The organism is Bacillus sp. TE9106W (assembly GCF_054062215.1).
Map to the genome: position 1 here is coordinate 458007 of NZ_JBSSFA010000002.1, position 95979 is coordinate 553985.

Sequence of the window (95979 nt, forward strand, 5' to 3'; positions counted from 1 at the left end):
TTTCGTATTCAGCGGAAGCGGGAACGATTCGCGGATTACACTTTCAAAAAAATCCGAAAGCACAAACGAAACTTATTCAAGTTATGCAAGGGGCAATCTATGACATTATCGTAGATTTGAGAAAAGATTCACCAACGTTTAAACAGTGGAGAGGATATATTTTAAGTGCGGATAATCATCGGCAATTATTAGTGCCAAAAGGATTTGCACATGGTTTTTGTACACTTGTCCCGCATACGATTGTTATGTATAAAGTAGATGAGTATTATAGTGCCGATCATGACTCAGGGGTACTTTGGAACGATAAAGAATTAGCAATTCCATGGCCGGTAACAAGTCCTATTTTGTCTGATAAAGATCGAATATTACCATTACTTCAGGAATGTGAAGATAGTTTTTGAGTAGGAGAGTTGTTATATGAATATATTAGTAACGGGTGGGGCCGGATTTATTGGAAGCAATTTTGTACATTATATGTTACAAAGCTATGAAACATATAAAATTATTAATTTTGATGCATTAACATATAGTGGAAACTTAAATAATGTAAAGTCTATTCAAGATCATCCGAATTACTATTTTGTAAAAGGGGAAATTCAAAATGGAGAGCTGCTGGAGCATGTTATTAAGGAACGTGATGTGCAAGTAATCGTCAATTTCGCAGCTGAATCACATGTGGATCGTAGTATTGAAAATCCAATTCCTTTTTATGATACAAATGTAATTGGGACGGTCACCTTACTAGAATTAGTAAAAAAATATCCGCATATTAAACTCGTGCAAGTATCAACGGATGAGGTGTATGGCTCGTTAGGAAAAACAGGGCGATTTACCGAGGAAACACCGTTAGCTCCAAATAGTCCATATTCTTCAAGCAAAGCGAGCGCCGATATGATAGCTTTAGCTTATTATAAAACATATCAATTACCAGTTATAGTAACGCGTTGTTCCAATAACTATGGGCCGTATCAATATCCTGAAAAATTAATCCCGTTAATGGTTACGAATGCGCTCGAAGGAAAAAAATTACCGTTATATGGCGATGGATTAAATGTAAGAGATTGGTTACATGTAACAGATCATTGTAGTGCGATTGACGTTGTTCTGCATAAGGGCCGTATAGGAGAGGTATATAATATAGGCGGAAATAATGAAAAAACAAATGTAGAAGTTGTGGAGCAAATTATTACTCTCTTAGGAAAAACGAAAAAAGATATTGAATATGTGACAGACCGTTTAGGACACGACCGCCGTTATGCGATTGACGCAGAGAAAATGAAGAATGAATTTGATTGGGAACCGAAGTATACGTTTGAGCAAGGATTGCAAGAAACGGTGCAATGGTATGAGAAGAATGAGGAGTGGTGGAAACCATTAAAAAAGTAAGGGGCATATAAATGAAAGAGCGGGTTATCATAACAGGAGCAAATGGTCAATTAGGAAAGCAACTACAAGAAGAGTTAAATCCTGCAGAATATGACATATATCCATTTGATAAAAAGTTACTAGATATAACAAATATATCCCAAGTGCAGCAAGTGGTACAAGAAATAAGGCCACATATCATTATTCATTGTGCAGCCTATACGAAGGTTGATCAAGCTGAGAAAGAGCGAGATCTTGCTTATGTAATAAATGCAATAGGGGCTCGAAATGTAGCGGTTGCTTCACAATTAGTTGGGGCGAAGTTAGTTTATATTAGTACGGATTATGTATTTCAAGGCGACAGACCGGAGGGGTACGATGAATTTCATAATCCGGCGCCGATCAATATATACGGGGCTTCTAAATATGCGGGAGAGCAGTTCGTCAAAGAGTTACATAATAAATACTTTATCGTTCGTACATCGTGGTTATATGGTAAGTATGGAAATAATTTTGTGAAAACGATGATACGATTAGGGAAAGAAAGAGAAGAAATATCTGTTGTAGCGGATCAAATCGGTTCTCCTACGTATGTGGCGGATTTAAATGTGATGATTAATAAGCTCATTCATACTTCTTTATACGGTACGTATCACGTATCCAATACAGGATCATGTTCTTGGTTTGAATTTGCAAAGAAAATATTTTCGTATGCAAATATGAAGGTGAATGTGTTACCTGTTTCAACCGAAGAATTTGGGGCTGCAGCAGCAAGGCCGAAATATTCTATTTTCCAACATAACATGCTACGATTAAATGGTTTTTTGCAAATACCTTCTTGGGAAGAAGGATTAGAGCGTTTTTTTATAGAAACCAAAAGTCATTAACAATTTTAAGTTAATGACTTTTTTGTTTGCCTTTAAGAGGTTTTATGTTACTATAATTATAGTATCAGGTACTAATAACAAGTATAAGTATTTCTGGGAGGATATATCATGGAACTATTACAAGGGAAAACATTTGTTGTTATGGGCGTTGCGAACCAAAGAAGTATTGCATGGGGAATTGCTCGCTCTTTGCATAATGCAGGTGCAAAATTAATCTTCACATATGCAGGAGAACGTTTAGAGAGAAATGTTCGTGAATTAGCGGATACATTAGAAGGACAAGAATCACTTGTATTACCTTGTGATGTAACAAATGATGAAGAACTTACAGCTTGTTTTGAAACAATCAAGCAAGAAGTTGGTACAATTCACGGTGTTGCACACTGTATTGCTTTTGCAAATCGTGACGACTTAAAAGGTGAATTTGTAGATACTTCTCGCGATGGATTTTTACTTGCACAAAATATTAGTGCATTCTCTTTAACAGCTGTAGCAAGAGAAGCGAAGAAAGTAATGACAGAAGGCGGAAATATTTTAACGTTAACATATCTTGGCGGCGAGCGCGTTGTGAAAAACTATAACGTTATGGGTGTGGCGAAAGCTTCATTAGAAGCGAGCGTGAAATATTTAGCTAACGATTTAGGTCAACATGGCATTCGCGTTAATGCTATTTCTGCAGGTCCAATTCGTACGTTATCTGCAAAAGGTGTAGGCGACTTTAACTCAATCTTAAGAGAAATTGAGGAGCGCGCACCACTTCGTCGTACAACAACACAAGAAGAAGTTGGGGATACAGCAGTATTCTTATTCAGTGATTTAGCACGCGGCGTAACAGGAGAAAACATTCACGTTGATTCAGGGTATCATATCTTAGGATAAATATAATATTAATTTTTAAAGGACAATCTCTACATGTTGAGATTGTCCTTTTTATTTGTTCTTAGAAAGAACGATTTTTAACGAAAGTTCTTACCACGTTATGAATATAAGTATAATAGTACACGATTTATTCAGCTACGTATGGAAGTGGGAGGGACGAGTGTGAAGAATAAAAATAAAAGTTCAACAGTTGGAAAACCGTTGTTATATATTACGCAAGTAAGTTTGGAACTTGCTGCACCGAAAATAAAAAGAATTATTTTAACAAACTTTGAAAATGAGGATCGAAAAGAGGAAAGGAATAGAAACGAAAATGTTGTAAGTAGTGCTGTGGAAGAGGTAATAGAACAACAAGAAGAGCAACAAGAAGAACAAGTAGAAGAAAAAACAGAAGAAGAGGAACAAGTACAAGAACAGCAAGAGTCAGTGAGAACTGTCCCGTATAATAAATCATTTAAGGATATGAATAATGAAGAGAAGATTCATTTTTTATTAAATCGCCCTCATTATATTCCGAAAGTAAGGTGCAGAATAAAAACAGCTACAATCTCATATGTTGGATCGATCATCTCGTATCGTAATGGAATTGTAGCCATTATGCCGCCAAATAGTATGAGAGATATTAGGTTATCTATAGAAGAGATAAAATCGATTGATATGGCCGGCTTTTAAATATGTAAAGGTGGTAGAAACCTTCTACCACCCCAATAGTTTTTTAGTTTACTTCACTTATTAGATAGTAACGTCGCGTAAGCATTGAATCGCACAGAAACAGCTTAAATCTACAGTAATACAAGTAGATGTCGATACTAGTCTTGCATTTGGTACAGCTAAAAACGTACAAATTGGGTCATCAGTAGGTGGTACAGGAGAGCTATCACCTAATACTACACTTAATACACGTAGTACAGCACAGCTATCATCATCTACACTTTCCACACGGAAAATTGGAGATCGGCAGCTAGTAAGGTTTGCAGATGGTGCAAATGCTTCAAATGGTGCTCCAGCTTTTGTGTATAAAATAAAAGGGCGTGTATTTGCTACTGATGCAGTATTGTGTGCGCCTAAAAATGGAATTTCACAACCAGATCCACACGTTGTTGTAGAACAATCTTGTAATTCATTGATGAATTTTACAACGTCAACTACACAATGAGAAGAGCCATGGTGTTTATTTTCGTTACAACTCATTAATGTCACTCCTTATCTTCTTGTTTGTATTTACATTAATAAGATATTGGAGTCGAGGAGATTTGGTCACAATCTCAAGACCTTTTTTTTTAAATAGGCGAAAGAGGATAAGGGAAGGTGGAATTATGCTGTTTACAAGCTGGCTTTTATTTTTTATTTTCGCGTTAGCTGCTTTTAGGCTCACTCGTTTAATTGTTTATGATAAAATTACAGGCTTTTTGCGAAGACCATTTATTGATGAATTAGAGATTACAGAGCCGGATGGAAGTGTATCAACTTTTACAAAAGTAAAAGGTAAAGGATTAAGAAAGTGGATTGGCGAATTATTAAGCTGTTATTGGTGTACAGGTGTATGGGTTAGTGCTTTTTTATTAGTTTTATATAATTGGATTCCGATCGTTGCAGAGCCGTTACTTGCATTATTAGCTATTGCAGGAGCAGCAGCAATCATTGAAACGATTACAGGATATTTTATGGGAGAATAATATACTTTCATAGTACGAGAAAAAGCGGAGTTTAAAAGAATGAGGGAACGGAAATAAAGAGTTGTTCATATAGTAAATAGACAGAATTGACAGTAGAGGAGATGTTTGCTGTGAGCAATAATCCAAGGCGAAATTCGTATGACCTGCAGCAATGGTATCAAATACAGCAACAACACCAAGCACAACAACAGGCATATCAAGAACAATTGCAACAACAAGGGTTTGTGAAGAAAAAGGGATGTAATTGTGGGAAAAAGAAGAACACAATAAAACACTATGAAGAATGAAACACTCATGTTATTGTGAGTGTTTTTTATTATACATATAAAAAAGCGGTATTTCTGAATCAGAAATACCGCTTTTTACTAGCTAATTTGTGCAACTGTTAATGCTGCTGCACGGATGTCTACAGTTCCAATTAATTCAACTGGTACGATTTGAATTAAGTCACCAGGGTTTAAGTTAATAAGAATAACACCGCTGGATACGTCTACTTCACCAGTACCAATAACGTTAGAACGAACCGCTGTACCTGATCCAGGAATAATGTTAGCTGGTGTATTTAATGATAAGAAGAAACGACCAGCTTCTGGTGCAACAGGTGCGTTATCAAGACTAATTGTTAATGTATAACTGATTTGATAAATACCAGCTCGTAGAATTCGAATGCCATCTCCGACACTTACTGTATCATTTATTACAGGAACAGTAATATTTGGGTTTGGACTTACGCTAGGTAATAGTAGTGGTGTAAATAATGAAGCGAACTGAGGTGCAGACGCGTTGAAAGCAAAACCGAAGGCAGGTAGTGTACTAGCTGGTTTTGCCTCGCAATCAATTTTAGTAAATTCGCAATCAGAAGAGAACATGTTTTTCACTCCTTTATCTGTTTCTACTTTCAGTTAATGAAAAGGACAGGTTCTATGTTCTAGACAAGTTCCCAATTTTAAGAAATTTACATAATAATACTCTTTAAGCATGGATTGGGTGGCAGATAATTCTGCCACCCAATCCATGCTTAACTCATTATTTAGATTTAAATCGTAACATCGCGTAAGCATTGAATCGCACAGAAACAACTTAAATCAACAGTAATACAAGCGGAGGTTGATACTAATCTTGCATTTGGCACAGCTAAAAACGTACAGATTGGATCGTCAGTAGGTGGTACAGGGGAACTATCACCTAATACGACACTTAATACACGGAGCACAGCGCAATCATCATCATCTATACTCTCGACACGGAAAATTGGAGATCGGCAGCTAGTAAGGTTTGCAGATGGTGCAAATGCTTCAAATGGTGCGCCAGCTTTTGTGTATAAAATAAAAGGACGTGTATTTGCTACTGATGCAGTGTTATGTGCTCCTAAAAAGGGAACTTCGCAACCAGATCCGCATGTTGTAGTTGCGCATTCTTGTAATTCATGTATAAAACGAACGACATTTGATACACAGTTGAAATCACAATCATGGTGATGATGGTCTTCGTTACAATTGCAGCTCATTATGTTCACTCCTTCTCGTGAGTTCTGACATACACTACTACAATATGAACGGGATATGGTTGATATTACGTTAATTCTTACGATAAAAGCAGGGAATTTATATAGTAGGGATGTACATAATGCAATATAAAAAAAGACATCCTTATTTAGTGGATGTCTTTTTAGGTAAATCTTTTCGCACAGTGTATAAAAAACGAGATATGTCTAATTTTTTTCCTCTAAAAAATTGCGGAGAGGAAATGTACAGTTCTTCCTTTGCACGTGTAATCGCGACATAAAGTAGTCGGCGTTCTTCTTCTAAAGCTTCAGAAGTCTCTGTAACACGGTCGTTAGCATCTTTTAAAGAAGAAGTGTGGGGCAGAATACCATCGCTCGCTCCAAGTAAAAAGACGCATGGAAATTCAAGACCTTTTGCGTTATGAATAGACATAAGCGAAACAGCATCTTTTTGCGGCATTGTTTTTAATGCTTCCATTTCTTTTTGTCCTTGAATGGCTTCATCAACAAATTGTAAATAAGCTGGAATGTCGGTGAAACGATTTGCCGACTCCATTAATTCTTCTAACATTTCTTCTTGTATATCTTTATGCATCGTAAAGGAAGAACGATCGTTACTTTGTAAGTACTCTAAATACTTTCCTTTACCATGAATAATTTCTTTTAATGCTTTTTTCGGTTCTAATTCTTTTATAAATTTAATAAAATCGATACGCTCATTTACCTTTTTCACTTGAAAAGGTTTTAAGCTTGGATTTAATAATAAGAAATGAAGAAGAGAAGGAAAACGACCTTCACCATATTTCCATTGTTCACGTTCAATAAATGAAATACAATCATCACGCCCGATATACATCGTTGGTAATATATTTGAAAGTGATTCTAATCGAAACGGCTCAATTACGAGTCGTAAATGATCTAATACAGGCTTAATTAAAGAATGTTCATAAAATGACTGACTCGCGCCGTGCTTAATGAACGGGATTTTATGAATGGTAAGCTGATCAAGTAACGAACGGCTTACAGAATGTGTGCGATATAGTAAACAAAAATCTTTATAGTTTCGTTCACCGCTATCTACCTTTTCTTGAATGAGCTGCAAAATTTGATTTGCTTCATCAAGAGTCGTAGCCGGTCTTGCGTAAAAAGGTTGTACACCTTCTTCGCGTACAGAATATAGCTCTTTATCAAAACGCTCTTGATTTAGTTTGATAACTTCATTTCCAAGTCCGACAATAAAAGGATTGGATCGATAATTCGTATTAAGGGCAATAATCGTAGTGTTATCAAATTCTTTTGGGAAAGATAAAATAATTTGGTGACTTGCTCCTCGCCAGCCATATATCGCCTGATCGTCATCACCTGCGATAAACAAATTATTTCTTGGCGAAGCTAACAATTTTACAATTTCATATTGTGCATACGATGTATCTTGGAACTCATCTACTTCAATATAGTGAAAACGTTGTTGTAATTGGGTAAGTAAAGGAGCATTATTTTCTAACATATAATATGTTTCTAATAAGATGTCATCGAAATCGATATAGTTATATCGTTGTTTCACTTCTTCAAAACGCTCGTATACTTCTTTAAATTCTTGTTCAACGGGTGTTTTTGCTTTTACATCTTTCGGGCGATTCAACTTGTTTTTCTCAAGTGAAATCATTGCGAGCATCGTTTCAGCATCATAATCGTCTTTTAAACGCAATTCTTTTAAAATTTTCTTTATCATAATTTGTTTATGTTTTTCGTTTGCTAAAATTTGCTGATTATATCCTTGACTACGAAGCAATTTTAAAAAGACAGAGTGGAACGTACCGGCAACAACATAGCTACTTGCCGCATGATTCATACCTGGTAAATTGGCTACGCGATTTCGGATTTCTTCAGCCGCTTTTTGTGTAAATGTAAGTAATAAAATATTTCGCGGATGAACTTGTTTTACATTTACTAAATAACCTACGCGAGTTGTTAAAACAGATGTTTTTCCACTTCCGGCACCAGCCAATGTAAGAACAGGACCTTCTGTCGTTCGTACGGCCTCTAATTGTTTTTCGTTTAAAAATACATTTTGCTGTTCGAGAGCGCGGAAATACGCCGCATCTGCATCTTCTTCCCTAATTAAATGGGTAGATGTTTTCGGAATATGATATGTTGCACGTGGAATATCAGCGTGCGTTAATGATTTTTGTGAAAATTTTTCTTGTGTCATATATTCACCTTCAAAACTATAGCATCAACATTTAACTTTAGCGGAAGAAAAAGAAAATAGCAATGTAAAAAACAGGAGGGGATACCTCCTGTTTTCAAATTACAATTCTTTGATCATAACGATATGAGGAATATTTGCTTCCATAAATACATCAGAATTCGTTACATATCCAAGTTTCTTATAGAAATCTTCAGCATGTGTTTGGGCATGTAGCTTCAATTTTGATAGCGAGTTTTCCTTCGCATATGCTTCAAGTGCATCCATAACAATTTTTCCAATACCTTTTTTACGATGGGAAGCTAGTACGCAAATGCGTTCCATTTTTCCAATTCCATCAATGGTGCGAAAACGCCCAGCACCAACGGGAACATCATTATCATATATAACAACGTGTATGGAAGTTTCTTCAAACTCATCATACTCTTCTTCAGCAGAAACTTGCTGTTCCTTCACAAATACTTGCTTACGTACAGAGAATGCATCTCTTAGTTGTTCGTCCGTTTGTACGATCTGTGCATGCAAATTAGTTGTTCCCCTTTCCAAGGCGGAATGTTTCGTGTACAGTCCATGTTCCATTTTCTAATTGATATAGTAGGTGGAAACGGTCAATTGGTTGTTCGTAATAAAAATCTTTCATACGTAATCGACCTAGTACATCAGCATGCTCTGCATCTGATAAGCCTTGTCCAATTGTTAAATGAGGTACAAAAGCGTATTCGCGTTCTTGTGTAAAGAATCCGCTATGCATTTCCTCATTTAAGAAAGTAAGTTCAGGCGTTTTTTCTACTTTAAAATAAATAACATTATTAACAGGTGCAAATGAACCAACTTTTCCAACATGAAGGGTGAAAGGGTTCGTTTTACTTGCGATTGTATGTAACTCGTTTACAATCGATTCTAATTGTTCATCTTGCGTCTCAAAGGGTGTTTTCAATGTAATATGTGGCGGAACTAATGCGTAGTGCGGATCATAACGTTTACGCAATCCGTTCGCTTTATCTTGAATCATTTTTGATGGAAAAATTACAATGCCTAATTTCATGTTCCAATTCCTCCCTTTGTAAGTCTAGTTAGGTTTTGAGAAAATAACTCTCTTAATCTATTATATCAAATTATTCTGAATACTGCTCTCTATTATTTCATTGATAGCATATGAGAGAAAGCTTTCGGTAAATCAGTTTGCCAATATTTCCACGTATGATTGCCTTCAAACTCTTCGTAATGCGTGATGAAATTTCTATCTGTCAGAAGGGTATTAAGCTCACGGTTCGGCCCTACGAAATCAGATACTTGTCCATCAGTGCGCTTTACAGCTGTTTCTTCTGTCCCAATAACGTGATAAAGCTCCAGCGCCTCCGGATTTTTGAAGTCTTTTGCTAAGTTCATTACTGTTTCATCCACAAATGGTGATTGCATAACGACTTTACCGAATGTATGCGGATACATAAGTGCAGTCATGAAGGAAACTGTTCCGCCGAGAGAATCTCCAATTAGCACACGACCTTTTCCCATTTGGTACGTTGGATAATTTTCATCGATATATGGTGCAAGTTCATGAGCAAGGAAACGAATATACGCAGCGTTTTTTACTTCATTTGGGAAATATTTTTCTTTACGATCGTGTACATTTTTATATGGAATACCGACAATAATTGTACGGTCAATTTCTTCAGTTTCACGAAGGCGCTCAATTACACGGTGTGCTTTACCAAGCTGAAAATAATCTCTGCCATCTTGTGCAATGACAACTGTATGTTTGTGCAGCGGTGTGTAATTTACCGGTAAGTAAACGAGAAGTGTAACATCTTCTTGAAGTGATGCACTATAAAATGAAATTTCTTCAATTCTCCCAATTGTTTGATTCATGTAGATCCCCCTAAATAAAAATTTACTGTAATGATTGTAAGAGCGACGCTTGTAGTGAAAAAGAAAGAAATATTCACTAATAGGTGCTTTCGTTTCTATTTTACCATAATGGTACGAAGAATCTAAAAAATTAGTATTTAAGTTAGGAAAGAAAACGGATATAATGAAGTGGGATTTTTGACAGGTGAGAGGGGAGACGGAATTTGAAACAAGAAAGGTCAATCGCGCTACCATTAGCTATTTCCATTATAGCCATTTCATTCGCAGCAGTTTTTGTAAAGATGTCCTCAGCACCATCTTCCATATTAAGTATGTATCGCTTATGGATTATTGTACTTATAATGCTGCCTATCGTTTGGAAGAAACGGGAAGAGTTTAGTAAGATTCAAATAAAAGATTGGGGATTTTTAATTGGATCTGGTTTCTTTTTAGCACTTCATTTTCTTTTATGGTTTGAATCTTTAAAACATACAACAGTTGCGAGTTCGACAATTATTTTAGCGCTTCAACCAATCGTATCTTTAGTTGGCGGTTTTTTCTTATTTAAAGAAAGAACAACATACTCAGCCATTGCGACAATGGGAATTGCGATATTAGGTGTAGTGTGTATTGGTTGGGGAGATTTAGGACTAAGTGAACAAGCAATTTATGGAGATATATTATCCTTTTTAAGTGTAATAGCGGTTGTTGGTTATTTATTTATCGGCCAAACGACAGTAAAGAAAGTATCACACTGGATTTACAGCTTTACAGTTTTTGCATTCGCAGGTATTTTTATGGGAATGTATAATATAGTACTGCAAGTGCCTTTTACAGGTTATACGAAGTGGGATTGGACCGTTTTTCTTTTACTTGCGGTCGTGCCGACAGTGTCACATGTCATTAATAATTGGTTATTAAACTACGTAAATGCAACAACAATATCGATGAGTATTTTAGGGGAACCAGTTGGAGCATCTATACTAGCGTTCTTCTTACTTGGGGAAAGATTAAATGCCATGCAGATGATTGGTAGCATGCTCGTATTGTTTGGTGTATCTGTTTTCTTATTGCAGCAACAAAAACGAACAGCAAAAGATATGGTGAACGAACCGGCGTATACACAGGAATTATAATGTTAAGAGAGAAAAGAGAAGTTGGTGGTACTTCTCTTTTTGTTTTACCCCGCCCCGCTATTTGAGAGAGCTGATTATAGTATTACTTTATAGAAATTTGGGTGAAGAAAGGAGAGAGTACAATGGAATTTCCATCAAAAAAGGATGCATGGTTATACCCAATCTTGTTTATTGTTGTAGGTGCCTGCTTTGCTCCAATATTTGCAGGAAGAGAATATTTTCTGTTATTTTTCACAATCCCATTAGCTATATTATTTATGTGGAGTTGGTTTTCAACAAAATATATTGTCGGAGAAGAAACCATTACTATTAGATCAGGTTTCGTTAAAAAGCGCATATTTATACGAGATATAAAACAAATTTCAAATACGAAAAATCCAATAGCAGCTTATGCATTGTCATTTGATCGACTTGAAATTGTTTACGGCGCACATCAAACAGAAATCATTTCTCCTAAAGATAAAGAGCAATTTATTAATCATGTAAAAAATAAAAATCCACACATTGAAATAAAGTAAAAGAGTGGCTACGAGGCCACTCTTTTACTTTCGGTTTGTCATATAAGGTTGTACGTGAATGATACATAGATCACGGAACTTTCCTTCAGCAGTTGTAACAATTACGACTGCCCTACCTGCACTTTTTCCAGTAATCGTTACCGTGTCACCTTTTGGATACAGTGTGATAACATCAGCATTCATATTCGTCCAAATAAGTTCTTTATTCGTTGCCTGCATTGGCAAAACGGAAGCTGATAACTCAGTGCTTTGGCCAGTTCTTACTTTTAACTTATTTTTCTCCATATGAACACCGATGACTGAAATAACAGAGGGAGCAATTGAAATTTTAGGTGGATTAGGTTGTATGTTCAAACAAGACGCAGAAGTATTGGTGATAGGTGAAAATTTTCGTGTTTGTTGTTGCTGGAAAGCTGCTAACATGTTGGAGTCCCCTTTCTGTATAAGTGCTGATAGTATTACTATAAAGGAGTAGTGTTACGTTTAATTTAACGAAACATAAAGAAATTGTTAAATTCGAGCAGAAGATTGTCGAACATTGATAAATTGCAAATTTAATTAGTTCTTACCAATCGGGCAGTTATTTCCCACCTAACTCCTTCGTATTCACCGAATTTTGAGGTGTGAGTCTTATTGCCAACAAATAGCGGGATAAAAAGAAAGCTCTGCTATCATAACAGCAGAGCTTTTCCTTTATAGATTATCACTATGTTGTTTTTCGAAATTCTCAAATTGCTCTTCAATTTCTTTTGAAGGCTGTGTTAGTAAACTAACAATTACGATTACTAGTAAACTAATAGTGAAACCAGGAATCATTTCATATAAGAATTCTTTTAAGAATTTGAATTGAGTCCAAATAATGACTGTAGCGGCACCAGAAATCATACCAGCAAGTGCGCCCCACTTCGTCATACGTTTCCAATATAAGCTTAATAAAATAGCAGGTCCGAATGAAGAACCAAATCCAGCCCAAGCGTATCCAACAAGAGCTAAAATCGTATCATTTTGTTTAAAAGCTAATGCACATCCAACTAATGCTATAACAAGTACAGCCATACGGCCGACAAATACAAGCTCTTTATCAGAAGCAGAACGTTTAAAGAAAGTACGATATAAGTCTTCAGTTATGGCACTAGAAGTAACGAGTAACTGAGATGAGATTGTACTCATAATTGCTGCTAAAATAGCGGCTAATAAAAATCCAGTAATAAGCGGGTGGAATAAAATTTTTCCCAGTTCAAGGAAAATTGTCTCTGGATTGGATAGCTTTAATCCTTTGTCTGAGTAGTATGCAATACCGATAAGACCAGTAAACATAGCTCCAACAACAGAGAAAATCATCCAGCTCATACCAATTCGTCTTGCACTTTTAATTTCTTTTACAGAAGAAATTGCCATAAAGCGTACGATAATATGTGGTTGTCCAACATAACCAAGGCCCCATGCGAATAATGAAATAATACCTAATACAGAAGTGCCTTTAAAAATGTCTAATAATGTTGGATCAATTGATTTAATTGTGCTAAATGCTGGACCAAGACCATTTACATTCATAATTGTAACAGTAGGAACAAGAATAAGAGCAATTACCATAATGATTCCTTGCACGAAGTCTGTCCAACTTACTGCTAAGAAACCACCAAATAACGTGTAAGCTACAACAACGCCTGCAACAATGAATAATCCAACATGGTAGTTCATACCAAATGAATTTTCAAATAATACAGCACCTGAAACTAATCCTGAAGCTACATAAAAAGTAAAGAAAATCATAATAACAAGTCCAGATACTAAGCGTAGCATATGGGATTTGTCTTGGAAGCGGTGTTCCAAAAATTCTGGGATAGTAATAGAGTTGTTTGCAATTTCTGAGTAGGTACGTAAGCGAGGAGCAACATATAGCCAGTTTGCGTATGCGCCTAGTGTTAGGCCGATCGCAATCCAACTACTACTTAATCCAACGCTAAACATTGCACCGGGTAAGCCCATTAAAAGCCAACCACTCATATCGGATGCTCCAGCACTTAATGCTGTTACTGCGGGGCCTAGTGTACGCCCGCCAAGCATATAATCTGTTAAGTTGGACGTTCGTTTATAGGCGAAATAGCCAATTACTAACATCCCGAGCATGTAAATAGAGATAGAAGTTAAAGTTAACATCTGCGTACTCATGTAGTTCCCCTTCCTTTTGTCATGTCTTTTGATGCGTTATGCATATTTATAATCTATCATGATTATTCTGAAAAATCCATATAGAAATATGAATTTTCAGAAATGTAAGCGTTTTTCGATGTCATTTTACTTTTTTAATATATAATATTCATACAAAAAACCTTATTTTTAATAGAGTATTTATTATATTTACATAAAAAGAGGTTGTTTTGTCAATATAATATTGAAAGGAGAGAAAAATAAAATTTTTTAAAAAGTATTGACTTGTTAAAAAAGTTAGGTCTATAATGAGTGCAACTTAAAAAAATGCAAGCGTTGATGAAGAAGAGTACACATGATGAACATGTCAGAGAGCTGATGGTTGGTGCGAATCAGTATGGAATTGATGTGGAATGGGCTTCGGAGCTTCCAAACCGAAACGAAAGAAGTAGGCTTTGGCGACATGATCTCATCGATACAAGAGACACGTATTGTTTTTGATACGGTAAAGTGCGTTACGTTCGTAACGAATTAAGGTGGCACCACGGGAGTACCCGTCCTTTCTATAGGATGAGTACTCCCTTTTTGTGTATAAAAAATTAAATAAATGAAATCGTTTAAGTAAGAAGAGTACGTATATTGGAGACGTTACAGAGAGCCGGGGATAGGTGGGAGCCCGGTGCGGTGCTATATACGGAATGGGCTTACGAGAGGTATGCTGAACAATTATTTTCAGTAGGCAACCCGGGTTCCGCCGTTACAAGGATAAGGTATATATTTTGTACCTGAATAAAGCGGGATGCTTTTGCGTCCAACATGAGGTGGTACCACGGTAAATTTATCGTCCTCTACATATTTTCAATATGTAGAGGACTTTTTTATTTTTCAGGATGAGGTGAAAGGCATGATGACAAAAGAGGAATTTATGAAGCAAAAAGAACAGGGAAGAGCATTTTTAGTAATCGCTGAAGAAGAAGGAGATAGTATTACGCCAATTTCTTTATATAGACGTATGAAAGGTAAAAAGAAATTTTTATTAGAAAGCTCACAGCTTCATCAAGATAAAGGGCGTTATTCTTACTTAGGATGTAATCCTTATGGAGAAGTGAAAAGCGTTGGTACGGAAGTGGAACGAACGATTTACGGCAGGGCAGAAAAGTTGCAAAGTAACGTACTACAAGTGTTAGAAGAAATAATCGCGTCCGCTCAAGTAGATAGTCCTTTTCCATTTTGCGGAGGAGCAGTTGGATACATTGGCTATGACGTCATTCGGCAATATGAAAACATTGGAGCAGATTTACATGATCCATTGAATATTCCAGAAGTACACCTTTTACTGTACCGTGAGTTTATCGTGTATGACCACTTACGCCAAAAGTTGTCGTTTGTATATGTATGCAGGGAAGATGATTCAGCAGATTATGAAGAAGTATACGAAAGGCTCCGAGTATACAAAGAGGAAGTGCTACAGGGAGAAGAAGCGGAAGTAGCTGAAATAAGATCAACATTATCATTCACTTCTTCTGTAACGGAAAAAGAATTTTGCGTGATGGTAGAAACGGCGAAAGAACACATCGGGGCCGGGGACATATTTCAAGTTGTATTATCTCAGCGTTTGCAAAGCGAATGTATTGGAGATCCATTCGCGTTATATCGAAAACTTCGAATTGCCAATCCATCACCATATATGTTTTATATCGATTTTCAAGATTATGTTGTACTCGGTTCTTCACCGGAAAGTTTGTTATCGGTAAGAGAGGGTAAAGTGATGACGAATCCAATCGCGGGTACGAGGCCAAGGGGAAAAACGAAGGAGCAAGATGCTGAAATTGAAAAAGAACTGTTAGAAAATGAGAAAGAGCGAGCGGAGCATATGATGCTTGTAGATCTTGGGCGAAATGATATTGGTAGGGTGAGTGAAATCGGCTCAGTTACGATAGATAAATATATGAAAGTAGAAAAATATTCTCACGTTATGCACATTGTATCTGAAGTTTACGGAACATTGCGAAAACGAATGAGCGGATTTGATGCATTAGCGTATTGCTTACCAGCGGGGACGGTATCAGGTGCTCCGAAAATTAGGGCGATGGAAATTATAAATGAGCTAGAGAATGAAAAAAGAAATGTATACGCCGGTGCAGTTGGATACGTTAGTTTTTCAGGGAATCTTGATATGGCGCTCGCCATTCGAACAATGGTTGTAAAGGATGAAAAAGCATACGTTCAGGCAGGAGCGGGTATCGTTTACGATTCAGATCCAGTAGCTGAATATGAAGAAACATTAAATAAAGCGAGAGCGCTATTGGAGGTAATGAAATGATTGTACTTATCGATAATTATGATTCATTCACATATAACTTGTATCAACTATTAGGCGAATACGAAGAAGATATTGTTGTCGTAAGAAATGATCAAATAACGATAGAACAATTAGAAGAAATGAACCCAAAAGGGATTGTGCTTTCACCAGGACCAGGAAAACCAGAGGAGGCTGGTATTTGTATTGAAGTAATTCGTCATTTTTATAAGAACGTTCCCATATTAGGTATTTGCCTTGGTCATCAAGCAATTATATCAGCATTTGGAGGAGAGATTGTAAGAGCAGAGCGCATTAAACACGGAAAAACATCGCGTGTGAAACATAACGGAATGTCAATCTTTTCGTATGTGACGCAGCCGCTAACAGCGATGCGCTACCATTCTCTTGTTGCCGCACAAACGAGCTTGCCACAATGTTTTGACATACTCGCAATAGCGATGGACGATGGGGAAATTATGGCAGTTCGTCACAATTATTACCCGCTCTTCGGATTACAGTTTCATCCGGAATCAATCGCAACAGAAGAAGGCGGAAAGTTAATACGTGCTTTTTTAGGCGAAGTGAAAGAGGAGGAAAGAGTATGAATAACTATCTTCGTAAATTAGTGGAGGGACAACATTTAACAGAAGAGGAAATGTATAAAGCAGGGCTTCTTTTATTAAATGAAAACATATTGGAAAGTGAAATTGCAGCTTTCTTAGTTTTACTGAAAGCAAAAGGTGAAACTGCAGAAGAAATATACGGTCTCGTTCGAGCTCTTCGCGAAAAGGCATTACCGTTTTCGAATCATATACAAGGCGCGATGGACAATTGCGGGACGGGTGGTGACGGTGCCCAAACGTTTAATATTAGTACAACATCGGCATTTGTACTGGCAGGAGCTGACGTAAAGGTTGCAAAACATGGTAATCGTGCTGTTTCTAGTAAAACAGGAAGTGCAGATTTATTAGAAGAACTCGGTGTAAATATTAGCAGTACGCCAAACGAAATTGATTATTTATTAGAGCATGTCGGAATCGCATTTTTATTCGCACCAGCGATGCATCCAGCATTAAAGCGCATTATGAAAATAAGAAAAGAATTAAACGTTCCGACGATCTTTAACTTAATTGGACCGTTAACAAATCCGGTGAATTTAGAAACACAATTTGTCGGCATTTATAAACGAGATATGTTACTACCAGTTGCGCAAGTACTACAGAAACTAGGAAGAAAACAAGCACTTGTCGTAAACGGAAGTGGGTTTTTAGATGAAGCATCATTGCAAGGAGAAAATCATGTTGTCATTTTAAAAGATAATGAAATAGTAGAAACGAGTATTGAACCTGAGAAATATGGATTCTCAATAGTGAAAAATGAAGAGATTAGAGGCGGGAATTCGAAAGAAAATGCAAAGATTACGCTCGGAGTATTAAGCGGAGAAAAGAGTGTTTACCGTGATACTGTTTTATTCAATGCAGGGCTTGCTCTTTTTGCAAATGGAAAAGCAAAGACGATTGAAGAAGGAATAACACTCGCAGCACATAGCATTGACTCTGGAAAAGCATTAGCGAAACTAAACTTATTAATTGCAGCAAGTAACGAAAAATTAGAAAGGGTGAATTAAAGTGGGGACGATTTTAGACAAAATTGTAGATCAAAAGAAAAAGGAAGTTGCGGCATTATATGAAACATATACACCAGTAAAAGAAAAAAGAAAAACGCGCTCACTTGTAAAGGCTCTAGAACAATTTACTGTCATCGCAGAAGTAAAGCGAGCATCACCATCAAAAGGAGATATTAATTTACACGTTGATGTACGAAAACAAGTGAAAACATATGAAGAATGCGGCGCTGGTGCAGTTTCTGTTTTAACAGACGGTCAATTTTTTAAAGGGTCATTTTATGATTTACAAACGGCAAGAGAAGAAAGTAGCATTCCGCTTTTATGTAAAGATTTCATAATCGATAAGATTCAAATTGATAGAGCGTATGAAGCTGGTGCAGATATTATTTTATTAATCGTAGCGGCGTTAACGAAAGAGGAATTAAAAGAGTTGTATAGCTACGTACTAGAAAAAGGATTAGAAGCGATTGTTGAAGTTCATGATGAACAGGAATTAGAAATTGCAATTCAATTAAATCCGCACGTTATCGGTATTAACAACCGTAATTTAAAAACATTCGAAGTCGATTTAAGTCAAACAGAAAAGCTTGGAAAACGATTAAATGAGGAGAAATTACTTTGGATTAGTGAGAGCGGGATTCATTCAAAAGAAGACATGATCCGCGTTAAACGAGCTGGGGCAAAAGGTGTATTAGTTGGAGAAGCGCTTATGACATCGTCTTCTATTCATACCTTTTTTGAAGATTGTAAGGTGAACATATGAAAGTGAAAATTTGCGGGATCACTGATATGGAAACAGCAAAACGTGCTTGCGAATACGGAGCTGATGCACTTGGATTTGTTTTTGCAGAAAGTAAGCGGAAAATTACTCCAGGGCTAGCGAAAGAAATTATTCAGGAACTTCCAGCCAACGTGTTAAAAATCGGTGTTTTCGTAAATGAATCAGTAGAAGTAATCCAGAAAATTACAGAGAATTGCGGATTAACACATGTACAACTACATGGGGGTGAAGACAATCATCGAATCAGAAGATTGAATATTCCGTCTATAAAGTCGCTCGGAGTAACTTCAGAGAGTGATATGAAAAACGCTCAAGGGTATGAAACGGACTATATATTATTTGATAGCCCAAAGGAAAAGTTTCATGGAGGAAATGGAAAGACATTTTCTTGGGAGTTACTTGCGCATATGCCAAAAGAATTACGAGAGAAAACGATATTAGCTGGTGGATTAAACACTCTTAATATAGAAGAAGCAATTCGAACTGTTCGGCCATATATGGTTGATGTAAGCAGCGGAGTAGAGACAGAAGGAAAGAAAGATGTAGAGAAAATAAAACAATTTATTATAAAAGCGAAGGAGTGTTCTAAATGAACTACGCATATCCAGATGAAAAAGGTCACTACGGTATATACGGAGGACGATACGTTCCAGAAACGTTAATGCAATCTGTATTAGAACTAGAAGAAGCATATAAAGAGGCGATGGAAGATGAAGCATTTCAAAAGGAATTAAATCATTATTTAAAAACGTATGTCGGAAGAGAAACACCGCTTTATTTCGCTGAGAATATGACGGAGTATTGCGGAGGTGCAAAGATTTATTTAAAACGTGAAGATTTGAACCATACAGGAGCTCATAAAATTAACAATACAATTGGTCAGGCACTTCTTGCGGTGCGAATGGGTAAGAAAAAAGTTGTCGCTGAAACAGGGGCTGGACAACACGGAGTCGCAACAGCTACTGTATGTGCCCTTCTCGGTTTAGAATGCGTCATTTTTATGGGAGAAGAAGATGTAAGACGTCAAAAATTAAATGTGTTTCGAATGGAATTACTCGGAGCGAAAGTAGAAAGTGTAGCGGCAGGTAGCGGTACATTAAAAGATGCGGTAAACGAGGCACTTCGTTACTGGGTTTCACACGTGCATGATACGCACTACATTATGGGATCTGTTCTCGGACCGCATCCATTCCCGCAAATTGTCCGTGATTTCCAAAGTGTAATTGGGAATGAGACGAAGAAACAATATGAAGAATTAGAAGGGAAGTTACCAGAAGCAGTCGTTGCTTGCATTGGTGGTGGGAGTAACGCGATGGGAATGTTTTATCCATTCGTACACGATAAAGAAGTTGCTCTTTACGGCGTAGAAGCAGCTGGAAAAGGTGTTCATACAGAAAAGCATGCAGCAACTTTAACGAAAGGAAGCGTCGGCGTTTTACACGGATCGATGATGTATCTTCTGCAAAATGAAGAAGGACAAATTCAAGAAGCGCACTCTATTTCAGCAGGACTTGATTACCCAGGTGTTGGTCCAGAACATAGCTTGCTCAAAGATATTGGCCGCGTTTCTTATCATTCCATTACTGATGATGAAGCGTTAGAAGCGTTTCAGTTATTAACAAAAAAAGAAGGGATTATCGCGGCGTTAGAAAGCTCGCATGCTGTCGCATACGCATTAAAATTAGCGCCGCAAATGAAGGAAGACGAAGGACTTGTCATTTGTTTGTCCGGCCGTGGTGATAAAGATGTAGAGAGTATAAAACGTTATATGGAAGAGGTGTAAAAAATGGGAGTTGAAAGAATTAAAGCAGCATTTGAAAATGGTAAGAAAGCATTTATTCCGTACGTAATGGGCGGAGATGGTGGCCTTGAAATATTAAAAGAAAGAATTCGTTTTCTAGACGAAGCGGGAGCAAGCATCGTTGAAATTGGTATCCCGTTTTCAGATCCAGTCGCAGATGGCCCAACGATTCAAAGAGCAGGGAAACGAGCGCTAGATAGCGGTGTAACAGTAAAAGGCATTTTTCAAGCATTAATAGAGGTAAGGAAAGAAGTGCAAATTCCGTTTGTACTCATGACATATTTAAATCCAGTACTTGCATTCGGGAAAGAACGATTTATCGAGAACTGTATGGAAGCAGGGGTAGACGGTATTATCGTTCCGGATTTATCGTATGAAGAACAAGACATTATTGCTCCGTTACTTGGAGAGGCAAACATTGCGCTCATTCCACTTGTTACTGTTACGAGCCCAATTGAGCGGATCAAAAAAATTACGAGTGAATCAGAAGGATTTGTCTACGCCGTTACAGTAGCGGGCGTAACAGGAGTACGTCAAAATTTTAAAGATGAGATTCATAGTTACTTAGAAAAAGTAAAATCGCATACACATTTACCGGTAGTGGCAGGGTTCGGTATTTCAACAAAGGAACATGTAGAAGAAATGGTTACAATATGTGATGGTGTTGTCATTGGAAGTAAAGTGATTGAGCTATTAGAAAATGAAAAACGAGAAGAAATATGTGAATTCATACAGGCAACAAAACAAAAAGAAGAGGCGTAAGTCTCTTCTTTTTGTTTTGTGTAATAAATGTTAAAATATACAGAAAATACATATAATTTAGAGGGTGAGAAAGCATGCTAAGACGGAAACTACTATATCTACTTTTAACTGTACCACTATACGCTTGGCTCATTAGCATGACGAAAATAAAAATAGAATTGATGGCTTTATTTTTAGGATATGTATTCATCTTTTCCAACTTAAATCGCATTCAAGAGCAATCTATTTTAGAAATATGTATATTTTCGATTAGTATAGAATTATTTAGTATCGTTTCGATTATATTGTTAAATGAATTATTCCGATGGATCCATTCATTTGAATTAATGAAATTTGGGAATGTTGTATTGCAAGTAATATGTGCTTATATTGTGTTTGTTGTGTTAGACAAAATAGTCGGCCAGCAGACAGTTTTTCAGGATAATAGAAAATGGGAGTGATCCAAAAAAGAGCCAAACGGCTCTTTTTTGAAACTGTTGTAAAAACAATTGAAAATTATGACATCTGTTATATAATAGTTAAAAATTGTATTTTAAACGAAATGAGATGATAACATGGCCATATTGTTGGCACTTATCCCAATTATGATGATTTTCATTTGTTTATTTTTATTTAAACAAACGTCATTAAGATCCTCGTTAATTTCTTATGCGGTATGTGTTGGAATCGTTTTACTCTCGCCAACGTTTCAATTAGGGATAAGTGAAACTGTGCACGCAACGATTAAAGGATGGTTAATTTGTTTTATTGTTGGGTATGTTTTATTTTTCGGTATTTTTTTATTTCACCTCATGAACAAAATGGGGTACATCGACCAAGTAGCACGTTTTCTAGAAGAAGTTACCCATGATCGTTTATTACAAATGCTGCTTATGTGTTTTGGTATTTGCCCACTAATTGAATCGGTAAGTGGATTCGGAATTGGCTTTATGGTTGCAGCACCTATTTTTCTTTCATTAGGTTATAAACCGTTTCAAGCTGTACTGCTCTCTTTTATCGGCTTACTAGCTAGTTCATGGGGCGCAATGGCAACTGGTACGATTATCGGTTCCCAGCTCATCAATATGCCGCTTACAACACTCGGTACAAATACAGCGCTATTAAGTATCCCGATGTTTGCTTATTTCGTCATTCTTTCTTTACACGTTGTTGGCGGCTGGCAAGCGGTTATTGAAAAGTGGAAGGAAGGATTCGGTTTCTTTCTATTATTTTCTCTCGGAATCTATCTTTCTAACGCATACGTAAGCGTGGAACTAGCAGGTATATTAAGTTCTATCGTTACCATTACATTTGGCTTTCTTATCATTAAACTAAAAGGGAAAAATGAACAAAATCTAATGACAGAACATGCTGCGGCAACGGAAAGAGAAGTATCTATTATAAAAATTATTAGCCCTTATATATTCTTAACCGTTTGTATTTTACTTTCTCGCCTCGTACCAGCATTGCATGATGTATTTAGATCATATGCGGTTCTTGATTTAAAATCATATTCTTACAAATTAGAAATGCTGTATTCACCAGGATTTTGGCTCGGTATGACTTGTTTATTTACTATTATTTTCTTCCGCATTCCATCTCATATTATGAAACAATCACTCTTACAAACGATAAAACAATGGATCCCGTTCGCTATTACAACGACAATGTTTATTGCTATTTCAGAACTAATGGGCGCATCTGGCATGCATTCATTATTAGCAAAAACAGCTGGTGACACATTTGGAACATTTTTCGTTTTCGTTGCTCCATTCATCGGTGGTATCGGTGGCTTTTTAACAGGTAGCAATGCAGGATCAAATGCGATGTTCATAAAACTACAAATGCAAACCGCACAAAACGTAGCGCTCCCGTGGCAATACGTCACAACACTGCAAAACACCGCATCGTCAGTAGCGACAATCGCTTGCCCGTCACGGATTACACTAGGTGCGTATTTATGTAACATCCCGTATCGTGAAAATGAACTATTAAAGAAGACGACATTAATGATTTTTGGTGCGGTATTACTTATGGTAGTGGAAGTTATTTTCTGGTATATGTTGAGAAATTGAAAATTCTCCTATATTTAGGAGGATTTTTTTTGTTACTGGATAATGCTTTAAATTATGAAAAGCTGCTACTAAATGAATAGGAGATGAAATGTATGGCCCTAAAAAACTACGGCGTGTTAAAAGGTACAGTTATACAATCAAAGATGGGAAAAGGGAAAACACCTCATTATCAAGTTCATTTACAAGGCGAAGCAGAAGTAGATTATCGCATTGCAATTAACGTAAAGTCGCAAAGTTATCCGTCAGAAGTGTTATATTTTGCGAGTGACAATATTCGGTCAGAGGCGATTCATATTTTACCGACGTTACCATTTGGTTTTACAGAAATAAAAAATAATGAACCGAAAGTAGCTTTAGACTACGTACGAGGTAATTTATTTGATTCGAAACAAATGATTCCTTTACCTGCTGAAAAAGCAGGAGTAGACAATGATTTAAATGAAAAAATAGAACGTTATATAAAACGAGCAATAGAAGAAAAAGCAATTATTTACGCGTTTGGTGAAAGATGGGGACCCGAAGAAAATACACCCGATTCTTACTTTCATTTCGAACCAGGAAACGGGATACACGATATTCACATGAATCAAGGAAATGTAGAGAAATGGAAAGGTGATAATGGTATATGGCAAGACGGAGGAATACTTATTCAATTTGAAAAGAAAGAAGAATGGGTCGGTATCTTTCTTGCCTTCCAATCGCAGTCATGGTGTACCGATGAAGAGGGACATGCTCGTGTGCCGGTTGAGCATTGTGATTATAAGAGGAATAATTGAGAAGAAGAGGGCGTTCAAAAAGAACGCCCTCCTCTTATTTTATAAAACCCAAAACTAACAAGTGTAGAAATACAAGAGAACAGCAGTGCTACGCTAGAAAACGCAATGAGGTACATATTATACTTCATCACTTTTCCAATAAGCTGGTTGCTATCATACTGAAAAAGTCCCGCTATAATATTGAATAAAAATAACACGATAAACATGACGATGACACCGTCTATTGATCCTTTAATGTCTGGTTTACTTAAAGCGATATGGGCAGAAATACAAATGGCGATAAATAAAAATAGCCAAAAGGAAGGATTCAATACATTACTTATTGTAAATAAGCTCTTTAATAATACGAACGTCGACAAGAGCATGTTTTGCACCATTTCTACATTAATAGAAGTAGTAGCGATTGTTTTTTCGAGAGTTGTATGAAATAAGAAATATGAATCTGGTACGAAATAGCGCATTAAAAGGATTAATGCCGTAATACCGGAAATAATAGGTCCTATTCCAATAAAGAAATTCCCGATTCGTTGATATACACTTTTTTGATTGTACTGATGTTGTACGTAGCCTAAAGCGCCTTGGCTTGTATCTGTTGGGAAAAACTGCGTTGCTACAATTTTATGACGGAATAATACACACATAATGGCGTGTCCAAGTTCGTGAATAGGAACTCCAATCCACGCCGTTAAAAGAAATCCTTTTCTTCCGAAAGCTCTCGACCAATACATTCGTGTGAGAGATTCTAAATAGCCTAATAGAAATCCAATTACAATGATAACGCCAATTAAAGAAAATAATTGGATTACGCTTGTAAGGAGTATTTGAAAAATTGAGTTTACAAATTCCATTGCCTTTCATCCAATCTGTTAATAATGTTAGTTGCTCTGTTTCATAATAACATTATTTTTCTATATTACTAGCAAGCATAGTTGTGTTTAAAAGAAGGATTTCAGAATCTTTTTCTTGTAGTCATGTTTTATGTACAAAGTCATATATTGAATTTGTAACACCCTATATGGTATATGCCTTAAGGAGGGATGAGAGAATGAAATGCCCGGCATGTCATACGGAAAATACAGCAGAGGCAAAGTTTTGCGGGAATTGTGGACATTCGTTAACGGAGGGGGCAGTAGCGAGTAGTTCACAGGAAGAAGGTGAGCAACAAGTACGCGTAGCACAAGCGAAGGAAACGGTAGAGAAAGCGAAGCGATTTGCGAGTGGGTATTTTCAATTTTTTAAACATGCTTTCAAAGCACCGACAGCGATTATGAAAAGCGGCAAGGTTGAAGTACGAAATGGAATTGTAAATCTTGTTCTTATTTGTTTTTTAGGAGCATGTATTTTTTATAGAATGATGAGTGCTGGGGCAGCACTTACGAGAACATTAGCGCCAGATTTATCTACTCCTTCTTTCTTTGGAGACTCTATAACGGTCTTTTTATTTTTACTAATTTTAACTTTATTTGTCGGATTTATTATTTTTGTAAGTGGAAAGATGATGAAATCTTCATTTTCATTTCTTGAAGTATTCGGTGTGTGGGGAACGATAGCGACGCCAGCTATTGCTATATTAGTTCTTTCTTTTCTGTTTAGCTTTTTATTAATCTTTTTCTTACCAATCTTATTAGGGCTGGCTACAACGTATATGTCAATTAGTATAATTGTCGCTATAGTAAAGCTAGATAACGGCGGATTAGACCTTATTTATACACTCCTTATCGCAAATGTTTTAATCGGAATTGCAACATTCATTGTACTGTGGTCTTACATTAGCACGATAATTCAAACCTTTACACAGGGATTCACTGGCTTCTAACGAAAAGGTGGATGAATGTATGTACAAAGTGTGGCACTCATTTTGAAGACGGTGTTCAATTTTGTCAAAACCTCAGTATGTATATAATGGCTTCATCTTTCCTGATAGTGATATCCGAAAATTAACGAGTGGGGACTTAACATATTTATCGAAAGAACAATTGAAAATAGAGAGAAACGAAATATACGCAAGGCATGGACATATTTTTCAAAGCAGTCTTGGTATAGAGAAAACAAGTATTATACAGGAAAGCTAATGGATATTGAATCTTATAATGTTGAACTCATTAAATCAAGAGAATAGAACACGTGAAAAAGGTACAGTGCGTAACTGTACCTTTTTTATGGTTATTTATCTGAACCAGGATCCCTTGAGAAAAAGATGTGAAAGAGAAATGTGACTTTACTGGATCCTCCTGATGTACTAGCTTGTATATGTGATAAAGGACCAGACGTTAATGCTGCCTCGGAATGGGGTGGTACGACTATTTTGAGCGCATGATCTGATTCTGGTGAAGCAGTAACAGTAATTGTATCATCAGAGAAGTTTATAATTTTAACAGAACCGACTGGAAAGATGGACTTGCCAGCATGTGATGCTGAAGCGAATTGGGTAGCTTTCCAAATATCTTGCGCAAATGTATCATCGTTAGATAGCCAAGCACGAGCGCTATATATTGTTGCATTAATGGAAAATTCTTGGTCAAGTGAGACGGCGGGTTTCGGTTCTTTTGGTTCTTGCGGTTCATCTGGAAGCTGGGCGAGAAGGCCGGCGCACATATATTTCACCTACTTTCGATAGTAACTGTTATAGCATATTAAACATGTTGTTTATAAGGCACGACGATTACCTATTCACGTATAGGTTTGTGCACTAAATTTGAAGATGAAATTCTCTTTCTTTACAATAGAAGTAGGTGTTATTTCTATAAAATATGGAAAACGTAAAGAGTATGTAAAAAAGAAGGAGTGGTAAAGTGAACTATGTCATTATTGGCGGAGATGCAGCTGGTATGAGTGCAGCTATGCAAATTGTTAGAAACGATGAAAATGCAAATGTTGTGACGCTAGAAAAAGGTGAAATTTATTCGTATGCGCAGTGTGGGTTACCATATGTCATTAGTGGTGCTATCGCTTCAACGGAAAAGCTAATCGCGCGTAATGTAAAGACGTTTCGTGATAAATACGGAATTGATGCGAAAGTACGACATGAAGTAACGAAAGTAGATACGGAAAAGAAAATAGTATACGCAGAGCATACGAAGACGAAAGATGTTTTTGAATTTTCGTATGACCGTTTATTAATTGCGACCGGAGTACGTCCTGTTATGCCAGAATGGGAAGGGCGAGATTTACAAGGCGTTCATCTTTTAAAAACAATCCCAGATGCTGAGCGCATATTAAAAACGCTAGAAACGAATAAAGTTGAGGATGTAACTATTATTGGCGGTGGTGCAATTGGGCTGGAAATGGCAGAAACATTCGTCGAACTTGGTAAGAAAGTAAGAATGATTGAGCGAAATGATCATATCGGTACGATTTATGATGGGGATATGGCGGAGTATATACATAAAGAGGCAGATAAACATCATATTGAAATTTTAACGAATGAAAATGTAAACGCGTTTAAAGGGAATGAACGAGTAGAAGCAGTTGAAACGGATAAAGGTACGTATAAAGCGGATCTTGTTTTAGTATCTGTCGGAGTGAAGCCGAATACTGATTTTCTTGAAGGAACGAATATACGTACAAATCATAAAGGGGCAATCGAGGTAAATGCATATATGCAAACGAATGTGCAAGACGTATATGCAGCTGGTGATTGTGCGACACATTATCACGTGATAAAAGAAATTCATGATCATATTCCAATTGGAACAACTGCAAATAAACAAGGGCGACTTGCTGGACTGAATATGCTAGATAAACGAAGAGCTTTTAAAGGAACGTTAGGTACAGGCATTATTAAATTTATGAATTTGACGCTCGCAAGAACAGGCTTAAATGAAAAAGAAGCAAAAGGACTACATATCCCGTATAAAACAGTCAAAGTAGATTCGACTAATATGGCGGGCTATTATCCAAATGCGAAACCACTTTACTTGAAATTACTATACCGTTCTGACACGAAACAATTATTAGGTGGACAAGTAATTGGAGAAGAAGGTGTAGATAAACGGATTGATGTAATCGCAATGGCACTCTTCAATAAAATGAGCATTCACGATTTAGAAGATGTGGACTTAAGTTATGCACCACCATATAACAGCGTTTGGGATCCAATTCAGCAAGCGGCAAGGCGAGCGGAATAGCACTTTTTAAGTGCTATTTTTTTCGTTAAAGGGTAATCATCATTTTTGTCGAATGAAGAGGGTTGGGAAATAGTTACATATAGGGAAGGGGATCATTAAAAATGTTTATAACACTTCAAGCAGTTCAAGAATCAGAAAAAGAGATATTACGTAATTTGTACGCACTATATCTTCATGACCTCTCTACATTCACTCCTCATATAACGATTGGGGCAAATGGATTTTTTGAATTCGAAGATTTGCATATGTTTTGGGTAAATGATGGAATTACTCCGTATTTTATTAAAGGTGATAATGATATTGTAGGATTTTTATTGCTACTGGAACGTCCATTCTTAAAGAAGGAAAATGACTTTAGTATTAATGACATTTTCATATTGAATCAATACAAGGGGAAAGGAATCGGTAAACAAGTTATTAAGAATGTACTAAAAGAGAAACGAGGGCAATATTTCGTTATCGAACTTGTGAAAAATGTACCAGCTGTTTCTTTTTGGAAGAAAGTATATAGGGAGCTAAACATCGAATTTGATGAGAAAATACAGTTAATCGACGATGAAGAATGCCTCGTGCAAACGTTTAAAATACAATGAGATTGGTGCTCCTAGTATATTACTTTGAAATTTAACTTTATTTTGAATATACCGTTCACCCTTGAAAACATAGTACGTATCGCTTATATTGTCATATAGTATTTAGTTTTTAAACAAAGCAATGAACGAACCAGGGGGCACAGTATGGCAATTAACATGAAAACAATCGAAGAATGGATTGCTGAATCAAACGCAAGACATGAAGAAGACTTTGGAAACGTTGTTGAAGAGATGAAAGAAGTATGCATTGGACTTGATAATGCGACATTAATTTATACGAAAAACGTATTTTGTTTCGGTAAGAAAGTAGAAGTATTGTTCTTCTTCCAAGACCATGTCGTGATCGGACAAGAAAAAAACGAATATGTTGAGATTGAAAAATTAAAGTATGATGCCATTACACATAGTAACTTAAAAACAAACGATAAAAATACAACGTTAGAATTAAAGTTTGCTAACGGACAATCTATCAATTTAGATAGTTTAAATGATAACTACGGTACGAAAAACTGGTTATTTGCGAGACAAATTAAGAGTATTTTTAAATTAATCTAGTAAAAAAGCACGCCGATAGCCGGCGTGCTTCTAATTACGCAAATCCCCTTTTAACCAATTCCGCGCCCGATACGCCCCGACAGGAACTTGAATAAGTGACGTTTCATTTCCAGCATCTATCCCGTATAACTGATCACATGAATTTGTATCAAAACTAAGTAAAGGATGCCCGCCCATCCCCATTGCGGTTGCTGCAAAAACGAGTTTGTGAACGAGTATACCTGCTTCCATTTGATGAATACGGTACCCTCTATAGCCTAATGCATTTGTATAGTAATCTTTCTTTCCGACTACATGTAAGCAAAGTGGTACTTGAAAAAGGTTTATGTTATCCATCGTCATACTAGATTGAAGGGGATAACGAAGGTCTCCGTACCGAATTGGCTGGATGGAATGAGTTTTACTGTTATAAGCGTAAGCACCGTTTTTTATATCTTTTACGTTATAGAAACATCCATATAATGAGACGCGCGCATTTTCATTTACATACGTACCATCAAGGTCGTTGGAATAAGGGAAGGAGAGACTCGCTTCTTGTAGTAAAGTAGCGAGCTCGGCCGCATCCCATTTCGTTAAAATAAAGTCAGCATCAGGGGAATACCGTTTTCTGCAAAGTTGTAAGAAATCATAAGATAAACGCTCTACTTTCGGCAGTTGTACAGCGTGCGCATGATGTTGATAGTGCTCTTCATGAGCTAGTGTTTGGAACGGTGCTGTCGATTCGATCATAGAAGCTTCATTTATTTTTGTTATCATCGGATACTTATTTATGTGCTTTGAGCGAACGAAATGTTCATGTGCTAAAGGCGGAATTTGTTGTAACAACTCATGAGAAGTAACTGTTTTAATTGCACGGTAATCATTGTGAAACCAATTAAATTGCGGTTCTGTACTGAAAGGAACGACAGCATACACACTTTCTTCGCCTTCTGATAGTCCGAGTAAATGATTGATTGCACGGTCTAGAAACTGAAAATATACACCATTTGTGTAACCAAATTGTTTGGCACATTCAAGTAATTGGCCGATGAGAACACCGCTATCTAACCCTTGAAGCCGATACGAAAAGTTATTGTATTTAAAGTAGTTTTTCCAAAACATAGTGGATACGAATGCAGCACCAAAACAAGATTGTATGTTACAACGATTGCCGAGTGCTTCTGTAATATAAGAATCGAAATTTCCTTCGCGAAGTAAGATAAGCCGGTGATGCGCAGCGTCGTAATGGTAAATGCCGTCTGGATAATCGTCAATTTTTAAATATATATACAATTCATTTGGATATAAAGCTCCGCCGGAAGGGATAGATCTTCGAAATAAAATTTTCTCGCTATTTAGCTGACATAACTGGGTTAAACCAAATGAACACCAAAGATAATGACCAATCTCATCTAAAGTAGGCGTAGTAGAAGAGTTAGGTAAAGATAATGGGATTTCTAAAGAGAGAGGGATAATAGGTAAGTTTCGATATAATTTATAAGGAAGCGGTGCATCTTCCCAGTCCACTTCATGATTTGGCATAATTTCATCGATAGAGAAATGGAGATGATGTAAAAAAGTATCTAGTTGCATGAAATCCCCTCCTTTACTATGGAAACGGGTGCGGATGTGGATTTAATTGTTCAGTCGTTAAAGGTTCGTCTGTATATCCAAGTGTCATCGGTACGGTATACACTCGATCTAGCCCTATAAGTCGAGTGAGATGGTGACCAAATGTCATCGGTAGCATGCCTGGAATAATGACTTTTACACAATGTAATCCGTTTTTTTCTATAAGAGGTACTGTTTGATCGACAACGATTACTTCAAGTCCAGATTGCCCTAGACGGTTTAAAAGTTGATGAAGATCGGATGTTAAATTTAGATCAACTGATTGTAATGCATTCATTTCTTGGAACGTTTGCACCGGGGCATCCCCGCGTAAAAGAAAGTGAAGACGTTCTTCTGCTTCTTTCAATCCATACAGCATACTATGGTCTTCCATTTTATTTACGAGATAAGGGTCTTGTAAGCAATTTTCGTAGTACTCTCTTTTTTCCTCAAGTTCATCGTCTGTTATAAGTAACATGCCTGCTATTTCGTGAATGGCACTTTTTAAAGCGCGGACTGGGTCCAAATGAGAGCCTCCAGCGCAAACGACGTTCATTCCATTTTCACGCGTATTTTTCGCAATTACCCATAAGCTCGGTATGCCGTGTTCCATCGTTGCGTTAAAAGCATGCAATTCATAACCAGTAATCGTGTACAGCCGCTGAATCATTAATTGTAATTCCGTATCATGTACTGAACTAAGGTCAAGGCGGGGAAGAGGTAATTCAGCGTACCAAGTGAGCAAAAAGGCGTCACGCTCTACAATTTCTAAAATGCCGTGAAAAATTGCTTCTTCTAAACTACCACCAATGGCACATCCATTTGATGTTTCATATACGTAAGCATCTCGATGACCGAGGCTATAATAAGCGATTGATTCAGGAACTAAAATTGGCCGGTTTTGTGATAGTGAATATCCCCATACCCAGTTTTGTTCATAGTCAGGATTAAACGGTTTAAATGGAAAACCATCACGATTATAATGTTCATTTGTATGTACACCGAGCGTAAGGGGATTCAGCGCGTGGTCCTCTACATCATGAAAACTACCATACACATTTGTCTTTTTCCCTCGAGGTGACATACCACAATATCGTTCTAAACCTTCTAAAATAGCAGTTGCTTCACTGATTGCAAATGAATGAGTGCGCCCTGCAACCCCTTCATTTCCAAACATTAATGGCATGTTTATAATAACGTCAGCAAATGGTAATAAAGAATGCTGCATTTTTCCATTCAACATACCGACTCGGTAATCTAAATAGTCTTTCGTTAAAAATGTGTTTAGTTCATGAATGGAGCGACAGCGATATGTTGCATCACTTGTTTTTAAGCTCGGTTGTAATAAAATCGCTGCTGCATCTGCCGTGTCATCAGGTAAATTACTACATACAGGGCAGATTGGATCTGGAAGAAAACAATGCCGCGTACATTGCAGTGTTTGTAAGTTTAGTAAAATGAGTTCATTTTCTAAAGAAGGATGATTATGAGTTAATATTTTCTCTGTTTCTGCGCAAATCAGATGGCACATTTGCAGAATGCCATTTTGGGTGGCACGTACATCACGCCTCGTTACGTTTTCTTCTTTTACCGCATATTTTCGTTGTAACTCCCACATTTCTTTTTGATCAAATCCAGCGATAAAGCGTCGTCCATCGGCACAATGAGTACATCCCGCTGCAGGAGGGTGAATATAAGGCCCGATAATCCCTTCACCAAATGAAGTAAAACCACGTAGCCACGGAATATGATTGGAGCGAAAAATTAGCTCAGCATCATGATGAATAGTAGAAGGAGAGCCGTCGTGTAATACGAGAGCGAGGTCGATATTTTCAGGGAGTTCATCTGCAATTGTATGTTGGCGAATGATGGAATATTGTTTGTATAATTGATCATGTACATAGTCTGCAAGAATGCCATCTCCTATAAGTAATATATTTTGAGTCATAGACCGTCCTCCTTTGCAATTAATACCCCGTACACACCATCTAAGTTTTCTTTCAAAAATGATTCAATTGCCAAATCAAACACGAATGGATAAAAATTATGTTCTTCTAAATGTTGCAAGGCAAGCTGTACAGATTGCGTACTTGGAAATTCTTCTTCTGCTTGTATTTCTAACCTAAAAGAATCCGTGTCATATAAAATAATAGAGGATTCCGGCAAGATATTAGCTCTGTATGGAGTCTCTTCATTTTGAATATGAAGAAGGGATAGTTGTAGGGCGCTTCGTAACGCTAACGTTGTATTAATATTAGATGCGCCGTACCATCGATCATTTATACCGACCCAAACGACTGGAAAACTGAGAATCTCTTCACTTACTGCTATTTTAGGTGCTTCATGAATGGTAGCGAGGGCATCGTAATAAAATCTACAATGTTTATCATGAATTTCGGTTAAGTCAACCGTCGTAATTTCTTCTAGCATATGTGCTTGTCGTTCATACAATTTATTATTTAAATGTTGTTGTAGTGCCCGATATACACCCTCTGTCATCGTTTCTCCAGCGCCAATACCGATATCATTATGTTCAGGGATAAGGCGGTGCATAATTTCTGCTACGTATGTTTCGATTCCTACTAAACCAGCTTCTCGGCGCGCTTCGTTATGAGTTAAACCACTGCAAGTTATAAGAGGCAGGAGGGAAGCTGGACCATCTGATAGAGGTGTAGCTACTTGAATATGGCATTGTGATAACGGTAATTGATGTAAATCTTGTTCATCCCATACATGGAATATACCAGTTTCTTTAGAAGTTAATGAATCGAAAAAACGGAATAAATCAGTTGAGGTATGTTGGTTAGACCGATGCTCAAGTTTTTCAGAAAGGTTTTCTATCGTATCAATTGTAAAACTTTCATCAGTGGCGAGAGGATGTTTTATAAAAGGATGCCATGTTCCTTCGAGTGTTTCATAATTTAATAAAAAGAATTGTGGATTCTTTTCTCGATGTGAATCATCAGCAACATGTTTAAATAATTCAAAAACGATTATATTTGCTAGCATTGCGGATGTAATAGGAGAGAAGGTGGCTGATGAATTTTCATTTTGTAAAGTCGTTTCATGTAGCCGATGCCATGCGGACTCCCAGCATTCTTCACGATTAGTTGTTACGACAGGACCAGCTAAACCAACTGTTGATAAACAGACAGCAGGTATGAAGTTCTTTCCTATTTCCTTGCAAATCGCATGAACTGCTCTTAGTCCTTCGATATCTCCATTTTGCGAAACGTATAAAATCCAGTCGAAAGGCTCGAACACTTCATGCAGGGGACGATCAATTGTTGTATCTATTTCTTGAACAAGTACAGCATCATCTACTTCGTGTGCAAGTTCTACTAGCTCGTGAATACGGTCGTAATTCGTTTCTTCATAATCTGTCACAAGGTAATGAAAGGTAGGTAATCCGGATTCTAATAAAGAAGAAACTAAGGAAGTAAGCATATCTCCAGAGCCGATTATAAGTACATTTGCATTGCGGTACGTTTCGAATTTTAAAGCGCCTGAATGAGAATCTGCTTCTAGAAATTCAATTTGCGAAGCATATCTATCAAGTAATGCACTGTTTAATTCATGAGGTGCATCTTGACTTACATCACGGACAAACCCATTTGTATATAAAATCTCTCCAATTTCAAATACACGATTTTGATAGGGGAGAGGGAGACCATCCGTTATTTCTGCTAAAGAATAATTACCGTTAAACATTGGCATTAATTTTTCAATCCAGTTATAAATTCCGTCACCGTCCATACGAAATGAACTGGCGTTATTTCGAAAATAGACACCCCCGTTTGAGTCGGGGAGGAAGAAAGTATCTTTATTTGCTTTTAGTTTTGCATGTGCTGGAAGGTTACTCATTTTAATCCTCCTTACGTTTTAGGCATACATTATTACCTTATGTCATGCGATTTGTCCCGTATGAATGCAATAAAAAAAGCTGTAGAATAATATATTCTACAGCCTGTAATAGATTATGAATCTATCAACCTTCTAATAATAATGATTTTGGATCTTCAAGCATATCTTTAACAGCAACAAGGAAGCTAACTGCTTCTTTACCATCAACAATACGGTGATCGTAAGATAAAGCGATATACATCATTGGGCGGTTTTCCATACGTTCGTTATCGATTGCAACTGGACGTACTTGGATTTTGTGCATTCCTAAAATACCAACTTGTGGGCTGTTTAGGATCGGTGTTGACATTAGAGAACCGAACACACCACCGTTTGTAATTGTAAATGTACCACCTTGTAGTTCTTTTAATGAAAGTTTGTTATCACGTGCTTTTTTACCTAATTCACGAATTTCGCTTTCGATTTCAGCGAAGTTTAATTGGTTCGCATCGCGTACAACTGGAACAACTAATCCATCTGGAGCTGCTACTGCAATACCGATATCATAGAATTTTTTAATGATAAGCTCGTCGCCTTGAATTTCAGCATTTAATAATGGGAATTGTTTTAATGCTGCCACAACTGCTTTTGTGAAGAATGACATGAAACCAAGACGTACATCATGTTTTTTCTCGAAAGCATCTTTACGCTCTTTACGTAATTCCATGATTGCAGTCATATCAACTTCGTTAAATGTTGTTAACATTGCAGATGTTTGTTGAACTTCTACAAGACGTTTTGCAATTGTTTGACGGCGGCGGGACATTTTCACGCGCTCAACTGGTTTTTCGAATTCAGTTTTTGCAACTGGAGCAGGAGCTGGACTTTTTGGAGCAGCTGGTGCTTCTTTTGGTGCTGCAGCATGAGCTTGTACATCGTGTGGTCTCACACGTCCAAGTGGATCTGTGCTACGTACGTCGTTTAAGTCGATTCCTAATTCACGAGCCATTTTTCTAGCAGCTGGTGATGCGATAGGACGGTTTGTATTTGGTAAACCTTGTAGAGTTGCAGTTTGTTCAGCACTTGGTGCCGCAGCTTTTGGTGCTTCAGCTGTTTCTTGTTTCGGTTGCTCAGCCAACGGTGCAGGTGTACTTACTGCAACTGGTGCTCCGTTTGCGTCTAAAATTGCGATAGTTGCGCCAACTTCAACTGTATCCCCAGGTTCGCCTAGTAACTTCGATACAATACCTGAATCTTCTGCAATGATTTCTACATTGACTTTATCAGTTTCAAGCTCAACAACGCTGCCACCTTTCTCAACTTTGTCGCCTACGTTGATAAGCCATTGTGAGATAGTTCCTTCAGTAATAGATTCTGCAAGCTCAGGTACTTTAATTTCGATCATTTTAAATGTCCTCCCCTTATTTGCCTAACGGTGTGTTTTTTCTTCTTTTGTCTTCGGTTATCTCCATTTGTTAGCCTGACCTTGGGCAGAATATCTGCCCAAGGAACAAGCTAGAAATCTTCATTGTTACTTTTTAGTTGCTGAAAACTTCAATTTCTAGTTTATCTTGACGGAAGTTATACTTCACATCTAAAGCGTGTGAAACAATTAGTTCTTGCTCAGCTTTATGAGCGAATGGATCGCCGCCAGATGGGCTAGAGCGATCTGGGCGTCCAATATACCCTGTTTTCACTTTATCTCCAGCTAGTTCGAACAGAATTGGAGCCATGTAATGCCATGCGCCCATATTACGAGGCTCTTCTTGAACCCAAATAATTTCTTCTAAGTTTTTAAAGCGTTTAATAATAGATTGAACTTTCTCAGCCGGGAATGGGTACAGCTGTTCAATACGAACGATATGAATTTCATCTAAGTTGTACTCATGCTTACCAGACTCGATTTCTGCTGCTAAGTCAATCGCCATTTTACCTGTACTTAAAACAAGACGTTTTACTTTGTTTGGTTTTGTACCAAGGTTTTCTTGTTCTAAAGCAGGTTGGAAACGTCCTTCGCTTAACTGACTAGCAGTTGAAAGCGTAAGTGGGTGACGTAATAAACTTTTCGGCGTCATCAATACTAATGGTCGAACAGCTTCTGTTCCTAAGATAGATGCTTGACGACGCAGGATATGGAAGTATTGTGCCGCGCTCGTTAAGTTTGCAACTGTCCAGTTGTTCTCAGCAGCTAACTGTAAGAAACGTTCAGGACGCGCACTAGAGTGCTCTGGTCCTTGACCTTCATAACCGTGTGGTAATAGAAGAACTAAACCAGATTTTTGACCCCATTTCGCTCTTCCAGCGGAAACATATTGATCAAATAATGCTTGCGCAGTATTTGAGAAGTCACCATATTGCGCTTCCCACATAACAAGCGTTTCCGGAGCGAATACGTTATAACCATACTCGTAACCAACAACAGCAGCTTCTGATAACGGACTGTTATGAACAGAGAATGAAGCGTTGATATTTGGTAAGCGATGTAGTGGTGAATATGTTTCATTTGTATCAGTATCGTGTAATACGATGTGACGATGTGCGAATGTACCACGCTGTGAATCTTGACCAGTTAAACGAATTGGTGTACCTTCTTGTAAAATAGAAGCGAATGCTAATGACTCAGCAAGTGCCCATTCAATTTTACCGTTCTCTTCAAGAGCATCTTTACGGCGCTCAAGAATTTTCTTCACTTTCGGATATACGTTAAAGCCTTCTGGCCAAGATAGTAGACCTTCATTAATTGCACGAAGTGAGTCAAGCTCAACACCAGTATCAATTGGCTGAATACCTTTTGCAACAACATCTGGCACTTTAACGTGAATTGTTGCATCGCTCGTATCAGCTGGCGGTACTTGTGCATAGTCAGATTTTAATTGCTCTTGCGTAAACTGTGTAATTGTTTCAATTTCATCTGCATTTAGAACACCAGCAGCTTGTAATTGATCTGCATAAATTGCTCTTACAGTTGGGTGATTTTTAATCTTTTTGTACACTTGTGGTTGTGTAACTGCTGGATCATCCATTTCGTTATGACCGTAGCGGCGGTAACCAATTAAATCGATTAAGAAATCTTTTTTGAACAACATGCGATATTGAATCGCAAGATTAGCAGCAGCAAGACAAGCTTCTGGATCATCAGCGTTCACGTGAACAATCGGAATATCGAAACCTTTTGCAAGGTCACTTGAATATTTCGTAGAACGAGAATCATAGCTATCAGTTGTAAAACCAACTGCATTGTTTGCAATAACATGAATTGTTCCGCCTGTTTGGTACGCATTCAATCTGCTTAAGTTCAGTGTCTCAGATACAATACCTTGACCAGGGAATGCAGCATCACCATGAACTAAAATTACGAATGATTTTGAAGTATCTTGTTCTGGAAGACCAGATTTTTTACGATTTTCTTGAGCCGCACGTGCGAAACCTTCTACAACAGGATTCACGAACTCAAGGTGACTTGGGTTATTTGCTAATGTAACGCGAGTGCTAACTTCTTCGTTACTAACGACTTGTTCTCTACCTAAATGGTATTTTACATCGCCAGTCCAACCAGAGTTTGCTACTGCGCCTTCTATTTTTGCATGTTTGAACTCAGCAAACATGTGACTATATGGTTTTTCTAATACGTGTGCAAGTACGCTTAGACGACCGCGGTGAGCCATACCAATCATGACATCTTCTACGCCGTTTTTAGCACCTTCTAGCACAATCTCATCTAGAACAGGTACAAGCATATCAACGCCCTCGATAGAGAAACGCTTTTGCCCAACGAATGTTTTATGCAAGAATTGCTCGAAACCTTCAACAGCTGTCAAACGTTTTAAAAGAGCAGTTCGTTTTTTATTTGATAGTGGTTGACGCAATGAATTTGATTCCACCATTTGATGCAACCACGCGCGTTCTTCACTATCTTGTATATGAGAAAATTCATAAGCTAAAGATTGTGTATACACTTCTTTTAATCTATGAATTACATCAAGTGCAGTGTGAATACCTTCTGGTGCATCTTGCCATACTGTTTTCGCTGGAATCGCTTTCAAATCAGCATCGCTCAGTTCGTTCATTGCTCTCTCAAGAAGAGATTGTCCATTTGCAGCATCTTCCATCGGATTGATGTGAGCCAACGTATGCCCGAAAGAACGAATCTGTTCAACAAGCTGAACGACTTTAAGAATTTTTTCAATGTTCCCTGTGTTTTGAGGAGAAAAATGTGTTGCTGTGTTGTCCCCTGTTACGACATCATCTTGAAACGAAGGAGCTCCAAAAATTTCAAAAAGCTCTTGTAATTCCGGATCAACAGAACCTGCTCCAGTTACGTAAAGATCATACTGTTCAATAACATAACCAAGGTTCGGACCGTGGAACTTGGCCCAAGGGTTTGTCGTTGTATTCTTCCTCGTCATTTGTTTAAACCTCCCAATGCATATAATCCTTTTTCCATACAAAAAGGTGCATTTTGCTCTTTTCAATAATTGATGAACCAATAATCAATGTAAATATTTTTCTTTACTCTTATGTTATTACAATAATTTACATAATACCAAACACTATTACTTATCTGTTTTGTAAAAAAACATTCACAATAACTTATCATCCAAGTTAATCTTTCATGTTATAAAGTAATTTTACAGAAAAATAGGGTGGATATATTTGGTATACCTATACGAATAACTAAAATTGTTGCATGTAAATATAAGTATAATAGTTAGAATGTTTCGATAAAAATGAGTTCGAATTATGTATATTGAAATAATAAGCGCTTTCATTGATATTATACAACAATATAACGGAATATAGTATAAAAAATAAAAAATTATGAATTTATCGTAAACTTTATTTAGATAGTGTTAAATATTGAAAGGAAAGTGAAGGATTTCTACAAAAAAAGTTGCTAAACATAAAAAATGCTTCATAAACAGTTAGTTTCTATAAATATGACGAAAAACACCGTAAAACCAATAACACATTTCGCCGAATAAAGGGATAAATGAAATATTTTAAAAGGATAAAACAAATATGGAGATATTAAATTTTAAAAAAAGAGAGGAGGAGATATAGTAACTGTTAGTTACGGTGTTCCGTATTTTGTTTCAAAATAGACGTGCTGAAATTAAAAGTTTCTTCTATATAAATAGGACGAAAAATAAACAAAAAGAATGTAAAGGAAGCTTGACGTAAAGTTTGCTTTACATATATACTCGATATAAGGAAGGAGGGAGAAATTTCCTTGGAAAATAAAATGGTCGAATACCGAAAAAAATTTGGACTATCACAAGAAAAATTGGCTGAGAAACTAGGCGTTTCCAGACAAACCATCATTTCAATTGAAAAAGGAAAATACGATCCGTCACTTCCGTTAGCATTTGAAATAGCAAAAACATTTCAGACAACGATAGAACATGTATTTATTTATGAAGGAAAAGAAGGGGAGGAGTAAAGATGAACTATTCACAAAAGTACTTTTTAATCATGGGAATTATTTTTTTTATTATGAGTGGAACTATGGTGTTTGCGGGGATAATGACGCATTCAGCACCACCGACTCCAACTTATACAGTTCTCGCAATGATGATTATGTGTTTTTGCTTAAGCTACTTACACCCACAATTTAAAGAAAAAGACGAGCGGATGAAATTAATTCGTTATAAAGGCATGTTCTTCAGCTTTTTTGCGTTAACAGCATATTATCTTCTTTTCTCTATCGGCTTAAACTTAAACGTTATTACACTATCTGCAGTTGAACTACTGAACATACTTATGGCACTCACAATGAGTACTGTCTTTATCTCGTTTGTTGTTTTGGCAAAAAGATATTAAGATGGAAGAGAGAAAGGAAGATTGACATATGCAAATGATGTATGCTTTTGGCATTGGGCTTGTATTATTTTTAGCCGTATTCTTATTTATTCGTAAAGACGTGCAAGGTGGGACGTTAACGAAACGAGGCTTTTATAAAATGATCGGCTGTTTAGTTGTTATGTTTATAGCGATTATCGTCATGATCGTTTTAATAAATCGGTCACTATAGAATGTAAAAATGTAACCTTACTTGAGTAAGGTTTTTCTTTTTAGTTTAAAATCCGAAAATTCCCACTAAATCCATTTACCACATATAATGGATATTATATAATTTAATAAAATGATGGACAGGGAGAATAGTATATGAATAAAAAAACTATCTTCTTTTTATTAACATGTTTATTACTTGTAGCTAGTACTACTTATATAATATGTAACAAACGAGAACAAGTGCCACCTATGTTAGTATGGGAGGGTCAAGAATATTATGTTACGAATGAACCTGCCAAAGCAGAAGAAGTCGGGCAAAGGCTAGGAGAAGTAACAAAGAAAATTGAAACAAGTGAAAAACCTATTAAAAATAGTGAATCCAACATATTAAACGAAAAAACAGAAGTATTTACAATGATAGAAGAAGAAAAAAATCCTCACTCACCTTTAATCATAAAGGAGCCTCATAGTGACGAATATAGGGTAGTAAGACCGATGTTAAAGGTACTATAAAGTGAAAAGGAGATTCATACGCAGACAGTAACTTCATATCCATGGTCGTTAAGAAAAATGTTTGTTTTTTTCCTTTGCTTCATTCTTCCACCAATCGGCGCCATTTATATTTTGAGGAATAGAGAAGCACTACAAAAGAGAGACTTTATTTTATATGTATTATTTGCTGCTATTAATATATCGCTTTGGTTGTCACTTATGATTTTTGATCGGGGCGTGTGGCTGGTGTCGGGGCATTATGTGCTTGGAGCAATTGTGATTGTTTTTTCGAATATAAATAAGAGATAACCTAGCAATCTTAAAGTTGCTGGGTTTTATTTTGCTATTTATAATGAAGAAACAAATTTTTAATAGAGGGTAGTGAGCGTTATGAGATGGAAAGAGGGAACGTTTGAAAAAATAGCAACGAGTGACTCAGCTATTGAGAAACTCATACATACATTCAAGGAACAAAACGTAAATGGCGGAGCGGTTATAAGCTGTTTTAAAGTACATAACGAAAATTTTTTCAAAGAAATACCACATTCGAAAGAGGGACACGAACACTTCTTTAGAAGAATCGTTAACTCTTTAGATATAATACATAACTTAGAAGAGTTAAAAATACATACGTCAGAAAAATATAAGTTTCGTTTTAAAGAGCAACTGGCAGTCATGCTTGATGGTAGCATTGCCGCTCAAATTTTGTGTGGCGGAGCATATGAAAGATTTAAGGAAAGACCAGTTATCGCAAAGCAATTAGCAGTCAATGTATGTCAATATATGTTCCAAGATCGATACGAAGATATTAAAGTATTTGAAAGCTATCGCCCTTGGACAGATTGGTTTTACGATGTTGCGTGGGATATTACTTGGATGGTGTTAGATAGTAGGGAGCAGAAAATGTGGTTCATTTGTGCTACTGATACGGATTGATAGAAAAGGGCCTTGTAGGAAAGCTGCAAGGCCCTTAATATTTTGGGAATGAATAGAAAATAAATCATATAAATGCTATACTAAAAAATGTTTGTAATGTCAGTTTCATACTATTATATAATGCTGACTTACTAGAAAAGATAAGAGGAGAATGGGCGTGCAAAAGATAAAGAAATTATTACTGTTAATGATGGTAGTAGGATTAACCGTAGGTGTTTTAGCAGGGTGTGCAAACCCGAAAGATACTACTGAAGAATTTTTAACAGCTATACAAAAAGGTGATGTAGAAAAAGCTCGTACCTTTGTTGAAAGTGACAAAGAGTTTAATAAACTAAATGAAAAAACAGATGATGCGGAAGCGAAAGCAATGCTGAGCGCCATTACGAAAAACTTTAAATTTGAAAAGCTAGAAGAAGTATCGAAAAAGGATGACAAAGCAGAAGTGAAAGTGAAAATTACATCTGCCGATCTATCTGTGGCTGTAACAAAAGCAGTAGGAGAAGTTATGCCAATGGCTTTCGCTAGCGCATTTAGTGAAGACAAGGAACAATCTGAAAAAGCAATTGAGAAAACAATGACATCAACTATCATCAAAAACTTAGCGGATAAAGATGCAGCAATGGCAACTCGCGAAGTTACATTGAACTTAAAGAAAGACAAAGATGGTGACTATAAAATCGTTGCAGATGATAACTTGAAAGAAGTATTATTTGCAAATGCGAAGTCTTTAGAGAAGATGTTTGGTGGGAAGTGATTGATTTAGATAAAAAAGAGAAGCCATATCACGTAGAAAGTTGATATGGTTTCTCTTTTTTTATGACCCCGGAGAGGCTCGAACTCAGGATCTCCATCAACAATCTTTCGTGATTATAGCAGACGATAGGGGATGAAAGTTGTTGTAGCACCGTTCCATAGAGATACTATACAGGAAACAGTTGATAGGCATACCTCTTTAGTTTTATTTAGAAAGATAGGATAGGTCTACGTCTACGTATTTAATAGTAGAAATAATTTTGTAGAATGGGACTAGATGATATTAGAGAGTTAGAGCGAATGCATAAGTTATAATTTCAAGTGCCATAAGAGTAACCCTGAGGAGAAAAAGACTTCGGATTTTTAAGATTATATAAAATATTCATAGTTGCGAAAACTCTATTGTGGTAAAATATTCTATATAAATATTTAAAAGGGGAATGGCTATGGGGGATATAAAAGTTACTCCTGAACAGTTGCGAAAAGTGGCAGGGACTATTAGATCAACTATCATGAATGCAACTGCAACACAGGAGCGACTAAAACGAGATATTGATATGATTTCTAGTAATTGGTTGGGCTCAACCTATATGAAATTTAATACGGATTTCCGTGATTCATCTTTTAAGATGGCACAATTTATAATCATATTAGAGCCACTTGAGAAGTTTCTTCTTGATTCTGCTAATAAATTTGAACAAGTAGATAACATGGATGTTGCTATTGCACTAGCCTCCAGTATTTTAACTGGGAAACCTTTTAAAGGGGATTATGAGGTATTAAAGGGGGATTTTAAATTTGCGGAAGGTGACCATACGGGATTCAAAGCAGAAGGGTCACTAATAGAAGGAGAGTATGAAATATCACAGGGGAACAAACTAGCATTTAAAGGTGGGTCAGGTTCTCTTGAAGTTAGTATTCCAAAGGATGAGAAGATATTAATCGGTGATGTTGCAGGCGGGGGGCTGGTTGGAATTAAAGCTGGCGGTTCTTTTTTTGAGAGTTCGATTCAAAAAGAAATGTCTATTGATTATGTAGGACAAGCAACAGTGACCCAAAAATATGGAGATGTATCAGGTGTTGCTGGAATAGATGAGTACACTTTGAAATTGGGGGCGGAAGTTACAGTAAATAAATATGAACTTTTATTGGAAAAAATTGATGTTCCAAATATTATCCCGTTTTTTGAAGATCATGACTTAACAGTTCGCCTAGAGTATGGATTTGGTACAGCTGGGGCAAAAATACACCTTGGTCAAGAGATGGGTGCATACTTTGGGAAGAGTCATGGTGGGGGATTTTTTGCTAAGTTTGAGAAGAAGGATGAGGAGTAGTAAAGTGATGAAGATCCCGAAAATTATAATGGTAATAATAGTTGTAATTTCAATCGCTGTCGGGCTGATGGGGCCATATTCAATAAAGGAAAAGATTGTATATACATTTGGTGTGGTCTTTTGGGGAGCAATGGCGATAGGAGCAATTAATTTAATGGAGTATATTAAAAGGAGAATGAGTAAATGAAACTTTTACCAATCGGAACAGTAGTTAAGCTAGAAGAGATAGAACAATTTGTTATGATTATTGGAAGAATGGTTGTATCAGCAGATAAACGTGATTTTGATTATGTGGGTGTTCCTTATCCAGTAGGCTATCTAGGTGATGAAAAAGTATTATGTTTTAATCATGAAAAGGTTGTAGAAGAAATGCATAGAGGGTATATGACTGAGAGTGAATTGGTTCTACGTGAGAAATTAGTAGAATTGTAAAAAGAAACGTAAATCTTAAAGATATGATAGGAGAAACAAAATGGGGAAGATAATGAGAATTATTGTAATCATTGGTATTCTTATTCCTCCAGCGTTACTGTGGAGTGCACCTGACATTCCTCTAAATGTTAAACTTCTGTTTACAGGTTTACAACTAACTGTAGGATTCATCGCAGTAGTAGTGTTAGAGGTAATATTTAGAAATCGAAAAAAGAAGAGGGCAAAATAGATATAAAATGTATAGACTGGCAGATAAGAATATTGGTGGTTAATCTTCTTAATAAAAGAAGCCAACAGAAGCAGGGAGAACTCCTTGCTTTATTTTTTGTATAGAATTACTAAGTAGAGTATCGTTAAATTAGGATACCTGAGGGGGATAGGGATCTGAGTTAAAGAAACAGTAGTCTTAAGAGTTATCTCACTGATTTCAACGAGTGTAAAAACTATAATTTTAATTACTATACAAACTTAAGTAGCATTTTCTTTTCAGTCCTTTCTCAGCTTTATGGAAACAAAAAGAGGACTCCCCCTGAGCCAGCTAGTTTGCTGACTAGAAGTAGTCCTCTGTTAACTTGTGGTGTCTGATGGAGGCCTCCACAGTTTTAGCTTGTGAGAATACCCTCTCAATCCTTGATACTATTAGGTTTTATGACCCCGGAGAGGTTCGAACTCACGACCTCCACCCTGTCAAGGTGGCGCTCTCCCTGCTGAGCTACGGGATCGGCTATATAAGTAGGCTGACTCGTTGTGAACCACTTAAAATAGTATTTGTTGAGTAAAATTCTATAGTAGTTTGAATTATAAGTCAATAACTAACGAGGAGCGACCTCCACAGTTACCTTTTGAGTTGGTACTCTCAAGGGAGATATTGTAAATGATTATTAACTAATAGATTCACTGAGATAGCAAACTAACAACGTGTACTATTCAGACAAAACCTGTGAGCTAGTATTCGACAAAAGTAGGAGACTAAAATAGGTGCCGTCTCAGGGGGTATTGATAGGGAAAACTTGGGAATAAATAGAATAACTATTTATGAAAACTAAGGGGAGGAATATAAAATGTTTAAGTGGTTTAAGAAGTGGGTTAACGGGCCCGATAATCTAGATCAGGCTGCTATTGAGTTTTATATCGGTGACGATAGAGTCGTTCTCATAGGTGCTGATGCAATGAACTTTGTAGCTAACTTTAATAAGAAATACCAGACTCTATATGTTGAAAATAAACTAACTGGAACGAATATACGATTTAGGGTGTCTCATGCGGGTACCTACAAGAGGACAACTTATAAAGCAGCAATGGGGAGGTAGGCAACTAATGGATATTATGGAGATAGTAATGAACAAGTGGTTTGCTGGCTCGGTCGCCTTGTTAGTTGTAGCTATAGGGAGTTGGTTCTTCCTATGGAGCGGTGTACCTAAAAAGAAGTGAGCGAGGTGCAATCTCTAACCGATTAAAGTAACTGTCAGGTGATACTAAATAGCAAAACCCCCACCTCGATGCGATCCCTTTTAGATATCTTCTACTTAGAATGAATGGTCATTCACCTCAGTAGCTTTCCTTATAGTCTGCTACCTCATTAGGTACTTCTACACAGTGTATACAATCATGCATAAACGAGTAGGGAATCCTTATAGATAAAGCATTCTTGTCTAATAAGTATGCAGCGAGATAGTATGAATCCTATGCAGATAAATATACAGAGGATACCTATAAGGGGTACAGAACTCCTTGTGGCTCTAAGGCTCAACCTCGTTTGGCTACCTCTAGAGTTACTTCTCATAATTGGTGTTATGTTAACTAGACAGTCATTACCCAACGAGCCAGCCTTAATTGAGGTAGACAATCTAGAATGCTCTGTAAGGCTTCTAACGATGCAGGTAACCCCTTTGTCTAACTAGGCAGTCTGTCTCCTTGTACAAGCCGCTGTGGAGCTTGTAAGGATAACCTTAGTGCGTTTCTGCCTCGTGTATGCGTGTGAGTGCGCCTACGTGGGGGAATCCCCTCCAGTATTATTACATAGGGGGTGTGTACCTACGTCGGTTGTAGCCATACAGAGAAATTATAGAGTGGAAATTTTTTCTCAAAAGTTTTCCTATTGAGATTGCTACCTCATTAGATTTACTCCCTTCCCCAAAGGAAGCAAGGTAGGTTTTAGCAGCACTCCTTTTTAGCTGACTCTAAGTGACAAAATGAAACTTAGAGACCGCCACTAATCAGCAGTACCAATTGAGATCGGCTGCCTCGATATTGGAGCTGATAAGCGACATACCATTAGGATATTGCTATCAGAGATTTTTATAAAATATATTTTCTGAAAGTTGTAACCCTTGAGCTGGACTATACGGTACGTAACTCAGGAGACCGCCATCTGTAACCTACGAGGATGGATCTCCTAAGTTTAACTTAGTCAGCTGCCTCTACGATTTTAAAATATTTTTCTCCATATAACGCCACCTCTTAGTGATTTATTCTCACTAAGAGACCGCCACTTTTGGCCGGCACTAATCGGTATCACCTAGCAGTTTATCTCACCTAGTTAACTTGATAGATGAGACAAAGTAGTAACATGACGGGTTTGCCTCCTAAGTTACTTAATAGCCGTCCTCAAGTGTTAATATCTAGTATTGAAATACATGAGATTTAGCTAAAAAGGTCACACAAGTACTACAATATCTAAAAAGAGTTTACTAGATAGGTAAAACTAATTAGTTCACCTAATAGAAATAATCACTAGAGTAAGAAATATAAAAGACTCTAGAGAAGTAACTATCAAGTATATCCTATCTCGGTAACGAGAAAGAATAATCCTGATAGAATAATCTAAGAGTTGCTTCCTCATAGATTCTGAGATATTGAAATAAAAAAGGTCTATAGTGAGCTGGGACAATAGAGCTTAATCTTTAAAGGCTTTTCTTTCTCGTTACCGAGAAGGCAGATCCTTAAAGCTACTCTCTATAGGTTATCCTTCTCAGTCCTTTATTTTTGTTTTGAGAAGTTAATACTATGAGGTAGCCTATTAGTTTCTTCTCTATAGTATATTTAGGTTATTGTAGATTATCTACATCACACTTATTGAATATAATAGAGTTACTCAGGAGATAGCCGATTGTAGGTTGTCTCCTTTTTGTTGTGCCTACATGAGGACGGACAAAGTAGTTTGACTCAGGAGGGGCCTTTACCGAGATAGCCTAGTTTGTTTCTATAAGATAGAAGAAGGGTTTCCGTGCCGAAATAGGCTTAATCCCTTGGGAGAGTAAGGGGTAATTCACTTTTAATCGACGCATTTTTTGACCGTGAAATGGAGAATCGACGCATTTTTTGACACTTTTTTAGACAACGCTATACTAGGATGTACACAGATGACTAACACTACATGTAGATTATAGTTGTAAATAAATCACTATATATTGACTTTTAGGCTATTTTATGGTAAAATATAGGGGTATAAACAAATGAGGAGGAAGCGAATGAGTAAAACTATTGGAGCATTATTAAGTGCAGGAAAGATCAACACAGAGGATATTCAGTACAAGCCATTTAACCAATTGAGCAACACCGAGTTAGATTATATTGCTAAGCTACACATTGAAACCCGAGGTGGAAAAGTAACCACTGGAGCACAACTGGAGCAGCAAAAGAAGTTCAGTGAGAAGAAAGCGAATCAAGACAAGCGTCACTTTAGTATGCAGATTAAGGAAAGATATGAAACTATCAAGGAGAACCTAACATTACAACAACATGGCTTACTCCTATTTTTGGCAACCTGTATGAGGTTCGGCGAGGACGGTAAACTCTTTACTGATAAGGGTAAGCGAGTTAACGTTAAAGAGCTAACAATCCAACTAGGGAAAACTCGGTCTCAGTTGAACAAGATTTTATCTGAGTTAGAAGCCAATGGAGTTATTCAACGAGTAACTGAAGGAAAGACAACCTATATAGATATGACTGATGCGGTTTACATTTGTGGCAAGCTCGAAGGAGATTACAAAACAGTTAAGTTATTCAAAGCACATCTACATGAGAAAGCAAAAGACCTACCATTGAACACTCTCGGATTATTCGCTCTATTGTTAACTCACATGAATTGGAAAACAAATCTAATTGTAGAGAATCCTGATGAGCAGGACACAAGAAAGCTTGTACTATTGAAGCGATCCCACTTGGTTGACTTATTAGGAATCTCAAAGAATACAATTAACAAGCTTATGGGAGAATTAAACCGAGCTAGGCTAATTGTAGAGGTGAAAACTATTACGGATGCTATCTGTTTAGATCCTAAGGCTGTAAGTAGGCAAGCTAAGAAGATTACTTTTGAGGAGCTTCTTGACAACATCGAAGAGGCTTCTCTTTCAGTAATGAGTTTTAAGAAAGCAAACAAAAAGGCTGTAACCTTTGCAGAGGCACAACCTATAAATGCGATAGCTATGTAGTTTTAAACTTGGTAGGCATTGGTAGTGCCTACCTCTATATTATCAGATAACTTGCGAGAATGCAATTACTTTTTGATAACACCGAGGAGGAAAACTAAATGATATACACTAAACAGTTTACTTTAGAGTTACTAGCAGAAATGAAATACCTTGGAAAACCTATCACAGAGGCAGGACTCTCCAGAGACCGTCCTCGTTTGTATAACGCCATTAGATGCTATTTTGAAAGCCTAGAAGATGCAATTTCACAGGTTACACCTATACCAGTACAGACTTACAGATGGACTATTAAGGAGGAATGCTAATGAGCAGAATCAAATGGAGTAAGGAATTAATCATTGAGAAGATACAGGAGTTAGAATCTCAAGGAGTTAACTTAGGAGGTGGATCTATACAGAAAACTAATCGCCCTCTTTATAGTGCTGGCTGCAGACTCTTTGGCAGCTGGTCTAGTACCTGTGAGGAAGCAGGTGTGTTAGTCCCAACTAACCCTAAAGTAACCAAGGCAGAAGTACTCAAAGTGTTTGAACCACCTCAAGTGAGCCAGTCTAATAAGGTATATGAGGACTTTAGAATAATAACTCCAGATTATGAAGAGTACACTAGAAAGCTAGCATGGAGACTGATAGGAACAATCGGATTAGCATCAGATCCATTTAGTTTCATCCCTGAGAAGACAGGAGTTAAGGTGAAAGTCTTCAATGATTGGCTAAGAGGAAGCGAAACAATGGGGTACGATGATATGATCACAATAGGAAAATACCTGAGAGAGCTGGCTCAATAGGAGTTGTTTCTCTTATTGGTATATACTTGTATATACAAGTATCACAACTGCTACTATATTAGTAAGGAAACAAAAGAGTTGCTTCTTTATTGTTTCCTCCATGGTTTTACTTATTGTATCACCCCCCTCTCAGTACCTAGTGAGAACGGAAAACTTACTAGGTACAACCTTAATCTTGTATGTTGCTAGTAAGGTGTATGCCTCCTCAGGGCTAACTCTCTCTTGACTTACTAGCAACATAGAGGGTTAAGCCTCTACCATTTATATGACCTTCTGAGGTGATGTTTTAAGGGGACATCTAATCGGGACTTACTCCTTGTTCTCACGAGCAGGGAGTCCTTTTTAAATGACTACTAAGTATCACTATATAGATTAACTGATTAGGAGCTGATAGTATATGAGACTATCTCACGAAGAAAAGGAAATTAAGACTTGCTTAAATGAAGCTACACGAGACCGCTACAAGAAGTATAAACAACTCACAGGTTGTTCTAATACGGCATTCGCTAACAAGATCGGTTTTAGTAGGTGTACATTCCAAAATTGGTTAGCTAACAAGTTCGACTTTAGTGTAGGAGCTTGTGAGCATATGCAATTCATCATGGGTTGTATCCATGACGAGTTAGCAACAATTAAGTAGCACTAACGAGGCGGATAACTGCTGAAGGTATAAAACTACCGGAGGTTACCGTCTCGTAGCTACTACAAAGGGAACAAACTTATATGATCTCCTGAGGGTTATATTCTGCTTTGTTTCTTTTGTAATAGTTCAGCTACTAAGTAGCACTTACTACGCTATTACCATAAAACTAACTGGCTCATACATAGTAGCCACACAGGAGGAATATACATGTCAGATTTAATCTTAGGTCAACATCCCTTATTGAAAAAAGTAATGCCTATGCGAGTACGAGAGCTAGCTGAGAAACGCTTTGTAGCCGATGCTTTACTAATGAAAGTATCTGCTGACTCATTAGCTGTAAAGTTCTTCAAGGATGCTGAGGGGTATGGTTCTTATGAGGATGTACCTGAAGTAGGAGAAGGCTCAGGATTCAAACGTATTGGACTTAGTGAGGAAGCTCGTTTAGAGATGATTCGTAAGTATGGCTTAGAGTTTACGTTCTCTTATGAGATGCAAAAGTGGGGTACTCATGGCCAGTTCGAACGAGCATTCCGTAAGTTATCTAACTCAGTAGTAGCTATGGTGAATAACCTAGTTTATGAGAAGATTCACGCAGCAGCTACAGCAGGAGAAGGCAACCGAGTTGTTAAATCAGGCAACTACTGGGATGCTCCTATCACAGCACCTACAGAGGGACAGCCTGTACCACCTACAGGAGCGGATAACATGATCGCTGATATCGTATATGCTAAGAAGAAAGCTAAGTCGAAAGGCTACAAGTTAAACACGCTAGTAATTGGTATCGATGTAGAAGCTATCCTTCTCTCTAGTAAATCTGTTCGTGATTCACTTAAGAAAGACAACGAGGACGTAGCTTTCTTAGAGGGTTACATTGGTGACTTCTTAGGCTTATCCGTTATTGTTGATGAGAACTACCCTAGCGACCTAGCGTTACTAATGGAACGTAATATCGCTGGTGAGATTGCTGATGCTGAACCGTTAGCTACTGAGACGTATAACCAACCTGAGGACAAAACGACTATTGGTCGTGTTACTCGTTATACTACTGCTTACATTACTGATCCAGGCGCAGTATTCGTATACGAGAACGTCTTATCAGCTTAATAATCCTATAGGGAGGTAGCCAATTGGTTATCTCCTTTTTTTATTTCTATCAGAGGTGATAAATATGGAACTAGTAAAGTTTAATCATACAGGTGAGCTAGTGGATTCCTTCTCAGAGGAAGGAAACGATCTAGTGAAAGATGCTGAGTTGTTCTATACAGGCAACCACAGAGGACGCAACTATACAGTTAAAGACTTACAGGCTTTGGCTAGCTCGTTCAACAAAGGGGATGAGATTCCTATTCAATTAGATCACTCAGAGTCAGCTAGAGACACAGTAGGATTTCTTGAAAGTGTATCTGTAATAGATGATAAGCTCTACGGAAAGTTACGTATTGTAGAGGATTCCATTAAGGAACGAGTACGAAAGGGACTAGCTAAAAAGGTGTCTATCTCGTTCTATACAGACTCTAGCGGTAACCCTACGAGACTAAGAGAGGTCTCCCTAGTAGCATTCCCTCAATTGAAAGGAGCTACTTTATTTAGCGAGCTGGACACTAACGAGGATGACCTAGAAATGTACCAACAGTATAAGCGATCGCTACGAGTATAAGGAGGAAAACATATGACTAACAAGGTGAAGATAGTTACCCACTCAGGTGGTGTACTTGAAGTAAAACTAGAGGACGGTAAACTAACAGATTTCATTCAGTGGATTGAGCAGGAGTCTAGCTCAGTGTTTCCTATCTCGGTAAATGATAAGAAGACAATCTACCTAACAAGCGTATCTGTAGAATTATTCTCAGTAGACAAGGAGGAGAAGTAATATGACTAGGAAAGGTGAGAAGCATAGATACTCCTCTCCAGAGGCAAAGGCTAGAGCGTTAGCGAATCTTCCCCAGAAGGGACAAAAGAGGACTTATTCCTCAGAGGAAGCAAAGGAACGCTCTCTAGCTAACCTTAAGAAGCCTGACGGGAGTGGACATCATTATATTCATGGGATCTACTCGAAGAACTTCCGCAATAGTTGGACAGAGGAGGAGCAAGCCTACTATGATGACTTCATGAGCCACTACAAAGAGGAATATTCTCTGAGCAAGATGGATGAGGATATGCTAGACCGCTACCTCGTAGCAATGATTAAAACGAGACGGATTGACTCTGTAGGAATGGAGTATGCTATGAATCGTAGCTCTAGTAAGATGAACTTTGACCAGGAAGCTGTTCGTATGGCCCAAGAGCTGGGACTGTCTCGTAGGTATCGACTAAGTAAGGGTAACGTAGAGAACAAGTCAGAGTTTGACGTATCAGTACTCTTTGATGGTATGAACGATAAGCAATAATAACACTAGGGGGAATGCTTATGAAGTGTAACGACAACGTAAGTATGAAGTACCGTTGTTATGTGAGATGGACACACTCAGGTAGAGAGTATCTCTCGGAGTTTACTACTGAGACCGCTAACCCTGAGGAGTGGCTCATACAGGATATTACCAAGTGTTATAACAAGCAATTCAGATACACTATCGATGGAAGACTAACAGGAGTGGAACTAGAAAGGATGTAATTATCTTGTGAGACCGAACTATTACTACTACAAGCTCATAGGAGCTCTCATGCTAATAATCTTTGGGGGCATTGTTATGATGCTCACGCTCATGAGCCTATAACTATATGTAGAAAACACGATACCGAGAGAGCAATTCTGAGGTGATTAACTTTACTTAGGTGAACGTAGGGTAGGGTTAACTACTGAGAATATGCTACCTCGGTTTTTTTTCTTTAGTGACAATTTGTCACCATAGAGAGCTTCTTAAAGGAGTTGTCTAAGTGTAAAAAATACACTCAGAGACGGCTACCTCGTTTTTTTTTGTTTGGCTGAGGAGGTGAAACAACTTCTACTATTACCTGAGTTGGAAATGGCTACCACACAGCAGGTTGCTGACTTTTATGAGGTAAGCGTAGACACAATAAAGATGGTTATCAAGCACTACAGAGAAGAAATAGAAGGTGATGGGTATTTAGTTTTAACAGGAAAAGAAGCGGTTGATTCTTTAAAGGTCAAAAATGACCTCAAGAGAATTGAAACTACTCCACATTTTAGATGGTTGCCAAAAGCAACTACCTAAAATAACACCTAAACGAGGACACTTTGTAGTAATAGTAAACGGAAAAGAGTTAGTAGGACGGTTAAAGAATCCTACTAAAATACAGAATATGAGAGGATTTAAAAGGTCACCTACAAAATGTAGGCAGCCTAGAGGAATACGAAAAGCAAGTTAGAGAGAGTTTAGAACGGGTGCATAATGCACCTTCTCTCAGTATCACACCTAAATTAGGGCATTTCATTATCAAATACAAAGGGCACGAAACAAAAGGAATCTTGGGGTGTAAGATTAGTAACACCCAATATGGAAACCGTGACCTGATGGGCTTAATGTTCCCCCCAGCTCTTTTTCGTCCTCATCTACCTCGAACTATACGAGAACGGGATGAAAGGGTCTAAACAATGCTTACACCCTAGAGGACGACAAAAGAGGCTACACTCACAATAGAGCATAGCCGCCTCCTAGTATCAACTATCTAGCAATACCCTTGAGAACGTCCTCTACATAGCCCTCTACCTCGTTAATTAAATCATCCCAAGCCTGAGCTAGTTCATCATCAGAGACAGTCAGGTCTTTGATAATATTATGAGCCTCCTCCTCGGGTACTTCCCCTAGTAGGTCTAGCTTAGCGGTAGCTTCACTATTAGAGTCATCTGCCTCCAGGAGACGGATAAGAGCTTCTTGTAGGGAATCATCAGGAATGCTTTCTATGAAAGTTGGTAACTTCTTAAGTAGCTCATACTCAGCTGAACCAATGGCTTCATCAATAGGTGTCCACACAGGTGGCTGATTAGGTGAGCGATTAAGTGTGATCTCTGTAGGTAACTCCGCTTCGGCAACCTTTAGAGCCTTAATGATTTGTACATATTGAGCTAGATGGATTTCTTCCTCTGTGAATAATACTTTAGTGTTTGTCATAATTAATTTCCTCCTCGATTATTGTTCTTTTTAGTTTTATTGCTGCCATTGTATTTCTTCGAGAGATAGCCACCAAACAGGGTTATCACAATGAGAGATAATACAATTACTTCGAGTATTTTCATGAGTTGTCCTCCTCCTCGTTTATCCTCCTTGTTACCATTCTGCTACGTTTCAAAATAAGACACAAGATATATGTAATCTCACGAGAAGAAATCTACAAGCTTGTTAGTAATCTGCCTTTGAGCTACTGATAGCTTGTTCACTAGAGTTGAATAGAAGTAGCCCGTAAAGTCTTTCCTAATACGATTCATCTTCTTAGCCAATATACTAGAATGCAAACTAGAGATAGCGAATTCATTAGGATTGGCAACTGAGTAGGCATGTTTCTTAATGACTAATTGGACTTTACTCCATAACTTGTACACTTCAGCAGTATCAAAATAGTTGAGAGCTAGTGTGCCGAACTCTACAGGGATATCGTTAGAAACTAATTGGTCTAACTCATGAGCCGTATCCTCTACGTAATCTTTTTTAATTGATGTTTTAGCTTTAAAAGTAATTGTTTTCCTATGAGTCAAATCCTCCTCAGCCCACTCCTTAGTAGGCTCTGTAGCTTCCTCGCAAGGTGTCTCAACGTGATGACTCTTGAAAGGATTAATCACCGTAATAGACGCACTATAGCCACCCTTAACAGGTTTAAATTGGTCAATACGAGTTAGGATACCTAGCTCAGTTAAAGACTTTAGAGAACGCTGAATAGTCCTCTTAGCGTAACCTGTTAGGTCTGCTAGAGTTTGCACTTTCAAGTATGAAACCCCTACGAATTTAACTGAGTAGCAAGCTACCTTCCACAGGACTGTACGATCTCTCTCATTTAGTGCGTACTCTGTCAGGTAATTCTCGATAGACTTGTCCATCTCAGCTACAGATTCAAACTGTGAATACTTACGTAATTCCTTCATTGTTATTCCTCCTATATAATTAGGAAGGAACACCTCTTGAGCTAGTACCGATAAACATGATACAATAGCAAACAAGAAAGCTCCTTCGAGTTTTCTTCCGAGAGAGAATCCTGTCAGGTCGCCAAACTAGAGCAGGGTTCTCTTTTTATTTGTCTTAAATCTCAAGTGAATTCAGTGGATTAAACTTCTCATTTTGCTCTCGTAGAGCTGTTCCCCACAGAGATAAATACCTTTCGGTCATTCTAAGGTTTGAGTGCCTGAGGAGCTTCTGCAAAGTAAATACGTCCATTCCTTGCATGATACATCTATGAGCAAAGCTGTGTCGGAAAGTATGGCAACTCAAACGTACGTCTTTGAAGTTCATCACCTTAGATAACCTTTGGAAGATTAACTTTACTGCATTAGGTGAAAGTTGCTTTCCTTCCCTCGAGGTGAACAGGTACTGAGGTATACTCCCTAGCTCCTTCTCTACAAAGATTCTCCATTCACATATTTCCTTTGTTAGCTTATCTGTGATAGGTATACTCTGTTGTTTCCTCGCTTTACCAAAGAGGACAACTGATTGATTTACTAAGTCGATATCCTTCCACTGTATGTTCACGAGCTCGCCTAGACGGATTCCCGTACTCAGCAGCAGCACAATGATAGCGTGATCTCTATAACCAAAGAATGATTTATCTCTAGTTTTTAACCTACGGTAATACCTAAGCATTTGCTGAATGTGATAATCTGTGAAGACTTCTATCTTAGTATCTTCCCTAGCAGGCTTGAGCTTTCTCACAGGGTTGTCCTTGTGTTCTATTACCTCCTCGTTTTGCCAGTAGTTAAAGAATATCCTCAAGTGGTGTAACTTTGAGTTGCAAGTGACTACGCCATTCCCTCTCGTTTTCTTGCAGTACCTGAGGTAGGACTTTACAGTTACCTCTCGAATGTCCCTTAAGTCAACTATTTCCAGCTCGGAGCAAAAGTTACGAAATTCATTTAGTGTAGCCATGTAGACCTCAATTGTCCTATGAGATAGGTTGTTGTATTCTTTCTCTTCCTGGAACTCCTTCATAGCAAAACGTAATAGCATAACTCACCAATCCTTTCTATGTAGTTGTACACAAAAAAGAGGACTACCTAGCTAACCTTCATAGGTTAACTTTAAGTAGTCCTCTTTACGAGTTGTGAGTTTATATAGAACTCCCACAGTTTCAGCTTTTGGGAATAGCCTCTCAAGTATTGATACCATTGAGATAGCAGACTAGACAGATTAAGAGCCTACGATGACGAAACTGTCAAGGTGGCGCTCTCCCTGCTGAGCTACGGGATCTTCAAAATGCTTATGTAACAGAATCTTTAATCATTATGTTAAAGCAATTATATATAATTAACTGAAATTTTACAATATTTTTATAGTAATCTTTTGAAAGGAAAGAATTTGGGATCAAGTTAGTAGTGTATTAAGGAATATATAAGTAGAGAATGTAATGAAAAGTGGGTTCAAATAGAGCGGTTATATTATTTTTTTCGATACCAATCCAAAGGGCTTTCATCACTCAAATCAACAAGAAAAGGGAATAAGAAGTGTAAAGGTAAGCTTAAAAGTTCTGGCATAGCGTTTACGGTTTTCTTTGATAAATATTGCCTTCCGAAACAATACGGACAATCTTTTTCAAATGCCATGAGTATCGACCATACATCTTTTACTTTCCATTTTGTTTTACAATACGTACAACGCGCCATGAAATTCCTCCTCGTTATAGTTGCTACCTAATATATTCCATTCCATTGTAATAAAGTCTAGTGTATTTGGTGTGGTAAAATGTGATTTGTTTGTGAAAAGATAATAAAGCTATTACATTTCATCACCTAAAACAAGCATAACCCCGTTATGAATTTAGGACGGGGGTGTGCTTGCTTAATTTTGAATATAGTGTACTGCATTATAAATTTAAGGTTTATGCAATGATCGTGCCCGATCGGTGAGGGCTAATTAAAGTTCTACTTTATGTCTGGTTGTTTACACGTTGCCCATATAGCTTCGCGTTAAGTTTGGGAGAACAATTTTTCCATTCTTACTGTATTTTTCGAATAGCTCTGATAGGAGAAAAATAAAGTTTTTATACTGTTCGTCATTTTCTTTCGGAGCATAAGATGCTGATAAATTCCTTCCTAAAAAGCTTTCATAATCAAAAAGTAAATCATTTTGATATTCTTTAAACTCATACTTTCCATCTTTAAAGAAGCTGTTAAATACTTCTGGAGTTTCATCAATTCCGCCGCTAAAGCCTTTAAAGGTTGGGCAGGTTTTCTGGCAAATTTCTGCGTTCTCTTTAATAAGTGGACTAGTTACATCTCTACTATTCCAAACAAGAGCAACATTTGCTTTCTGTTTTAAAATTCGTTGGCATTCGATTTTGAAAGCCTCTTTATCAAACCAATGAAATGCTTGGGCAACAGTCACTAAATCTACACTATTTTCTTTCAAAGTGGTATTTTCAGCAGTTGCTTTTATAGATTGAAAACGAGGATATTGGTTTAACGATTGTTCTGCCATTTTTCTCATGTCATCATTTGGCTCCACTCCAATAACATGTAAACCACTTTCAAGCAGCTGGCGGCTAAATATCCCTGTACCTGAACCAATATCGGCCACAATTTGATTCTCATTTAGTTCGTTAGCCGAAAGCAAATAATCAATATATTCATTAGGATAACTAGGGCGATATTTCGCATATATATCGGCCTTGTCAGTAAAATTTTCTGTTGTTTTCACCGTACTACCTTCTTTCCAAAGATATTATGTATAGAAATAGGAACCAAATAGTAATTTTCGCATCGGTCTCTAAGTCTACAACGTAAGAGTCCAGCTAAATGGTGCTGCCTTAGTTCCCGTATTTAAATTATACTATTTTGCGTGATATCTTCCAAAAGACCATGATTTCTTATTCATCTAAATGGTTTAATTATTGAATAATATGACCATTTGTATATGGAACGAGAGGTATGTAGGATAAGCGATTTCCATTTTTAATATCTAAATTGGCCAATATATCCTTTTTACAATTTACTTAAAATCATGTATAACAGAGATACAAGATTATTTTACCCCGCATTAACGGGCAGTAAGATCCCCGCTCAAAATTCAGCGAAAGCAAAGAATTTAGGTAGGAGATCAACTGCCCGTAAAAGCCCGATTGGTTCAACTAATAATCAGTGGGGAATGAAGACCCCCACTGATTAAAGTTTCACTTTATAAATATTCAGAAGTAGAGGGAGAATTATTGTAATGGTAAGGAAAACGTTCAAGATGCGCGTATCTAAAAATAGAACGATTTCAATTAATGGCTCAATTCTTGATGTGGATGTTACACATGATGAGTTTTTGCAAGAGTTTGTTGAGTGGGTCGATTCTAAAGGTTGGTCGTTTATGGGGATGACCGATGAGATTACACCTGAGGAAGCTAGTCAAAATTTAATAGATTCATTGATTGATGAGAAGGATAAGAAAGAATAATTCTTTCTTATTTTTTATTGTATATTTATGTTCTTCATCGTAAAAGTATGATATAGTAAAAAACAGTGAATGTTCTTCCAATTTAATACAAATTACATATAGATTGGTAGATGCAGTTTTTAAGCTGTGAGAGTATAGTGAAAAGGGAGAGTCATATGGTAAATTTTAAGAAAATTTTGGCTTTTATTACCGTTATTTGTTTATTTTTTTTGACACCTATGACGTTACGTGCTGAGATGAATATTGGGGTGAACCCAGAACAAGTGGCACCACCACCTAAGGAAGGGCCAAATGTTTTTAGTCAGTTTGCAACTACAATTGATGCGAAAACTGGAGATATTTTGTATGATAAAAACGCACATCACCGTGCATTTCCGGCTAGTATGACGAAAGTGTTAACGGCGATTTTACTTATGGAACATACGAAGCCAGAGGATCAATTTACATTTTCACAATTAGCATTAGATCAAGAGAAGAGTAATTATCAAATTGAGTTTCAACCTGGTGAGACGATTAATAGAAATACTGCACTTATGATTTTAATGGTGCTGAGTGCAAATGATGTGTCGTATGCGATTGCGGAGCGTATTGGCGGAAGTGTTGAGAATTTCGCTAATATGATGAATGAGAGAGCGAAGCAATTAGGCGCTACCGACAGTCATTTTGTAACACCAAACGGATTGCATGATCCGAATCATTATACTACGCCATATGATATGGCTATGATTACGAGAGGTGTGCAAAAGTATCCTGAAATTTTACAAGCGATGAATACGAAAAGAACAACAGTTACGACATCTAGGCAGACGGTGTCTATTTTTAATAAATCTACTTATTTTGAAAATCCATTTAGTATTGGTGGTAAGACAGGTTTTACAAATGAAGCGCGCAATACACTCGTTTTATTAAATGAGAAGGATGGAAATCGTATTATAAACGTAGTAATGGCTTCTCAAAGACCTGAAATTTATGAAGATTTAAAGCAGATGGCGGACTATTCTTTCGGTCAATTTGTGAAGCAAACTGTACTGGATAAACATAGTTGGCATCAAAAGACAACGTATTTAAATAAAGATATTGATAGTGAGCTTGAAAAAAGTGCAGAACTAATGCTTAAGAAAGATGAAGGGAAAAATGTGAAGACGACGTTCCGGGCGGCTACATTAGATAAAGATTCTTTGTATCATAAAGGAATTCATCGTGGTGAAGTAGTTGGTGCAGTTGATATTACGAAAAATAATCAAACAATTGCGACGGTAAATGTTCTTTCTAAAGAAGATGTTACTTTTGCGATGCCTAAAAAAGATACGATCGAGCCTGAAGTAAACGAATCAAACGTGAAAATAATAAGCATTGGAATAGGTGCCGCCATATTATTTGGAGCCATTTTATTTGTAGTACTACGCCGAAATACAAAAGGAATGAAATCAGAAGAAAAATAAATTACTAGTTTAAAAGGACTGTGAAGAGACTTCTTCACAGTCCTTTTTTTATATTGAAAATAACTAATAATTGTAAATTTTCTTATTGCATTTCTAATATGTTCGTTATATTATTTAGTTGTGTTCTTGTTAAAGAACGAAACTGAATATTGCATACTTCAAATAATATAAAACAACGGAGAGGGAGAGAAACGATGAAATTAATTTGGAAGGTGATTAGCAACGTTATCTCATTTGTTTTATTTGCGTTAATGGTTTGTTTAGCTTTTGTAGTTATTTCTTCAAAAGCGAGCGGTGGTGATCCAACGGTGATGGGATATCAATTTAAGAGCGTTCTTTCAGGATCGATGGAACCAACATTTTTAACAGGATCGATTATTGCGATAGAGCCGACGAAAGATGGTTCTAAATATCAAAAAGGTGATGTTATTACCTTTAAAGAGAAAGATGAAAAAATTATCACTCACCGTATTATCGGTGTAAAAGATACAAATGGAAAAGTAATGTATGAAACAAAAGGAGATAACAACAACGGGCCAGATTTAGAACCGGTACTTGCGGAGAATGTTATTGGGAAATATGCAGATATTACAGTTCCCTATGCAGGGTATGCATTAAATTATGCGAATTCAAAAGCGGGAGCTGCTTTGCTTCTTATTATTCCAGGAGTCTTTTTACTAGGTTATTCCGCTATTACTATCTTTAGTGCGATTCGTAGCATTGATGGAGAAAAGAAAGAGAAAAAAGTAGAACAATCCGTCTAATTATTTTGGTTATAGTTTCCTATTAGGAAATTAACAAATATATATTAAGGGGATATGGACATGACTTTAAAGAAAAAATTAGGAATGGGTATCGCATCAGCAGTATTAGGGGCTGCATTAGTTGGCGGAGGAACGTTTGCATACTTTAGCGATAAAGAAGTGTCAAATAATACATTTGCGTCTGGGACACTTGACTTAGCGCTGAATCCTTCAACAATTGTAAAAGTGGATAATTTAAAACCAGGTGATACAATTGAAAAAGAATTTAAATTAGAGAATAAAGGTACATTAGATATTAAAAAAGTATTATTAACTACAGAATATGATGTAGAAGATGTGAAGAAGGATAATAAGAAAGACTTTGGTGAAGACATTGAAGTAGTTTTCTTAAAAAATATTGATAAAAAAGATCAAGTAATTAAGAGAACGACATTAAAAGATTTGACGGATAAAAAAGTGACTGCTGCAGAAAATGATTTAGTAAGTTGGCTATGGCCTGAGAAAGGTATTAAAGCAGGAACTAATGATTCATTTAAAGTTAAATTCCACTTTATTAATAAAAATGAGCCTCAAAATGAATTCCAAGGAGACAAACTTCAATTAAAATGGACATTTGAAGCGCAACAAGGTGATGGAGTGGAGAAAAAATAAGCAGAAAAAGAGACTATCAAAAACGATAGTCTCTTTTTCTGCTAAAAGTGAAATGTAAAAAGAAACATAATTTTTATATCATTTTGTAATTCACTTTATTATAATAAAGATATAGTTCTTGATAAAGAACGAGTTGTTCGATAGGAGAGATTAAAATGCTGAAGCCACCTCGTAAATTCAAAAAGATGCTTATATTGCCATGTTTGTGTTCTATTACTTTTTATTTAGGCTCTCAAATGATGACTTATACAGAAGCAGCTTTCATTCATGAAACGAAAGTAGCGGCTACCATTTCTACAGCAAGTATTTTTCCAAAAACAGTTGATCAATTAATAGAACAAGCTAAGCAGCATAAGGAAGTTATTTTGCATGAGTATAAAGAGATGAAATCAAAATTAAATGTTAGATCCACTCAGGAGATAGAACAGGCGCTTGTTATATGGAAGCAAGGACGCGAGAAGATAGCTGCTGAGAGAGAATCGTTACAAAAAGTATATAAATCAATAGAAGAACCTTATAATCAAGTACAAGAAGAGTTAAAAGGACATACAACTGAATCGAATAAGCAAGTATTCTCGTATGTGAATGCTGGCTTCCATATAGTAAAAGAAAACTGTGAGTATATTGATAAAGAAGTTAATTTACAAGTGATTGATAAACAAATTCAAGATTTTGAGAAGTTACTAGTAGATGAAACAGCAAAACAAGTGAGTGAGGCTGAGAAGCAAAAGGAACTAGAAGAGAAGAAACAAGAAGAAGCAAAAAAACTAGAAGAGAAGAAACAAGAAGAAGCAAAAAAACTAGAAGAGAAGAAACAAGAGGAAACGAAAAAACTAGAAGAGAAGAAACAAGAGGAAGCAAAAAATCAAGAAGAGAGTAAGAAACAAGAATAGCAAGTAAAATACAGCAACATATAGAGAGAATAGCGGTTATAAAGCCGAGTAGGTGAGAGAGTATTGCGACTCACCTATTCGGCGTGTCCTCTTTATTTTAACAATGCATGTTAAAATAAAGATACGAGAAAATTAATTGGCGGTATGATGGTGAAGGATAATAATTAGTATAGATAAGGAAATTAATTAATGCTCTTTATTTCTCGATATTTTTTAGAAATTTCGGAATAATATTGAGAAATAAAAATAACTGAAAATATTAATAAATATTTGTTGTATTTATATAGGTATGTTCGTTATAATGAACATAAGGTTTTTAAAAAAGAACAAATATTAGCTAAGCTAATATAGCTTTAGTTATATCTCTTATTGTAAATAAGAGATAGCAATAAAAAATATAAAAAACAGCTAGGGGGAATTGATTGTGAGTCTGAAAAAGAAATTAGGTATGGGAGTTGCATCAGCAGCATTGGGGTTATCTTTAATTGGTGGAGGAACATTCGCATACTTTAGCGATAAAGAAGTATCGAACAATACATTTGCAGCTGGGACGTTAGATCTTACATTAGACCCTAAAACGCTTGTGAATATTGAAAATTTAAAACCAGGGGATTCTGTTAAGAAAGAGTTCTTATTAAAGAATACTGGTACGATAGCAATTAAAGACGTCCAATTAGCAACAAAGTATACTGTGACAGATGCAAAAGGTGACAATGCTGGTGTAGACTTTGGGGAGCATATTAAGGTGAAATTCATTTGGAATTGGGATAAACAGAGTGAGCCTGTATATGAAACAACATTAGCTAAGTTACAAAATGAAAAGCCAGATGTTTTAGCTAAAGCAATCTTTGCTCCTGAGTGGGGAGAAAATGGTGGCTTAGATGCTGGTACAGAGGACTATTTATGGGTACAATTTGAATTCACAGATAATCAAGAGGATCAAAATAAATTCCAAGGTGATGCATTAAACTTAGAGTGGACATTCAACGCTCATCAAGCAGATGGCGAAGAAAGATAATAAATCAAAAAGCGGGTATCCCCCGCTTTTTTTTATAAAGAAAAAAGAAGTGCGGTTTGTAAGCACTTCTTTCTATTATTATTTTTGATTTTGCTTCCATTTTGTAAATTCAAGAAATTCACGAAATTGTTCTTTGGAGACACCAGAGTTCATTGCATCTTTGACGAGCTGTGTCCATTCGGAGTCTAGGTTAGCTTCCTTTGTTGTTTCATCATGAAGTAAAGTATCAACTGGAATTTGTAGAACTGCTGCGATCTTTTCAAGAAACTGAATGGAAGGGTTCTTTTGTAAATTTCGTTCTATAGAACTAATGTAAGATTTAGCAACGCCAGCTTTTTCGGCAAGTTCAGTTAATGAAATACCTTTTTGTAAACGAAGGCGTTTTATACGTTCTCCAATCATATTTGCGCACCTTTCTATCAATATGTAGTTGTCTTATGATGTCATTATTATAACATAAACTTCGTTAAAAAGAACAAACCTATTGAGCCTGGCTGGATGGCTTCATACGTTTGAAAAAATGTTCGATATCTTGCAAGGCGATCCCAGCGTCTAGAGCTTCAAGTATTAAATCAATCCATTCTTGATCCAATGCGTCAGTCTTATCTTTGTACAAATGTAATTCCTCCCTAATTATCAATCATAACTGCTGCTACAGAATACGTGATAATACAATCGGATTTTGTATTTTTATGTAGTGAATTATCAAATATTTTGTAGATAAAACAAAGATAAAATCCCCATTAAACTCCCTCTATGGCGATTATAAAGTTTCTGACAAATATTTTCAATATTTTCAGAAAACATTGTTGAATTGTGATATACTCGTATGCTAACTATGGAATTTTTACAAATATATTAAAAACATTACATAATATGACTAAATATTGAAAAAATATTGAATTTTTAATAAAATTCAATTTGTAATACATATTATTTATTAGGGGAGGAAATAAGGGATGAACAAGAAACCGTTCAAAGTTTTATCATCAATCGCTTTGACAGCTGTATTAGGCCTTTCATTCGGAGCGGGTGGCCAGTCTGTATATGCTGAAACGCCTGTGAATAAGACAGCTACGAGTCCAGTTGATGATCATTTAATTCCGGAAGAACGTTTAGCAGATGCGCTAAAAAAACGTGGGGTAATTGATTCGAAGGCTTCAGAGAAAGAAACAAAGAAAGCTGTCGAAAAATATGTAGAGAATAAAAAGGGTGAAAATCCTGGGAAAGAAGTAACAAATGGGGACCCACTTACGAAAGAAGCATCTGACTTTTTAAAGAAAGTGAAAGATGCGAAAGCAGATACGAAAGAAAAGTTAGATAAACCTGCAACAGGAACACCTGCAGCGACAGGACCAGTTAGAGGTGGTCTAAATGGTAAAGTACCAACATCTCCAGCGAAGCAAAAAGCGTACAATGGTGATGTACGTAAAGATAAAGTACTTGTTTTACTTGTAGAGTACGCTGACTTTAAACATAACAATATTGATAAAGAGCCTGGTTATATGTATTCGGAAGACTTTAACAAAGAACACTATGAAAAAATGTTATTCGGTGACGAGCCATTCACATTAGATGATGGAAGTAAAATCGAAACGTTTAAACAATATTACGAAGAGCAATCTGGTGGTAGTTATACAGTAGATGGAACAGTTACAAAATGGTTAACAGTTCCTGGTAAAGCTGCTGATTACGGTGCAGATGCTGCTACTGGTCATGATAATAAAGGGCCAAAAGGACCACGTGATTTAGTAAAAGATGCATTAAAAGCTGCTGTAGATAGCGGTCTTGATTTATCGGAATTTGATCAATTTGACCAATATGATGTAAATGGTGATGGAAATAAAAATCAACCAGATGGTTTAATTGACCACTTAATGATTATTCATGCAGGAGTTGGACAAGAAGCTGGTGGTGGTAAATTAGGTGACGATGCAATTTGGTCACACCGCTGGACAGTTGGACCAAAACCATTCCCAATTGAAGGCACGCAAGCGAAAGTTCCATATTGGGGTGGAAAGATGGCAGCGTTTGACTACACAATTGAACCAGAAGATGGCGCAGTTGGTGTATTCGCACATGAATATGGTCATGATTTAGGTTTACCAGATGAGTATGATACACAATATAGCGGTCATGGTGAACCAGTTCAAGCTTGGTCTATTATGAGCGGCGGAAGCTGGGCAGGTAAAATCGCCGGAACGACGCCAACAAGTTTCTCACCACAAAATAAAGAGTTTTTCCAAAAAACAATTGGTGGTAACTGGGCAAATATCGTAGAAGTAGATTACGAGAAATTAAATAAAGGTATCGGTCTAGCAACATATTTAGACCAAAGTGTTACGAAAACGAACCGTCCAGGTATGATTCGTGTTAACTTACCGGATAAAGATATAAAAACAATTGATCCAGCATTCGGAAAACAGTATTACCACAGTACAAAAGGTGACGATCTTCATACGAAGTTGGAAACACCACTGTTCGATTTAACGAATGCAACGACTGCGAAATTTGATTTTAAATCATTATATGAAATTGAAGCAGAGTATGACTTCCTTGAAGTACACGCTGTAACAGAAGATGGTCAACAAACGTTAATCGAAAGACTTGGTGAGAAAGCAAATAATGGAAATGCACATTCGACAAACGGAAAATGGATTGATAAATCATATGATTTAAGCCAATTCAAAGGTAAGAAAGTAAAATTAACATTTGATTACATTACTGATGGTGGCTTAGCATTAAATGGTTTCCTACTTGATAATGCTTCATTAACAGTAGATGGTAAAGTAGTATTCTCTGATGATGCAGAAGGGACACCACAATTCAAATTAGATGGTTTTGCTGTTTCTAACGGAACAGAGAAGAAGAGCCATAACTACTATGTTGAGTGGAGAAACTATGCTGGTTCTGATAACGCATTGAAATTTGCTCGCGGCCCAGAATATAACACTGGTATGGTTGTATGGTATGCAGATTCAGCTTACACAGATAACTGGGTTGGTGTACATCCAGGACACGGTTTCCTTGGTGTAGTTGATTCTCACCCAGAAGCAATTGTAGGAACTTTAAATGGTAAGCCGACAGTTGAAAGTAGTACACGATTCCAAATCGCTGATGCGGCGTTCTCATTCGATAAAACGCCAGCTTGGAAAGTTGTATCTCCAACGCGTGGAACGTATACGTATAATGGCTTAGCGGGTGTACCGAAGTTTGATGATTCGAAAACGTATATTAATCAACAGATTCCAGATGCAGGACGTATTTTACCAAATCTTGGCCTGAAGTTTGAAGTAGTAGGACAAGCTGATGATAATTCTGCAGGTGCTGTTCGCTTATATCGCTAATACAGTAAAACTACCGAAAGATTCTCTTTCGGTAGTTTTTTTGTGAGCAATGAATTTTATATAAAAGAAGAAATTATATATAATGTAACTTTACGAATGAAAATTAGTTACATATAAAGTCTATATAAATAATGAAAGAATTGGATAAAAATAGTGGGGGAAGGTGAATGAATGAGCGTTTCTTCTATTGTAAATAAACAAAAGGCATATTTTTATAATGGCCATACGAGAAGTGTAGAAGTGAGAAAGAATAATTTGAAGAAGCTTTATGAAGGCATTCAGCGTTTTGAAGAAGAAATATTTCAGGCGTTGAAATTAGATTTAAATAAGTCAGTTCATGAGTCATTTACAACGGAAGTAGGATATGTATTAAAAGAGATTTCCTTTCAATTGAAGCATATTTCATCGTGGAGTAAACCGAAGCGTGTTCGAACAGCACTCACTCATTTTGGATCAAAGGGGAAAGTAGTGCCCGAACCGTACGGTGTGACACTTATTATTGCACCGTGGAACTATCCGTTTCAATTAGCAATTGCACCGCTTGTAGGAGCTTTGGCAGCTGGAAATACAATCGTTTTAAAGCCATCAGAGCTAACGCCAAACGTTTCTAAAGTGATTACGAGAATGTTAGCAGAATTATTCCAAGAAGAGCTTGTAGCGGTAGTAGAAGGTGGCGTTGAAGAGAGTACCGCTTTGCTGAAGGAACCATTTGATTATATCTTCTTTACAGGTAGTGTGGGTGTTGGGAAGGTTGTCATGGAAGCAGCTGCGAAACAGCTGACGCCGCTTACGTTAGAACTTGGCGGAAAGAGCCCATGTATTGTACATAAAGATGCAAAAGTAGATGTAACAGCGAGACGAATTGTGTGGGGCAAGTTTTTAAATGCAGGGCAAACGTGTGTAGCACCTGATTATCTGTATGTGCATGCTTCTGTGAAAGAGCAGTTAATCGAGGCATTGCGACACGAAATTGCGGAGCAGTATGGGAACGAGCCTTTGCAAAATGAAAATTACGTACGCATTGTAAGTGAGCGGCATTTTGAACGATTATGCCGGTTTTTACAAGATGGTCAAGTCGCAATCGGCGGTAACTATAAGCGAGATACATTACATATTGAACCGACAGTAGTGAAGGATATTACATGGCAAGATGCTGTCATGGAAGATGAAATTTTTGGTCCGATTTTACCAATTATAGAGTACGAAAACATAGAAGAGGTAATTGACACAATTCAGCAACATCCGAAACCGTTAGCGTTATATGTATTCTCTGAAGATAAAGAAGTGCAAAAGAAAGTAACGAGTAATATTTCGTATGGCGGAGGCTGTGTGAATGATGTTGTTTATCATCTTGCAACCCCATATTTACCTTTTGGAGGCGTCGGAAGTAGTGGATTAGGGAGTTACCATGGGGAAGAAAGTTTTCGGACTTTTTCACATTATAAAAGCATTTTAGCCCAATCTACGGCATTCGATATGAAAATTCGTTACTCTTCTACAAAAAGTGCTTTAAAATTCATACGAAAGTTGTTAAAATGATGATGGTGTTTATCAGTAGGCGTAGCCGTATGATAATAGCCCCTTCGCAATGGAAGGGGTTTTTCTGTTCGACATTATGTATCAGGCGAAAATGAATCAAACATACTACATAAAGAATAGAAGTGAACGTTTGCTAAATAACCATTTTTGTTTGGATCGAAACAAAAAATAGTCTATAGAACATAAATATTTATTCATGAATATAAAAATTAAAATTTAAGGTAGATTGGACGGGAAAATGAAAAAGATTATTAAAGTTGAAGCAGTAGAAAAACATTTTGGAAATCAAGTGATTATCCCACCGCTTTCTTTAGATATTAAAGAAGGGGAATTTTTAACGATTTTAGGGCCGAGTGGTTGCGGGAAAACGACGTTACTTCGTATGATCGCAGGATTTGAAACGCCAACTAAAGGGAATCTTTTATTAGATGATGAAAAGATTAACGATTTGCCACCATATAAGCGTCATATGAACCTAGTGTTCCAACATTATGCGCTATTCCCACATATGAATGTGGAGAAAAATATTTGTTTCGGTATGAAAATGCAGAAAGTACCGGCAGCAGAGCAGAAAGAGCGTGCTGAAGAGGCAATGCGTTTAACGCAGTTACTTGAGTTCCGTAATCGTAAACCTGCGAAGCTTTCTGGTGGACAGCAGCAGCGTGTAGCAATTGCGAGAGCGATTGTAAATAACCCGCGTGTATTATTACTAGATGAGCCACTTGGGGCGTTAGACTTTAAGTTAAGAAAAGACTTGCAACGTGAATTGAAAAACTTACAACGTAATTTAGGAATTACGTTCATATACGTAACGCACGATCAAGAAGAAGCGATGAGCATGAGTGATCGTATCGTTGTTATGAATAAAGGACATATTGAACAAATCGGAACACCGAAAGAAATTTATAATAAGCCGAAAACGTTATTCGTTGCGACATTTATCGGTGAAAATAATATTGTGAAAAACGGGGAAGGCTATGTAGCAATTCGCCCTGAAAATGTAAAAGTGCGTTCGGTTGAAGAGCCGATTTTAAAAGAATATCACCTTGGACATATTGAAGACATTGAGTTTGTTGGAAATATGGAAAAGCTTTATGTACGTGATGAGAAAACATCAGAATTACTAATGGCATATCAAACTGCTGAAGAAGCAGCGCAGTGGAGCATTGGAGATAATGTATACGTAGGCTGGGAGCAAGAGGACGAGGTGACCTTAAATTGAAAAAAGGGAAATTACTCGCACTACCTACAGTCGCATGGCTGTTAATCTTCTTCCTAATTCCCCTTCTGTTTGTATTGGCATTTGCCTTCATGCAGCGCGGGGCGTATGGAACAGTGGAAATGCAATTTACATTAGAAAACATAGCACGAGTATTTGACCCATTATATATGGGGACGTTATGGGAAACAGTGAAAATTGCGGTTATTACCACAGTAATATGTTTACTGATCGGTTATCCATTTGCATATACAATTACAATTGTTGATCGCAAATATCGTTCCATTCTTTTATTATTGGCAACGATCCCGTTTTGGATTAACTTCCTTGTTCGTTCATACGCATGGATTGTTATTTTACGTTCACAAGGTCTTGTGAACACGTTTTTATTAAAGCTCGGTATTATTAGTGAACCTCTAAATTTACTATATAATACACCTTCTGTAATACTCGGAATGGTATATTCTTTATTACCATTTATGATTTTACCAGTGTATGCAGCGATTGAGCAGCTTGATAAGCGTAAGCTAGAAGCAGCTTATGATTTAGGGGCAACACCAGTAAAGGCATTTTGGAATGTTACAGTACCAATGACGATGTCAGGGATTGCTACTGGTTCTATTTTAGTGTTTGTTTCTTCTATCGGAATGTTTGTTGTATCAGACGTTATGGGTGGATCGAAAGTAGCATTAATCGGAAACGTAATTCAAAATCAATTCTTAGGAGCGCGTGATTGGCCGTTTGGATCTGCGTTATCTATGATTGTTGTTCTATTCTCTGTTCTGTTAATTTACTTATATTATCGTGCAACGAAAGTATATAAATATGATGGGAACGGAGGGGAATAGGCAAAGATGAAGAAGTTTTTAGTTTCTTATTCTTGGTTAATTTTATTGTTCTTGTATTTTCCAATGATGGTTTTAATGGTGTATTCCTTCAATGATTCTCGCATTAATGCGGAATGGGAAGGATTCACATTCCATTGGTATACAGATTTATTTCAAAAACAAGATGTTATTGATGCGTTTGTAAATAGTATGACGATTGCGATTGTAACGACGATTGTAACGACAGTTCTTGGTGTGATCTTCGCGATTGCATTACATCGTTATAAATATCGTTATGAAGGGGCGATTAATGGTCTTGTATATTTACCGATTTTAATTCCTGATATTTTAATGGGATTATCTTTACTTATCTTATTTAGTCAATTAGGTATGGAACTTGGTAAAACAACAATTATTATTGCGCACATTACATTTAGTATTTCATTTGTTGTCGTTATTTTAGCAGCACGTCTATCTGGTATGGGACGTGATTTAGAAGAGGCTGCGAATGATTTAGGAGCAACGCCGTGGCAAACGTTTCGTTATGTAACGTTCCCAGCAATTGCACCAGGAGTTATTTCAGCTGCATTATTAACATTCACATTATCAATTGATGATTTTGTAATTAGTTTCTTCGTATCAGGACCAGGATCAACAACATTGCCATTATACATTTACAGTATGGTTAAGCGCGGAGTATCACCAGAAATTAATGCACTTTCTACAATTTTAATTGTGGCTATCGTAGGATTAATGGTTCTATCTGAAATCTTCCGTAACAAAGGTGCAGATGGTGAAGAAAACTCTGGAGGACACCTTCCTTTATAATACGAACGATATAGAAAGTACGAGGGGGTAATAAACTGATGAAATTAATGAAGAGATTAGCTGGCGCAGCAATTAGCTTTAGCCTTGTTGCTGGTGTACTTGCTGGTTGTGGTGAAAAGAAAGAAGAGTTAAACATTTATAGCTGGGCTGACAATTTTGATGAGCAAGTGCTAAGAGATTTTGAAAAGAAATATAACGTGAAAATTAACTATGATAAGTATGCAAGTAATGAAGAAATGCTTGCGAAATTACAAGCTGGTGGCGCGAAGTATGATTTAATTCAGCCGTCTGATTACATGGTTAAAACAATGGCAAAAATGGATTTATTAGCGCCGTTAGATAAAAAGAATATCCCAAATATCGAAAACATGGTTTCTAATTTCAAAACACCTGCGTTTGATCCAGAGAATAAATATTCTTTAGTATACACTTGGGGTGTAACTGGGATTGCATACAATAAAAAGTATGTGAAAGAAGCACCTACAAGTTGGACTGACTTATGGAATGAGAAATATAAAGGGCATGTAACTTTATTAAATGATTCTCGTGAAGTATTAGGTATGGGTCTTAAGAAAAACGGCTTCTCAAACAGTACGAAAGATGATGCACAGCTAAAGACAGCAGCAACTGATTTACAGAAGCTACTTCCAAACTTATTAGCATTTGATACAGATAATATTAAACAAAAGTTCATTACAGAAGATGCTTGGATCGGAACAGTTTGGTCTGGAGATGCAGCATTTATCGCAAAAGATAATAAAGATGTAGAGTACGTTGTACCAAAAGAAGGCGGCACAATTTGGGCTGATACGTTAGCAATTCCAAAAGGTGCGAAAAATAAAGAGCTTGCAGAGAAGTTTATGAACTACTTATTAGATGAAAAAGTAAGTGTGAAAAACTACGAGTCAATTGGATACAGTAATCCAAATGAAAAAGCGCATCCTCTTCATAGTAAAGAATATCGTGAAAACCATATGATTTTCTTAACGAAAGAAGAATTAAATCGTACAGAATGGCTTGTTGATGTAGATGATAAGTTAAAAGATTATGATCGTTACTGGACAGAGTTAAAAACAAAAGGTAAATAAGTAAGGAAATGCGGTTTCTAAAGTAGAAATCGCATTTTTTCATAGTAGGAGGAAATCGTTTGAAGAAGAAGTTGCATCAATATGAGGTAATGTGTATCGGTTTATTACTTGCTGTATTTGGCATTGTTGCTTGGCGCGTACATGCTGGTGGCGTTACAGTGATGGATACATATATCAGAGGATTAGTAAAAGGATTACAAACAGAAGGTTCGCTTGCATTTTTCTCACACTATACAAAATTAGGGTCTGCCATTGGGATTGTAACGGTGCTCGTTATAAGTTTGCTTGTTTTTTGGAAAAAAAGTTATTATGCTGCGATGATCGTGTATCCAATGGGTATTTTAACAACACATCTTGTGAATAAAGGGATAAAAGAAATTGTGAAAAGGGATCGTCCGTCGTTAAATGAAGCATTTGATGCGCTCGGCTATAGTTTTCCTAGTGGGCATGCAATGTTATCTATTATGACATTCGGGTTTCTTGCTTATATCATTGCAGCAAATTTGAAGAGTGTGACCGGAAAATATGTGATAACGCTTTTCATGGGAATAGTAATCGTATCGATTGGATTAAGTAGAGTCATTTTAAATGTACATTATCCAACTGATATTTTAGCTGGCTACTGCGTAGGTGGTATTTTATTAATTATCGTAATTTATTGCCATCGTTTACTTACTGAGAAGCTTGGTCTTCATAAAGAGAGATAGAAAAACGTCTAGAAAAACTATTATTATAGTTTTTCTAGACGTTTTTTGTTTGCAGGAAGATGTGATACAGTATAAGTGATAATTGAATGATGTAAAGTAGGTGAAAATGTGTGAAGACAAATGTACATAAAGTTGATAAGTGGGGGAAGTTAGGAGCTTTTTTGTATCAGTTTCGTTATACAGTAATTGTAGCATTACTATTGGTTGCGATAGCGCTCGGTATTTTCGCTCCAAAGCTACCGGGAGTATTAGGTGGTGATGGCTTTCAAACGGAAGGGGACTATCAAAAAACGAAAGAAATTTTAGATAAAGATTTTAAGAGGTCTCAAGATACACTTCTACTCGTTTTTGAAAAAAATAAAGGTGTTTCACACGAGGAATTTCAGAAGAAAGTGGAGACAATTGTAAAAAATGTACAAGAGAAAGAGACATATGAATCTTTCCATCACCCAGTGCAAAATAAAGAAATGTTACAAGATGATATCGGCTATGCGACAATTTTATTTTCCGGGAAAACAAATAAGGAACGAATGGAAAAGACATTACAATTTGCTGATAAAATCGAAAAGGAAAGTAATGCAACATTAAAAGTAACGCCTACAGGATTTCCGAAAATTAACAAAGAGATTAATGAAAGAACGCAAAATGATTTAAAAGTAGCAGAGATGATTGGGTTACCGATTGCATTCCTCGTATTACTATTTTCATTTGGTAGCCTTTTGGCATCAATTTTACCAATTGTAAATGGAGCACTTAGTGTTATTAGTACGATGGGCATTTTATATTTTATAGGTAGCGATAAGGAGCTATCTATCTTTGTGTTAAATGTTGCACCGATGATTGGACTTGCGCTATCTATTGATTTTGCGCTATTATTTGTAAATCGCTTTCGAGAGGAAGTTGCAAAGCGAACGGTAAAAGAAGCGATAGCAATTACATATCAGACAGCAGGGCGGGCAATCGTATTTTCAGGATTATGTGTATTTGTTGGTTTATCCGGTTTGTTTTTCTTTAAGATCGATTATATTCAGTCTGTCGCAATTAGCGGAATGATTGTTGTGATTATGAGTATTGTATTCTCACTTACACTTCTTCCGGCGCTATTATCGTTAATCGGTAAACGAATATTAAAAAAGAATCAAGTAGCACATACGCCGGCAAAGGCGTGGCGTATATTTGCACAATTTGTAATGAAACATCCAATTGCGATGATTATTGTTGTTACAACATTTATTGTGATTTGCTTATTGCCATTACGTACAGCTAATTTACAGTTCCCTGACGTGGAAGCTCTACCTAAACAAAGTGATACAAGAATTGCATATGAGAAGTACGAAGAGGCATTTAATGAAACTGCAAAAACATATGCTGATGTTACGTTAGTCGTAGAGACGAAAAAAGATATGAAAGAAACAGAAAGTTTACAAAAGGTAGAAGAAGTCGTTCAAAAGTTAAAAGATGATAAGAAAGTATATGAAGTAAGAAGTTTATACGACAGTTTAAATGGAATGAAATCAGAGCAAGTTGCTGGTATGTTACAGTCGCCAGAAGCTGCTAAAATAGCTCCGGTATTTGAAACGTATACGAAAGGAAATAAGACAACAATCGAAGTCTTTTTAGATACAAAACCACGTACTGAAACTGCTAAACAATGGGTTCGTGATTTTAAACAAAATTATAAAGAAACAGATGTTACGTATTATTTAGGCGGAATGACGACGTTCCAACAAGAGTTAGAAGATGAAATTAAAGATAAAGTTGCAATTGGTATGTCTGTTATATTTGGATCGACCTTCGTTATATTATTATTTGCATTCCGATCTATACTCATTCCGATTAAGGCGATTATTATGAATGTGCTTAGTTTAAGCGCAACAATTGGAATTGTTGTTTGGTTATTTGAAGGTGGTCATTTTGGTTTAGAAGCAAGTCCTGTTTTATTTGTCTTACCAATCTTCATTTTCGGCCTCGTATTTGGGCTTAGCATGGATTATGAAGTCTTTCTTATTTCGCGTATTCATGAACTGTATGAAGAAACAGGAGATAATGATCAAGCGACGTTAGAAGGACTTGTGTCAACAAGTAGAATTATTACGTCTGCCGCTTTAATTATGATTGTTGTAACTGGTGCGTTTGCTTTTACTGATATTTTACCAGTACGACAAATGGGGATTGGCGTTGCATTAGCGATATTCCTTGATGCCACAATTATTCGTCTTATGCTCGTACCAAGTTTAATGAAATTGTTTGGAGACTGGAACTGGTGGTTACCATTTCGAAAGAAAAGAGAAAAATCATCATAAAAAATACTCATCTATAAGATGAGTATTTTTTATGAATAGCAAGACCTACATTTTGCAAATAGTATGTGATAAGAACATTACATATAAGTAGGTGAAGGCAATGTTTCGTTATTTTAAATTTAAGCTAAATGATACAGTACAGTTTGCAGAAAACGATGGGCATATGTATCGCATTGTCGGTTATCGGTTAGAAAAAGGATTTTATCCAAAAGATGAATGGACTCATATTATTTATGAATTGCTTAGAGATTTTGATGGGTATACGATGGATGCGGAAGAAGAGGAACTTGTAAAGGTCATTCAAGTAGAGGATGAGTATTACAAAATACAAGAAGTATCGGGCTATCGTTATCCGGTAAAAATGAAGCAAAAACAACAAGTGATGAAATTAGAAAAGATGGATGACTTATTAGATACGTATAACGATTATAAGAGGTTGGCGGATTTCTTTAAAGATTTATCATATGAACAAAAAGCGGAAGAAGTGTTGCAGGAAATGAGAAGGCGTAGAGCGTGAGGGGCAGTCTATTATAAGACTGTCCTCTATTTTTGGCGGTGCATCAAAGTGTATTTTCCGTTACAATGAGAGAATCAATAGAAATAAGGTGATACAGTATGGAAACGAAGAAGAAGGGCGAATGGTGCGAAATGACTGTGCCAGCGAAATGGAATGGTATAAGCATTGAGTCGTTATTAAAAATAGAATGGGAAATACCGAAAAAATTGTTACATCAGCTTCGTATGGAAAAAGGTGTTACTGTTAACGGAGAACAGAGAGGATGGAATGAGCTTTTAAAAGAAGGCGATAAGTTACAAGTTCATATGTTTATGGAGGAAGAATACGATGTAGAGCCTGAATATGGTGAATTAGATGTAGTATATGAAGACGATCATGTACTCATTGTAAATAAGCCTGAGAAGATGGATACGCATCCTGCTGAAAAAGGCAGGATGGGAACACTTGCAAATCTTGTTGCCTTTCATTATCAGATGAAAGGTTTAGAGACGAAGGTTCGACATATTCATCGGTTAGATAAAGATACGACAGGTGGTGTCGTATTTGCTAAGCATAGAATCGCTGGTGCAATTATGGATCGTTTATTAATGGAACGAAAAATTAAAAGAACATATGCGGCTCTTGTAGAAGGCAAAGTGAAAAAAAAGCAAGGAACAATTGACGCGGCTATCGGAAGAGATCGCCATCATGCGACGAGACGACGTGTTTCTCCAAAGGGAGATCAAGCAATCACATATTATAAAGTAGAGGAGTATTTTAAAAAACAAAATGTTACGCTCGTAACGTTACAATTGGAAACTGGTAGAACCCATCAAATTCGTGTTCATATGAGCTATAATGGTAATCCGTTAGTTGGGGATGTATTATATGGTGGACAAACGAAATTTATGTCTAGGCAAGCGTTACATGCGATGAAGATAAACTTTTTACATCCAATTACAAAAGAAGAGATTGAAGTTGATGTACCATTTCCTACAAAATTAAATGATACACTGAAAGAGTTTCAAAGAGTGAATGCGTAAAGTGTAAGTTTAAAGTTGAGAAAAGTAGATTTTTGCAGGAATTTCTCTAAAAGAAGCGAAGCCGTTAAGAGAAAAGAGGGGTGAGAATCACTTGATCAAATATAAATATATACTAGGAATATTTTTCGCTTGTCTTTTAATTACTCTATTCCTCTATCCATATTTACCGAATCAGATGGCTGTACATTGGAACGAAAATGGTGAGCCGAATGAGTTTATGAGTAAACAAGTTGTTGTAGCATTTATTCCTTGTCTTATTATTTTCTTACATGGATTGATGTATATTATTTCACATAATATACATAAGTTTAATGAAGACGAGCATGTCATTATAAGTGGATTTCTAAAGACGATTACTTTATTTATGTTATTTATCCATATGCTCATTCTCTTTATTAATTTTGGAAGCATGATATCCTTTCAAACAGGACTAACAATTGGGATAAGTATGTTTCTTTTTATGCTTAGTAAGGCGTTTAAAAAAGTGCAGAGTACGGAAAAAGATCCAATCAAATTAAAAAAGATCCGTTTAGTGAGTAGGCGGATTTTTCAAGTGATGGCATGCAGTATATTGTTTTCATTGTTTTTGAACTTGAAATGGGGATTTTATGTATTACTTAGCGTAATAAGTGGTGGTTCTATTTTGTTTATGTTCTACGCTCTATACTCATACATAATAGAAAGTTATGAAACATAAAAAAGAGTCTTCTCATTATGAGAAGACTCTTTTAATCTATTTACTTCGTAATAAATTGTTGTGTCCAGTAGTTACCGCTTTCTACATAGCCAACACCGATGTGAGTGAAGCCATTATTTAAGATGTTTGCACGGTGTCCAGCACTGTTCATCCAAGCTTGTACTACTTCTTCAGGTGTACGTTGGCCTTGAGCGATGTTTTCACCTGCAGATGTATAAGAAATACCAAATTTCTTCATCATGTCAAACGGAGACCCGTATGTAGGGCTGTTATGATCAAAGTAGTTATTTTTTTGCATATCTTCAGATTTAATGCGTGCTACTTTGCTTAATTCAGTGTCGATTTTTAAAGCTGGTAAACCTTGTTTTGCACGCTCAGCGTTTGTTAATTCAACAACACGTTGTTCGAACTCGCTTAAAGATTTTGCTTCTTCAGCAGGTTTTTGCTCAGCTGGTTTTTGTTCAGCAGGTTTTTGAGTATTATTGTTTTCAGCAGGCTTTTGAGCTTCTGGTTTTTGAACTTCTTCAGCAGGCTTTTGCTCGGCAGGCTTTTGCTCAACAGGCTTTTGAGTTTCTGGCTTAGCTGTTGGTTGCTCAGTTACAACATTTTCAGTAGGTTGTTGACCAGGAATGAAGCAGTTTGGTTGGAAGTTTCCTTGTTGCCATTGTGCTAATGATTCAACTCCCATAGATTGTAAGAATGCTTGTAATTCTTGTTGGCTCATTTGCTTCATCATCACTTTTGAATGCTGAATATTTTGAACCTTTACGTTAGATGGTTGTACTGTTGCAGCTTGTGCATCTAAAGAAGATACTCCTAAAGTAAGAGCCGTTGCAGCAGCTACAGATAATAAAACACGCTTTTTCATGATGTGTGTCCCCCTATATAAAGTTTTAATTTGTTTTCACACGATTTGTTTTTGACAGCCTGTCTGACTGACAAATTCATCGTAGCATAGATTTTGTGAGAAAAAAGATGGAAAAAAATTCATAGACTTAAAATTTACCTAATTTATCCTAAGAGGGAAAAGGGGGAAAAATAAGAGAAACATAGAGTATAAAAGGAATTTTCAGCATTTTTATACTTGGTTATAAGAGGGGGTTTTTGGATAAATGTACCTATATTGAAAATGAAGAATCCTATTGTATCAATGGTTTGAGCGGTTTTTTGAGGAATATACTGGATTGATTTTTACAAAACTGTAATGTTTCTGTTGTTCTTTTTTATAATAAAGTAACATATTTTTAATGTTGTAGCGAACAAAAAAGCGGCTATCTCTTTACATAGACGAAGGAGATAGCCGTTTTCCTATTATTACGTATGTTACGAGTTATTACGAGTTGGTTTCAATTGCTTCTAATAATAGATCTACAATGTGAATTCCTCTCATTTTATGAGAAAGACCTTCTCGTTCAATGCCTAATTTCATTTGTAATAAACAACCTGGATTTGCAGTAACAATGGTTGTTGCATCTGTTTCATGCACACGGTCCATTTTGTAATCTAGAAATTCCATTGATAGTTCTGAATGAACAATATTGTAAATACCAGCAGAACCACAACAGCGATCCGCATCTTTCATTTCGCGGTATGTTGCGCCTTGAATTGCTTCTAGTAACATACGAGGTTCTGAAGATGTTCGCATAACATTGCGTAAATGACAAGAGTCTTGATACGTAATAATTTGCGGCGTTAGTCGTAAGTCATTACGTTTATGGAAATCTAGTTCTACTAGAATAGCAGTAATATCTTTAATTTTGGAAACAAACTGTTTTGCACGTTCAGCCCACTGTGGATCATCTTTTAAAAGATAATCGTAGTCTACGAGGTAAGCTCCGCAACCACCAGCATTCGTAATAATATAATCAATGTTTAAATCTTCGAATGCTTTTATATTGCGTTTCGCTAATTCTTTTGCTCCACTTTTCTCACCAGCATGCCCATGTAATGCCCCGCAGCAACTTTGCGTTTTCGGAATAACGATATCACAACCAGCTAACTGAAGCAGTTTCATCGTTGCGTTATTTGTTTCTAAAAACATCGTATCCATTAAACAACCTGTGAAGAATGCAACTTGTTTCTTCTTTGTACTTTCAGCAGGTAAAAATGTAGGACGATCTTTCATTGCTTTCATTTTAGGGACTTTTGGTAAAACGAGATCCATCGTTGCAAGTGTTTCAGGGAATAACTTCATAATTCCCGTTTTATGTGTTATCGTTTGTAAACCAGAACGCTGATAAAATCCAATTAATCCGGTTAATGTTCTCATTCGATTTTGATGCGGGAATAGCCCTTCAAAAACGACTTTACGAACGGCTCTCACTGGCATCGAGAACTTTTTGTTTTGATTTATAATATCACGAGCTTCTTCTAATAAATGGCCATAATTCACACCAGATGGACAAACAGGTTCACAAGCGCGGCAGCCAAGGCAAACGTTTAATGTGTTTTCAACATCTTCATCTGGCTCAATTAAACCGTCAACGACCGCCTTCATTAATGCAATACGTCCGCGCGGGGAATGTGATTCTTTATATCCAGATTGAATGTAAGTAGGGCAAGTTGGTAAACAGAAACCGCATCGCATACAGTTTAGTAGTTCATCTTCACTTAATCGTTCTTTAAATTCTTTTTGAATGTTTTCTTTATTTAATGTTGTCATCGCTCAACCACCACTCTTTTACGAGTGTCCCTCGCGAACATCTTTCCTGGATTCATAATGTTATTTGGATCGAAGGCGTGTTTAATTCCTTGCATAGCGGCAATACCTTCTTTACCTAACTTCATTTCTAAATACGGAGCCTTCATCGCACCAACACCATGTTCACCAGTAATCGTGCCACCAAGTTCGATTGCTTTTGCAAATATTTCAGCAAAAGCTTGTTCAGCTCGGTGCATTTCTTCTTCGTTGCGAGCATCTGTCATACAAGTTGGGTGTAGGTTGCCATCGCCAGCATGCCCAAACGTACAAATAGGAATATTATATTTTTTGGCAATGGCATTAATAGCTTCAACCATCGGAGCAATCTGTGAGCGTGGTACCGTTGCATCTTCTAATATTGTAGTAGGCTTTAATCTTGCCAGTGCTGACAGTGCACTACGGCGAGCTGTTCGAAGCGCATCTGCTTCCGCTTCATCTTTTGCGACGCGAACATCAACTGCATTCATGGAACGACAAACGTTAGCCATTTTTTCAATATCTCGATTAACAACTTCAGGCGGACCGTCTTGTTCAATTAATAAAATTGCTTTTACATCAGTTGGTAAACCGATTTGTGCGAACTCTTCTACTACTTCAATTGTCGGTTGGTCTAAAAACTCAAGTGTCGCTGGAATGATTTTATTTGCAATAATAGAAGAAACAGCACGTGCAGCTTCGTTAATATCTTCATATAGTGCAAGCATCGTTTTCTTCGTTTCAGGCATAGGGACAAGTTTTAATATTGCTTCTGTTACGACGCCAAGAGTCCCTTCAGAACCGATAAATAAACGAGTTAAATCGTAACCAGCTACATCTTTTGCTAATTTACCACCAGTACGAATAATATCACCATTTGGTAAGACAAGTTCAAGACCCATCACATAATCACGTGTTACGCCATATTTTAATCCACGTAATCCACCTGAGTTTTCATTAATGTTACCGCCAATTGTAGAAATTTTCATCGAGCTTGGATCTGGTGGATAAAATAAACCTTTTTCTTCTACCGCTTTAATAATATCAAGTGTAATGACACCAGCTTGTACAGTAATTGTTAAATTCTCTTCATCAATTTCTAAAATGTTATTCATATGGCGGAAGATAAGAACAATACCGCCTTCAAGTGGGCATGTCCCTGCGCAAAGGTTTGTTCCGGAACCACGAACATATACAGGAATTTTGTGAGCGTTACATACTTTTAATACTTCAGCTACTTCATTTGTATTACGAGGAGCAATGACTGCATCAGGCATTGCTTGGAAGTTTGGAGTGGCATCATAACTATACGTTAAACGCCCCATATTGGATGTATCTACATTATCTTCGCCAACAATGGATACGAATGAATCAATAATTTGCTTTTCTAACATTGGAAATCCCCCTCAAACTGTTAACGTATTTAGTCATAATAAAAAACGTTGTAACAGTGCTTTCATTATAATGATAAAAAAGTTGGCGGATTCTTTCTATGTATAATCATCTAAAGATTAATCTATTTTATTATTATTTTTTGTATGATTATCTAATAAGAGGAGAGAAAAGTATAAAATGTTTAAGTCTTTGAATTGTTTCGGGTCAAGTCCTGTATGCTCCTCAATCTTTTTAAGTCTGTAATGCAATGTATTAATGTGTATATGTAATTGCTCCGCTGTTTGTTTATAGGATTGGTTATAATCGATAAATAAACGTAAAGTGTGCATAAGCTCAGGCGATGATAGTAAGTTTTTGATTGTGCGCTTTAGAAATTGTTCCCGCGTTTCCGCAGAAATATCTTGTAAGCACATTTCTAAACGTAAATCTTCATTAAATACAATCTTTTTCGTTGCAAGTGATACGGAAAGAGCTTGTAATGCTTGTTCGTACGATAAATTCATATTGCTTGGCGTAACGGATTGTCCAATCCCGATATATAAAGGAATAGAAAATAAAGTTTCACAGTCTTGTTTTAATCGTTTTAAAAATTGATATGTTTGCTCTTTAGAGCTCATCGCTGTAAATAAAATGAATCGATCATTTCCCCAGCGAACAAATAGATGCTCCTTTGTTAATAGATTGCGTACGTGTTGCCAAATCTTACGCTGAAGCATCGTGTCATTTTGATCGATAGAGAACAAAATAAGTTGTTTCTTCTTATATAAATCAATACCAAGTGTTTTGGCACGATCGAGAAAGCTTGGAGACCAGTCTGTATTTTGGAGCCAATCAAAGACAAATGCTTCATAAGAACGGTGTTCAAGTTCTAGCTGTTCTAAAAAGTAGTTTTCGTGAATGAGTAGTTCGGTCATTTTACGTAATATTTCTCCGTATTGGGAAATGTTTTCAGGTTCACCTGTAATTCCAATGACACCAATTACTTCGTCATGGAATAGTAAAGGGAGATTCATACCCGCCTTTACGCCATGCAAACGTCGTTCATCTTCTTTTGTAATAATGACAGTTTTCTTTTGTTTCGCACAGCGGAGTGCGCCTTCATGAAATTGACCGATTCTTTCTATATCTGTACTTGCGATAATAACGCCTTGTATATTAATGATAATAATATTTTCTTTAATTAGTCTGCGTACTTCTCGTACAATTTTATTCGCTAAATCAGGAAAAAGCATAATTGGCACACCTCAAATTCTATTTGTTGTACATTATATATGTAAATGAAGTAGGAAAGGGAAATTTCACACTTTCCACACATTTATTTGTTATTTTACAATTATAACGAAATCATCCGAAGATGGAGGGAATCTTTTGAGAAAGTCTGTTTTTCTTATTTGTTTTTTATTTCTATTAGTAGGGTGTCAAGGAAGTTCATATACACCGATTGCTAAAGATAAAAGTGTTATTATAACAACGAATATAAAAGAAGGCAGTATTAGTTTTGTCGATAAACAAACTAAAAAGTTAATTACGACATGGGAACTTAACGAGCCGATGGCAGGAACCCTACTACTTCCAAATGGTGAAGACATACTTGTATATGGTAAGCAGTTAGAGTACATGTATGTATATTCACTAGTCGAAGGAAGACAAGTGGAGAAATATAAAACTGGAAAAGGTATTGTAAATGTAATCGTATCTGAAGATAAAAAACAATTATTTGCAGCTGATCAAACTGCTCAAAAGGTAAGGTTCTTTACGATTAATGGAAAAGAGACAGGGAATGTTTCGACAGGAAAAGGACCGATAACGATGGTAGAGTACGATAACCAGTTATCTGTATTAAACTTTAATGATACGAAGCTAACGACAATTGATACAAAGAAAAAAGAAGTGATACAATCTTTTATGATTCCCCCAGCGTCAACGGGAGCAACAATTAGTCCAGATGGGAAAGAAATATGGATTGGCGGACATGGTGATGGAAATCAGGTGAATGAGAAAGTATTAGTGTATTCTTTGCAGAGCGGAGAAATGGTACGTTCTTTACACGCTCCGTTTATGCCTGTGAATATTACGAAGGATCATAAGTACGTATATGCATTAAGTCACGGTTCGAATACGCTTAGAAAGTTTGATGTTAGCACGTATAAAGAGGTGGCTTCTGTAGAAGTAGGATCGAACCCATTTGCATTTTTGAAGAGCGGAGCAGAAGGATATGTAGCCAGCTATGATAGTGATGAAGTGTGCGTTATGGATATGAAGGATTTGAAAATAAAACAAACAATTAAAGTCGGAAAAGGACCGTTTCAACTCATAGAGAGAGAAGGGAAGGACAATGAGTAAATATAGGGTGCTAGTTGTAGATGATGAAAGTGATATGAGGCAACTTGTTGGAATGTACTTAGATAATTTCGGATACGAGTGGGGAGAAGCTGAAAATGGAAAAGAAGCTTTAAAAAAATTAGAAACGGACCATTATGATTTCGTTGTACTAGATATTATGATGCCAGAGATGGATGGACTTTCAGTTTGTAAAGAAATTAGAAAAACGTCAGATGTACCAATTATATTTTTAACAGCAAAAGGTGAAGAGTGGAATAGGGTGAACGGCTTACGTATGGGAGCAGATGATTATATTGTAAAGCCATTTAGTCCTGGTGAATTAATTGCTCGTATGGAAGCTGTGTTAAGACGTTATACAAAACAAGAGCAACAAGAGGAGATTCAGTTTGGACCGATTCTTATTAATGAAAAAAGTAGAAAGATTGAGGCCGATGGTGAGCCGATTTCTCTTACAGTAAAAGAGTTTGATTTACTCTATTTTCTTTGCCAACATACGGGACAAGTATTTAGCCGAGAACAATTGCTGGAAAAGGTATGGGGATATGATTATGCCGGAAGTACAAGAACAGTAGATACGCACGTGAAAACGATGCGTTTGAAGCTTGGAGAAAGTGGAAACTACATTCAAACTGTTTGGGGTGTAGGCTATAAATTTGAGGTGTAACGTATGTTTACGATGGTACAGAAGCTTTGGTTGACAGTAGTATGTGCAGTATTTGTAACAGTTGCCTTTCTTTACTTTGTATCTTTATATTCGTATGAAAAATTATATGTTGATAATTTAAAAGATTCATTAGTAATGGAAGGGAAGCGTCTTGCTGCGCAATATGATAAGAGCGAAGGAATATCAACTTTTGAAGAGAAAGTAAGAGCGTTTGATCAAATATCTAGTTCAGATGTTCTTTTCGTATCTAATCCACGTGATTTAAGTGCATGTTTACCTTTTGATGTGCATCATCATTCTCTTATAAGTGAAGGGGACAGGCAAGCATTATTAGATGGAAAAACTGTGACAAAGATAGGGTATGAGGAACATTTTGAACGTAATATTATGGGGGTTGTCATCCCTGTTTTAGAAAATAAAAAATTAGTGGGCATTGTATATTCTTATATTCCTTTAAAAAGTATAAAAGACTTAATATATGATATGGGCCTTATTTTAGCACCGTTAGCACTTGCTATTACTTTACTGACAATATGGATTGGTAGAAAAATTATTATTGCTATTACGAGACCACTTTCGCAAATGGAACGAGTTGCCAATCATTTGGCTACGGGAGATTTCTCAGAACGAATTACAATTTCTTCTGAAGATGAAATTGGACGATTAGGAAAAGCATTTAATAAAATGGCAAATTCCTTAGAGACAGAAGACGTAAAGCGTAAGGAGTTTTTAGCTAACGTTTCACATGAACTAAGAACACCACTTAGTTATATAAAAGGGTATAGCGAGGCTATTTTAGATGGTGTAGCGAAGGGGCCACAGCAAGAAAAAGTGACACAGCTCATTCATAAAGAAGCAGATCGTATGCAACGTCTCGTTCACGATTTATTAGATTTAGCACAATTAGAAGGGGAACATTTTCCGTTACAGAAACAACCCATCGTTTTTTCACAACTAATTGAAGATGTGTTAGATACGTATGAGATTAAGTTTATAGAAAAGAAAATTCGTATTTCAACAAATTTAAATCCAGAAATCATTGTAATGATTGATGAGGATCGTATGCAACAAGTGCTTCATAACGTGTTAGATAATGCGATACGGTATACAAATCAAAACGGGGATATTATGATAACGCTCAGGCAGATAGATGATTACTGTGAATTGAGTATAAAAGATACAGGAATCGGTATTGATAAAGAGCATTTAGAAAACCTTGGTGAACGTTTTTACAGAGTCGATAAAGCGAGAAGTCGTCAACATGGTGGAACAGGTTTAGGCCTGGCAATTGTAAGACAAATTGTTCATATACATGATGGACAGTGGAAAATTGAAAGCGAAAAAGGGAATGGAACGACGGTTAGTATTAAATTGAAAGTACAGAATGAGGAGAGCATGTTCTAATTTTTAGAGCATGCTTTTTATATTGAAGACAATAGTTATACGTAAAGATATAAATTAATATGTAATAAATATCGAAAATTTGACGATTTTATGAACAAAACATTTGTACTTCTTACCAATTCGTTCTAAAATAGTTATGATGCAAAGTTTTTATAGATCGTTTCAATTGTTGTTTGGAAGATACTGAGGTGATTTAACTGGAGTACAAATCTATTAAACCGAAAAAGATTTACGAAGAAGTATCTGAAGCTATTTTAACAATGATTAAAAATGGTACGTTAAAACCTGGTGACAAACTACTTCCTGTACATCAATTAGCTGAGCAGTTTCAAGTTGGCAGATCTGCTGTTCGTGAAGCGCTAAGTGCGCTAAGAGCGATGGGCTTAATTGAGATGAAACAAGGAGAAGGTACATATGTGAAGAATTTCGATTCTTCTTCATTAACAAAATCATTAAACAATAGATTATTAATGAAGAAAGAAGATATTTTGAATTTATTAGAAGTACGAAAGGTGCTTGAAGTGGGGGCAGTTCGAGCAGCTGCGGCAAAACGTACGGAAGCTAATTTGCAAAATATGAAGCATTGGTTAGATGAAATGGCAAAGAGCATTGGAGATGAAAAAGCTGGTGAAAAAGCAGATTTTCAGTTCCATATGGGAATTGCAGAGTCTTCGCATAATAACATTTTACTTGAACTCATGAATCATGTTTCAGAGATGATTGCTGAAACGATTGGTGAATCAAGACGCATTATTTTATATGGTGAACAAACAACATCAGAACGACTTATAGAAGAGCATCAAGTTATATATGATGCAGTGTTAAAGCAAGATGTAGAATTAGCGCAGCAAGCAATGCTAGATCATTTAACAAATGTAGAACATATTGTCACAGGTAGAAACGATATAAATTCGTAATTTAATCTTTTAAAAATCTAATTTTCTGATAAAATAGAGAGAGATTAAGTAATCGTTTTCTTTAGAAGAGGGAGAGGATAGGCCATGGTTGAGCCTACTCTTCTTTCCTTAGTCATCTGATGACCATATGTTTGTTGGTGGAGTTGTAAAAAGGGGGAGTAATAATTATGAAAGTTACTTTATTTGTTACTTGTTTAGTCGATATGTTTGAAACAAACGTCGGCAAAGCAACAGTTGAGGTGTTGGAGCGTTTAGGTTGTGAAATTGAATTTCCAGAAGCGCAAGTTTGTTGCGGGCAACCTGCTTATAATAGTGGCCATGTAGAAGCAGCAAAAGAAGCGATGAAACATATGATTGAAACTTTCGAAGATGCAGAATATATCGTTACGCCATCTGGTTCTTGTGCGACAATGTTTCATGAGTATCCGCATGTTTTTAAAGATGATCCGAAATGGGCTAAACGTGCACAAAAAGTTGCTGATAAAACATATGAATTTACACAATTTATTGTAGATGTTTTAAAGGTTACAGATGTTGGTGCAAGTTTACCAGGAATTGCTACTATTCATAAATCTTGTCATATGACACGTATGCTTGGAGTAACAGAGGCACCAGGGATTTTATTATCAAATGTAAAAGGGTTAACTGTGAGAGAGTTACCAAATGTGCAAAATTGTTGCGGGTTTGGGGGAACGTTTTCAGTGAAGATGACTCCAATTTCTGAGCAAATGGTAGATGAAAAGGTAGATAGTGCAATGGAAACAGGTGCTGATTATTTAATCGGTGCAGATTGTGGGTGTTTGTTAAACATTGGCGGACGTATTGAACGTTTAGGAAAAGAAATAAAAGTAATGCATATTGCTGAGGTACTGAATAGTCGCTCATGAAGGGGGAACATAAGCTATGTCTATGAAAATCAGTGAGAAAAAATTTAATAATCGCGTTGGCGATGGAATTCAAGATTCGTTTATGCGGGGAGCTGTATCTTCTGCACAAACGCGTTTATATACAAATCGCTTAAAAGCAGCGGACGAATTAGGAAACTGGGAAGAGTGGCGTGAACTTGGTGAAGAAATTCGTCAACATACGTTAGAAAATCTTGATTATTACTTAATGCAGTTAAGTGAAAATGTATCCAAAAGAGGCGGGCATGTGTACTTTGCGAAAACGAAAGAGGAAGCAGCAAAGTATATTCAAGACGTTGCCAAAAAGAAGCAGGCAAAAAAAGTAGTAAAATCAAAGTCGATGGTAACAGAAGAAATTAGTATGAACCACGCGCTTGAAGAAATTGGTTGTGAAGTGTTAGAAAGTGACTTAGGAGAGTATATTTTGCAAGTAGATAACGATCCACCTTCACATATTATTGCGCCTGCACTTCATAAAAATAGAACGCAAATTCGTGATGTATTTAAAGAAAAGCTTGGCTATGAAAATTCTGATGACCCATATGAAATGACAAAGTTTGTTCGTAAACAACTGCGTGAAAAATTTATGGATGCAGAAATTGGTGTGACAGGTTGTAACTTCGCTGTTGCAAATACGGGTTCTCTTTGTTTAGTAACGAATGAAGGTAATGCCGATCTTGTCATGTCGATTCCGAAAACACAAATTGCAGTAATGGGTATGGAACGTATGGTTCCGACAATGGAAGAATTAGATGTTTTAGTTGGTTTACTATGTCGTAGTGCAGTAGGTCAAAAGTTAACAAGTTATGTAACGGTAGCGGGACCAATTCAAGAAGAGGAAGTAGATGGTCCAGAAGAATTCCACTTAGTTGTGGTTGATAATGGTCGTTCTCAAATTCTTGGATCTGAATTCCGTCAAGTATTGCAATGTATTCGTTGTGCTGCTTGTGTTAACGTATGCCCTGTATATCGTCATGTTGGTGGACATTCATATGGTTCTATATACTCAGGACCAATTGGTGCGGTATTAACACCACTTTTAGGTGGATATGATGATTACAAAGAGCTTCCTTATGCCTCTAGTTTATGCGGAGCGTGTACAGAAGCTTGTCCAGTAAAAATTCCATTGCATGATTTATTATTAAAACATCGTCAAGTTATCGTTGAGCAAGAAGGACGTGCTCCACTTGCAGAAAAGTTAGCAATGAAAATGTTTAGTATGGGCGCATCTTCAGCAGCTTTATATAAAATGGGATCAAAAATGGCGCCAGCAGCAATGAGTCCATTTACATCTGGTAACCGTGTATCAAAAGGTGTTGGGCCACTTAAAAACTGGACAGATATTCGTGAATTCCCGGCGCCAAGTAAAGAACGATTCCGTGATTGGTATAAAGATCATAAGAAAGGCGGGGACAAATAATGACAGGATTAATTCAAAACCGTGACTCCTTTCTAGATAATATTGCAAAGGAACTTGGACGTACACGTAAAACGGATGGTGTAGAACGCCCAGTATGGAAAAATAATGTGAATAAAGAAACGTTAAAAGATTATTCACAAGAAGAATTGTTAGAAGTATTTAAAAATCAATGTACAAACATTCATACAACTGTTGTGGAAACGACAAACGCCCGTTTACGTGAAGATATTCAAAAAGTAATCGTTGAAAATGGCGGGGGACCTATTATGTTATCGGCAGATGAACGTTTTGATTCTTATGGGTTGACTTCTTTATTTAAAGAAGAGCTTCCAAAGCAAAATGTTGAAGTGAATGTATGGGATCCAGAGAAAAAAGAAGAGAATATGCGTATCGCAGAAAGAGCAAATATCGGAATTGCATTTAGTGACTATACTTTAGCTGAATCTGGTACGATCGTTGTACAAAGTCATAAAGGACAAGGTCGTTCTTTACACTTTTTACCTACTGTATACTTTGCTATTATTCCACGTGAAACACTTGTGCCTCGTATTACACAAGCAGTTCAGGATATGAACACACGTGTAGAAAATGGCGAAGAGGTGGCATCTTGTATTAACTTTATCACAGGGCCTAGTAACTCGGCAGATATTGAAATGAATCTTGTTGTTGGAGTACATGGACCATTAAAAGCAGTATATTTTATCGTATAAAAGAGGGGAAAGCAGGCCAGAAAATGGCCTGCTTTTTTAATAGAATAGAGATAATATGAAGTAGAAGTTCTCTCCTTTTTTTGCTATGTTCTTCTGGAAAGGAGAGGAAGGGATGTTCACTTATGTATATGCATTGTTAGTTGGGATGGTGTTTGGTTCCTTTTTTATGTTAATTGCGATGAGAATTCCGCTAGGTGAGTCTATCATTATCCCGCGTTCACATTGTCATTATTGTAAGTATGTACTAAAGCCAAAAGAATTAATTCCAATCATTTCTTTTTGTATACAAAGGGGACGTTGTACGAATTGTAAGAGGAAAATTTCAATTTTGTACGTAATATTTGAACTTGTAACCGGAATAATATATCTTCTTACTGTATATATGATTGGGGTGGAACGAGAGCTTATCATCATTTTATCACTTTTTTCGTTACTTCTTATTATTTCAGTTACAGATTACATATATATGTTAATCCCTAATCGTATTTTAGCTTGGTTCTCTTGTTTACTTATTTTAGAATGTGTTTTTGTACCGTTAGTCACTTGGACAGAGAGTATAGTTGGGAGTGGTGTTATATTCATTTTGTTATACTGCATGCAAAAGATATATCCTGAAGGGCTTGGTGGGGGGGATATAAAACTACTTTCGTTACTTGGATTTATAGTGGGACTGAAAGGGATTTTTATGATTTTATTTTTATCATCTTTCTTTAGTCTTTGTTTCTTTGGAGCTGGTTTAGCATTAAAAAGAATTAAAATGAGGACTCAAATACCGTTTGGCCCTTTTATTAGTCTTGGGGCGATTTGTTACATGTTGTTCACGTATGCAAAATAGAGAGGGGATAGAAAATGAATGTATATATGGATGATCAAAGAAGTTGTCCATACGGGTATGTGCTCGCAACTACAGTAGAATGTGCCCTGCAAATGGTTCGGGATTATGATGTGAATATGCTATCCCTTGATTTTAATATGGGATGGGGAGAAAAAAATGGATTAGATTTTATAGAGACTTTTTGTAAAGAGGGTTTATACGTCAATGAATTACACTTTCATACGAATGATGTCATCGGTATGCATAAGATGAAACAGAGAATTAATAAGGGAAAGGAAGAAGGAGAGATTAATCCTAACCTTGTTGTTAAATATGTTGGGAGCTAAAAACTCCAAAGTAAAACTTTGGAGTTTTAATGTTTCATATGCGCTTGCAGAGGAATAATTTCTTCTTGTTGAGCTGCTACTAATTCAGTTTCTTCTTGTTTCACGTCAGGTACTTTCTTTGTTAAGTAGTGGTATACCATACCGACAAATACTGACCCACCAATAATGTTACCGATTGTAACTGGAATTAAGTTATGAATAGCACCTGCAAAAGAAATTGTCTCAGGATGCGGTGAAACTAAAGATAGAGCAAACAGTGATAAGTTTGCGATGCTATGCTCGTAACCAGATAAGAAAAATGTGAAAACGAGTAGCATCATGATCATTATTTTTGCTGTATCCCCTTTAACTTGAGAAGGTAAGAAGCAGGCAAGACATACAAGCCAGTTACATAAAATTGCTTTAAAGAATAATTGCATTGTAGTTGTATTCATTTTTCCCTCAACAACTTTATTCATTAAATGACCGTGATCGATTGCTTCGAAAATGCCAGTTGCGTAAAATAGTAAGGCAAAGAATAAAGCACCTGCTAAGTTACCTGCATAACAAGCAACCCAGTTACGAAGTGTATCAGATATTGTTGTTTCTTTTCTTAATGTTGCTACAGTGAAGTACATTGTGTTTCCAGTAAACAATTCAGCACCACCATATATAATAAGTACGAGAGCAATTCCGAAAAACATAGAAGCAGCTAAATAAGTTGCTGGTGAATCTGCAATGTGAAAAAAGTTACCTAATTTAAAACATAGAACAATAATAAAACCGATATAAATACCCGCAAGTGCTGCACGAATGAAATATTGCATCGGGTTTGTATCTAGTATTTGTTTTTTGCTTTTAGCCAGTTTGACAACATAATCTAATCCTTGTTCTAGCATGAGTAATACGCTCCTTTAGTACATCATCTATAAAGTGAAACTTTAATCAGTGGGGGTTTTCTTCATCCCTCACTGATTATTAGTTGAACCAATCGGACTTTTATGGGCAGTTGATCCCCACCGAACTTCTTTGCTTTCACTGAATTTTGAGGTGGGGGGTCTTACTGCCCATTAAAGTGGGATAAATACTCCTTATATGAATAAAGTACATGGATTCTGTCATAGTTTCAATAAGTTTGTGCAATGTTTCACAAAAAGGACATACATGAATTGAGAAAACGTTTACAAAAAATAGTATAATAGAATTTTTTCTGGACATAGAGAGGGGACAAGGAAAAAAGAAAAAGCGCTGTAATTACAGCGCTTTTTCGTCTAAATTCTTTTCGACTTTTGTTTCTACTTCTTTCGAGAAGAACCAACCACCAACTGCGATTCCAACTAATACAATCCAGAATGTAAGCTTCCATGGTGTAGATTCTGGGAATGAATGTGGAATTACATTTAATGCAGGGTGTGCCAACGTATAAACTGCTAGTTTCACACCAACCCAACCTACAATTAAGAATGCTGCAGTTTCAAGTCCTGGTTTACGTTTTAAGATTTGTACGAAAGCAGTTGCTGCAAATCGCATAATGATTAATCCGATAAGTCCACCTACAAAGATAACAACGAATTGTCCAGTATCAAGACTACCAATTGTACCTAATCCTGTTTTTGGTAAAGTCATTGCTAATGCAACAGCAGCTAAAATAGAGTCAACTGCGAAGGCGATATCTGCAACTTCAACTTTAAATACAGTCCACCAAAAGTTCTCTTGTTTTTTCTTTGCTTCTTTTTCTTCTGTTTCTTCATCCGTATTCTTTTTAACATACGTTTTAAATAAATGATTACCAGCGATAAACATAAGATAAATTGCACCGATTGCTTGCACTTGCCATACATCGACTAAGAACGAGATCATGAATAACGATCCGAATCGGAAAACAAATGCCCCCGCTAATCCGTAAAATAATGCTTTTTTACGTTTTTCTTCTGGTAAATGTTTTACCATAATTGCAAGAACAAGCGCGTTATCAGCCGCTAAAATCCCCTCTAGTGCAATTAGGATGAGTAATACCCAACCATACTCCAATAATAATGATACATCCATGTACATTCTCCTCTCATTTCTATAAATACTAAATAAGTGAAGAATTTCCCCACTATTTAGTTTCCCCATACTCCTGCCTATTAACTTTGGGAGAATTTGGCAATGAATGCAAAAAAGACCTCTGCCGTTAATAGGCAAAGGTCTTGCTAGACATATGTAATGAAAATGCCAACAAAGCCGGAAGAACTAAGTTCTACGTAATGACGACTTTGTTTCCAAGAAATATTCTTGGACGCTACTCCCCTTTGGAGATATGCTATTGTACTCTCATTATATGGATAATTTATACGGTTGTCAACCTGTTAAAATGTCTTCATTCGGATATTTTATTTTTCGGTTCTTTTTACGTGCAAATGAAAAAGCCAATGTTAAAGGTCCCATCTTCCCAAAGAACATCATAAAGATAATAATAGCTTTTCCGATCATAGTTAAGTGTGGTGTGAAATTCATACTGAGACCGACAGTCCCAAATGCTGAAAATACTTCGAAAGCACTCATCAATAGAGGAACACGCTCAGTAATACTTAAAATTAAAATAGCAAAAAAAATAAATGAAATAGAAATAATAGCGATGGTCAATGATTTGACAATGAGAGTATCTTTAATGGATTTTTTAAACACGACAATATCATCTTGTTCTTGTAAAAATTTAAATACCCCAAAAAACATGATTAAAAATGTTGTCAACTTAATCCCACCACCAGTTGAAGCACTACCAGCGCCAATAAACATAAGGAGCATCATTAATAGTAGGGAAGGCTTTGATAAGGCAGAAATATCAACTGTATTAAACCCGGCAGTGCGAGTTGAAACTGCCTGGAAATAAGCAGCCATTCCCTCTTCAAAGGGGGTAAATCCTCTCATAGAAAGGGAATTGTGGAACTCGAATATAAAAATAAAAACAGTCGCAATAATATTGACGATTAGAGTAGAAGAGAGCATAAGTTTTGAGTGTAATGTAAGGTTTTTAAAATTTTTCTTTTTCTTTATATCTACGATTACTGTAAAACCAATCCCGCCTAAAATAATGAGGGAGGAAATAACGAGATTGACAAGAATGCTATGAGAATGGGACATTAAATTATCGCTCCATACAGAAAAACCAGCATTGTTAAAAGCAGAGATTGAATGAAAAAAGCTATAATAGAGCCCTTTAGCAATCCCATATTTCGGTATCCATTCAAAAGAAAGAATCAAAGTAGCGATACATTCGACTGTAAAAGAGAATAAAAATAATGCTTTAGCAAGACGAATCACACCGCCTATATTCGTTTGATTTAACGCTTGTTGCAGTAAAATTCGGTTTTGAAGACCAATTTTTCTACCTAGCATAATCGCAATTAAAACGGCAAAGCTCATAATGCCAAGTCCACCCACTTGTATAAGTGTTAAAATGACACATTGGCCAAATAAGGTAAATACTTTCCCTGTGTCCACAACACCAAGCCCTGTAACCGTACAAGCAGAAACGGTTGTAAATAAAGCATCGAGCCATGAAATAGACGTCGTTGTAGCAATTGGCAACTTTAATAAGCATGTGCCGATAATTGATAACATAATAAAAGACAAAGTAAGAACACGGGGAGGACTCATGCGAATGTTAATCTGTTTCATGTTACATATCGTTCCTTTCAGTTTGCTCTTACTAGTATGTGAAAAAGTACGATTATGTATGTTAAAAATAGAAAGAGGCAGAGAATATCTGCCTCTAAGCCATATGTTATAGTGTTATCCACGTAATTGTTGTTGAGCTAAAGCAACAAGACGTTTTGTTACTTCACCGCCAACTGATCCGTTAGAACGAGATGCTGTATTAGATCCTAAGCTTACGCCGAATTCTTGTGCAATTTCATATTTAAATTGTTCAAGTGCTTGTTCAGCACCAGGAACTAGTAATTTGTTTGTTTTTACCATGTTGATACACATCCTTATGAGTAGTCCAGTTCAGCTAAGTACGTATCTGAACTGGTACCGTTATTTTATGTGGAACCGACGTACTCATACGCGGAAGTAATCGGTGTGATTAGAAGTTATTGGATAGAAAAAAGAGTAGCAAAATTGGTATTATCCCCTTTAGGTAGACAGTAAAAAAAGAGTCCATCTGGTATGATGGACTCAGTACTGTTTTATCTGGAGGGGATTTTTTATGGCAA

Annotated in this window: 101 protein-coding genes, 1 tRNA gene, 1 pseudogene, 1 riboswitch and 2 other annotated features (1 of these 106 cut by a window edge); of the genes and pseudogenes, 70 read left to right on the plus strand and 33 right to left on the minus strand. The window is 36.7% G+C overall.

The window, feature by feature from the left end:
• The 5 genes from rfbC to ACVWY7_RS05925 all read left to right on the plus strand — a co-directional run.
• Positions 1 to 401, plus strand: the 3' portion of a protein-coding gene (gene rfbC, locus ACVWY7_RS05905) for a dTDP-4-dehydrorhamnose 3,5-epimerase (protein WP_000864159.1). It extends 145 nt beyond the left edge of the window; only the last 401 of its 546 coding nucleotides appear in the window; its start codon lies off the left edge, out of view; its stop codon occupies positions 399 to 401.
• A 16-nt stretch (positions 402 to 417) separates the two neighbouring features.
• Positions 418 to 1386 carry a dTDP-glucose 4,6-dehydratase gene (rfbB, locus tag ACVWY7_RS05910; protein ID WP_001024140.1) on the plus strand — a complete coding sequence of 323 codons (969 nt, stop codon included), beginning with the start codon at positions 418 to 420 and terminating at the stop codon, positions 1384 to 1386.
• A gap of 11 nt (positions 1387 to 1397) precedes the next feature.
• Positions 1398 to 2252 (plus strand): dTDP-4-dehydrorhamnose reductase, encoded by an 855-nt coding sequence (gene rfbD, locus ACVWY7_RS05915; protein WP_000664663.1) that lies wholly within the window; start codon positions 1398 to 1400, stop codon positions 2250 to 2252.
• 108 nt (positions 2253 to 2360) lie between these two features.
• Positions 2361 to 3131 (plus strand): enoyl-ACP reductase FabI, encoded by a 771-nt coding sequence (fabI, locus tag ACVWY7_RS05920; protein WP_000421886.1) that lies wholly within the window; start codon positions 2361 to 2363, stop codon positions 3129 to 3131.
• Positions 3132 to 3272: 141 nt separating this feature from the next.
• A complete protein-coding gene (locus ACVWY7_RS05925; protein ID WP_073526129.1) occupies positions 3273 to 3803 on the plus strand; it encodes a spore coat CotO family protein in 531 nt (176 codons plus the stop codon).
• A 60-nt stretch (positions 3804 to 3863) separates the two neighbouring features.
• Here ACVWY7_RS05925 and exsY read toward each other — a convergent pair whose 3' ends face one another.
• A complete protein-coding gene (exsY, locus tag ACVWY7_RS05930) occupies positions 3864 to 4322 on the minus strand; it encodes an exosporium assembly protein ExsY (protein ID WP_001277732.1) in 459 nt (152 codons plus the stop codon).
• Between the two features lie 125 nt (positions 4323 to 4447).
• Here exsY and ACVWY7_RS05935 point away from each other — a divergent pair, with 125 nt between their 5' ends.
• Complete coding sequence (locus ACVWY7_RS05935) at positions 4448 to 4807, plus strand: DUF1360 domain-containing protein (protein WP_000899669.1); 360 nt, start codon at positions 4448 to 4450, stop codon at positions 4805 to 4807.
• A gap of 101 nt (positions 4808 to 4908) precedes the next feature.
• Complete coding sequence (locus ACVWY7_RS05940; RefSeq protein ID WP_033682333.1) at positions 4909 to 5094, plus strand: hypothetical protein; 186 nt, start codon at positions 4909 to 4911, stop codon at positions 5092 to 5094.
• 78 nt (positions 5095 to 5172) lie between these two features.
• On the opposite strand, the gene exsF is transcribed toward ACVWY7_RS05940, so the two are convergent.
• From exsF to ACVWY7_RS05970, 6 genes are all read right to left on the minus strand, one after another.
• Positions 5173 to 5676 carry an exosporium protein ExsF gene (exsF, locus tag ACVWY7_RS05945; RefSeq protein WP_000492935.1) on the minus strand — a complete coding sequence of 168 codons (504 nt, stop codon included), beginning with the start codon at positions 5674 to 5676 and terminating at the stop codon, positions 5173 to 5175.
• Positions 5677 to 5843: 167 nt separating this feature from the next.
• Entirely contained in the window at positions 5844 to 6314 is a 471-nt protein-coding gene (gene cotY, locus ACVWY7_RS05950; protein ID WP_001277704.1) for a spore coat protein CotY, read from the minus strand.
• Between the two features lie 142 nt (positions 6315 to 6456).
• Complete coding sequence (locus ACVWY7_RS05955) at positions 6457 to 8523, minus strand: ATP-dependent helicase (protein WP_000191209.1); 2067 nt, start codon at positions 8521 to 8523, stop codon at positions 6457 to 6459.
• Positions 8524 to 8622: 99 nt separating this feature from the next.
• Positions 8623 to 9045, minus strand: coding sequence for a GNAT family N-acetyltransferase (locus tag ACVWY7_RS05960; RefSeq protein WP_000543277.1), 423 nt, complete (start codon positions 9043 to 9045; stop codon positions 8623 to 8625).
• Position 9046: 1 nt separating this feature from the next.
• Positions 9047 to 9565 (minus strand): YjcG family protein, encoded by a 519-nt coding sequence (locus ACVWY7_RS05965; RefSeq protein WP_000765876.1) that lies wholly within the window; start codon positions 9563 to 9565, stop codon positions 9047 to 9049.
• Positions 9566 to 9657: 92 nt separating this feature from the next.
• Complete coding sequence (locus ACVWY7_RS05970; protein WP_001076848.1) at positions 9658 to 10389, minus strand: alpha/beta hydrolase; 732 nt, start codon at positions 10387 to 10389, stop codon at positions 9658 to 9660.
• 203 nt (positions 10390 to 10592) lie between these two features.
• Between ACVWY7_RS05970 and ACVWY7_RS05975 the strand changes: the two genes are divergently transcribed.
• Positions 10593 to 11504, plus strand: coding sequence for a DMT family transporter (locus ACVWY7_RS05975; protein ID WP_000808253.1), 912 nt, complete (start codon positions 10593 to 10595; stop codon positions 11502 to 11504).
• Positions 11505 to 11626: 122 nt separating this feature from the next.
• Positions 11627 to 12022, plus strand: coding sequence for a PH domain-containing protein (locus tag ACVWY7_RS05980; RefSeq protein ID WP_000395635.1), 396 nt, complete (start codon positions 11627 to 11629; stop codon positions 12020 to 12022).
• A gap of 24 nt (positions 12023 to 12046) precedes the next feature.
• Here ACVWY7_RS05980 and ACVWY7_RS05985 read toward each other — a convergent pair whose 3' ends face one another.
• Positions 12047 to 12445 carry an Ig-like domain-containing protein gene (locus ACVWY7_RS05985; RefSeq protein WP_000878723.1) on the minus strand — a complete coding sequence of 133 codons (399 nt, stop codon included), beginning with the start codon at positions 12443 to 12445 and terminating at the stop codon, positions 12047 to 12049.
• Positions 12446 to 12715: 270 nt separating this feature from the next.
• Positions 12716 to 14194 (minus strand): sodium/proline symporter PutP, encoded by a 1479-nt coding sequence (gene putP / locus ACVWY7_RS05990; protein ID WP_000107220.1) that lies wholly within the window; start codon positions 14192 to 14194, stop codon positions 12716 to 12718.
• Between the two features lie 306 nt (positions 14195 to 14500).
• Positions 14501 to 14738, plus strand: a binding site (T-box leader).
• 42 nt (positions 14739 to 14780) lie between these two features.
• Positions 14781 to 15025, plus strand: a binding site (T-box leader).
• 52 nt (positions 15026 to 15077) lie between these two features.
• On the opposite strand from putP, the gene trpE reads away from it, so the two are divergent.
• The 10 genes from trpE to ACVWY7_RS06040 all read left to right on the plus strand — a co-directional run bounded on the left by trpE (position 15078) and on the right by ACVWY7_RS06040 (position 24276).
• Positions 15078 to 16496 carry an anthranilate synthase component I gene (gene trpE / locus ACVWY7_RS05995; protein WP_033682330.1) on the plus strand — a complete coding sequence of 473 codons (1419 nt, stop codon included), beginning with the start codon at positions 15078 to 15080 and terminating at the stop codon, positions 16494 to 16496.
• Positions 16493 to 17080, plus strand: a complete 588-nt coding sequence (locus tag ACVWY7_RS06000; RefSeq protein ID WP_000636332.1) for an aminodeoxychorismate/anthranilate synthase component II — start codon at positions 16493 to 16495, stop codon at positions 17078 to 17080. The genes trpE and ACVWY7_RS06000 overlap by 4 nt, the downstream gene beginning before the upstream one ends.
• Positions 17077 to 18102, plus strand: coding sequence for an anthranilate phosphoribosyltransferase (trpD, locus tag ACVWY7_RS06005; RefSeq protein ID WP_001067336.1), 1026 nt, complete (start codon positions 17077 to 17079; stop codon positions 18100 to 18102). The genes ACVWY7_RS06000 and trpD overlap by 4 nt, the downstream gene beginning before the upstream one ends.
• 1 nt (position 18103) lies before the next feature.
• A complete protein-coding gene (gene trpC / locus ACVWY7_RS06010) occupies positions 18104 to 18865 on the plus strand; it encodes an indole-3-glycerol phosphate synthase TrpC (protein ID WP_000536687.1) in 762 nt (253 codons plus the stop codon).
• Positions 18862 to 19476: an N-(5'phosphoribosyl)anthranilate isomerase gene (trpF, locus tag ACVWY7_RS06015; RefSeq protein ID WP_000865110.1), complete on the plus strand. Its 615-nt coding sequence runs from the start codon at positions 18862 to 18864 to the stop codon at positions 19474 to 19476. Before trpC ends, trpF begins: the two co-directional genes overlap by 4 nt.
• Positions 19473 to 20666, plus strand: coding sequence for a tryptophan synthase subunit beta (gene trpB, locus ACVWY7_RS06020; protein WP_001105004.1), 1194 nt, complete (start codon positions 19473 to 19475; stop codon positions 20664 to 20666). The genes trpF and trpB overlap by 4 nt, the downstream gene beginning before the upstream one ends.
• A 3-nt stretch (positions 20667 to 20669) precedes the next feature.
• Positions 20670 to 21446 carry a tryptophan synthase subunit alpha gene (gene trpA, locus ACVWY7_RS06025; protein WP_073526116.1) on the plus strand — a complete coding sequence of 259 codons (777 nt, stop codon included), beginning with the start codon at positions 20670 to 20672 and terminating at the stop codon, positions 21444 to 21446.
• Between the two features lie 74 nt (positions 21447 to 21520).
• The gene (locus ACVWY7_RS06030; RefSeq protein ID WP_212113910.1) at positions 21521 to 21886 is read left to right on the plus strand and encodes a DUF4029 domain-containing protein; all 366 of its coding nucleotides are present in this window, start codon (positions 21521 to 21523) and stop codon (positions 21884 to 21886) included.
• 114 nt (positions 21887 to 22000) lie between these two features.
• Positions 22001 to 23500: an L-lactate permease gene (locus ACVWY7_RS06035; protein WP_212113902.1), complete on the plus strand. Its 1500-nt coding sequence runs from the start codon at positions 22001 to 22003 to the stop codon at positions 23498 to 23500.
• Between the two features lie 92 nt (positions 23501 to 23592).
• Positions 23593 to 24276: a DUF2278 family protein gene (locus ACVWY7_RS06040; protein WP_073526115.1), complete on the plus strand. Its 684-nt coding sequence runs from the start codon at positions 23593 to 23595 to the stop codon at positions 24274 to 24276.
• 14 nt (positions 24277 to 24290) lie between these two features.
• Here ACVWY7_RS06040 and ACVWY7_RS06045 read toward each other — a convergent pair whose 3' ends face one another.
• Entirely contained in the window at positions 24291 to 25124 is an 834-nt protein-coding gene (locus ACVWY7_RS06045) for a hypothetical protein (RefSeq protein WP_000397502.1), read from the minus strand.
• 197 nt (positions 25125 to 25321) lie between these two features.
• Between ACVWY7_RS06045 and ACVWY7_RS06050 the strand changes: the two genes are divergently transcribed.
• Complete coding sequence (locus ACVWY7_RS06050; RefSeq protein ID WP_212113894.1) at positions 25322 to 26092, plus strand: zinc ribbon domain-containing protein; 771 nt, start codon at positions 25322 to 25324, stop codon at positions 26090 to 26092.
• A gap of 76 nt (positions 26093 to 26168) precedes the next feature.
• Positions 26169 to 26395 (plus strand): annotated as a pseudogene (locus ACVWY7_RS06055) (YARHG domain-containing protein); the annotation flags it as partial.
• Positions 26396 to 26439: 44 nt separating this feature from the next.
• Here ACVWY7_RS06055 and ACVWY7_RS06060 read toward each other — a convergent pair.
• Positions 26440 to 26871, minus strand: coding sequence for a hypothetical protein (locus ACVWY7_RS06060; protein WP_000332408.1), 432 nt, complete (start codon positions 26869 to 26871; stop codon positions 26440 to 26442).
• Between the two features lie 197 nt (positions 26872 to 27068).
• Between ACVWY7_RS06060 and ACVWY7_RS06065 the strand changes: the two genes are divergently transcribed.
• From ACVWY7_RS06065 to ACVWY7_RS06075, 3 genes are all read left to right on the plus strand, one after another.
• Entirely contained in the window at positions 27069 to 28403 is a 1335-nt protein-coding gene (locus tag ACVWY7_RS06065; RefSeq protein WP_001110218.1) for an FAD-dependent oxidoreductase, read from the plus strand.
• Positions 28404 to 28504: 101 nt separating this feature from the next.
• Positions 28505 to 28996, plus strand: coding sequence for a GNAT family N-acetyltransferase (locus ACVWY7_RS06070; protein WP_000470985.1), 492 nt, complete (start codon positions 28505 to 28507; stop codon positions 28994 to 28996).
• A 144-nt stretch (positions 28997 to 29140) separates the two neighbouring features.
• Entirely contained in the window at positions 29141 to 29551 is a 411-nt protein-coding gene (locus tag ACVWY7_RS06075; protein WP_000996788.1) for a DUF3908 family protein, read from the plus strand.
• Between the two features lie 30 nt (positions 29552 to 29581).
• Here ACVWY7_RS06075 and ACVWY7_RS06080 read toward each other — a convergent pair whose 3' ends face one another.
• From ACVWY7_RS06080 to odhA, 5 genes are all read right to left on the minus strand, one after another.
• Positions 29582 to 31123 (minus strand): SagB family peptide dehydrogenase, encoded by a 1542-nt coding sequence (locus ACVWY7_RS06080; protein ID WP_212113892.1) that lies wholly within the window; start codon positions 31121 to 31123, stop codon positions 29582 to 29584.
• Between the two features lie 16 nt (positions 31124 to 31139).
• Positions 31140 to 33089 (minus strand): TOMM precursor leader peptide-binding protein, encoded by a 1950-nt coding sequence (locus tag ACVWY7_RS06085; RefSeq protein ID WP_212113876.1) that lies wholly within the window; start codon positions 33087 to 33089, stop codon positions 31140 to 31142.
• Positions 33086 to 35005: a putative thiazole-containing bacteriocin maturation protein gene (locus tag ACVWY7_RS06090; RefSeq protein ID WP_105989005.1), complete on the minus strand. Its 1920-nt coding sequence runs from the start codon at positions 35003 to 35005 to the stop codon at positions 33086 to 33088. The genes ACVWY7_RS06085 and ACVWY7_RS06090 overlap by 4 nt, the downstream gene beginning before the upstream one ends.
• Before the next feature lie 124 nt (positions 35006 to 35129).
• Positions 35130 to 36389: a 2-oxoglutarate dehydrogenase complex dihydrolipoyllysine-residue succinyltransferase gene (odhB, locus tag ACVWY7_RS06095; protein ID WP_000569915.1), complete on the minus strand. Its 1260-nt coding sequence runs from the start codon at positions 36387 to 36389 to the stop codon at positions 35130 to 35132.
• A gap of 133 nt (positions 36390 to 36522) precedes the next feature.
• Complete coding sequence (odhA, locus tag ACVWY7_RS06100) at positions 36523 to 39390, minus strand: 2-oxoglutarate dehydrogenase E1 component (RefSeq protein ID WP_000197165.1); 2868 nt, start codon at positions 39388 to 39390, stop codon at positions 36523 to 36525.
• Between the two features lie 824 nt (positions 39391 to 40214).
• Here odhA and ACVWY7_RS06105 point away from each other — a divergent pair.
• The 11 genes from ACVWY7_RS06105 to ACVWY7_RS06155 all read left to right on the plus strand — a co-directional run bounded on the left by ACVWY7_RS06105 (position 40215) and on the right by ACVWY7_RS06155 (position 45172).
• Positions 40215 to 40424, plus strand: coding sequence for a helix-turn-helix transcriptional regulator (locus ACVWY7_RS06105; RefSeq protein WP_000428510.1), 210 nt, complete (start codon positions 40215 to 40217; stop codon positions 40422 to 40424).
• A gap of 2 nt (positions 40425 to 40426) precedes the next feature.
• A complete protein-coding gene (locus tag ACVWY7_RS06110; RefSeq protein ID WP_001109889.1) occupies positions 40427 to 40804 on the plus strand; it encodes a hypothetical protein in 378 nt (125 codons plus the stop codon).
• Between the two features lie 28 nt (positions 40805 to 40832).
• Positions 40833 to 41015, plus strand: a complete 183-nt coding sequence (locus ACVWY7_RS06115; RefSeq protein ID WP_001178301.1) for a DUF3976 domain-containing protein — start codon at positions 40833 to 40835, stop codon at positions 41013 to 41015.
• A 134-nt stretch (positions 41016 to 41149) separates the two neighbouring features.
• Positions 41150 to 41509, plus strand: a complete 360-nt coding sequence (locus tag ACVWY7_RS06120; protein ID WP_001036568.1) for a hypothetical protein — start codon at positions 41150 to 41152, stop codon at positions 41507 to 41509.
• Positions 41510 to 41566: 57 nt separating this feature from the next.
• A complete protein-coding gene (locus ACVWY7_RS06125) occupies positions 41567 to 41797 on the plus strand; it encodes a hypothetical protein (protein ID WP_011053120.1) in 231 nt (76 codons plus the stop codon).
• A gap of 81 nt (positions 41798 to 41878) precedes the next feature.
• Positions 41879 to 42424 carry a hypothetical protein gene (locus tag ACVWY7_RS06130; protein WP_001267327.1) on the plus strand — a complete coding sequence of 182 codons (546 nt, stop codon included), beginning with the start codon at positions 41879 to 41881 and terminating at the stop codon, positions 42422 to 42424.
• Between the two features lie 157 nt (positions 42425 to 42581).
• A complete protein-coding gene (locus ACVWY7_RS06135) occupies positions 42582 to 43178 on the plus strand; it encodes a DUF4878 domain-containing protein (protein WP_001169485.1) in 597 nt (198 codons plus the stop codon).
• Positions 43179 to 43623: 445 nt separating this feature from the next.
• Positions 43624 to 44511 (plus strand): WXG100 family type VII secretion target, encoded by an 888-nt coding sequence (locus tag ACVWY7_RS06140; RefSeq protein ID WP_181188840.1) that lies wholly within the window; start codon positions 43624 to 43626, stop codon positions 44509 to 44511.
• 7 nt (positions 44512 to 44518) lie between these two features.
• Positions 44519 to 44698, plus strand: coding sequence for a hypothetical protein (locus ACVWY7_RS06145; protein WP_000701191.1), 180 nt, complete (start codon positions 44519 to 44521; stop codon positions 44696 to 44698).
• Positions 44695 to 44943, plus strand: a complete 249-nt coding sequence (locus ACVWY7_RS06150) for a DUF4176 domain-containing protein (RefSeq protein WP_000771625.1) — start codon at positions 44695 to 44697, stop codon at positions 44941 to 44943. The genes ACVWY7_RS06145 and ACVWY7_RS06150 overlap by 4 nt, the downstream gene beginning before the upstream one ends.
• A gap of 40 nt (positions 44944 to 44983) precedes the next feature.
• Positions 44984 to 45172: a hypothetical protein gene (locus ACVWY7_RS06155; RefSeq protein ID WP_000516413.1), complete on the plus strand. Its 189-nt coding sequence runs from the start codon at positions 44984 to 44986 to the stop codon at positions 45170 to 45172.
• Positions 45173 to 45592: 420 nt separating this feature from the next.
• Here the strand turns inward: ACVWY7_RS06155 and ACVWY7_RS06160 are convergent.
• Positions 45593 to 45665 (minus strand) — tRNA-Val (locus ACVWY7_RS06160).
• 339 nt (positions 45666 to 46004) lie between these two features.
• On the opposite strand from ACVWY7_RS06160, the gene ACVWY7_RS06165 reads away from it, so the two are divergent.
• From ACVWY7_RS06165 to ACVWY7_RS06205, 9 genes are all read left to right on the plus strand, one after another.
• On the plus strand, positions 46005 to 46253 hold the full coding sequence (locus ACVWY7_RS06165; protein WP_098756243.1) for a polyprotein: 249 nt from the start codon (positions 46005 to 46007) through the stop codon (positions 46251 to 46253).
• 2160 nt (positions 46254 to 48413) lie between these two features.
• Positions 48414 to 49376, plus strand: coding sequence for a MarR family transcriptional regulator (locus tag ACVWY7_RS06170; RefSeq protein ID WP_270717992.1), 963 nt, complete (start codon positions 48414 to 48416; stop codon positions 49374 to 49376).
• A 304-nt stretch (positions 49377 to 49680) separates the two neighbouring features.
• A complete protein-coding gene (locus ACVWY7_RS06175; protein ID WP_426941218.1) occupies positions 49681 to 50160 on the plus strand; it encodes a hypothetical protein in 480 nt (159 codons plus the stop codon).
• A gap of 397 nt (positions 50161 to 50557) precedes the next feature.
• Positions 50558 to 50800, plus strand: coding sequence for a hypothetical protein (locus tag ACVWY7_RS06180; RefSeq protein WP_001239771.1), 243 nt, complete (start codon positions 50558 to 50560; stop codon positions 50798 to 50800).
• A gap of 210 nt (positions 50801 to 51010) precedes the next feature.
• Complete coding sequence (locus tag ACVWY7_RS06185) at positions 51011 to 51907, plus strand: phage major capsid protein (RefSeq protein WP_001281412.1); 897 nt, start codon at positions 51011 to 51013, stop codon at positions 51905 to 51907.
• A gap of 64 nt (positions 51908 to 51971) precedes the next feature.
• Positions 51972 to 52460 carry a hypothetical protein gene (locus ACVWY7_RS06190; RefSeq protein ID WP_456523700.1) on the plus strand — a complete coding sequence of 163 codons (489 nt, stop codon included), beginning with the start codon at positions 51972 to 51974 and terminating at the stop codon, positions 52458 to 52460.
• Positions 52461 to 52472: 12 nt separating this feature from the next.
• Complete coding sequence (locus ACVWY7_RS06195) at positions 52473 to 52673, plus strand: hypothetical protein (protein ID WP_000182715.1); 201 nt, start codon at positions 52473 to 52475, stop codon at positions 52671 to 52673.
• 238 nt (positions 52674 to 52911) lie between these two features.
• Complete coding sequence (locus ACVWY7_RS06200; protein ID WP_232294958.1) at positions 52912 to 53190, plus strand: hypothetical protein; 279 nt, start codon at positions 52912 to 52914, stop codon at positions 53188 to 53190.
• A gap of 576 nt (positions 53191 to 53766) precedes the next feature.
• Positions 53767 to 53976, plus strand: a complete 210-nt coding sequence (locus ACVWY7_RS06205) for a hypothetical protein (protein ID WP_456523701.1) — start codon at positions 53767 to 53769, stop codon at positions 53974 to 53976.
• Positions 53977 to 54426: 450 nt separating this feature from the next.
• Here ACVWY7_RS06205 and ACVWY7_RS06210 read toward each other — a convergent pair whose 3' ends face one another.
• From ACVWY7_RS06210 to ACVWY7_RS06235, 6 genes are all read right to left on the minus strand, one after another.
• Entirely contained in the window at positions 54427 to 54873 is a 447-nt protein-coding gene (locus ACVWY7_RS06210; protein ID WP_456523702.1) for a hypothetical protein, read from the minus strand.
• A gap of 2 nt (positions 54874 to 54875) precedes the next feature.
• Entirely contained in the window at positions 54876 to 54998 is a 123-nt protein-coding gene (locus ACVWY7_RS06215) for a hypothetical protein (RefSeq protein WP_456523703.1), read from the minus strand.
• 78 nt (positions 54999 to 55076) lie between these two features.
• Positions 55077 to 55838 carry a helix-turn-helix domain-containing protein gene (locus ACVWY7_RS06220; RefSeq protein WP_456523704.1) on the minus strand — a complete coding sequence of 254 codons (762 nt, stop codon included), beginning with the start codon at positions 55836 to 55838 and terminating at the stop codon, positions 55077 to 55079.
• 154 nt (positions 55839 to 55992) lie between these two features.
• Positions 55993 to 56913, minus strand: coding sequence for a tyrosine-type recombinase/integrase (locus tag ACVWY7_RS06225; RefSeq protein ID WP_456523705.1), 921 nt, complete (start codon positions 56911 to 56913; stop codon positions 55993 to 55995).
• 428 nt (positions 56914 to 57341) lie between these two features.
• A complete protein-coding gene (locus ACVWY7_RS06230) occupies positions 57342 to 57566 on the minus strand; it encodes a hypothetical protein (protein ID WP_000090214.1) in 225 nt (74 codons plus the stop codon).
• Positions 57567 to 57843: 277 nt separating this feature from the next.
• Positions 57844 to 58599 (minus strand): class I SAM-dependent methyltransferase, encoded by a 756-nt coding sequence (locus ACVWY7_RS06235; protein WP_000858639.1) that lies wholly within the window; start codon positions 58597 to 58599, stop codon positions 57844 to 57846.
• A gap of 513 nt (positions 58600 to 59112) precedes the next feature.
• Here ACVWY7_RS06235 and ACVWY7_RS06240 point away from each other — a divergent pair.
• The 6 genes from ACVWY7_RS06240 (at position 59113) to calY (ending at position 64108) form a co-directional block, all read left to right on the plus strand.
• Positions 59113 to 59340, plus strand: a complete 228-nt coding sequence (locus ACVWY7_RS06240; RefSeq protein WP_000251858.1) for a hypothetical protein — start codon at positions 59113 to 59115, stop codon at positions 59338 to 59340.
• 155 nt (positions 59341 to 59495) lie between these two features.
• On the plus strand, positions 59496 to 60782 hold the full coding sequence (locus tag ACVWY7_RS06245) for a D-alanyl-D-alanine carboxypeptidase family protein (RefSeq protein ID WP_105989013.1): 1287 nt from the start codon (positions 59496 to 59498) through the stop codon (positions 60780 to 60782).
• A gap of 194 nt (positions 60783 to 60976) precedes the next feature.
• Entirely contained in the window at positions 60977 to 61546 is a 570-nt protein-coding gene (gene sipW / locus ACVWY7_RS06250) for a signal peptidase I SipW (RefSeq protein WP_000767813.1), read from the plus strand.
• A gap of 60 nt (positions 61547 to 61606) precedes the next feature.
• Entirely contained in the window at positions 61607 to 62197 is a 591-nt protein-coding gene (locus tag ACVWY7_RS06255; protein ID WP_000172843.1) for a TasA family protein, read from the plus strand.
• Positions 62198 to 62352: 155 nt separating this feature from the next.
• Positions 62353 to 63090, plus strand: a complete 738-nt coding sequence (locus ACVWY7_RS06260; RefSeq protein ID WP_105989015.1) for a DUF4047 domain-containing protein — start codon at positions 62353 to 62355, stop codon at positions 63088 to 63090.
• A gap of 424 nt (positions 63091 to 63514) precedes the next feature.
• Positions 63515 to 64108: a biofilm matrix protein CalY gene (gene calY / locus ACVWY7_RS06265; RefSeq protein ID WP_000053736.1), complete on the plus strand. Its 594-nt coding sequence runs from the start codon at positions 63515 to 63517 to the stop codon at positions 64106 to 64108.
• Between the two features lie 78 nt (positions 64109 to 64186).
• Here the strand turns inward: calY and ACVWY7_RS06270 are convergent, their stop codons facing one another.
• Both ACVWY7_RS06270 and ACVWY7_RS06275 read right to left on the minus strand, forming a co-directional pair.
• The gene (locus tag ACVWY7_RS06270) at positions 64187 to 64510 is read right to left on the minus strand and encodes a helix-turn-helix domain-containing protein (RefSeq protein WP_000578878.1); all 324 of its coding nucleotides are present in this window, start codon (positions 64508 to 64510) and stop codon (positions 64187 to 64189) included.
• 79 nt (positions 64511 to 64589) lie between these two features.
• Positions 64590 to 64724: an anti-repressor SinI family protein gene (locus tag ACVWY7_RS06275; protein WP_000276214.1), complete on the minus strand. Its 135-nt coding sequence runs from the start codon at positions 64722 to 64724 to the stop codon at positions 64590 to 64592.
• 343 nt (positions 64725 to 65067) lie between these two features.
• Between ACVWY7_RS06275 and inhA1 the strand changes: the two genes are divergently transcribed.
• The 11 genes from inhA1 to ACVWY7_RS06330 all read left to right on the plus strand — a co-directional run bounded on the left by inhA1 (position 65068) and on the right by ACVWY7_RS06330 (position 78202).
• The gene (gene inhA1, locus ACVWY7_RS06280; RefSeq protein ID WP_001035925.1) at positions 65068 to 67455 is read left to right on the plus strand and encodes a M6 family metalloprotease immune inhibitor InhA1; all 2388 of its coding nucleotides are present in this window, start codon (positions 65068 to 65070) and stop codon (positions 67453 to 67455) included.
• A 171-nt stretch (positions 67456 to 67626) separates the two neighbouring features.
• Positions 67627 to 68994: an aldehyde dehydrogenase gene (locus ACVWY7_RS06285; RefSeq protein ID WP_000116799.1), complete on the plus strand. Its 1368-nt coding sequence runs from the start codon at positions 67627 to 67629 to the stop codon at positions 68992 to 68994.
• Between the two features lie 238 nt (positions 68995 to 69232).
• The gene (gene potA, locus ACVWY7_RS06290; protein ID WP_000720319.1) at positions 69233 to 70216 is read left to right on the plus strand and encodes a spermidine/putrescine ABC transporter ATP-binding protein PotA; all 984 of its coding nucleotides are present in this window, start codon (positions 69233 to 69235) and stop codon (positions 70214 to 70216) included.
• The gene (gene potB / locus ACVWY7_RS06295) at positions 70213 to 71061 is read left to right on the plus strand and encodes a spermidine/putrescine ABC transporter permease PotB (RefSeq protein ID WP_000715491.1); all 849 of its coding nucleotides are present in this window, start codon (positions 70213 to 70215) and stop codon (positions 71059 to 71061) included. The genes potA and potB overlap by 4 nt, the downstream gene beginning before the upstream one ends.
• A gap of 6 nt (positions 71062 to 71067) precedes the next feature.
• Positions 71068 to 71868 (plus strand): spermidine/putrescine ABC transporter permease PotC, encoded by an 801-nt coding sequence (gene potC / locus ACVWY7_RS06300; protein WP_000714199.1) that lies wholly within the window; start codon positions 71068 to 71070, stop codon positions 71866 to 71868.
• Positions 71869 to 71906: 38 nt separating this feature from the next.
• Positions 71907 to 72956 carry a spermidine/putrescine ABC transporter substrate-binding protein PotD gene (potD, locus tag ACVWY7_RS06305; protein ID WP_000772501.1) on the plus strand — a complete coding sequence of 350 codons (1050 nt, stop codon included), beginning with the start codon at positions 71907 to 71909 and terminating at the stop codon, positions 72954 to 72956.
• A 59-nt stretch (positions 72957 to 73015) separates the two neighbouring features.
• Positions 73016 to 73663 (plus strand): phosphatase PAP2 family protein, encoded by a 648-nt coding sequence (locus ACVWY7_RS06310; RefSeq protein ID WP_000727802.1) that lies wholly within the window; start codon positions 73016 to 73018, stop codon positions 73661 to 73663.
• 110 nt (positions 73664 to 73773) lie between these two features.
• Complete coding sequence (locus ACVWY7_RS06315) at positions 73774 to 75966, plus strand: MMPL family transporter (protein WP_456523706.1); 2193 nt, start codon at positions 73774 to 73776, stop codon at positions 75964 to 75966.
• A 100-nt stretch (positions 75967 to 76066) separates the two neighbouring features.
• A complete protein-coding gene (locus ACVWY7_RS06320; protein WP_000490292.1) occupies positions 76067 to 76483 on the plus strand; it encodes a hypothetical protein in 417 nt (138 codons plus the stop codon).
• 98 nt (positions 76484 to 76581) lie between these two features.
• Positions 76582 to 77505: an RluA family pseudouridine synthase gene (locus tag ACVWY7_RS06325; protein ID WP_212113866.1), complete on the plus strand. Its 924-nt coding sequence runs from the start codon at positions 76582 to 76584 to the stop codon at positions 77503 to 77505.
• 91 nt (positions 77506 to 77596) lie between these two features.
• On the plus strand, positions 77597 to 78202 hold the full coding sequence (locus ACVWY7_RS06330; RefSeq protein WP_000598987.1) for a DUF1648 domain-containing protein: 606 nt from the start codon (positions 77597 to 77599) through the stop codon (positions 78200 to 78202).
• A gap of 40 nt (positions 78203 to 78242) precedes the next feature.
• Here the strand turns inward: ACVWY7_RS06330 and ACVWY7_RS06335 are convergent, their stop codons facing one another.
• The 4 genes from ACVWY7_RS06335 to ACVWY7_RS06350 form a co-directional block, all read right to left on the minus strand.
• A complete protein-coding gene (locus ACVWY7_RS06335; protein WP_000747596.1) occupies positions 78243 to 79070 on the minus strand; it encodes a CAP domain-containing protein in 828 nt (275 codons plus the stop codon).
• 465 nt (positions 79071 to 79535) lie between these two features.
• Positions 79536 to 80864, minus strand: a complete 1329-nt coding sequence (locus tag ACVWY7_RS06340) for a (Fe-S)-binding protein (protein ID WP_000209629.1) — start codon at positions 80862 to 80864, stop codon at positions 79536 to 79538.
• Positions 80861 to 82273, minus strand: a complete 1413-nt coding sequence (gene glcD, locus ACVWY7_RS06345) for a glycolate oxidase subunit GlcD (RefSeq protein ID WP_000890736.1) — start codon at positions 82271 to 82273, stop codon at positions 80861 to 80863. The genes ACVWY7_RS06340 and glcD overlap by 4 nt, the downstream gene beginning before the upstream one ends.
• Positions 82274 to 82390: 117 nt before the next feature.
• On the minus strand, positions 82391 to 83506 hold the full coding sequence (locus tag ACVWY7_RS06350; protein WP_000898623.1) for a CdaR family transcriptional regulator: 1116 nt from the start codon (positions 83504 to 83506) through the stop codon (positions 82391 to 82393).
• Positions 83507 to 83642: 136 nt separating this feature from the next.
• Here ACVWY7_RS06350 and ACVWY7_RS06355 point away from each other — a divergent pair, with 136 nt between their 5' ends.
• The 9 genes from ACVWY7_RS06355 to ACVWY7_RS06395 all read left to right on the plus strand — a co-directional run bounded on the left by ACVWY7_RS06355 (position 83643) and on the right by ACVWY7_RS06395 (position 91798).
• Positions 83643 to 84617 (plus strand): YncE family protein, encoded by a 975-nt coding sequence (locus tag ACVWY7_RS06355; RefSeq protein WP_105989021.1) that lies wholly within the window; start codon positions 83643 to 83645, stop codon positions 84615 to 84617.
• Positions 84610 to 85281, plus strand: a complete 672-nt coding sequence (locus ACVWY7_RS06360; protein WP_000049878.1) for a response regulator transcription factor — start codon at positions 84610 to 84612, stop codon at positions 85279 to 85281. Before ACVWY7_RS06355 ends, ACVWY7_RS06360 begins: the two co-directional genes overlap by 8 nt.
• A 3-nt stretch (positions 85282 to 85284) precedes the next feature.
• The gene (locus ACVWY7_RS06365) at positions 85285 to 86685 is read left to right on the plus strand and encodes an ATP-binding protein (RefSeq protein WP_073522406.1); all 1401 of its coding nucleotides are present in this window, start codon (positions 85285 to 85287) and stop codon (positions 86683 to 86685) included.
• A gap of 227 nt (positions 86686 to 86912) precedes the next feature.
• Positions 86913 to 87602, plus strand: a complete 690-nt coding sequence (locus ACVWY7_RS06370) for a FadR/GntR family transcriptional regulator (RefSeq protein ID WP_254904554.1) — start codon at positions 86913 to 86915, stop codon at positions 87600 to 87602.
• 167 nt (positions 87603 to 87769) lie between these two features.
• A complete protein-coding gene (locus ACVWY7_RS06375) occupies positions 87770 to 88489 on the plus strand; it encodes a (Fe-S)-binding protein (protein WP_000869149.1) in 720 nt (239 codons plus the stop codon).
• Between the two features lie 16 nt (positions 88490 to 88505).
• Positions 88506 to 89927 (plus strand): LutB/LldF family L-lactate oxidation iron-sulfur protein, encoded by a 1422-nt coding sequence (locus ACVWY7_RS06380; protein WP_212113859.1) that lies wholly within the window; start codon positions 88506 to 88508, stop codon positions 89925 to 89927.
• Positions 89927 to 90637: a LutC/YkgG family protein gene (locus ACVWY7_RS06385; protein WP_144507406.1), complete on the plus strand. Its 711-nt coding sequence runs from the start codon at positions 89927 to 89929 to the stop codon at positions 90635 to 90637. Before ACVWY7_RS06380 ends, ACVWY7_RS06385 begins: the two co-directional genes overlap by 1 nt.
• A 112-nt stretch (positions 90638 to 90749) precedes the next feature.
• Positions 90750 to 91472, plus strand: coding sequence for a prepilin peptidase (locus ACVWY7_RS06390; protein WP_105989023.1), 723 nt, complete (start codon positions 90750 to 90752; stop codon positions 91470 to 91472).
• 14 nt (positions 91473 to 91486) lie between these two features.
• Entirely contained in the window at positions 91487 to 91798 is a 312-nt protein-coding gene (locus ACVWY7_RS06395) for a cyclic-phosphate processing receiver domain-containing protein (protein ID WP_001103774.1), read from the plus strand.
• 26 nt (positions 91799 to 91824) lie between these two features.
• Here ACVWY7_RS06395 and ACVWY7_RS06400 read toward each other — a convergent pair whose 3' ends face one another.
• From ACVWY7_RS06400 to ACVWY7_RS06415, 4 genes are all read right to left on the minus strand, one after another.
• Positions 91825 to 92676: a formate/nitrite transporter family protein gene (locus tag ACVWY7_RS06400; RefSeq protein WP_144507408.1), complete on the minus strand. Its 852-nt coding sequence runs from the start codon at positions 92674 to 92676 to the stop codon at positions 91825 to 91827.
• Between the two features lie 355 nt (positions 92677 to 93031).
• A complete protein-coding gene (locus tag ACVWY7_RS06405; RefSeq protein WP_000383325.1) occupies positions 93032 to 93826 on the minus strand; it encodes a TerC family protein in 795 nt (264 codons plus the stop codon).
• Between the two features lie 90 nt (positions 93827 to 93916).
• A riboswitch (yybP-ykoY riboswitch) is annotated at positions 93917 to 94082 on the minus strand.
• A 38-nt stretch (positions 94083 to 94120) separates the two neighbouring features.
• Complete coding sequence (locus ACVWY7_RS06410) at positions 94121 to 95449, minus strand: TrkH family potassium uptake protein (RefSeq protein WP_456523708.1); 1329 nt, start codon at positions 95447 to 95449, stop codon at positions 94121 to 94123.
• 105 nt (positions 95450 to 95554) lie between these two features.
• Positions 95555 to 95740: an alpha/beta-type small acid-soluble spore protein gene (locus ACVWY7_RS06415; protein WP_000241212.1), complete on the minus strand. Its 186-nt coding sequence runs from the start codon at positions 95738 to 95740 to the stop codon at positions 95555 to 95557.
• Positions 95741 to 95979 lie beyond the last annotated feature (239 nt).

Bases quoted from the DNA above. Each gene is read 5' to 3' on its own strand.
- ACVWY7_RS05935 (WP_000899669.1), top strand. From the start codon at position 4,448: ATGCTGTTTACAAGCTGGCTTTTATTTTTTATTTTCGCGTTAGCTGCT.
- fabI (WP_000421886.1), top strand. From the start codon at position 2,361: ATGGAACTATTACAAGGGAAAACATTTGTTGTTATGGGCGTTGCGAAC.
- ACVWY7_RS06415 (WP_000241212.1), bottom strand. From the start codon at position 95,740: ATGGTAAAAACAAACAAATTACTAGTTCCTGGTGCTGAACAAGCACTT.
- glcD (WP_000890736.1), bottom strand. From the start codon at position 82,273: ATGTTAGAAAAGCAAATTATTGATTCATTCGTATCCATTGTTGGCGAA.
- ACVWY7_RS06180 (WP_001239771.1), top strand. From the start codon at position 50,558: ATGAGACTATCTCACGAAGAAAAGGAAATTAAGACTTGCTTAAATGAA.
- ACVWY7_RS06150 (WP_000771625.1), top strand. From the start codon at position 44,695: ATGAAACTTTTACCAATCGGAACAGTAGTTAAGCTAGAAGAGATAGAA.
- ACVWY7_RS06170 (WP_270717992.1), top strand. From the start codon at position 48,414: ATGAGTAAAACTATTGGAGCATTATTAAGTGCAGGAAAGATCAACACA.
- ACVWY7_RS06240 (WP_000251858.1), top strand. From the start codon at position 59,113: ATGGTAAGGAAAACGTTCAAGATGCGCGTATCTAAAAATAGAACGATT.
- potC (WP_000714199.1), top strand. From the start codon at position 71,068: ATGAAGAAGTTTTTAGTTTCTTATTCTTGGTTAATTTTATTGTTCTTG.
- ACVWY7_RS06215 (WP_456523703.1), bottom strand. From the start codon at position 54,998: ATGAAAATACTCGAAGTAATTGTATTATCTCTCATTGTGATAACCCTG.
- ACVWY7_RS06120 (WP_001036568.1), top strand. From the start codon at position 41,150: ATGAATAAAAAAACTATCTTCTTTTTATTAACATGTTTATTACTTGTA.
- ACVWY7_RS05970 (WP_001076848.1), bottom strand. From the start codon at position 10,389: ATGAATCAAACAATTGGGAGAATTGAAGAAATTTCATTTTATAGTGCA.
- ACVWY7_RS06245 (WP_105989013.1), top strand. From the start codon at position 59,496: ATGGTAAATTTTAAGAAAATTTTGGCTTTTATTACCGTTATTTGTTTA.
- exsY (WP_001277732.1), bottom strand. From the start codon at position 4,322: ATGAGTTGTAACGAAAATAAACACCATGGCTCTTCTCATTGTGTAGTT.
- ACVWY7_RS06375 (WP_000869149.1), top strand. From the start codon at position 87,770: ATGAAAGTTACTTTATTTGTTACTTGTTTAGTCGATATGTTTGAAACA.
- rfbD (WP_000664663.1), top strand. From the start codon at position 1,398: ATGAAAGAGCGGGTTATCATAACAGGAGCAAATGGTCAATTAGGAAAG.
- ACVWY7_RS06050 (WP_212113894.1), top strand. From the start codon at position 25,322: ATGAAATGCCCGGCATGTCATACGGAAAATACAGCAGAGGCAAAGTTT.
- ACVWY7_RS06060 (WP_000332408.1), bottom strand. From the start codon at position 26,871: ATGTGCGCCGGCCTTCTCGCCCAGCTTCCAGATGAACCGCAAGAACCA.
- ACVWY7_RS06070 (WP_000470985.1), top strand. From the start codon at position 28,505: ATGTTTATAACACTTCAAGCAGTTCAAGAATCAGAAAAAGAGATATTA.
- inhA1 (WP_001035925.1), top strand. From the start codon at position 65,068: ATGAACAAGAAACCGTTCAAAGTTTTATCATCAATCGCTTTGACAGCT.
- ACVWY7_RS06040 (WP_073526115.1), top strand. From the start codon at position 23,593: ATGGCCCTAAAAAACTACGGCGTGTTAAAAGGTACAGTTATACAATCA.
- ACVWY7_RS06000 (WP_000636332.1), top strand. From the start codon at position 16,493: ATGATTGTACTTATCGATAATTATGATTCATTCACATATAACTTGTAT.
- ACVWY7_RS06155 (WP_000516413.1), top strand. From the start codon at position 44,984: ATGGGGAAGATAATGAGAATTATTGTAATCATTGGTATTCTTATTCCT.
- ACVWY7_RS05940 (WP_033682333.1), top strand. From the start codon at position 4,909: ATGTTTGCTGTGAGCAATAATCCAAGGCGAAATTCGTATGACCTGCAG.
- ACVWY7_RS05985 (WP_000878723.1), bottom strand. From the start codon at position 12,445: ATGTTAGCAGCTTTCCAGCAACAACAAACACGAAAATTTTCACCTATC.
- ACVWY7_RS06320 (WP_000490292.1), top strand. From the start codon at position 76,067: ATGTTTCGTTATTTTAAATTTAAGCTAAATGATACAGTACAGTTTGCA.
- ACVWY7_RS06395 (WP_001103774.1), top strand. From the start codon at position 91,487: ATGAATGTATATATGGATGATCAAAGAAGTTGTCCATACGGGTATGTG.
- trpE (WP_033682330.1), top strand. From the start codon at position 15,078: ATGATGACAAAAGAGGAATTTATGAAGCAAAAAGAACAGGGAAGAGCA.
- ACVWY7_RS06090 (WP_105989005.1), bottom strand. From the start codon at position 35,005: ATGAGTAACCTTCCAGCACATGCAAAACTAAAAGCAAATAAAGATACT.
- ACVWY7_RS06230 (WP_000090214.1), bottom strand. From the start codon at position 57,566: ATGGCGCGTTGTACGTATTGTAAAACAAAATGGAAAGTAAAAGATGTA.
- putP (WP_000107220.1), bottom strand. From the start codon at position 14,194: ATGAGTACGCAGATGTTAACTTTAACTTCTATCTCTATTTACATGCTC.
- ACVWY7_RS06190 (WP_456523700.1), top strand. From the start codon at position 51,972: ATGGAACTAGTAAAGTTTAATCATACAGGTGAGCTAGTGGATTCCTTC.
- ACVWY7_RS06220 (WP_456523704.1), bottom strand. From the start codon at position 55,838: ATGAAGGAATTACGTAAGTATTCACAGTTTGAATCTGTAGCTGAGATG.
- ACVWY7_RS05925 (WP_073526129.1), top strand. From the start codon at position 3,273: ATGGAAGTGGGAGGGACGAGTGTGAAGAATAAAAATAAAAGTTCAACA.
- ACVWY7_RS06255 (WP_000172843.1), top strand. From the start codon at position 61,607: ATGACTTTAAAGAAAAAATTAGGAATGGGTATCGCATCAGCAGTATTA.
- ACVWY7_RS06285 (WP_000116799.1), top strand. From the start codon at position 67,627: ATGAGCGTTTCTTCTATTGTAAATAAACAAAAGGCATATTTTTATAAT.
- ACVWY7_RS06080 (WP_212113892.1), bottom strand. From the start codon at position 31,123: ATGCAACTAGATACTTTTTTACATCATCTCCATTTCTCTATCGATGAA.
- ACVWY7_RS06145 (WP_000701191.1), top strand. From the start codon at position 44,519: ATGAAGATCCCGAAAATTATAATGGTAATAATAGTTGTAATTTCAATC.
- ACVWY7_RS06260 (WP_105989015.1), top strand. From the start codon at position 62,353: ATGCTGAAGCCACCTCGTAAATTCAAAAAGATGCTTATATTGCCATGT.
- ACVWY7_RS05955 (WP_000191209.1), bottom strand. From the start codon at position 8,523: ATGACACAAGAAAAATTTTCACAAAAATCATTAACGCACGCTGATATT.
- potD (WP_000772501.1), top strand. From the start codon at position 71,907: ATGAAATTAATGAAGAGATTAGCTGGCGCAGCAATTAGCTTTAGCCTT.
- ACVWY7_RS06335 (WP_000747596.1), bottom strand. From the start codon at position 79,070: ATGAAAAAGCGTGTTTTATTATCTGTAGCTGCTGCAACGGCTCTTACT.
- trpF (WP_000865110.1), top strand. From the start codon at position 18,862: ATGAAAGTGAAAATTTGCGGGATCACTGATATGGAAACAGCAAAACGT.
- ACVWY7_RS06400 (WP_144507408.1), bottom strand. From the start codon at position 92,676: ATGCTAGAACAAGGATTAGATTATGTTGTCAAACTGGCTAAAAGCAAA.
- ACVWY7_RS06380 (WP_212113859.1), top strand. From the start codon at position 88,506: ATGTCTATGAAAATCAGTGAGAAAAAATTTAATAATCGCGTTGGCGAT.
- ACVWY7_RS06270 (WP_000578878.1), bottom strand. From the start codon at position 64,510: ATGATTGGAGAACGTATAAAACGCCTTCGTTTACAAAAAGGTATTTCA.
- ACVWY7_RS06075 (WP_000996788.1), top strand. From the start codon at position 29,141: ATGGCAATTAACATGAAAACAATCGAAGAATGGATTGCTGAATCAAAC.
- ACVWY7_RS06035 (WP_212113902.1), top strand. From the start codon at position 22,001: ATGGCCATATTGTTGGCACTTATCCCAATTATGATGATTTTCATTTGT.
- trpA (WP_073526116.1), top strand. From the start codon at position 20,670: ATGGGAGTTGAAAGAATTAAAGCAGCATTTGAAAATGGTAAGAAAGCA.
- ACVWY7_RS06200 (WP_232294958.1), top strand. From the start codon at position 52,912: ATGAGCCACTACAAAGAGGAATATTCTCTGAGCAAGATGGATGAGGAT.
- ACVWY7_RS06085 (WP_212113876.1), bottom strand. From the start codon at position 33,089: ATGACTCAAAATATATTACTTATAGGAGATGGCATTCTTGCAGACTAT.
- ACVWY7_RS06390 (WP_105989023.1), top strand. From the start codon at position 90,750: ATGTTCACTTATGTATATGCATTGTTAGTTGGGATGGTGTTTGGTTCC.
- odhA (WP_000197165.1), bottom strand. From the start codon at position 39,390: ATGACGAGGAAGAATACAACGACAAACCCTTGGGCCAAGTTCCACGGT.
- ACVWY7_RS05965 (WP_000765876.1), bottom strand. From the start codon at position 9,565: ATGAAATTAGGCATTGTAATTTTTCCATCAAAAATGATTCAAGATAAA.
- sipW (WP_000767813.1), top strand. From the start codon at position 60,977: ATGAAATTAATTTGGAAGGTGATTAGCAACGTTATCTCATTTGTTTTA.
- ACVWY7_RS06030 (WP_212113910.1), top strand. From the start codon at position 21,521: ATGCTAAGACGGAAACTACTATATCTACTTTTAACTGTACCACTATAC.
- ACVWY7_RS05980 (WP_000395635.1), top strand. From the start codon at position 11,627: ATGGAATTTCCATCAAAAAAGGATGCATGGTTATACCCAATCTTGTTT.
- ACVWY7_RS06195 (WP_000182715.1), top strand. From the start codon at position 52,473: ATGACTAACAAGGTGAAGATAGTTACCCACTCAGGTGGTGTACTTGAA.
- exsF (WP_000492935.1), bottom strand. From the start codon at position 5,676: ATGTTCTCTTCTGATTGCGAATTTACTAAAATTGATTGCGAGGCAAAA.
- ACVWY7_RS06325 (WP_212113866.1), top strand. From the start codon at position 76,582: ATGGAAACGAAGAAGAAGGGCGAATGGTGCGAAATGACTGTGCCAGCG.
- ACVWY7_RS06405 (WP_000383325.1), bottom strand. From the start codon at position 93,826: ATGGATGTATCATTATTATTGGAGTATGGTTGGGTATTACTCATCCTA.
- ACVWY7_RS06115 (WP_001178301.1), top strand. From the start codon at position 40,833: ATGCAAATGATGTATGCTTTTGGCATTGGGCTTGTATTATTTTTAGCC.
- ACVWY7_RS06225 (WP_456523705.1), bottom strand. From the start codon at position 56,913: ATGCTATTACGTTTTGCTATGAAGGAGTTCCAGGAAGAGAAAGAATAC.
- ACVWY7_RS06385 (WP_144507406.1), top strand. From the start codon at position 89,927: ATGACAGGATTAATTCAAAACCGTGACTCCTTTCTAGATAATATTGCA.
- trpB (WP_001105004.1), top strand. From the start codon at position 19,473: ATGAACTACGCATATCCAGATGAAAAAGGTCACTACGGTATATACGGA.
- ACVWY7_RS06350 (WP_000898623.1), bottom strand. From the start codon at position 83,506: ATGCTTTTTCCTGATTTAGCGAATAAAATTGTACGAGAAGTACGCAGA.
- rfbB (WP_001024140.1), top strand. From the start codon at position 418: ATGAATATATTAGTAACGGGTGGGGCCGGATTTATTGGAAGCAATTTT.
- trpD (WP_001067336.1), top strand. From the start codon at position 17,077: ATGAATAACTATCTTCGTAAATTAGTGGAGGGACAACATTTAACAGAA.
- potA (WP_000720319.1), top strand. From the start codon at position 69,233: ATGAAAAAGATTATTAAAGTTGAAGCAGTAGAAAAACATTTTGGAAAT.
- ACVWY7_RS06110 (WP_001109889.1), top strand. From the start codon at position 40,427: ATGAACTATTCACAAAAGTACTTTTTAATCATGGGAATTATTTTTTTT.
- ACVWY7_RS06045 (WP_000397502.1), bottom strand. From the start codon at position 25,124: ATGGAATTTGTAAACTCAATTTTTCAAATACTCCTTACAAGCGTAATC.
- ACVWY7_RS06210 (WP_456523702.1), bottom strand. From the start codon at position 54,873: ATGACAAACACTAAAGTATTATTCACAGAGGAAGAAATCCATCTAGCT.
- ACVWY7_RS06185 (WP_001281412.1), top strand. From the start codon at position 51,011: ATGTCAGATTTAATCTTAGGTCAACATCCCTTATTGAAAAAAGTAATG.
- cotY (WP_001277704.1), bottom strand. From the start codon at position 6,314: ATGAGCTGCAATTGTAACGAAGACCATCATCACCATGATTGTGATTTC.
- ACVWY7_RS06340 (WP_000209629.1), bottom strand. From the start codon at position 80,864: ATGACAACATTAAATAAAGAAAACATTCAAAAAGAATTTAAAGAACGA.
- ACVWY7_RS06360 (WP_000049878.1), top strand. From the start codon at position 84,610: ATGAGTAAATATAGGGTGCTAGTTGTAGATGATGAAAGTGATATGAGG.
- ACVWY7_RS06140 (WP_181188840.1), top strand. From the start codon at position 43,624: ATGGGGGATATAAAAGTTACTCCTGAACAGTTGCGAAAAGTGGCAGGG.
- ACVWY7_RS06165 (WP_098756243.1), top strand. From the start codon at position 46,005: ATGTTTAAGTGGTTTAAGAAGTGGGTTAACGGGCCCGATAATCTAGAT.
- ACVWY7_RS06125 (WP_011053120.1), top strand. From the start codon at position 41,567: ATGTTTGTTTTTTTCCTTTGCTTCATTCTTCCACCAATCGGCGCCATT.
- ACVWY7_RS06365 (WP_073522406.1), top strand. From the start codon at position 85,285: ATGTTTACGATGGTACAGAAGCTTTGGTTGACAGTAGTATGTGCAGTA.
- ACVWY7_RS06175 (WP_426941218.1), top strand. From the start codon at position 49,681: ATGAGCAGAATCAAATGGAGTAAGGAATTAATCATTGAGAAGATACAG.
- odhB (WP_000569915.1), bottom strand. From the start codon at position 36,389: ATGATCGAAATTAAAGTACCTGAGCTTGCAGAATCTATTACTGAAGGA.
- ACVWY7_RS06205 (WP_456523701.1), top strand. From the start codon at position 53,767: ATGGCTACCACACAGCAGGTTGCTGACTTTTATGAGGTAAGCGTAGAC.
- ACVWY7_RS06130 (WP_001267327.1), top strand. From the start codon at position 41,879: ATGAGATGGAAAGAGGGAACGTTTGAAAAAATAGCAACGAGTGACTCA.